This window comes from Streptomyces endocoffeicus (assembly GCF_016741935.1).
Classification (GTDB): Bacteria; Actinomycetota; Actinomycetes; order Streptomycetales; family Streptomycetaceae; genus Streptomyces; species Streptomyces endocoffeicus.
This window is the reverse complement of the sequence record NZ_JAERRG010000009.1, coordinates 285232-396774: the sequence shown is the minus strand read 5'-3', so window position 1 is coordinate 396774 and position 111543 is coordinate 285232. Positions and strand designations below refer to the sequence as shown.

Annotated in this window: 129 protein-coding genes and 2 pseudogenes (1 of these 131 only partly in view); 109 read left to right on the top strand and 22 right to left on the bottom strand. The window is 67.0% G+C overall.

The window, feature by feature from the left end; genetic code table 11:
- Positions 1-45 precede the first annotated feature (45 nt).
- The 4 genes from JK364_RS24275 to JK364_RS24260 all read left to right on the top strand — a co-directional run bounded on the left by JK364_RS24275 (position 46) and on the right by JK364_RS24260 (position 2236).
- Positions 46-354 (top strand): hypothetical protein, encoded by a 309-nt coding sequence (locus JK364_RS24275; RefSeq protein ID WP_201853278.1) that lies wholly within the window; start codon positions 46-48, stop codon positions 352-354.
- A gap of 55 nt (positions 355-409) precedes the next feature.
- Positions 410-895 carry a hypothetical protein gene (locus tag JK364_RS24270; RefSeq protein WP_201853277.1) on the top strand — a complete coding sequence of 162 codons (486 nt, stop codon included), beginning with the start codon at positions 410-412 and terminating at the stop codon, positions 893-895.
- A 118-nt stretch (positions 896-1013) separates the two neighbouring features.
- Positions 1014-1724: a hypothetical protein gene (locus tag JK364_RS24265; RefSeq protein WP_201853276.1), complete on the top strand. Its 711-nt coding sequence runs from the start codon at positions 1014-1016 to the stop codon at positions 1722-1724.
- Between the two features lie 38 nt (positions 1725-1762).
- A complete protein-coding gene (locus JK364_RS24260) occupies positions 1763-2236 on the top strand; it encodes a hypothetical protein (RefSeq protein ID WP_201853275.1) in 474 nt (157 codons plus the stop codon).
- Here JK364_RS24260 and JK364_RS55485 read toward each other — a convergent pair.
- Positions 2197-2514 (bottom strand): hypothetical protein, encoded by a 318-nt coding sequence (locus JK364_RS55485; protein ID WP_230992397.1) that lies wholly within the window; start codon positions 2512-2514, stop codon positions 2197-2199. The two genes, JK364_RS24260 and JK364_RS55485, sit on opposite strands and share 40 nt — an antisense overlap.
- A 262-nt stretch (positions 2515-2776) precedes the next feature.
- Here JK364_RS55485 and JK364_RS24255 point away from each other — a divergent pair, with 262 nt between their 5' ends.
- Together JK364_RS24255 and JK364_RS24250 are read left to right on the top strand one after the other, a co-directional pair.
- On the top strand, positions 2777-3178 hold the full coding sequence (locus JK364_RS24255) for a hypothetical protein (RefSeq protein WP_201853274.1): 402 nt from the start codon (positions 2777-2779) through the stop codon (positions 3176-3178).
- Entirely contained in the window at positions 3178-3369 is a 192-nt protein-coding gene (locus JK364_RS24250) for a hypothetical protein (protein ID WP_201853273.1), read from the top strand. Before JK364_RS24255 ends, JK364_RS24250 begins: the two co-directional genes overlap by 1 nt.
- Before the next feature lie 105 nt (positions 3370-3474).
- Here the strand turns inward: JK364_RS24250 and JK364_RS24245 are convergent, their stop codons facing one another.
- The 3 genes from JK364_RS24245 to JK364_RS24235 all read right to left on the bottom strand — a co-directional run bounded on the left by JK364_RS24245 (position 3475) and on the right by JK364_RS24235 (position 5212).
- On the bottom strand, positions 3475-3678 hold the full coding sequence (locus JK364_RS24245; RefSeq protein WP_201853272.1) for a hypothetical protein: 204 nt from the start codon (positions 3676-3678) through the stop codon (positions 3475-3477).
- Between the two features lie 329 nt (positions 3679-4007).
- A complete protein-coding gene (locus JK364_RS24240; RefSeq protein ID WP_201853271.1) occupies positions 4008-4466 on the bottom strand; it encodes a hypothetical protein in 459 nt (152 codons plus the stop codon).
- A complete protein-coding gene (locus JK364_RS24235; RefSeq protein ID WP_201853270.1) occupies positions 4463-5212 on the bottom strand; it encodes a hypothetical protein in 750 nt (249 codons plus the stop codon). Before JK364_RS24235 ends, JK364_RS24240 begins: the two co-directional genes overlap by 4 nt.
- Positions 5213-5319: 107 nt before the next feature.
- Here JK364_RS24235 and JK364_RS58110 point away from each other — a divergent pair, with 107 nt between their 5' ends.
- The 10 genes from JK364_RS58110 (at position 5320) to JK364_RS24185 (ending at position 12464) form a co-directional block, all read left to right on the top strand.
- The gene (locus JK364_RS58110; protein ID WP_201853320.1) at positions 5320-5646 is read left to right on the top strand and encodes a transposase; all 327 of its coding nucleotides are present in this window, start codon (positions 5320-5322) and stop codon (positions 5644-5646) included.
- Complete coding sequence (locus JK364_RS24225; RefSeq protein WP_201853269.1) at positions 5643-6569, top strand: hypothetical protein; 927 nt, start codon at positions 5643-5645, stop codon at positions 6567-6569. Before JK364_RS58110 ends, JK364_RS24225 begins: the two co-directional genes overlap by 4 nt.
- A gap of 316 nt (positions 6570-6885) precedes the next feature.
- Positions 6886-7425: a GGDEF domain-containing protein gene (locus tag JK364_RS24220; protein WP_201853268.1), complete on the top strand. Its 540-nt coding sequence runs from the start codon at positions 6886-6888 to the stop codon at positions 7423-7425.
- A 410-nt stretch (positions 7426-7835) separates the two neighbouring features.
- Entirely contained in the window at positions 7836-8555 is a 720-nt protein-coding gene (locus JK364_RS24215) for a lambda-exonuclease family protein (RefSeq protein WP_230992396.1), read from the top strand.
- A 148-nt stretch (positions 8556-8703) separates the two neighbouring features.
- On the top strand, positions 8704-8850 hold the full coding sequence (locus tag JK364_RS24210; RefSeq protein WP_201853266.1) for a hypothetical protein: 147 nt from the start codon (positions 8704-8706) through the stop codon (positions 8848-8850).
- 330 nt (positions 8851-9180) lie between these two features.
- Complete coding sequence (locus JK364_RS24205) at positions 9181-9681, top strand: single-stranded DNA-binding protein (protein ID WP_201853265.1); 501 nt, start codon at positions 9181-9183, stop codon at positions 9679-9681.
- A gap of 256 nt (positions 9682-9937) precedes the next feature.
- Positions 9938-10237 carry a hypothetical protein gene (locus tag JK364_RS24200; protein ID WP_201853264.1) on the top strand — a complete coding sequence of 100 codons (300 nt, stop codon included), beginning with the start codon at positions 9938-9940 and terminating at the stop codon, positions 10235-10237.
- Between the two features lie 302 nt (positions 10238-10539).
- Complete coding sequence (locus tag JK364_RS57085) at positions 10540-11310, top strand: hypothetical protein (protein WP_201853263.1); 771 nt, start codon at positions 10540-10542, stop codon at positions 11308-11310.
- A gap of 189 nt (positions 11311-11499) precedes the next feature.
- Positions 11500-11805, top strand: a complete 306-nt coding sequence (locus JK364_RS24190; protein ID WP_201853262.1) for a hypothetical protein — start codon at positions 11500-11502, stop codon at positions 11803-11805.
- A 113-nt stretch (positions 11806-11918) separates the two neighbouring features.
- Positions 11919-12464 carry an SsgA family sporulation/cell division regulator gene (locus JK364_RS24185; RefSeq protein ID WP_201853261.1) on the top strand — a complete coding sequence of 182 codons (546 nt, stop codon included), beginning with the start codon at positions 11919-11921 and terminating at the stop codon, positions 12462-12464.
- Between the two features lie 145 nt (positions 12465-12609).
- On the opposite strand, the gene JK364_RS55470 is transcribed toward JK364_RS24185, so the two are convergent.
- The 3 genes from JK364_RS55470 to JK364_RS24170 all read right to left on the bottom strand — a co-directional run bounded on the left by JK364_RS55470 (position 12610) and on the right by JK364_RS24170 (position 13960).
- Entirely contained in the window at positions 12610-12852 is a 243-nt protein-coding gene (locus tag JK364_RS55470) for a transposase (RefSeq protein WP_230992431.1), read from the bottom strand.
- Between the two features lie 309 nt (positions 12853-13161).
- Positions 13162-13347, bottom strand: a complete 186-nt coding sequence (locus JK364_RS58105) for a hypothetical protein (protein WP_201853319.1) — start codon at positions 13345-13347, stop codon at positions 13162-13164.
- Between the two features lie 136 nt (positions 13348-13483).
- The gene (locus JK364_RS24170; protein WP_201853260.1) at positions 13484-13960 is read right to left on the bottom strand and encodes a GntR family transcriptional regulator; all 477 of its coding nucleotides are present in this window, start codon (positions 13958-13960) and stop codon (positions 13484-13486) included.
- A gap of 1402 nt (positions 13961-15362) precedes the next feature.
- Here JK364_RS24170 and JK364_RS57080 point away from each other — a divergent pair.
- From JK364_RS57080 to JK364_RS24145, 6 genes are all read left to right on the top strand, one after another.
- Complete coding sequence (locus JK364_RS57080; RefSeq protein ID WP_269146292.1) at positions 15363-15491, top strand: hypothetical protein; 129 nt, start codon at positions 15363-15365, stop codon at positions 15489-15491.
- Between the two features lie 1051 nt (positions 15492-16542).
- Positions 16543-17100, top strand: coding sequence for a PH domain-containing protein (locus JK364_RS24165; RefSeq protein WP_201853259.1), 558 nt, complete (start codon positions 16543-16545; stop codon positions 17098-17100).
- Positions 17097-18386: a PH domain-containing protein gene (locus JK364_RS24160; protein ID WP_201853258.1), complete on the top strand. Its 1290-nt coding sequence runs from the start codon at positions 17097-17099 to the stop codon at positions 18384-18386. The genes JK364_RS24165 and JK364_RS24160 overlap by 4 nt, the downstream gene beginning before the upstream one ends.
- A 206-nt stretch (positions 18387-18592) precedes the next feature.
- Complete coding sequence (locus JK364_RS24155; RefSeq protein WP_201853257.1) at positions 18593-18745, top strand: hypothetical protein; 153 nt, start codon at positions 18593-18595, stop codon at positions 18743-18745.
- 5 nt (positions 18746-18750) lie between these two features.
- Positions 18751-19188 (top strand): hypothetical protein, encoded by a 438-nt coding sequence (locus tag JK364_RS24150; RefSeq protein WP_201853256.1) that lies wholly within the window; start codon positions 18751-18753, stop codon positions 19186-19188.
- 12 nt (positions 19189-19200) lie between these two features.
- Positions 19201-19362 (top strand): hypothetical protein, encoded by a 162-nt coding sequence (locus JK364_RS24145; protein WP_201853255.1) that lies wholly within the window; start codon positions 19201-19203, stop codon positions 19360-19362.
- Positions 19363-19718: 356 nt separating this feature from the next.
- Here JK364_RS24145 and JK364_RS55460 read toward each other — a convergent pair.
- Positions 19719-19975: pseudogene (locus JK364_RS55460) on the bottom strand (IS110 family transposase); the annotation flags it as partial.
- Between the two features lie 108 nt (positions 19976-20083).
- Here JK364_RS55460 and JK364_RS24140 point away from each other — a divergent pair.
- The 22 genes and pseudogenes from JK364_RS24140 to JK364_RS24040 all read left to right on the top strand — a co-directional run bounded on the left by JK364_RS24140 (position 20084) and on the right by JK364_RS24040 (position 37468).
- Entirely contained in the window at positions 20084-21055 is a 972-nt protein-coding gene (locus JK364_RS24140; protein WP_201853254.1) for a hypothetical protein, read from the top strand.
- 257 nt (positions 21056-21312) lie between these two features.
- A complete protein-coding gene (locus JK364_RS24135) occupies positions 21313-21798 on the top strand; it encodes a hypothetical protein (RefSeq protein WP_307841372.1) in 486 nt (161 codons plus the stop codon).
- Between the two features lie 79 nt (positions 21799-21877).
- Positions 21878-22009 carry a hypothetical protein gene (locus tag JK364_RS57075; RefSeq protein ID WP_269146291.1) on the top strand — a complete coding sequence of 44 codons (132 nt, stop codon included), beginning with the start codon at positions 21878-21880 and terminating at the stop codon, positions 22007-22009.
- A 190-nt stretch (positions 22010-22199) separates the two neighbouring features.
- Entirely contained in the window at positions 22200-22955 is a 756-nt protein-coding gene (locus JK364_RS24130) for a hypothetical protein (protein ID WP_201853253.1), read from the top strand.
- A gap of 114 nt (positions 22956-23069) precedes the next feature.
- The gene (locus JK364_RS24125) at positions 23070-24203 is read left to right on the top strand and encodes a hypothetical protein (protein ID WP_201853252.1); all 1134 of its coding nucleotides are present in this window, start codon (positions 23070-23072) and stop codon (positions 24201-24203) included.
- Positions 24157-24464, top strand: a pseudogene (locus tag JK364_RS55455) (DUF3039 domain-containing protein). The gene JK364_RS24125 and the pseudogene JK364_RS55455 overlap by 47 nt, the downstream one beginning before the upstream one ends.
- A 4-nt stretch (positions 24465-24468) precedes the next feature.
- Positions 24469-25296, top strand: coding sequence for a hypothetical protein (locus JK364_RS55445; RefSeq protein ID WP_230992393.1), 828 nt, complete (start codon positions 24469-24471; stop codon positions 25294-25296).
- Positions 25297-25541: 245 nt separating this feature from the next.
- Positions 25542-26399, top strand: coding sequence for a DUF4097 family beta strand repeat-containing protein (locus tag JK364_RS24110; protein ID WP_201853251.1), 858 nt, complete (start codon positions 25542-25544; stop codon positions 26397-26399).
- Positions 26400-26520: 121 nt separating this feature from the next.
- Positions 26521-26808 (top strand): hypothetical protein, encoded by a 288-nt coding sequence (locus JK364_RS24105; protein ID WP_201853250.1) that lies wholly within the window; start codon positions 26521-26523, stop codon positions 26806-26808.
- A 121-nt stretch (positions 26809-26929) separates the two neighbouring features.
- A complete protein-coding gene (locus tag JK364_RS24100) occupies positions 26930-27154 on the top strand; it encodes a hypothetical protein (protein WP_201853249.1) in 225 nt (74 codons plus the stop codon).
- Positions 27155-27228: 74 nt separating this feature from the next.
- Positions 27229-27507, top strand: coding sequence for a hypothetical protein (locus tag JK364_RS24095; protein ID WP_201853248.1), 279 nt, complete (start codon positions 27229-27231; stop codon positions 27505-27507).
- Positions 27508-27764: 257 nt separating this feature from the next.
- Positions 27765-28571: a hypothetical protein gene (locus JK364_RS24090; protein ID WP_201853247.1), complete on the top strand. Its 807-nt coding sequence runs from the start codon at positions 27765-27767 to the stop codon at positions 28569-28571.
- A 1052-nt stretch (positions 28572-29623) separates the two neighbouring features.
- Positions 29624-29821 (top strand): hypothetical protein, encoded by a 198-nt coding sequence (locus tag JK364_RS24085; RefSeq protein ID WP_201853246.1) that lies wholly within the window; start codon positions 29624-29626, stop codon positions 29819-29821.
- Between the two features lie 82 nt (positions 29822-29903).
- Complete coding sequence (locus JK364_RS24080) at positions 29904-30200, top strand: hypothetical protein (protein WP_201853245.1); 297 nt, start codon at positions 29904-29906, stop codon at positions 30198-30200.
- Positions 30197-30754, top strand: a complete 558-nt coding sequence (locus JK364_RS24075; RefSeq protein ID WP_201853244.1) for a hypothetical protein — start codon at positions 30197-30199, stop codon at positions 30752-30754. The genes JK364_RS24080 and JK364_RS24075 overlap by 4 nt, the downstream gene beginning before the upstream one ends.
- A 528-nt stretch (positions 30755-31282) precedes the next feature.
- Positions 31283-31873 (top strand): hypothetical protein, encoded by a 591-nt coding sequence (locus JK364_RS24070; RefSeq protein WP_201853243.1) that lies wholly within the window; start codon positions 31283-31285, stop codon positions 31871-31873.
- Between the two features lie 128 nt (positions 31874-32001).
- Complete coding sequence (locus tag JK364_RS24065; RefSeq protein ID WP_201853242.1) at positions 32002-32337, top strand: hypothetical protein; 336 nt, start codon at positions 32002-32004, stop codon at positions 32335-32337.
- Between the two features lie 214 nt (positions 32338-32551).
- Positions 32552-33859 carry a hypothetical protein gene (locus tag JK364_RS24060; RefSeq protein WP_201853241.1) on the top strand — a complete coding sequence of 436 codons (1308 nt, stop codon included), beginning with the start codon at positions 32552-32554 and terminating at the stop codon, positions 33857-33859.
- A gap of 376 nt (positions 33860-34235) precedes the next feature.
- The gene (locus JK364_RS24055; protein WP_201853240.1) at positions 34236-34505 is read left to right on the top strand and encodes a hypothetical protein; all 270 of its coding nucleotides are present in this window, start codon (positions 34236-34238) and stop codon (positions 34503-34505) included.
- Between the two features lie 577 nt (positions 34506-35082).
- A complete protein-coding gene (locus tag JK364_RS24050) occupies positions 35083-36762 on the top strand; it encodes a PcfJ domain-containing protein (protein WP_201853239.1) in 1680 nt (559 codons plus the stop codon).
- Positions 36763-37037: 275 nt separating this feature from the next.
- Complete coding sequence (locus tag JK364_RS24045; RefSeq protein ID WP_201853238.1) at positions 37038-37226, top strand: hypothetical protein; 189 nt, start codon at positions 37038-37040, stop codon at positions 37224-37226.
- Complete coding sequence (locus tag JK364_RS24040; RefSeq protein WP_201853237.1) at positions 37223-37468, top strand: hypothetical protein; 246 nt, start codon at positions 37223-37225, stop codon at positions 37466-37468. The genes JK364_RS24045 and JK364_RS24040 overlap by 4 nt, the downstream gene beginning before the upstream one ends.
- Positions 37469-37664: 196 nt before the next feature.
- Here JK364_RS24040 and JK364_RS24035 read toward each other — a convergent pair whose 3' ends face one another.
- The 10 genes from JK364_RS24035 to JK364_RS23990 form a co-directional block, all read right to left on the bottom strand.
- Positions 37665-38438, bottom strand: a complete 774-nt coding sequence (locus JK364_RS24035) for an alpha/beta fold hydrolase (protein WP_201853236.1) — start codon at positions 38436-38438, stop codon at positions 37665-37667.
- 291 nt (positions 38439-38729) lie between these two features.
- On the bottom strand, positions 38730-39488 hold the full coding sequence (locus JK364_RS24030) for an N-6 DNA methylase (RefSeq protein WP_201853235.1): 759 nt from the start codon (positions 39486-39488) through the stop codon (positions 38730-38732).
- 133 nt (positions 39489-39621) lie between these two features.
- The gene (locus JK364_RS24025) at positions 39622-40014 is read right to left on the bottom strand and encodes a hypothetical protein (protein WP_201853234.1); all 393 of its coding nucleotides are present in this window, start codon (positions 40012-40014) and stop codon (positions 39622-39624) included.
- A complete protein-coding gene (locus JK364_RS24020) occupies positions 40011-41225 on the bottom strand; it encodes a recombinase family protein (protein ID WP_201853233.1) in 1215 nt (404 codons plus the stop codon). Before JK364_RS24020 ends, JK364_RS24025 begins: the two co-directional genes overlap by 4 nt.
- A gap of 66 nt (positions 41226-41291) precedes the next feature.
- A complete protein-coding gene (locus tag JK364_RS24015; protein ID WP_201853232.1) occupies positions 41292-41468 on the bottom strand; it encodes a hypothetical protein in 177 nt (58 codons plus the stop codon).
- A 442-nt stretch (positions 41469-41910) separates the two neighbouring features.
- Entirely contained in the window at positions 41911-42459 is a 549-nt protein-coding gene (locus tag JK364_RS24010) for a hypothetical protein (RefSeq protein WP_201853231.1), read from the bottom strand.
- Positions 42456-43448: a Mom family adenine methylcarbamoylation protein gene (locus JK364_RS24005; protein WP_201853230.1), complete on the bottom strand. Its 993-nt coding sequence runs from the start codon at positions 43446-43448 to the stop codon at positions 42456-42458. The genes JK364_RS24010 and JK364_RS24005 overlap by 4 nt, the downstream gene beginning before the upstream one ends.
- Complete coding sequence (locus JK364_RS24000; protein ID WP_201853229.1) at positions 43448-44746, bottom strand: acetate and sugar kinases/Hsc70/actin family protein; 1299 nt, start codon at positions 44744-44746, stop codon at positions 43448-43450. Before JK364_RS24000 ends, JK364_RS24005 begins: the two co-directional genes overlap by 1 nt.
- Before the next feature lie 58 nt (positions 44747-44804).
- Positions 44805-45275 (bottom strand): hypothetical protein, encoded by a 471-nt coding sequence (locus JK364_RS23995; RefSeq protein WP_201853228.1) that lies wholly within the window; start codon positions 45273-45275, stop codon positions 44805-44807.
- Positions 45276-46076: 801 nt separating this feature from the next.
- Positions 46077-46442: a hypothetical protein gene (locus JK364_RS23990; RefSeq protein ID WP_230992392.1), complete on the bottom strand. Its 366-nt coding sequence runs from the start codon at positions 46440-46442 to the stop codon at positions 46077-46079.
- A 2079-nt stretch (positions 46443-48521) separates the two neighbouring features.
- Here JK364_RS23990 and JK364_RS23985 point away from each other — a divergent pair.
- Together JK364_RS23985 and JK364_RS23980 are read left to right on the top strand one after the other, a co-directional pair.
- Entirely contained in the window at positions 48522-48749 is a 228-nt protein-coding gene (locus JK364_RS23985) for a hypothetical protein (RefSeq protein WP_201853226.1), read from the top strand.
- A 190-nt stretch (positions 48750-48939) separates the two neighbouring features.
- On the top strand, positions 48940-49434 hold the full coding sequence (locus tag JK364_RS23980; RefSeq protein WP_201853225.1) for an SLOG family protein: 495 nt from the start codon (positions 48940-48942) through the stop codon (positions 49432-49434).
- Positions 49435-49522: 88 nt separating this feature from the next.
- Here the strand turns inward: JK364_RS23980 and JK364_RS23975 are convergent, their stop codons facing one another.
- Positions 49523-49861, bottom strand: a complete 339-nt coding sequence (locus JK364_RS23975; RefSeq protein WP_201853224.1) for a histone-like nucleoid-structuring protein Lsr2 — start codon at positions 49859-49861, stop codon at positions 49523-49525.
- Positions 49862-50069: 208 nt separating this feature from the next.
- On the opposite strand from JK364_RS23975, the gene JK364_RS23970 reads away from it, so the two are divergent.
- From JK364_RS23970 to JK364_RS23885, 19 genes are all read left to right on the top strand, one after another.
- Positions 50070-51923, top strand: a complete 1854-nt coding sequence (locus tag JK364_RS23970) for a DHH family phosphoesterase (RefSeq protein ID WP_201853223.1) — start codon at positions 50070-50072, stop codon at positions 51921-51923.
- Between the two features lie 20 nt (positions 51924-51943).
- Positions 51944-52744 (top strand): CPBP family intramembrane glutamic endopeptidase, encoded by an 801-nt coding sequence (locus JK364_RS23965; RefSeq protein WP_201853222.1) that lies wholly within the window; start codon positions 51944-51946, stop codon positions 52742-52744.
- A 348-nt stretch (positions 52745-53092) separates the two neighbouring features.
- On the top strand, positions 53093-53506 hold the full coding sequence (locus JK364_RS23960) for a hypothetical protein (protein ID WP_201853221.1): 414 nt from the start codon (positions 53093-53095) through the stop codon (positions 53504-53506).
- Between the two features lie 1298 nt (positions 53507-54804).
- A complete protein-coding gene (locus JK364_RS23955) occupies positions 54805-56646 on the top strand; it encodes a DNA primase family protein (RefSeq protein ID WP_201853220.1) in 1842 nt (613 codons plus the stop codon).
- A gap of 302 nt (positions 56647-56948) precedes the next feature.
- A complete protein-coding gene (locus JK364_RS23950; protein ID WP_201853219.1) occupies positions 56949-60122 on the top strand; it encodes a hypothetical protein in 3174 nt (1057 codons plus the stop codon).
- 38 nt (positions 60123-60160) lie between these two features.
- Positions 60161-60286, top strand: a complete 126-nt coding sequence (locus tag JK364_RS57070) for a hypothetical protein (protein WP_269146290.1) — start codon at positions 60161-60163, stop codon at positions 60284-60286.
- Positions 60283-60786, top strand: a complete 504-nt coding sequence (locus tag JK364_RS23945; RefSeq protein WP_201853218.1) for a hypothetical protein — start codon at positions 60283-60285, stop codon at positions 60784-60786. The genes JK364_RS57070 and JK364_RS23945 overlap by 4 nt, the downstream gene beginning before the upstream one ends.
- A complete protein-coding gene (locus tag JK364_RS23940) occupies positions 60786-61100 on the top strand; it encodes a VRR-NUC domain-containing protein (protein ID WP_201853217.1) in 315 nt (104 codons plus the stop codon). The genes JK364_RS23945 and JK364_RS23940 overlap by 1 nt, the downstream gene beginning before the upstream one ends.
- A 79-nt stretch (positions 61101-61179) precedes the next feature.
- Entirely contained in the window at positions 61180-61365 is a 186-nt protein-coding gene (locus tag JK364_RS23935) for a hypothetical protein (RefSeq protein ID WP_201853216.1), read from the top strand.
- Between the two features lie 49 nt (positions 61366-61414).
- Positions 61415-61759 (top strand): hypothetical protein, encoded by a 345-nt coding sequence (locus JK364_RS23930; RefSeq protein WP_201853215.1) that lies wholly within the window; start codon positions 61415-61417, stop codon positions 61757-61759.
- A complete protein-coding gene (locus JK364_RS23925; protein ID WP_201853214.1) occupies positions 61756-62232 on the top strand; it encodes a hypothetical protein in 477 nt (158 codons plus the stop codon). Before JK364_RS23930 ends, JK364_RS23925 begins: the two co-directional genes overlap by 4 nt.
- 565 nt (positions 62233-62797) lie before the next feature.
- The gene (locus JK364_RS23920) at positions 62798-64657 is read left to right on the top strand and encodes an SNF2-related protein (protein ID WP_230992391.1); all 1860 of its coding nucleotides are present in this window, start codon (positions 62798-62800) and stop codon (positions 64655-64657) included.
- 79 nt (positions 64658-64736) lie between these two features.
- The gene (locus JK364_RS23915; protein ID WP_201853213.1) at positions 64737-65015 is read left to right on the top strand and encodes a hypothetical protein; all 279 of its coding nucleotides are present in this window, start codon (positions 64737-64739) and stop codon (positions 65013-65015) included.
- A gap of 3 nt (positions 65016-65018) precedes the next feature.
- Complete coding sequence (locus JK364_RS23910) at positions 65019-65279, top strand: hypothetical protein (RefSeq protein ID WP_230992390.1); 261 nt, start codon at positions 65019-65021, stop codon at positions 65277-65279.
- 44 nt (positions 65280-65323) lie between these two features.
- Positions 65324-65794, top strand: a complete 471-nt coding sequence (locus JK364_RS23905; RefSeq protein WP_201853211.1) for a hypothetical protein — start codon at positions 65324-65326, stop codon at positions 65792-65794.
- 158 nt (positions 65795-65952) lie between these two features.
- Positions 65953-66156, top strand: a complete 204-nt coding sequence (locus JK364_RS23900) for a hypothetical protein (protein ID WP_201853210.1) — start codon at positions 65953-65955, stop codon at positions 66154-66156.
- Positions 66123-67238 carry a glycosyltransferase family 2 protein gene (locus JK364_RS23895; protein ID WP_230992429.1) on the top strand — a complete coding sequence of 372 codons (1116 nt, stop codon included), beginning with the start codon at positions 66123-66125 and terminating at the stop codon, positions 67236-67238. The genes JK364_RS23900 and JK364_RS23895 overlap by 34 nt, the downstream gene beginning before the upstream one ends.
- A 189-nt stretch (positions 67239-67427) precedes the next feature.
- Entirely contained in the window at positions 67428-67826 is a 399-nt protein-coding gene (locus JK364_RS23890) for a hypothetical protein (protein WP_201853208.1), read from the top strand.
- A 97-nt stretch (positions 67827-67923) separates the two neighbouring features.
- Positions 67924-68277 (top strand): hypothetical protein, encoded by a 354-nt coding sequence (locus JK364_RS23885; protein ID WP_201853207.1) that lies wholly within the window; start codon positions 67924-67926, stop codon positions 68275-68277.
- Positions 68278-68341: 64 nt separating this feature from the next.
- Here the strand turns inward: JK364_RS23885 and JK364_RS23880 are convergent, their stop codons facing one another.
- Together JK364_RS23880 and JK364_RS23875 are read right to left on the bottom strand one after the other, a co-directional pair.
- Positions 68342-69373: a hypothetical protein gene (locus JK364_RS23880; RefSeq protein WP_307841370.1), complete on the bottom strand. Its 1032-nt coding sequence runs from the start codon at positions 69371-69373 to the stop codon at positions 68342-68344.
- Positions 69374-69381: 8 nt separating this feature from the next.
- Positions 69382-69837 carry an NUDIX domain-containing protein gene (locus JK364_RS23875; RefSeq protein ID WP_201853205.1) on the bottom strand — a complete coding sequence of 152 codons (456 nt, stop codon included), beginning with the start codon at positions 69835-69837 and terminating at the stop codon, positions 69382-69384.
- Between the two features lie 289 nt (positions 69838-70126).
- Here JK364_RS23875 and JK364_RS23870 point away from each other — a divergent pair, with 289 nt between their 5' ends.
- From JK364_RS23870 to JK364_RS23770, 21 genes are all read left to right on the top strand, one after another.
- On the top strand, positions 70127-71494 hold the full coding sequence (locus tag JK364_RS23870) for a helix-turn-helix domain-containing protein (protein WP_201853204.1): 1368 nt from the start codon (positions 70127-70129) through the stop codon (positions 71492-71494).
- Positions 71495-71589: 95 nt separating this feature from the next.
- On the top strand, positions 71590-71757 hold the full coding sequence (locus JK364_RS23865; protein WP_201853203.1) for a hypothetical protein: 168 nt from the start codon (positions 71590-71592) through the stop codon (positions 71755-71757).
- 675 nt (positions 71758-72432) lie between these two features.
- Positions 72433-72765 carry a hypothetical protein gene (locus JK364_RS23860; protein ID WP_201853202.1) on the top strand — a complete coding sequence of 111 codons (333 nt, stop codon included), beginning with the start codon at positions 72433-72435 and terminating at the stop codon, positions 72763-72765.
- A 367-nt stretch (positions 72766-73132) separates the two neighbouring features.
- The gene (locus JK364_RS23855) at positions 73133-73627 is read left to right on the top strand and encodes a hypothetical protein (protein ID WP_201853201.1); all 495 of its coding nucleotides are present in this window, start codon (positions 73133-73135) and stop codon (positions 73625-73627) included.
- A gap of 688 nt (positions 73628-74315) precedes the next feature.
- The gene (locus tag JK364_RS23850) at positions 74316-75041 is read left to right on the top strand and encodes an alpha/beta fold hydrolase (RefSeq protein WP_201853200.1); all 726 of its coding nucleotides are present in this window, start codon (positions 74316-74318) and stop codon (positions 75039-75041) included.
- A 43-nt stretch (positions 75042-75084) separates the two neighbouring features.
- Positions 75085-75834, top strand: a complete 750-nt coding sequence (locus JK364_RS23845; protein WP_201853199.1) for a hypothetical protein — start codon at positions 75085-75087, stop codon at positions 75832-75834.
- Between the two features lie 124 nt (positions 75835-75958).
- On the top strand, positions 75959-76162 hold the full coding sequence (locus JK364_RS23840) for a hypothetical protein (RefSeq protein WP_230992389.1): 204 nt from the start codon (positions 75959-75961) through the stop codon (positions 76160-76162).
- Positions 76163-76382: 220 nt separating this feature from the next.
- Positions 76383-76841, top strand: coding sequence for a hypothetical protein (locus tag JK364_RS23835; RefSeq protein ID WP_201853198.1), 459 nt, complete (start codon positions 76383-76385; stop codon positions 76839-76841).
- Between the two features lie 3 nt (positions 76842-76844).
- Positions 76845-77078 carry a hypothetical protein gene (locus JK364_RS23830; protein ID WP_201853197.1) on the top strand — a complete coding sequence of 78 codons (234 nt, stop codon included), beginning with the start codon at positions 76845-76847 and terminating at the stop codon, positions 77076-77078.
- A 701-nt stretch (positions 77079-77779) separates the two neighbouring features.
- Positions 77780-78376, top strand: coding sequence for a hypothetical protein (locus JK364_RS23825; protein WP_201853196.1), 597 nt, complete (start codon positions 77780-77782; stop codon positions 78374-78376).
- A 252-nt stretch (positions 78377-78628) separates the two neighbouring features.
- The gene (locus tag JK364_RS23820; protein WP_201853195.1) at positions 78629-79510 is read left to right on the top strand and encodes a hypothetical protein; all 882 of its coding nucleotides are present in this window, start codon (positions 78629-78631) and stop codon (positions 79508-79510) included.
- A 27-nt stretch (positions 79511-79537) separates the two neighbouring features.
- Positions 79538-81853 carry an HsdM family class I SAM-dependent methyltransferase gene (locus JK364_RS23815; protein ID WP_201853194.1) on the top strand — a complete coding sequence of 772 codons (2316 nt, stop codon included), beginning with the start codon at positions 79538-79540 and terminating at the stop codon, positions 81851-81853.
- A gap of 201 nt (positions 81854-82054) precedes the next feature.
- Positions 82055-82342: a hypothetical protein gene (locus tag JK364_RS23810; protein ID WP_201853193.1), complete on the top strand. Its 288-nt coding sequence runs from the start codon at positions 82055-82057 to the stop codon at positions 82340-82342.
- Entirely contained in the window at positions 82339-82644 is a 306-nt protein-coding gene (locus JK364_RS23805) for a hypothetical protein (protein ID WP_201853192.1), read from the top strand. The genes JK364_RS23810 and JK364_RS23805 overlap by 4 nt, the downstream gene beginning before the upstream one ends.
- Positions 82645-82946: 302 nt before the next feature.
- Entirely contained in the window at positions 82947-83600 is a 654-nt protein-coding gene (locus tag JK364_RS23800; protein ID WP_201853191.1) for a hypothetical protein, read from the top strand.
- A 27-nt stretch (positions 83601-83627) separates the two neighbouring features.
- The gene (locus tag JK364_RS23795; protein ID WP_201853190.1) at positions 83628-86177 is read left to right on the top strand and encodes a hypothetical protein; all 2550 of its coding nucleotides are present in this window, start codon (positions 83628-83630) and stop codon (positions 86175-86177) included.
- Between the two features lie 170 nt (positions 86178-86347).
- Positions 86348-86581: a hypothetical protein gene (locus tag JK364_RS23790; protein ID WP_201853189.1), complete on the top strand. Its 234-nt coding sequence runs from the start codon at positions 86348-86350 to the stop codon at positions 86579-86581.
- A gap of 86 nt (positions 86582-86667) precedes the next feature.
- On the top strand, positions 86668-86817 hold the full coding sequence (locus JK364_RS23785) for a hypothetical protein (protein ID WP_201853188.1): 150 nt from the start codon (positions 86668-86670) through the stop codon (positions 86815-86817).
- Between the two features lie 591 nt (positions 86818-87408).
- Positions 87409-87666, top strand: coding sequence for a hypothetical protein (locus JK364_RS23780; protein WP_201853187.1), 258 nt, complete (start codon positions 87409-87411; stop codon positions 87664-87666).
- On the top strand, positions 87663-88517 hold the full coding sequence (locus tag JK364_RS23775) for a hypothetical protein (RefSeq protein WP_201853186.1): 855 nt from the start codon (positions 87663-87665) through the stop codon (positions 88515-88517). The genes JK364_RS23780 and JK364_RS23775 overlap by 4 nt, the downstream gene beginning before the upstream one ends.
- A gap of 851 nt (positions 88518-89368) precedes the next feature.
- On the top strand, positions 89369-89887 hold the full coding sequence (locus JK364_RS23770; protein WP_201853185.1) for a hypothetical protein: 519 nt from the start codon (positions 89369-89371) through the stop codon (positions 89885-89887).
- A gap of 773 nt (positions 89888-90660) precedes the next feature.
- Here the strand turns inward: JK364_RS23770 and JK364_RS23765 are convergent.
- Entirely contained in the window at positions 90661-91113 is a 453-nt protein-coding gene (locus JK364_RS23765; protein WP_201853184.1) for a LysM peptidoglycan-binding domain-containing protein, read from the bottom strand.
- 271 nt (positions 91114-91384) lie between these two features.
- Between JK364_RS23765 and JK364_RS57065 the strand changes: the two genes are divergently transcribed.
- From JK364_RS57065 to JK364_RS23660, 23 genes are all read left to right on the top strand, one after another.
- The gene (locus JK364_RS57065) at positions 91385-92305 is read left to right on the top strand and encodes a hypothetical protein (RefSeq protein ID WP_201853183.1); all 921 of its coding nucleotides are present in this window, start codon (positions 91385-91387) and stop codon (positions 92303-92305) included.
- A 107-nt stretch (positions 92306-92412) separates the two neighbouring features.
- On the top strand, positions 92413-93459 hold the full coding sequence (locus tag JK364_RS23755) for a hypothetical protein (protein ID WP_201853182.1): 1047 nt from the start codon (positions 92413-92415) through the stop codon (positions 93457-93459).
- 337 nt (positions 93460-93796) lie between these two features.
- Positions 93797-95038 carry an AAA family ATPase gene (locus tag JK364_RS23750; RefSeq protein WP_201853181.1) on the top strand — a complete coding sequence of 414 codons (1242 nt, stop codon included), beginning with the start codon at positions 93797-93799 and terminating at the stop codon, positions 95036-95038.
- A gap of 108 nt (positions 95039-95146) precedes the next feature.
- Entirely contained in the window at positions 95147-96832 is a 1686-nt protein-coding gene (locus tag JK364_RS23745) for a vWA domain-containing protein (RefSeq protein WP_201853180.1), read from the top strand.
- Positions 96833-97000: 168 nt separating this feature from the next.
- The gene (locus JK364_RS23740; RefSeq protein WP_201853179.1) at positions 97001-98908 is read left to right on the top strand and encodes an AAA family ATPase; all 1908 of its coding nucleotides are present in this window, start codon (positions 97001-97003) and stop codon (positions 98906-98908) included.
- Between the two features lie 619 nt (positions 98909-99527).
- Positions 99528-102326 (top strand): AAA family ATPase, encoded by a 2799-nt coding sequence (locus JK364_RS23735; protein ID WP_201853178.1) that lies wholly within the window; start codon positions 99528-99530, stop codon positions 102324-102326.
- 120 nt (positions 102327-102446) lie between these two features.
- Positions 102447-102569, top strand: a complete 123-nt coding sequence (locus tag JK364_RS57060; protein ID WP_269146289.1) for a hypothetical protein — start codon at positions 102447-102449, stop codon at positions 102567-102569.
- A gap of 149 nt (positions 102570-102718) precedes the next feature.
- Entirely contained in the window at positions 102719-103081 is a 363-nt protein-coding gene (locus tag JK364_RS23730; protein WP_201853177.1) for a hypothetical protein, read from the top strand.
- Positions 103033-103683, top strand: coding sequence for a TerD family protein (locus JK364_RS23725; protein ID WP_201853176.1), 651 nt, complete (start codon positions 103033-103035; stop codon positions 103681-103683). Before JK364_RS23730 ends, JK364_RS23725 begins: the two co-directional genes overlap by 49 nt.
- Complete coding sequence (locus tag JK364_RS58490; protein WP_443732264.1) at positions 103580-103810, top strand: phosphatase domain-containing protein; 231 nt, start codon at positions 103580-103582, stop codon at positions 103808-103810. The genes JK364_RS23725 and JK364_RS58490 overlap by 104 nt, the downstream gene beginning before the upstream one ends.
- A gap of 267 nt (positions 103811-104077) precedes the next feature.
- Entirely contained in the window at positions 104078-104857 is a 780-nt protein-coding gene (locus tag JK364_RS23720) for a patatin-like phospholipase domain-containing protein (protein WP_201853175.1), read from the top strand.
- A gap of 129 nt (positions 104858-104986) precedes the next feature.
- A complete protein-coding gene (locus JK364_RS23715; RefSeq protein ID WP_201853174.1) occupies positions 104987-105250 on the top strand; it encodes a hypothetical protein in 264 nt (87 codons plus the stop codon).
- 42 nt (positions 105251-105292) lie between these two features.
- Positions 105293-106375 carry an AAA family ATPase gene (locus JK364_RS23710; protein ID WP_201853173.1) on the top strand — a complete coding sequence of 361 codons (1083 nt, stop codon included), beginning with the start codon at positions 105293-105295 and terminating at the stop codon, positions 106373-106375.
- A 167-nt stretch (positions 106376-106542) separates the two neighbouring features.
- Positions 106543-107163 (top strand): hypothetical protein, encoded by a 621-nt coding sequence (locus tag JK364_RS23705; protein ID WP_201853172.1) that lies wholly within the window; start codon positions 106543-106545, stop codon positions 107161-107163.
- On the top strand, positions 107153-107473 hold the full coding sequence (locus JK364_RS23700) for a hypothetical protein (RefSeq protein WP_201853171.1): 321 nt from the start codon (positions 107153-107155) through the stop codon (positions 107471-107473). Before JK364_RS23705 ends, JK364_RS23700 begins: the two co-directional genes overlap by 11 nt.
- Positions 107470-107937: a hypothetical protein gene (locus JK364_RS23695; protein ID WP_201853170.1), complete on the top strand. Its 468-nt coding sequence runs from the start codon at positions 107470-107472 to the stop codon at positions 107935-107937. Before JK364_RS23700 ends, JK364_RS23695 begins: the two co-directional genes overlap by 4 nt.
- Before the next feature lie 147 nt (positions 107938-108084).
- Complete coding sequence (locus JK364_RS23690) at positions 108085-108225, top strand: hypothetical protein (RefSeq protein ID WP_201853169.1); 141 nt, start codon at positions 108085-108087, stop codon at positions 108223-108225.
- A 2-nt stretch (positions 108226-108227) separates the two neighbouring features.
- Positions 108228-108521, top strand: a complete 294-nt coding sequence (locus JK364_RS23685; protein ID WP_201853168.1) for a hypothetical protein — start codon at positions 108228-108230, stop codon at positions 108519-108521.
- Positions 108522-108905: 384 nt separating this feature from the next.
- A complete protein-coding gene (locus JK364_RS23680) occupies positions 108906-109373 on the top strand; it encodes a hypothetical protein (RefSeq protein WP_201853167.1) in 468 nt (155 codons plus the stop codon).
- Between the two features lie 2 nt (positions 109374-109375).
- Positions 109376-109870 carry a hypothetical protein gene (locus JK364_RS23675; protein ID WP_201853166.1) on the top strand — a complete coding sequence of 165 codons (495 nt, stop codon included), beginning with the start codon at positions 109376-109378 and terminating at the stop codon, positions 109868-109870.
- 14 nt (positions 109871-109884) lie between these two features.
- Complete coding sequence (locus tag JK364_RS23670) at positions 109885-110439, top strand: hypothetical protein (RefSeq protein WP_201853165.1); 555 nt, start codon at positions 109885-109887, stop codon at positions 110437-110439.
- 4 nt (positions 110440-110443) lie between these two features.
- The gene (locus JK364_RS23665) at positions 110444-110620 is read left to right on the top strand and encodes a hypothetical protein (RefSeq protein WP_201853164.1); all 177 of its coding nucleotides are present in this window, start codon (positions 110444-110446) and stop codon (positions 110618-110620) included.
- A 243-nt stretch (positions 110621-110863) separates the two neighbouring features.
- Positions 110864-111543: the 5' portion of a hypothetical protein gene (locus JK364_RS23660; RefSeq protein WP_201853163.1), read on the top strand. 25 nt of this gene lie beyond the right edge of the window; the window shows 680 of its 705 coding nt (coding positions 1-680); it begins with the start codon at positions 110864-110866; the stop codon falls past the right edge of the window.

Below are 111543 nucleotides of genomic sequence, written 5' to 3'. Positions count from 1 at the left end.
CAGGGGAACGGGCGCGTCTTCATCTTCAAGAGGAGCCCCTGACCAATGAAGATCGCCGTTGTCAGCGCGACCGCGCTGCTCACCACGCCGTGGGGCAGCCTCCACCACATGCTGCTTCCCGCACCGAGCGACTTGGCCCAGGATCTCGTGCGGTCCTACCGCCTGATCGGACGACTACAGCAGGCGCACCAGGCAGAAGGAAGCGCAGAAGAATGGCAGTCCTCAATGAGGATCATCACGGACGCAGCCGCAGCACGGGCCAGGACCAGCTCCAGCTATATCGAGAAGATCCGGCAGCTCACTGCCGACAAGACGTACCTGATCGACAACGGGCTCTGTCACGAAGAACAGTAGACCCAAGGACGCCACAACAACTCAGCGGCTCACCGTTCGGCGGGCCGCTTTTGCTATGCCGGAAGGGAGCGAGCAGCAGCCCAAGCTGGGTGACTGGCGCATCTACGTCATACAGGACAACAGCTACAGGACGTCGGTCTTCGACAAGCCCGACGAGTGCAGCGATGTTCCCGAGATTCAGGAGTACACGCTGGACGGCCTTCGGGACGGCTGCCTCGCAGGAGTCGATGCCCTGCTCCAGGCCGCGATCCCGGGCGGCTGGGAGCACATCGGCGGCATCGTGTCCGTGCTCGACTCCGTGTTCGTCGAGAAGATCTACCGCGGTCTCGACGAGATCGACGACAAGCACGTGAAGGCGCTGTGTGAGAAGGCCGCGCCGATGGCCGCCTTCCGCGCGATCAACTGCAAGCCCGACGCTGTGTCTCTCGCGCTGCTGATCTCGACGCGGTCCGGCGAGGAGGGGCTGCCCGGATCCTGGGACGACCCGGCCGTGGCGATGCAGCTCGCCCAGGCCGTGCTCAAGGAGAAGGGCCTGGTATAGGCCGGCTGGGCGATGCTTATAGGCGCACCTTTTACCTCGCCTTTTTGGCGTAACGATTCACTGGCCGATGGCCCCGATTCCGGGACTGTCGGCCCTTTTCATGTCAGAGGAGAAAACGATGTCCGGCTACGAGAAGATGGATTGCGGGCGGCAGCTCCGCGACGGCCACGGCCAGCTCTACACCTGTGACGGCACGATCGAGGTCCGCATCCCGCTGTACTTCGACGTCCGCACCAAGAAGTACGAGCCCCACAAGTTGGCCCTGACCGGCGTCGGCACCCACGGGGACAGCGTGGAGATCGTCGCGAACTGCTCCAACTGCGGCGGCGCCCCGGCCCGCGTCATGTACCCACCGATCTTCCGTGCCGTCGAGGCGATGGCCGAGAAGCCGGAAACCTACATGCGGCGTCCGCGGATCGACGTCATCACCTACGTCGACTCCGACGGCAACCCCGACACCGCCACCTTCATCGACGGCATCCGGACCGACGCACTGCTGCGGCACAACATCCATCACCACACCATCGACGGCGGCCGGTCCGGTGAAGACCATGCCTGGGCCTGCTCGATGTACGAGCACTCCGCCGACCCGCGCTTCCCCGAGCAGGTTCGCGCCGCGTTCGCCGAGGCCCTCCAGGGCAGCAGCCACCACTGCAAGAACCACTGCGACTCCTGCGAGAACTGCGGCGACGCGTACTGCCACTTGATCGCTTCCGCCAACAAACGACGAGAAAGAGGAGATCTTCAAGTGAACGGCAACCTGATCAGCCTCGCCGAGCTCCGCGCCGCCCAGGGCGAGGGCCGCGCCCGAGACGAGGCCGACCGGTGAACCTCCTGGTGACGCGCCGCGCGCTGGACGGGTGCCGCGTGACGCACCCCTTCACGCGCGAGCGCTGCGACAACGGCCCCTACTCACACGACCTGCACTGGGTGTCGCGGCCGGGCAGCGGCTGGTGGAACACAGCCACCGGGCAGTCCACGTCCCCGGCGGGGATGGTCTACGCGAACTACTTCGCGCAGTTCTTTCCGGAGCTGGGTAAGCCGGGCCAGCCACTGGAGCACTTCACCGAGCCGATGGCCCTGCGCAACGAACTCGCCGGGCGGATCACCTACGGCTACGGCACCAGCTATGCCCCCGGTGCCGACCGGCCCACCGTCCGCTACGGCCGGGTGGACCCCGGCGCCTACATGGACGTGTGGGTGCTGGCGACCGTCGACCCCAACCCGCCGTACAACCCGCCGCCCAACCCCGACACCCACCGGCCGCATGAGCGCTGGTCCGTGGTGGGCGACATGCGCTCTCAGCGCTCGCAGTACCTGCCCTTCGGGGTGAAGCGATGAGGCGCGCCCGCCGGTACCCGGTCGACGGCGACCCCGGCCCCATCCCCGCAGAGAAGCCGGTCCCGACCAAGGAACAGCTCCTGGTCATCCTGGACACCGCCCGCCATCACGCCCTCACCCGCGCCCACCTGCTGGTCGCGGCGGCCCGCCTGTACGCCATGGTGTCGCCCGACCAGCGCAGGCACGAGGCCATCACCTGGGACCGCAAGGTGATCGACTACCCGGCCACCGAACGCCTCCTGGACCGGATGGAGATCGACGGGCTCATCGTCGGTCACCAGGCGTGGGAGTGGGCCGAGGTGGGTCACTGCTTCGGCGGTGCGCAGGCGCGGACCACGTACTTCATGACGGCCCGTCGCCGGCAGGCGCTCAAGGAGCGTAACGAACACCACCGCGACGACGCCCTATGGGCGAAGGCGGACGAAGCCGCCGACGGGCTACTGAGGACACTCCACGCCGACCAGTGGGCCCGCTACAGGGACGAGGCGTACGCGGCCCTCCAGAAGGGCGTGCCCACACCTACCGCGAGGAGAACTGACCATGACCGCGACCAACGAACGCCAGACCTTCCGCTACGGCGCGTGGGTCTTCGACATCGACAAGGCCTGGGACATTATCGAGGCGGCCCCGCGCGGGTTCAAGCTAACCAGCGTCGCCGACTGGGTCAGCGCCTACCACCTGGACCTGCTGCGTCCCGACCACGACGGCCAGCCCTGGTGCCCGATCTTCGGACCCGACCAGTCCCACTTCAACGTCGACCACGCGATGCAGACCGACCTCGGCACGCCCGTCATCATCGGGCTCATGGAGTTCGACGGCAAGCCCGCCCAGCTCCTGATCGACGGCACCCACCGAATGTACCGGGCGATGATGACGGGGGCCGACACGCTTCCGGCGTACTTCCTGACCGTCGCCGAGACCGCGCAGATCCGGGAGCGCTGATGAGCCCTATCGAACTGCGCACACTGATCCATACCGCGCTGAACAAGAAGGCTGGCACACAGTACAGCGACATCCTCACCGTCGAACCGATCCCGCCCGTGCCCGGCGAGCCGGTGTGCCTGAGGGTGCAGGCGCCGGACCCGATAGGCGCGATCCGCACCCACCTGATCGAGATCAGCGAGGAGAGCTGAGGCCGCCTGCTTCCGTCGCCCCCGGCCGGGGGAACACGTCGACGTACTCGTCGGCGATGCCGAGCCGGTCGGCCGCCTGTTCCGGTGTCAGCCGGGACACGCCGGTCAGTCCCCCTTGCGTGACGTGTAGTTCTCGACGAACCCGCGCTCGCCGACCGGTTCGTCTGTCCGCTCGCTGGTGCTCATGACGTACACGCCCGCCTCGTCCCCTGCCCGCTCGACGGCGCGCCGAAGCCGCTCGTACGCCGCGGCGTCGAGGGTGCCCTCGGCACGCAGCGCGTCGAGCACGCCGAGGGCGTCGTCTTCCAAGGTGCGGCCGGCGTCGTCAGACGCTTTGAAAACCTTCGCGATCCCTTCGATGTCGACTGGCCGTCGGCGTACATGGCAGTCAGCTCGCCGAGCACGCGCCCCGCGTCGTTGGGCACGAGGTACGGCCGATAGCCGAAGGGGCGCCGTACGCGCGTCTCGCGGTCGTCCTGATGGCTGGTCTGCTCGATCACGGTGTCTCTCCGGTGTTCATCGGCGCTCCCATTCTGCGAGCGAAAGCCTGCCAGAAACCACGGTTGTTCGGGATGTGCCGCGGCGCCCTGCGGGACCTGCCAGGCGGGGTGCCGAGCGGGTCCCGCAGGGGCGGCCGGTCAGTCTTCCCAGTGCATCTCAGGTACTGCGGGCAACCCGGCGTCTTCCCGGCGCTGCATCTCACGTCGCACGGCGTCAGCCGACTCCTCACTGAGTCCGCCGAAGTGCTGTCCAAGCGGCGTGTCGCGGTGCGTGTCCGGCTCGGCCATGTCGTCGATCGTGGCTGCCTCTGCTGCTGCTTCCGCCCAGAGCTTCCCGTTCACGTCCTCGATCACTCGGACATGCATCGCGGCATCGCCGGAACTGCCCAGGGATCCGTACCACTCTCCGTGTTCACGCGTAGCGGCCTTGACGTCTCCGGAGGCGAACGCCCGCTTCACGTACCTCGCATCGCGCACGAATGTGCTTGTCGCCTGATCGAGGCGACTGTCAATCGCCGCGATGGCTGCCCCGCCGGCCTTGTCGATCGTCGCGTGCCGCGTGAATGCCCCGTTGATCGACAGCAGATAAGCAGTCATGACCGCATTGTCGCGTTCCACGGTTGTCGGCGCGGCCCATTATGCGATTTCCAATCTGCCAGGAACCCGCGGTTGTTCGTGACGTATGTCGTCGGCGCGCCCCCACGTCTGCCGCCTGCGGTCACCCATACGACGGCGACCACTGCGGCGGCGGCGAGTAGCCGCACGAGGTTGTCGACGAGGATCTGCAGCGCGAACGCGATCACGGCGAGCCCCGGGGCGGGCGCGTCGATCTTCCACGCGCTGACGGGGTCGGCCCATGCGGCGATGACGACGGGAATCGCGATCAGCGCGCACACGCGGATCAGGTCGCCGAAGTTGAGAATCGCGACGGCCGCGATGTGGCGGGAGGTGAGGCAGGAGGGGCGTCGGATCATGAGGTGCTGCCTCCGTTCGAGGGGCGCAGGGCGTACCGGCCGTAATCGGGTTGGTGTACGGGGGCGGCGCCGACCTACCTGCCGATCGTTGCGGCGTGCGGCGGCGTGCGGCGGCGTGACGGTGGGGTGCAGGCGGGCGATGACGTCGCGGATCGCCTCGGGCCCGATGCCGTTCTCGCCGGACTTGAGCACGATCTCGAAGACGATCTGCTTGCGCGGGGCGCCGCCTGTCTCGCGCAGGTCTTCGACCTCGACGGGCGGCGTGTGACCGAGCCCGCTCGCCTCGAAGATGCCGCGCACCTCGGCGTCGAGGTCGGGGTCGCTGCCGCGGGTAGTAGCGTCGTCGATCTGCTCGTGGCACCGGCGCATCGCGACGTCGGCGTCGGCGGAGGGCGCTGCGGACCGCCCGCCGACACCAGGCCCTGGACGCCGAGATCGGCCCGCTGGTCAAGCAGGCGGCCCCCACGCTGCTGTAGCTGTTCGGCGTCGGCCCGGAGACATCCGGCCAGCGGCTGGCCTCGGCCGGGGACAACCCCGAACACATGTGGTCCGAGGGGGTGTTCACGCACCTCGCCGGGGTCGCGCCGATCCCGGCTTCCTCCGGCCGCACCCACCGTCACCGCCTCAACCGCGACGGTGCCCGGGCTGTCCAAGAAGGACATCATGCGCTGCCTCAAGCGACTCGTCACCCGCGAAGTCCACCGCGCCCTGACCAGCACACCGGCCACGCACATCACTCAAAACGACCTCGCTCCAGCTGCTTGACAGCTCTAGGAGCATCCCGAGAACGGAAAACCCGATGAGCACCAAGCTGTATGACGGGCTGCGGCTGACCGCGCACGCGCCCGACCTCTTCGAACTCACCCGCGTGATCTCCAAGCGCATGCGTGAGGTCTTCCGCAAGCTGGCTGTGCCCGTCATCGCCAAGAACGTCGCCCGCGTCGTCGATGACACCGAGGTGCGCGAACGCGACATGGGCGGCCCCCTGCACAACTACACCGTCTACCGGGCCCGGAAGCTCTGGCTCGACGAGCAGGCCGGGCTCGATGACCGTATGACGTTCCACGACCCGCTGCGTTTCAGCATCATCTTCGGCGAGGTCGACGACGACTACGGCACGCGCCGGCTGGCGTATCCCTTCGCCGGGAACCGCGCGTACACCGACGCGCTCATGGCTCTCGAAGCCGACGGCCGGCCCTTCTTCGTCGACTACCACTACCAGAACCAGGCTGACCGATCGAAGGAGATCCGGAAGGACGAGTGGAAGCGCCGGCGCGACGATTGGAACCGTCTGCTCGACGCCGACGACCGCGAGACGGACGGCACTTCAGGGCATCTCCCCGGCTGGCAGCTCCCGGACAGCATCGAGGGCGTCTTCGACGCGGTGCTGCTCGGGTACAAGGACACCACCATCGATCTGAACACGCACTGCACCATCGAGCACTGCATGCGCCGGGCACTCAACCGGGCAGTGGCCTTCGACCTTGACCTCGACGAGGTCAACGGCATCAGCAGAGTGCTGACCCGCAACAGGCGTATCGAGCGCGCGATCGAGCTCTACCTGGGCACTGCCGACGGAGCAGCGATGCCGCGGCCCGCGCTGTTGCCGAATGCCCGAGACCTCGGCATCGCGATCAGCAAACTGCCGCCGGTCTACGAACCTCCAGCTGGAGCCGTTGCCCGGATCGGCGAGCTCTATCGCGAGCAGACTCTGGTTAGTGACTGATCTGGATCGACGCAGTCGATCCGGGAGTAGATCTGCAGAGGCATCGGCATCCCCTCGCCCACGGGAGCGATCGCTTCGTGGGTTCGAATCCCACCGCTGTGCCGGAGCCCATGAGGTCGGTTGTCTTCCTGCCGCTACGAGCTCAACGCCGGCGCCGCCGCAGTCGCTCACCCCATCGGACAGATCACCTTCTGAACCAGGAGCACGTCATGTTCCGCATCATCCGCACCCGCACCAACCGGCAGCTCAACACCGCACCGCGCCCCCCTTTTGCGGCCGGGTGAATCCCTATTGTCGTGATCACCGGAGACTGCCGATGGATACCCGTGTTCTCACAGTGCTGCTCGCCGTCGGGTGGGCGGTGCACGCAGCTTTTCTTACGCACCGTCTGGGGTTCGCTCGCCGCGACCCTTTGACGAAGCTGCTGACCCGTGACTGGTGGGAGGTCCGTGCCCGGCGGATCATCCGCCGTCATCCCAACGCGGTGGTGGTGATGCTAGACCTCGATGACCTCAAGGTGCTGAACGACACGTTCGGCCACGAGGCTGGGGACACGGCGCTCGTTGCGGTTGCCGAGCGGCTGACCGCTTGGTGCGGTACGGCCGGAGTCGCCGCGCGTGTCGGTGGGGACGAGTTCGTCGCCGTTATCACCGATCCTAACGCCACCTCGGGTCTGCCCGCCCTGACTGCCGTGTTGCAGCAGCCCCTGTCCTACGACGAGCAGACGGTGCCGCTCGCCGCATCGGTGGGCGCCTGCCACGTGGCCGACCTCCCGGCCCGCGCTCTCACCCACGCTTTGAAAGCCGCTGACCTCGCGATGTACAGCGTCAAGGGACACTCACGCCGCAACCGCTGAACAGCGTTCGAGTGTCTCCGCCCGGGGTCTTGCCGCACCCCCGCCCGTGGGCGCGGCAAGACCCCGGCAAAACTCCACCACCTGCCGCGCCTCGGAGGCCGCGCCCGCCAGACGCCCGGCCTGGCTGAACCCCGGACCCTGATGTCTTGAAAGGGGTTCGCTGGCCCCAGAGGAACGGGGTGAGTGCCTCACCTCTCGAACAACCTGCCGACCGATCACCGGTGTACAACGGACGGCCTCTTCTCGCCCGCTGCGCTTGTGCCCGGATTGCGGATGGCTCGCCAGTCGGAGCGGCGGGTGTACAAGTTGGGCAGATCCTTCGCGAAGACGAGCAGCGACGCAAAGCCCTGGAAGACGCCCTCCAGAGAGCCTGGTGTCTCACTCGTACCTGACCGAAGAGGGAGAAGTGGATGGCTCAGGAACGGTCCATAACGCAGCACAGCCCCACTGGGGTGTTACTCGGGTTCGTCACGCCCGGTAGTCCTGAATGGCGGCAATACCGGAACGAGTCCGTGGCCGCAGGGGAGATCGCCGCCATCCTCGGCCTATCCCCGTTCCAGACCCGCCTCGGCCTGTGGGAGCGCAAGCTCGGACTGGCGACCGCGCCCCCGCCCGTGAAGAATCCCCGCGCGGCAGCACGCGGCGTGCGCCTGGAACCGGTCGTCGCCCAAGAATTCGCGGACCGGCACCCGGAGTACGACGTCGTCGAAACCGGCATGTGGCGGCACATGGACCGCAAGTGGCAGCGAGCCGCCCCGGACCGGGTCCTCTACTGGCACGGCCAGCTGCGGATCCCCATCGCTCTGCTGGAGGTCAAAACAAGCCCGACCGGGGAAGGCTTCGGACCCGACGGCAGCGCTCAGTTCCCCGTCGGTTACCGGGCCCAGGTGCAATGGCAGATGGACACCCTGGGAGTCCACACCTGCCACGTCATCGTACGGATCGGTGTCTGCGACGCCTGCGACGACATCACCGTGGAGGATCCCCAGTGCGACCATGAGCACCGCGAGTACGTCATCGACTACGACCCAGGCGAGTGCGCCGCCATGCGCACCGAGGCGGCCGATTTCCTCGCCGAAGTCAAGGAAGGCCGACGGCCAGCGGCCGACGAGGCTGACCCGGGGCAATGAATTCCCGGACATACCCCACCAGCAGATGAGTGCGGCCTGCCCCCTTGGCTCGCCTGGGGAACAGACCTGCATTCGAACCGCCCTTGCCCGTGGGGTGAACGCGCCGGGCGACCCGACCGCTCGACGCCTACGAAGTGCAGGTGACGCTGTGAGGACTCCCGCCCCTGAGTTCCTCGGGCCGTTCCTCGTAGACGCTCTCATCATCTGCTCAACGGTCCTGGTGTTCTGGTTCACCACCGCAACGCTCCACCGGGCCAAGATCGCGGATCTCGAACACTCCTACCGGCTCGCCTAAAAGAGAGGTGAAACCGCCAGAGCAGGCCAGGTGGAAGCCGAACTCCGAGATATCGGAACATCAAGCGTGAGGTCTGGGTCGGGGGAGTGGCCGGTAAATCAGCGAAGAACGTGAGTCTGATCGGCGAAGCCGATTCGGGACCCGGAATGACAAAACATTCGGTCAGCGCAGCTGATTCGGAAGAAGCATTGAAAGAGAACATCATCTGATCAGCGAAGCTGATCCGGATGGTGGCATGACAGACAACTGAACATCTCAGCTCAACCCACCCAACTGCGCGCGGACGACGACGTCGACCGTGCGCTGTGCTGTATTCAAGGAGAATCCACCATGTCGAACCCGAACAGCACCGCATCCGTCATCGGCCGCGCGGCGAACGACCCGAAGGTCTTCGAGAACAAGGACGGCTCCAAGAAGGTCATGCTCACCGCCTTCGTCGACCGCGGCTACACCGACCGTCAGGGCAACCGCATCTCCGACGCGCTGCCCTTCGAGGCCTTCGTCCGTGCCGAGACGCAGGGCACCGGGCCGTTCGCCCACGTGCACAAGGGTGACCTGGTGGGCCTCAGCTATGAGCCCCGCCTGAACCGCTACACCAAGAACGGTGCCGAGGTCTTCGAGGTCAAGCTCGAGATCCAGAACATCTCCTTCCTGGAATCCCGTGCCACCACCCAGGCTCGCCTGGCCGAGCGCGTCACCAAGGCCGAGGCCCGGAACCAGAAGCTGCAGGACGAGGCTCCCGCCCCGGTCGCCGCTGCTGCGCCCGTCGCCGTCGCGCACGCCAGCGCCGTACAGGACGAGCAGCTGCCCTTCGGTCCCGGGCCGCGCTAATCGCTCCGGCATCACCTGCACCTGCCCGGCCCCGCATCCGTACGGGGCCGGCGCTGGCCTACCTCAAGACCAGACCCGCAGCGTAACGTCAAGAGAAGACCACGCCCCACCGGCCATGCCGTTCGTGCAGCAGCCCGCAGACGTCGATGAAGGCCGAGTTCGTCGACGACGGCCAAGCCGCCCAGTCGGCAGCGTGACGCCCGCGGGGAGCGCGGGCGACCCACCCCTCCAGCATCACACCTGATCAGAGACGCCGATGCCCCGAAGCCTGACCCCGGCCGAACGTCTCGCCGCGGCTGGCAAGGACACCAGTCTCGACGACAGTGAGACCCCGATGGTCCCGCACCAGAGGACCCGCGGTGACACGGTTGAGGAGTGGCTGAAGCAGCAACGGGACCGGCACTTCGACAGGTACGGCCGCAACCGCGAGTGGTACGCGCTCGACGACCTGCTCGATGCCTACCGGCTCCACGCCGACACCTGCACCCCGCTCGGTGAACACGCCTGCGAGGCGCAAGCCGTCGGCGCCTGCGACTGCCTCGAAACCGCTCAGTAGGGCATCCCGGGCCGCCACCGAGCGAACCGGAGCGTCCCACCCTCCGGGATCACCCTCGCTGAACCCGACCCGCCACACCACCCCCACCTGACCGCAGGCGGCCCGCCCCCGCACCACCAAAGGGGGGCGGGCCGCCCACGTTCCCGCGCCCCGGCTCCGCCACCCACGCGAGACCAGGAGTCGCCGAGCGGCCGCCCCCTCCTGCGGGGTTGCTGTGGTAACCGGTCGGGCTCTGACAGTGGCCACGACCAGCCGTCACGTCCTACGCCCACAACGGTACTCCACAAGGAGCGAACTCACCCGTGTTCGATACCCGTCAAACCCTCCGCAAAGCCCTCCACACCACCTCCACCTGGTACGCCCTGTGTACCACCCTCCACCTGACCGACCCGCCCATGGTGACCAGCGCCCACGACACCCACGACACCACCGGCCTCCACTTCCAGGAGCACACCCGCCGCCCATCAGCGACCACCGGCACCATCACCATCGACCGCACCAACGGCGCGTTCACCGTGCGGGCCCACACCCCCAGCCTCCGCTGGCACACAGCCCTCAACACTCTCGGCCGCCTCCACACCACCCTGCAAGACGCCCCGCCCTCCGACCCGGAGGCAGTCCGCTGGGAATGGCAGCCCTATGCATGCGCCCACCCTGGCGCTCTCACCGGCACCCTCTCCCTCGCCCCTCACCTCACCGTCACCACGTTCATCGACCACGCCCCCACCCCAACCAGCGACCGGACCTACGCCACCTCCGCCCTGACCATCACCCCCGCCGCCCGCGAACACTGCCTCGCCGTCTGGACTCTCGGTGCGACCTTCTTCGGAACCTTCCTCACCCAGGACCCCACCTACCGCCCCACCACTCCCGGCGGCCACCCCCTCCACCACAACCCCACCGACGACTTCAACCCCACCGACCCCCTCGACCACGACGACGAACCACCTGTCGGCATACACACATGCGGTTGGCTGCCCAGCCACGGCGAATGCTCACGTTGCGCCCTCCCGCCGCAGGAGAAGAACACGGTTTGGCTCGACCCGAGGGACTACGACGAACCGTCCTTCTAGCCCGCCACCGGCCCCGCGCCCGCGCCAATCGACCTGAGGGGCCTGACGCCCTACACCGTCGGCATCGAGCGGGATTCCATCACCTCGTACCCCTACCGCAACGAGTAGCGCGTCCCCCGCACGTAGCCGCTGGTGAGTCCGACACACCGTCGCAGACTCCGCCATCCAGACCGATCAGAAGAACTGCCCATGTCCACTGCCGCTGTCCGCAAGTTGAATCCAGCCGCAACCATCGAGAAGATCCTCACCTTCGACGGCAGACCCGAAGCCGTCCTCGTCCGCCCGATCCCCGCCGCCTGCCGGACCAACATGGCCACAGACATTGTCGACCGCGATGGCTGCGGCGGCACCGGATGGATCTGCCCCACCTGTCACGAGGGCGACGATTGCCCCACCGTGGAGAGCGACGAGTGCGAGCCTGGTACCTCCGGGGCGCAGCCGTGCGTCTGTGTCGATGGCCAGACCGGCAATTGGGAACCGTCCAGCTGGGCGTGAACCTTCGATATGACATGGTGCCCCGGCTGAGAGAAGCAGCCGGGGCACCGCTCCATCAGCCTACCCGGGCGGGGGCACGAGGGCACGATCCACGAGGACAAGATCCTCGGCCCGTGGGGCTCATCCGACTCGCCCAGAACAAGGGGCTGCGCCCGGCCTGGAGTGGCGCGCTGCTCAAGACCGTGACCCCTCACACCTGCGCGACAACGCACCGGCCCGCCGGGGTCAACATCCCAACGGAGCACCGAATGGAAACGCAGTTCTACGTACATCTCGACTTCCCGGCAGCCGCGCGTGTCCTGGCCCGCCTGTCCTACTCACCGGACACCCCCCACTGCGTCGAGGTCACCTTCGACCTGGGCGGCGACCATGCCCCAGTGACATGGACTCTGGGGCGGGAACTGCTGAGGGACGGATTGAACGGGCCCGCGGGAATGGGCAATGTGCAGATCGGCCCCACCGACCTGCCTTCACACACACTGTGCCTTCGCCTGCATTCCCCGCACGGGACCGCCGAGTTCAGCCTGCCCGGTCAGGCGCTCGGCGACTTTCTCCGACGGACCGCGAAGGCCGTCCCCTACGGCCGCGAGGCGGAAACGCCCGGGTTCCTCACGAACCTGGACCGCGCGCTGGCCAATATGCTCGACGAGCCCTGCTGACCGGGCCACTCTCAGCTCCCGCGCCCGCCACCCCCGAGGCTGCTATGTCGTGTCAAGCCCCTTGAGGGAGTTCGTCCGCGTCCGGCTGGCTCCTTCGTTCGAGGATCTTGAAGATCTGGCGGCAGATGTTGCGCTTCAGGCAGCGCTACGCGTCGCGAGGGCTCTGACCCTCGGCGATGCGTCGGGCAACGTAGGTCTTCGTGGCAGGGTCGAGCCGCATCCTGATCAGGGTGATCGTGTGCATCACTCGGTTCAGTTGGCGGTCGCCTCCCCGGTTCAGCCGGTGCTTGTTGGTCAGGCCCGACGAGGCGGGGATCGGCACGACGCCAGCGAAGGAGGCGAAGACGGCCTCGGAACAGAACCGGCCCGCATGCGACCAGCTGACCAGGACCTGTAGTTCATGGGGCCTGAATGAGAGGTGAGGCCGGCGCCGTAACTGCCGGTTCCTTCGAGTGCCCAGCAGCGGCGTCCGGGCACGAGCTGGCCGACGAACTCCAGCAGGCGCCGGTAGCCGCGGGTGTGAGCAGGTGAGTCGGTGGTCTCCAGGACAGCCCCAATGGGGCTCACGGCGGCTGCGGCGAGCGTGTCGCGGTGAGTATCGACTCCGATGACGCTGTCGATGTGTTCTGCGATCACGGTCACGTGGTTGTTCCCCTTTGGGCGGACGACCGTGATGGCGTCGGCCTGGGTGGAGTCATCACATGGCGGAACTGTGATGAGTCACGCCGGAAGGCGGACAAGCCCTTATGGCACTGAGCGCCTGGTTCACCGAGGCGGCGGCCAGCACCTCGTTCAGGTCGGCCGACCACTGCGCGGAGTGCTCATGGCGAGCCGTCAGCGAGGAAACCCCGTTGTCGAGCGTCCAGTCGAACCAGTTCTCGATGCACCGCTTGTAGGCGCTGCGGGTGTGCGAGTTCCTGTGTCATAGCAGCCACTGCCGCTCGATCTCCCCGCACACCCGGCGGATGTACGCCTCATGCTCGTCCAGGTAGATGGCGCCCGCCGGGGCGACGACGAGGTCAGCGGTCACGGTCGACCTTGATGTCGAGCGGAGCAATGTAAAGCGGGCCTCCGCGCCCCCCCGGCCGGTGGATCACGCCATCGCGGATCAGCCGGTCGATGACCTGCTTGTGCGTGGCCTTGTCACACCGGTACGTCTCGGTGAAGGCAGTCCGCGGAGGGAATTGGTCGCCTGGCTTGAGGCGGCCCAGCCCGATGTGGAGCAGCACGTCGGCCAGCACCTCGTCGGCCTCGCGGAGGTCCGCGCGGTGGAGAGAGCCGTCGCGGACCCGCAACACCCCCTCGGGCAGGTAGCGGGAGAATTCTGCTTCGGAGAGTCCGAAGCGGATGCCGACCTCTACCCGGTGCTCGGGCATGAGGTCGGCATTCATCTCCTGCAGGATGGCGGCGTTGATGTCGATGAGCGCTTCCCTGTAGGCCCGCGAGATCGCGGCCAGGCGGGCCACCTCCGTCGAGGTGTATGTCTTCGCGGTCATCAGGGGGGACCGTACCGCTCGTCGATGTCGGCTTTGCAAGGGACGCAGGTGGTGGTCATGCCACAGATTTTTACATACCCCCGAGGGTTCGCGTCGATGATGCCAGTTATCGACTGCTCGTCGCCATCTGGTCCGGCGTCTGGTGCAGGCATCGCCTCCCCGCCCGGATCGTGTTGATGCTTGGCCGTCGTTCCTGCTGGCATGTGATGCACCGAGACATCCACGGCTTGCGCGCAGTACCCGGGTAGGGCACCAGGGGCTCGTATCCGGCAGCCCTCAGCTCGGCTTCCGCAGCCCTGGCCTTCTGAACGCAGGTGCACTGCCGCAGGTCTCTGATGCGGAGCGAGTAATTTTTGCCACAGACGGCGCATTGCAGCTTCCAGGGTCGCGACTTGAAGCCTGGGTAGGGCTCCAGCGGCAGGAGGCCGTTCTCATCCGCGAGTACAACGGCTCGCTCAGCGGACAGCGACGCGTGCGAGCAGCGCTGTCCGCTACGCAGGTTGCGCTGTCCGCTACGCAGGTTGTTGAGCATGAGCCGCTTCTCCACCCCGCACGTCACGCAACGTACACGCCACGGGTCGCGGACGCGGCCGGGGTAGGGCTCCAACGGCTCGTATCCACCTTCGCGCAGCTCGGTGAGGGCGTCTTCGGGTGAAGTCTGCGGCAGGATAGGCACGAATGTTGTCTCTTTCTAGCTATTTCAAGTAAGAGACATGGTACGCCAGCCCTCCGTGTTCCGGGGCGCCGAGGCGCTACGCACGGTAGCACCATGGTGCCCGACAGTGACGCCAACACCCTCGCGACCCGCGTCATGACCACCATCCGCGCCCACAAAGGGACCCGCCCAGTGACCTCGGTACGCCGTCGCCGCCTGGCAGAACCACCTCCTTTGACCGTCATCTTCTGCAAGGAGGGCGCGGACACCGTGAGATTCTGCTGCGGCACCTACGAAGGCAGCACCGCCGGCATCCCCATTGGTGCCTGCGAGTGCCGTGATGCGCGAGAAGTGAACCGCCCCCGGCCGTCCGAGATCAGAGCAGCTGTTCCGGACGATCTACGACAGTCCACCACAACTTCTGCACGGAGCGGTTCGAATCCGCAGTGCGCCGACTGATCCTCGACGTGCGCCAGTGGGCACACCGTGCAGACCGACCGCGGAACAGGTTCGATTCCTGAGCGCTGCAACTGATCCCTGCGGCGCGTCCCTGGAGATCTCCGCGGCTCCGGCTTCCCCAGCACCCCGGTGCGCGCTCTGCCTTCGGGCAGCAGCTGCGCCGGGGTGCTGTTTTTCTTCTTCGTGGCTCGCCTTGCTCGTCCCGTGAAGGCAGTGAGCACAAGGGATCAGCGGAGCTGATCCGGATCTGGCGTTGAAGAACATCCTTGTCACGTCAGGAGCCGAGCCATGAACTGCCCGAACTGCGCCATCGACATGGAGTCGAGCGCCCACGGCGTCCGCGCCGGCAAGAAGGCCAAGAAGGTCACGCACACGTGCTACACGTGCTCCGAGTGCGGCTACAGCGAGACACGCTGACCAGCGACTTCTTCCCCTCTTCCCCTCTCTTCCACTTCCACTGCGATCTCGAAGGAGACCACGCTCGTCGCTGAGATGGGCAAGGACGCATCTGCCGGAATCTCCTCATGCTCTTTGCCGCTCCACCAGACGCCACCCGCTTTTCGGCAGCAAGAGCGTGCGCCTGCTGCAGCACCGGCGACCGGGCCGCCGTGCGCGACCTGCATCCCAATCGCGCCGGAGTAGATCGGCCCCTTTCGTGGCTGGCGTCGTCGTCGGCTCACCCATCGTCCGGTGCTTGCTGCGGCACCCGACAAGACCGGTGTTGCGACAGCCGCCGATACCGCCGCCTTGGTCACGAACCCCATCCGTCTTCCGCGGACCTGATCTCAGCCTCGGCACGACCGCCCCCCAGAGGGAACCTGACCACAGTTGGAGCACCAGTGCCTTCCACCATCGTTACGCCGAAGACCGCCCCAGACCCCGATGCCAAGGCCCGCCGCTGGCCGCCCACCATCTGGGCGGCACTCATCGGAACCCGGACTGGCTGACTCCACGAGCGGCTGCTGCCTTGCTGCTGCCGCTGCTGGACCCGGCGAGATCATCCTCTTCGTCGCGGCAGGGATCTTGTCAGCCGTCTTGCCCCGCCTGGAGCACACGGACGGTACGCCGGCCTGTGGGGCAGCAACCTCGCGTTGGCCGTCATCGCTGCACCGCTCCTCGCCGCGTGGTCGCTCAGCCATGGCGGCGCATCACAGCGACTTGGGTCATCTGTGGTACCGGGGCGCTCGGGGCTGTCCTGTGCTGGCCCTTGCACTCCAGCATCCGTACACCAGAGGCATCCTCTCCGCGGTCACCGAGTCGTGCTGACAACACAGCCAGGTAAGGAAGAGACCTTAGCCACCAAGACAAAGCAGTTCGGCGAGGCAGCCTTTCTCCGCCAGCTCCCCGATGACCAGCACGTTCGAAGATGGCAAAGGCTCTCTGAACCTGCACCCGCGCAGGCCCGGCCCGCACTCACTGCACCTGTTCTCTCTCGCCACACACCGCCAACCAGACGAAGGACGACCGCATGGTCCATGATATCCAACCAGAACCGCCGTTCACTCTCAGCGGTGCCGAGCTGACCCGACACCCTGAGCGCACCGTCCGCGTCAGCCGCATCGCGACCGCACTCGGCGTCCTTGGCGTAACCGCCCTGCTCGGGGCGCTGGGATTCATGGTCACCAGTACCGTCTATCTGACGGTGACCAAGTCTCGAGACTGGCACGACATGTTGGACTGGTGGGACGCGGGGATGGCGCTCATAGCAGTGCTCCCCGCCGCCTTCTACGCCTGGCGCTGGAACCGCATCAAGGCCGCGTGGACCTTCCGTGGGTATCACCTGGGCGCCGAGGAGCTGTACCTCCGCACCGGTCTGCTGCACCGAAGCTTCACCGTCCTGGCCTACGCCCGGATACAGGAGGTGAATGTCTCCTCCGGTCCCATCCAGCGCCGCTACCGCCTTGTCACCGTCACCATCAGCAGCGCGGCCGGCAGCGACGCCGTCGAGAACGTTGATCCGCAGACGGCGCGCGACCTGCGCGACCGGCTCACCGAGCTCGCCCGTGAGCGGAGGCTGCCGGTATGACCGAGCCGCTCCAAGGCCGACTCCACCCAGTCACGCCACTGCGGCGGAGCTGGGCCGTTCTTGTCGGGATCGGGATTCTGACCTACAACCAGCGCGACCTCTTCAGCGTCGGAACCTCCGGCACCAAGGAACAGATCGACGTGCCCGTGTGGGCAGCCTGCGCCATCGTGACAGTGCTCGTCGGAGGGGTCGTCAGCCTGTTCGTCGCTGCCTGGTGGCACAGCCACTACAGCCTCGACGGCGACACGCTTGGATACCGCAGCGGCCTGCTGTTCAAGGTCCGACGTCACTGCGACCTTGACCACGTACAGAGCGTCGACATCGTCCGGCCCTTTCTCGGCCGACTCATCGGCGTCTGCACTCTCCGGGTCGTGATGTCCGGCACGACGATGACCTTGTCCTACCTCACCCTCAATCAGGCACGCACGCTCAAGGCGCGTATCCTCGCCGAGGACACCAGTGATGAGAAGCTCTATCAGGTGAAGACGAAGGACCTCGTGCTCGCCCTTCTTCTCGACATCGGCACCAACGTCTGGTCTCTCGTCCTCGTCGCGTTCGGGATCCTCCCGTATGTCCTCTCCGGTGAACTGCTCACCCTCTCCACCCTGATCGCTTTCGTGCCCAAGGTCTGGCGGCTGACCGGGAAACGGCTCTTCGTCTACACCGGATGGTCTGTCACCCGCACCGCCGAGGGCAGCTACCGCACCGACTACGGCATGTTCGACACCCAGCAGTACACCTACCGGGATTCCCGCATCGCCTCCATCGAGACCCACCAGCCGCTCCTGTGGCGGAGGCTCGACTGGGTCGAGGTCAAGGTCGCCGTCGCTGGTGCCGCCGCCCCCGGCCTCCTGGTACCCGTCTGCCCGCGCTCTGTCGCCGAGAAGATGGTCCTCCACCTCCTCGGCGCTGAGGCCGTGTCCCACCTGCATGAACCGGTTCCTGCTCCCGCGGAGGCCCGGAAGGCCACTCCCTTCTACAAAGCGCTCGGGTACCGCCTCGACAACGGGTTCTTCACGTCCTGGCGCGGGTTCTTCCTCCGCAACGTCACGACGGTGGCCCCCGTCGGCCGGATCCAGTCAGTCTCCATCGACCAAGGCCCGTGGCAGCGCAAGCTCGGCCTCGCGAGCGTCTACGCGCACATGGCCGGTGGCAACAGCGTGCCGGCCGCCCACCGCACCAATGTCGAATCGGCCGACCTTGCAACCTGCCTCTACGAGCACTCGATGGACTACGCCGAGGCCAAGCCGGGTCATCAGGCAGGGCTGGTGAACACCGGCCGATAGGCGGCGTCACTGAGCCCCTGCTACCGAGCGACGCATCTGCTAAAGGCGGACGGCAGGTCAACCTCACGCGGAGACCGCCCACACGGCGGTCCCCTGCCGTTGCATTTCGCCAGCTGACGCCTGGACCTTCTGCGTTTGCACCTGCTCCGAGCCCAGTACGTGCTCGGCAGCAATCACGCCACCGAGGACCAGGAGGGACACCACAGTTGACGAAGCGGGACGACCTCGTACACCAGGACCTCACCACCCTGGAGGCCGCACGCATCTACGGCGTGCGCTGCGAGCTCGACGAGCTCGCCTTCTTCGAACCCATGCCAGCGGCCCACTCCCAGTACAAGCCACTGACCAAGGAGCACTGACCACCATGAGTTTCTTCAGCCGCATCGGCCTTATTGAGACCGAAGAGCAGGAGCGGGCCCGGCTGGCCCAGGCCCCCGAGGGCTCGTTGAACCACTACCTGTCCACCCTGCCCGTGACCATCGAAGAGTGGCCCAAGGACCTGCTCGTCGAGCTGACCTGGGAGCCGCCGCGCACTGACCGGCCCTACCGCGTCGTCGTGGTGCCGATCGAGTTCCGGGAGGACGCTCTGCCCGATGGCGTCGAGGAGGAGCCGCTGCCGCACAAGCTCCACTCCGGCTCCTGGACGTGTGCCGTGGTGTTCTCCGACCACCCGGGCTGCCCGGTTGGCGGCTTCCGTATCGTCGTCCCGGACGTCGAGATTGCCCGAGGTCGGAAGGTCGACCTCGCTGGGGCCCTGGCCCCGTTGTCATCCAAATCGTCCATCACCATGCCCAAGGAGTAGGACGAGGTTGTGATGCGGGCCGCCGACGGCAATCCCGCCATGCTCGCCGTCAAGCCCTGGACGCAAGAGGGCGTGCTCTCGTGCGAGCAGCGTGGCGACGAGAACGGTGAAGTCCTGCACAGGATGGTCGCCGACGCCAAGGCGATCGACCACGAGATCGAGAATGAGATCTGATTGTAGCCGCCGGTCCTGGCCGTGCAGTCCCCGTCGAGCTGATCGACTCGCCGAGGCGGAGGCCACCCAGGCGCGGGAAACGGCCTCCACGGCGCGCACGCAGGCGACGCAGGACGCCGCCGCGTCCCGACCCGCGTCCGCCGAAGGGCTCCAAGACTCCCGCACGGCGTCAGGCACGGCGCCGACCGGCGGGGGACGACGGACCGGCCGTACTGCGTGACCTGCTACGGCTCGACGGCATCTGATCACCCCGCGCCGCACTGAATCCCCAGGCAGCCCCCGTTCGAGTCGGGCCGGTCGCACTCAGCACGAACCCCACCCTCCACACGCGAGAGACATCTCGCGTGCGTAACAAGTCAAGCCACCGTGGCCAGAGCCACTGAAGGACCGGAGGGGAACGCATGTTGCTCGTCGAAAAGCTGTCGGCTCTGCAGGCAGTGGTAGAGCCGGGCATCATCCGGTTGAACAGGTGCCGCTGATCCCCGGCATGCCAGCCCCCACCCTCGCGTCGGCGCTTGTAGTGGGCGTTGGCTCCGGGCGAGACCCGCATAGCGGAGAACGCCCAGAGGAAGCCGGCGGCGATGAGGCAGTTGTCCTTGATGTAGCGGCCGCCACAAGGGATTCACCCGGTACGCGCGGGCAACCACGAACCCATCCATCAGCCAGACCAGCCACCCGAACCCGGGCTCGCTGGATCCCTACACACGGATTAGGACACCCGATGTACGACACCCCGGATACGCTCCGCGCGTTCCTGACCCTGTGCCTGGACCCCGGCCCCGGCCGCACGAAGCGCACCCCTGAGGAGCTGACCCGGATCTTGCCGGAGCCGATCCTCGCCCAGCTGACTACCTTCGCCCCGAACCTCGGCGTGCTGCGCAGCGACACCGAGCAGCGCCAGCGGCAGGCCGACACCGCGCGCCTGGTCTGGGCGGCCAGCCTCGCCGAGTGGATCGAGGGCCAGGTCCCAGCCGAGGACCGCGCGCAGCACTGCAACGGTGCGGCCCTCACCCACGACGAGACCGGGGTCTGCACCCACCCCGTTGCCCCGGCCGAGGAGGCGCCGTGCGCTCACGAGTCGTGGGACGTCACCAGCGAGTACCCGGCTCCGGGCCGTACCGGGTGGGTGAAGTTCCGCACCTGTAATGACTGCGGCGCGCTCCTGGACTCTGTGACCGAGCCGGAACCGCACTTTGAGACCAACCGCGCGGCAGCCGCGGCGGCGGTCGGGCACGTCACCGTCGAGGAAACCGCCGCGGTGTACGTCGGCGAGGATGTCCAGGCGCCGGCCGAGCCGGCGGTCCTGCCCTGGACGGAACTCCTGTGGGGCCACGAGTCGCACGAGCTGATCGGTGAGATCGCCTTTGCGCTGTGCAACACCGACGGCCGCCCGCGTGACGAGGATGAGACGAAAGAGCAGCGCGGCCGCCGGATCCTCGCCGACATCGAGCACGTCCTCGCCGGGTGGCGGGACGCGGTCGAGCACCGGTGCCCGCCGGTCTACCTGACCCCCGACGGCCGGGTGTGGACGTACCGGGGCGAGCACGTCGCGGGCGACGGCCCGGCGTGCTACGAGTCGCCGTCGTCGCCGAAGGCGTACACAGTCGCCCAGCTCAAGGCCATGTACGGATGGGTCGCCACGGTCGACGGGAGGACGCCGACCGAGGGCGAGGGCGTCCCGACCGCGTTGTAAGACTACGCGCGCGTCTGCCGCGCCTCCGGCCTCCTGCCGTACACCACGGTCCTCGTCCAGAGCGCCGTGAGCCCCGAGGTCCATGCGGCCGTTCACGTCTCCCTGGACCCGCGCCTCGAACTCAGCACCGGCGCCGTCGACGAGGTCCGTACCGCGATCTGCGACGACCTCACCGTCCGCGAGTGACCACCCCGCCCCTGGCCCGTCCCGCCGGTACCGGGACGGGCCCCGCCCACCGAGACCCTGGAGAACCACACGTGACCGCCACCCTGACCGCCCCCGAGCGGATCCCCCTGACCCCGAGCGCGGACAACACCCCAGTCGTCCGCACCATCGTCCAGAGCATCGCGGCCGACCACGACCCGGAAACGTACCTACGGATCGTGCTCCACCGGCCCGACGGCGGCGCGAACCTCAGGCACGCCTGGACCGAGGGCGGTGAACCTCTCGGCGACGAGGTGGACCGCGCGGCCCTCGCCGCCGGCATGGACGCCGCCGACTGGCTCCACATCGGGGATCTGAATTGCACGCGTTCCACCCGGGGCCGGATCACGGTCGAGGCGTACGCGCTGCGCCCGGTCCTCGCCGATGTCTCCAGCGGCATCCGCAGCCCGGCCGACCGCCGTGACGGCCTGGTCCGGGTCATCCAGGAGGCCGCCCGCCAGACCGGACAGACGCCCTGCCCCGGCCTTCCCCGGTGGCTCGGCATGGGCCCCGCACTGGTGAACCGACCCACCCCCTGACCGACAGGACGCGGGAGCGCCCGGCCGGTACCAGGGTGCTCCCGCGCCCCACCAACCTACCCGTCACCAGGAGGCCACCATGCCCCCGCTCGCAGCCAGTGACCCGGTCACCCTCGGCCTGGTCGGCGTCCTCGTCTCCCCGCTCGCATCCGTGGCCGTGTACTTCTGCACCGGCCGCGCCATCCGCTCGTGGCGGAGATGGACCTCGTGACCCCGGCCGGTCGCGACCGTGGCGAACTCTTCTGGTGGTACCGGCTCGGCTCCACCTGGGACCTGATCCCCGCCTACCGCACCGCGCGCGGCCTGACCGGCCAGGGCGCCTGACACCCCGACCCCCGTACGGCGCCCTGCACCTGGGCGGAGCGTCCACGGAACCCGAACCAACCCGAGGAGAACCCCGCATGTCCACGCTCACCGCACGCCGCAGCCTCACCAAGACGCGCCCCGCGTACGACGGCCACACCGGCGCCATGCTCCGTGACGCGCTCGAAGCACTCGGGATCGTGCACCACGTGGACCAGCCGCGGCGCGGGCTGCCTACGGAGTACCTGGTGTGCAGTGTGCCGGGGCGTGCGCGGGTGTGGATCCACTGTGTGGCCGACCCGTCCGCCCGCACCCCGGAGGGCCGCCGGTTCGCCGATCACTACGACCTGCCCACGGTCGCACTGTGGGCTGTGGCCGCCATGGTCACCGACGACGAGTCAACCCGGTTCGTGTTCAACGGGGTTGGCGACGAGCACAAGCCCACGGCGAGCGCGGGCATGCAGGCCGGGCAGTGTGCTGCCGCCGTGGCCGACCACTTCGGGCTGACGGTGCCGGAGCCTGAGTACACCTGTCTGCACTGCGCGCACGTTATCGAGTGGATCGAGGCCGACGGGCAGGGCGCTTGGTACGACTCGTCCAACTGGATCGGGTGCGTGGACGGCGAGAGCCTGCACGCCCCGGAGCCGCTGTGCGGCTGGTGTGAGGGCTACGGGCTGATCGAGGTCTTCGACGACTCCACCGACGCCCGGAAGGGGCACACCACGTGCGACAACGCGCCGTGTGTCGCCCGGCGCATCATGCGCAGCGATCAGGCCGAGCGCGAGCGCCAGGCCGCGCAGGCGCAGGCCGCCGCGCACGAGTGCACCGGCCCCCTGTGCTGCCCCCCGTTCTAGCCCTCATGGCACCCCCGACCCTGCGACGCGTGCGGGCGGGTCGGCCGGTTCGAGACCGGCCGGGGGCACTCAGCACACACCCGGCCACGGCAGCAGCCCGAGAGGAAACCCAGCATGACCACGCAGGCCCGCAGCATCGTCCGGGAGACCGTCAAGCCCGAATACACCCGGTACACGCCGACCAACGGCAAGAAGCCTGACGGCGCCGACTTCGGCGTTGACGGCTGGCTGTTCGCGCTACCCGGCGAGACGCTCGCCGGGGTCCGGTTCCCGCAGGCCATGTACGCCGCCTTTCAGGTGAGCGAGCGCGGCGCGCTGTTCTGGAGGGTGCGGGAGGTGGGGGGCGAGCGCAGGCAGGTCGGATCCGACAGCACGACGCGTAAGGGCGCGCTCGCGCTCGCGGTGAACGCGGTTGCCCAGCAACGGGAGAAGGCCGCCGCGCCGGCAACTCGTCACCCGGGCGCCGGTGCGCGCGGCGCTGCGTGGCTCCTGGCCGCCGAGGGCGGCGAGTGTTCCCAGGTGTCGGCCACCATGACCGAGCGGCTGGAGCGGATGCGTGCGGGCCAACTCGCCGCTCTGCCGACCGTCGCGGAAATCCGGATGGCGTACCCGCTCGCCGGTGGGGGCGCCACGCTGCGGCTTATGACCGCTGAGGGCAGCACGACCGAACGCCACATGATCCCGCTCACGGAGCGGGGCGCGGCCGGTCGGGAGAACGACCCCGCCGGTATCTACCTGGACGCCATCACCGACGGCGCGAACACGGAAGGGCTGAAGACCGCCGCCGGGTGGCACCTGATGCGGCTTGGATTCAACTACGCGCGCGGCGCGGCCTGGGCGCCGTACACCGGCAGCGCGAGCAGCGAGGCGCAGTGGAAGGAGTGGGCTCCGATGCTGCCCGAGGGGCACCGGTGGCCGCACACGGTGCGCGTCGCCATCACGGCGACGGCCGAACACCTCGCCTACATCGACCGCGCGTACGGTCCCGCGCCGGAACTGCCGGACCTTCCGGCCGGTGTGAGCGCGCACCCGTCCGGCCCGCGTTCCTGGCAGATCTGCTACGCCAACCGCCGGTTCTGGCAGCTCTCCTACTGGCCCCGGATGGGCGGCGACGTGTGGACCCTGTACGCCGACCCTGCCCGTACCAAGTTCCTTGCCAGGGCCGCGAGCCCCGGCGAACTCCTCGCCACCATCCCCGCCCGTGACGCCGAAGCGCAGGCCCGCGCGGCGGCCCGCAAGGGCTACTGACACGCAGCGCGGCAGCAACACGGACACCAACGCCCTCATCGACTCGATCGTCGAGAACGAGGAGCGGGTGAAGGACGACGGCGCTGGTGACCACGACCGCCTGAGCCACTACGTCAGCAAGGAGGACATCGTCCGCTCCTCCATGACGGGCGAGCCGTCTTCGCCCTCTGCGGCAAGAAGTTGACCCCGTCGAAGAACCCGGAAAAGTACCCGGTCTGCCCGGAGTGCAAGGAGATCTGGGAGCGCCTCAAGGAGGAGTAGCACCATGACCATCAGCGAAGAGCAGAAGGTTGCCGCCGTCCACCGGCTGAGCGTGATGTCCAAGCGGCACCCCGAGCTGAAGCGCCGCGTGGCGGACGCCCGGCTCGAGCTCGCTGTCGCCATTCTCGCCATGGACGCCGTGGAGGAACGCATCCAGGCCGGGGAGATGATCCACTCCCTCCAGGAGCAGGCAGTCGTCGAGTTGGCGAAGAACGCCCATGCCCAGGTTCTGGCGGACCTCCTGCGGGGCGAGCCCGTCTTCGCCCTCTGCGGCAAGACCACCGAACCACCCATAGGAGGCTCCGTCATGCACGATGCACTCGAATACACGCCCCGCAGCATCTACACGCTGGAACCGCACGCTGATTTTGTGACCGCCGAGAACGGATACATTCCGATCGAGGCCATCGCCGAGCGCGTCTACGGCAAGCCGTACAGCTCGCTGCGCGGATGCCAGCGGGACGACGAGCACATCGGCAATGACAGCGTGAAGCTCTACGAGCTCACCTTTGATGAGGACTACCTGCAGGCACTCGGCGACCTCGACGGCGCCGAGATCTATCTCGGCTGGGACTCCCGCACCGGCGAGAGCGCCTTCAAGACCGGCATGACGGAGCTGGACTACTGGTTGAGTATCCGTGTCGCCGACGAGAACACACCAGCCACCGTCGAGGCGAACCCGCCGGCGACGCAAGACCTTGAGAACGCCGTGTTCGAGGACCGGTTCTTCGCCGATCGCGCCTTCTCACCGTCGCTGAGGCTGGTCCTCGCCGACCTCATCCGTCGCAGCGAACTGCCGCGCGGCGACTACCTGTTCCGACACTGGTGGTGATCGAAGCGCAATGAAGACCGAAGCCATGGCTCAGTCTCAGACATCCGTCTTCGACATCACCAAGCACATCCTGCAGAAACACGCCGCGGCCGAGCCGACCGGCCGACGTTGACCGCGATGAAGCTCCAGAAGGTCGTCTACCACTGCCAATCCTGCCACCTCGCCTGGGAGGGCAGAGCCCTCCTCCCGGAAGCGATCCAGGCATGGGCCACCCGCTCCCGCACTCTCTGATCAAGGAGTTCATCTTGAGCACCTCCCAGACCTTCACCGCCACCGCCGCTGGCGCCATCTGGACCGACATCATCAGCCACGTCGGCACCGTCAACGTCACCGTCGACCGCTCCCTCAAGCACGCGGTCATCACGGTGAGCACGGGCGACGACGACGGACCGCTCGCCGATGCGGTGCGCAACACGACCAAGAAGGAGAGCCGCTACCAGGGCCTGGACTGCCTCACCATCCGCGTCCCCGAGGTCCAGGGCAACGTGATGACGATGGGCAACTCCACCTTCCGCTTCTCCGGCGGCAACACGGTGATCGGTCAGAACTTCGGTGTCGTCTCCGGCTCCGTGACCGGCATGACCATCAGCGACGACGACGTCATCATCGGCGGCCGCAAGATCGTCGAGAACGGCCGCGTCATGACCGAGCAGGGCACCGTCGTCAGCGGCGGCGGGATGGGCACCATCACCGTCGATATGAAGCTGCCCAGCGACCAGTCCTCGCTCCGGCTGAACACCACCAGCGCCGACCTGACCGTCCGCGGCGGCCTCCAGGTCCTGGACATCCACTCGGTCTCCGGCGACGTCCAGGCCGACGGCGTGAACACCCTGCGCGGCGACACCACCAGCGGCGACTTCGGGGTGGACCGGGTCGAGGCCCGCGTGGACGTCACCTCCGTCTCCGGCGACATCGAGATCGGCACCTACAACGGCTCCGAGTTCCGCGCCAACACCGTCAGCGGCGACGTCCACGTCACCGCGACCTCGGCCGCCACCGGCTCGATCGACGCCCACACGGTCTCCGGCAACGTCAGCACTCGCGGCACGAGCAACCTGCACGAGCGCGTCAGCACCGTCTCCGGTCGCCACCGCAGCCGGTGACTTCGCCCTGGGGTGGCCGCCTCCGGCGACCAACCTCACCGGCCACCCCGGGCCTCCCAACCCGCTCCAGGTGGAGCAGGGGGCAGCCCCATCGTCCCTCAAATCCCAGTTGGAGCCACGCATGACACCGCGCCCCGACGAGCAGGCCCGCACCCAGCTGCGCGACCTGGTCGCCCCGGCCAGCAAGCGCCGCGACGACGAGCACGAGCGCATCGAGACCGAGTTCTGGCGCGAGATCGACCGCCTGCAAAGGCGGTACCACGGTGCTCAGCAGGACATCGCCGACGCCCTGGCCATGAAGCGCAATCAGATCCTGCGCAGCTGTGCCAGGACCGGATCACGATCCTCGTGCCGGACTGCGGCATCCAGCTGTAGCCGACTGGGCTCGTCTCTGGGCGGCGGCAGGTGAATTCCGCGGAGCCCCCGTCGGCTGAGCATGATGCTCGCCGGGCGGGGGTCTCTCTTTTTCTGCCTGATCAGCGGAGCTGATCCGGTCTGGTCTTCAGGGCATGAGGACCCGTGCACGGCGCGTGGCAAGGCGGCCTGCATCGCCCCGCTCGCCGAGCCGTCCCACCGACAAGCACGACGCGATCCTTCTCGACAGCTACGGCCAGATCTGGGGCGAGTACCAGACCAGCCCGTCGTCGCACGGAGACGCGATCCTCCGCCTCGTCTGGGCGTCCGAAGTGTGCTCCTCCAAGCGCGAGATGGTGGACGAGGGCGTCGAGTTCCGCCTCATCGGCTGGAGCGAGTGACCGCCCTGCCCGCCGTCTGACCCTCGGTTACAGCCACGGACACACCGGCCTGGCCCGCATCCACTGGAGGAACCATGACCAGCCCGCTCACCGACCAGCAGCTCGACGAGCTGGAGACCTTTGTGAAAAACATCCCCGCCGGACCGTGGACCGTCGACGACTCCCATGCGGAGCTTCGCGGCTCACACGGCAACCTGCTCGCCGATCTGTGGGACGACCGGCTCGGCGCGTACTTCGCCGCCATGCACGCCGCGACGCAGCCACTCGTCGCCGAGGTCCGCCGCCTTCGCGCCGAGCTGGAGCGCCGTACAGAAAACCCTGCAGCCGCCGATAACCCCACACCGCTCCGCTGAGGTCTGAACGACGTCCTGTGGGGCGACGACGACACGACCACGGTCCTGCTCTCCGGCCCGAACGGTGAGCCGTACTGGCTGGAGTTGGGCCCGGAGCGCGCAGCCAGGCTTCGCGAAGACCTGGTCGGCCCCGAAGGCGAGGAGGCGCGGCGCGAGTACGAGCCGAACAACCGACCGTGCGGTCACTGACGACTACCACGACTCGCACGAGTGGGCGGACCAGCAAGCCACCGAACCAAGGAATTGAGGAAAGCATCATGACGATCGTCTCCGAAAAGATCGAGGCCCTGCGCGGTGCGCTCATCGAGCTGGGGCAGGACGTCACCCGCCTGAGCGACGACGAATTGGTGACCCGGGTCCTCGGCAGGGGTAACGGCCCCGTGCCCGGGTGGGCACGCAAGGACACAGCCGACCGCGTGGCCTCGCTGCGTGAGGACTACGAACGCGCCGGCGAGGACGTGTCCGGCCTGTCCGACGCGGAGCTGCTGAACCGCGAGGTGGAGCAGGCGCACGCTGAGGCGCAACGTCACCACAACGCCTACAGCATGCTGCTTCAGGACCAGGTGAAGCATGACCGCTCGGTCTACGCGGCGGCCGGCCGTCAGGTCAAGGAGTCGGTGGAGGCCCGGGGCGGTATGTACCTGGAGGCTATCGTCCGACGGTCCGCCGTGCCCCTCACCGGCTTGATCTATCGCATCTCGCAGCTATCCGAGCGCTCCGGGCCGAAAGTCGTGGAGGAACTCAAGAACGCTGCGCAGCGGGTCCAGTGGCAACTGGACGGTGTGGTCACCCACAAGGTGCTGGACGAGGTCGCCCGGACCGACAAGGGCGTGAAGCTGGTCGACGGTCAGTCTGCCGAGATTCAGCGGCTGCGGGACGTGGTCACCGCGCAGGCACGCCGACTGCACGCCGAGCAGGGGTACAAGGGTCCCCGAGGCAACGGCCGTTGCGAGTGCCCCGGCTGCGAGATGCTCCGGGACATGGACGACGACCGCCAGCCCGGCCTGCACACTCTGACCGACAGCGCGGCCGTCCCGGCCCGGCACCTCGTCCCCGAGGGCTGAGCTGTGGGCAGGGCGAGCGGCGGCGGCACCTGCCCCCTGTGCCGCAATTACGCCTCATTCACGGTTACGGGAAAGCTGTACCGGCACAAGGGCAACGACCGGGCTCTGGCAAGCGCGCGACGGCTGGAGTGCCGTGCGTCCGGTGCCACGTTCGAAGTCGCCCAGCACCTACGCGTGAACAAGGACGCCGGTCGCCACGCGTACCGCAACGAGGACGGGTCGTGGCTGTACATCTGCGACCGGTGCGGCCGGGAGGCGAAGCCCCAGGGCACCGACCCGGGCAGGCGGTGCGCGCCGAAGGACTGGGCTCACTGCGTCCGGCCGCCGCTGCAACTGCCAGTCAAGTAAGCGAGGAACGAGGAATGAGCAACCCCGCCCCGTTCCGCGGACCCGTCCGAAGGGGCCACCGCTGCATCTGTGGTTCCTACTGGCGGCCAGGGTTCTCATCTGACCCCGCGTGGCTCTTCACCGCAGACTCCCGGTTCAGAATGCTCGCCGGTGTACTGGACTGCCAGGCATGCGGGCGGCGGAAGCTCGACGTCCTCCGGGAGCAGGCCGAGCAGAAGCGGGCAGCCGCCCCACCGGCCATCCCGGCTCGTGAACGGCCGCCGGCCCGGATCATTCCGTTCCGGCGGCCGGAGATCAAGGAAGAGAGGAACGAGGAATGACGACGCGGCTGGCTTATACGCGGATAGCCGAACCGCCCACAGACTGCGCCGGGTGTGCGGCCTTGAACCAGGTTCGAACGTTCTGCGGCCCGTGCCGTACGGCGCGCGGGCTGCCGAATTGCTGGCGGTGCGGGGACAAGACGTGGACCGTGCTGGACGGAGGCAAATGCCCCAGCCGATGGGGCCGGTGCACCTGCACCACGATCAAGGAAGGGAGGAACGAGGGATGAGCACAGAACACCCTGCTGTACACCTGGGGCAACCGGCCCGCCATCTCCCATCGAGACAGAGAGACGAGGGCAACCCTATGACCACCCTGCCCAACGAGCATCACGGCCGCCCGGAACCTGGCTGACGCGCTGCGGTGACGGCCGATGGGACGACGTGTCCCGGCTCAACACGGTGTGGCAGCAGGTCGACCCGATCGGCCACACCCTGTGGCACGCCGGCGCATCGACAGCTGTCGAGACCGGCGGCGAAATGCCGAACCCCTGCGAATTCTGCGCCTCTTGCCGCGAGCGGGCGGCGGACGCCGAACGGTTCGTGTGCGCGAACCTGGCCACGACGACGGCCACCGCGTAAACCAGGGCGCCCACTCCTAACCGTGCCCAGACTCTCGAGCCCCGTCGGCAAGACCCCGCTCGCCGGCATCTAGGAGACCCACATGAACGCCTTCCTCGACCGCTCGCTGATCACCGATCACTGGTTCCGCGAGGGCCCGGTCCAACCGGACGGCTCGGACGGCTACTGGATCTGCGTTCGCTGCGGCCAGCACCGAGGCGACCACCTACAAGCCGAAGGACAGTGGCTGCTGCCGCTGCATACGTTCGTTCCGCAGCGGATACGCCCCTCCCACTGCAAGCCCTGCGGCAGAGAGCGGCGCCACACGACGCACACTCCATGGACGTGGGAGTCCCTGTCGGCCAAGACCCGCTCCCCGCACCTAGGAGATCAGCCATGACCGCGTCAGACGCCCAGCTCGCCGCAGAACGGGACCAGGCCGGCCGCTGGACCGACATGCTGGGAGACCACCAGATGGTCGCGGTCCGCCAGGACGCCGTCGTTCGGATCTGGCGGTGCGCTGCATGCGATGTGAGAGTCGAGTTTTGGTTCAACGCACAGTCGCGGTACGAACGGCGGCAGTGGGTCGACTGGAAGGCTCCTGACGGGCGCACCTGGTACACCGAGCCTGGCGGGTACAGCGAGGCGCCGTCGTGTCCGCTGCCCAGCGTGGAGGTCGTCTGCCTGTGGCGGCGTGACGCGCAGCTCTACGACGGCGCGAAGGGCGAAGTGCAGTTGGCGGCCGCGATGGCGACGTGGTGCGACACTCATCAGATGGCCGTCGCCGACTGCCCCGAGCCGGGCCCGTACTGCCCCGGCATCCTGGCCCACGACCTTGAGGGGGACGGGACGCGGGTCGACGGGAAGTGCACCGGGCGAGAGAACTCGTGCCGGTGTATGTGCCCGTCCTGCTGCGGCGACACCCCCGACGTGTGGGGAGCCCGGGTCTACTGACACGCCGGCGGCTCCCCGGCACCTGATCTACCCCCGTCCCCGGCTCCTTGACCTCGGACCTTGACCTCGGACGAGCCCGAACCTCCGGCACCTGCTCGTACAGGACCGTCAGCGACGTCCCAATCTCCGCCGCCACCGAGTCCACCATCACATCCGGACCCGCCAACAACTCCTGCGCGCGCCACCCGCTCCGCCGACAACGGCACCCGAGGACGCCCTGGCGGAGTACCGCAACGGCGCGGGCGGCACCCTCGGGCAGACGTAGGCCGCGCCGGTCGAGGCGGAGACCACCCAGGCGCAGGAGACGGCCGAGACCGCGCGCACGGAGGCCACGGCGGAGGGCTGCGGCCGGTCGGGCCGCCCCCACCCCAGAGGCACGGCCCCCGCGTGCCCGGTGTGCCCCCCTCCGCACGGACCAGGACGCACCGCTCTTCTGATCCACCCGCGTCCGGTAGGCCGGTTGCCCGGCCGGGCCGGGCTGCACGCACTCAGCCCCAACCCACACCCCATCGATGTGAGAGGGACACCATGACTTCCTGGCCCCACGACCTGAGCAAGACCGCCCCCACCGCCGCCGAGCGCACCGGCAGGATCCTCAAAGCCGCGCTGACTGCGCACGGCGTCACCTTCCGTGTGGTCAAGCCCTGGCGCTCCCTGCCCGGCGCCTCCCTGGTGACCACCGCCCAGGGCCAGCCGGACGTGTGGATCGACGCGCACTCCCACACCAACGGCCCCGCCGTGTCCGGCTACGACGTGCCACTGGCCGGACTGTTCGGCATCAGTGCTGTGATCACCGACGATTTCAACACCCGCCATGTGCACTGCGACTTCACCGAGACGCCCGCCGACATCACCGACCCGGCCGCCGCCGCCGACGCCATGGCATCGGCCGTCGCCGCCCACCTGACGGCCTATCCGTCCCTGACCGGCGCGCAGTGGGTCACCATCGCATCCCACCCGGCCAGCCGCACCGAATACCGGGAAGTCGTCACCGCACACGGCACGTGGGCGCACGCGTCCTCTCCCACCGACTACACCACCGGCCCCAGCCTGGACACCGCAGGCGTCTGGGGGGCCTACCAGCGGCGCGTGGCCGACCTCACCGCCGAGACCCGCTGAACCCGCCCGGCGTTCAGCACCTGAAGACACGCCGCCACATCGCCTTCAACGCAACTGTCAACGAAGGAAAGCACTGCCTGGGGATCACCGAGAACGAGTTCCCCGATAGCCGCGACGCCCGACACGCCATGACCGAGTTCACTGGCGCATGCCAACTGGACGGCAAGTCCCTGCGCGGCGAAGAGGTGATCGAGGATCTCTTCGCCGCGCACAGCTTGGCCCAGACCGTCGCCGCCAACCCGGGCATAGGAGTCCTCCGCGACATCGACATCCACGGCTCCAACGGCGTCCTTGTTCGCCTGGCCATCCCGCCACTGTGGCTCGGCCTGTGCGCTGACGCTGCTTCACCGTTCCTGGTCCAGATCGCCAGCGAGTTGGACGATCAGTACCCCGGCACCGCCACCTGGCAGTTCTGGAACGGCGAGCAGTGGCGGGCGCTCGACCTCCCGGGCATACCGAGTTGAACACCCCGACGAACGTGGCTCACGCATTCCGTTCGGCTCAACAGCGCCCTGATGTACGACCAGGTCGCAGTGAACCTCACGCACGAGCCAGTCGTCGGCATCGGCTCCGCCGCCAGCAGACCGACGAGGCCGCCGGTGTGCCACACCCGGCATTCCTGGGTCTCCCGATCCTACGAGTGGCCGGAATCAACCCACCTACAAAGTAAGGACACCGATGGGCACCGTCGAATTCACCCCGAAGGACATCCCCGCCTTGCGCCGGGCCGCGAAGTTCCTGCGCCGCACGGAACTGAACCTGCCGGCCACGGCCGACTCCAAGACCCACGGCGCCATCCTCATCTCCGCCCTGCGGCTGGACGACCAGGCCGACGAGCTGGGCGGGCAGGCCCCGGATCCGACCGTGAACGGGACCCGGCGGCCGATCTTCAACCAACTCGTCGCCCCCGAGGCCGGCGGGCCCATGTTCCACGAGGAGGCGAATGCGCTCCTCGACGCCCACGAGGACGCGGTCCGGGCCGCCGCCGCGGTGGGCGCGCTCCGCCTCCAGGGCGCGATGCTCGCCCTGCACCCGAAGACCGCGAACCCCCGGCACGGCTGCTGCGCCGCGCCGAAGCTGTGCGGCGGACACCGGCCGGAGTGCTGGAGCAGCGAGCACACGATCGGCGGCCGCGACCCGTGGCCGTGCCAGTCGCTGCGCGCCGTTGGGATCCGCAGCGACGAGGACGCCCAGGCAGTGCGCCAGGCCCTGGCCGAGCTCGAGCGCCAGGCCGACCCCGACGGTTACCCGAGCCGGAAGAAGACGAACCGCGGCCGCACCGTGCACGCCACCAGGCAGCTCGACGACGGCATCGGCGACGCCGGCGCCTGCGGCATGTACTTCCCGCTGGACACGGTGAGCAGCCTCGAAGACCCCGGCACCGACGTGTCGTGCCAGGCATGCGTGAAGGCGCTCCTCCGCAAGGGCGAGGAGGCCGAGGCCGCGGCCGCCGCAGAGGCCACGCACCGCTGCACCCTGCCGCCGAACCGGTTCCTGCCCTGCGGCTGCTGCCCGCACCAGGTCTGCGAGGACTGTGAGCGCCGCGCCCACAGGTGCGAATGCGGCACTGGCGGAACCCCCGCCCAGCCCGCCGGGGCCGCCGCGCACCTGCTCGCCGCGTTCGAGGGCCCACAGGCGGCCAACGCGTACATGCGGCAGCCGGGGTGGCCCGAAGACGTGGCGACCAGCGACGGCCTGCCCACAGATGAGGACTTCTTGGTCGCGGTCGAGTCTGCCCTCGAGAGCTGTCTCCTCCCGGCACCGGGCATCGGCGTGCTCGAGGACACCCGCGGCGCTGTGATGCGGGCGCTGGGGCCGCTCGTCGACCAGTTGCGGGCCGACAGGGATCGGCTCGCCGTCGAGGTTGAGGAACTGCGCGGCGTCACTGCCAGGCCCGAGACGCCTGCCATGCGCTTGCAGCGTCGGCAAATCGAACGGCTGCTGGAACGGCTACGACGCAACCAGCAGCAAGATGCGGCCGGCTGACCCGAATGTGCGTGAGCCGCACCCGGGGTGGGTGCGTTTGCCCTGGTCCTTCAGAGCGTTCACGCGCTTCTGCCTGATCTCGCGAAGGCCGCGGCTGCCGACCTCAACGCTGTCCGGCGGCTCCTCGCCCACCTCCAGGAGCACGACCAGGGGGAGGGCTGGGAGGTGGCTGAGTTGCGCTCCCGTCTGGAGGCCCAAGGGGTGCCCATCCGGATGGCATACGGGGTGCACCGTGACGCCCTCCCAGCCCCTTCCCCGGATGAGGCCGCTGACCGGGCTGCGTGACCGTCTACCTCCCGGTCTACAGCGCAGCCGAGGAGCAGGGCGACGCCTACGTCGCCGAGAAGATCTACATCATCGAGGAAGGACCCAGCGCATGAACGCCACCACCAGCACCGCGGGTCCGACGTGGCGCGACCGCGCCGCCAAGACGATCAGCCGGGTGCTCCTCACCCTCGTGATCGCGACGAACGTGATCGTCCTCGCACCGGCGGCGGTCTTCTGCGTCACTACCGGTCAGTACACGCCGGTCATCATCAGCATCGCCTTCAGCGGCGTGTGCTGGTGGATCCTCCTGCGTACCCTTCGGGCTCTTGCCGAGAAGCGCCGCGCGAGGAAGGCACTCATGAGCGTGACTCAGACCTGAAACCGCAGTCCAGATTCGATCCAAAAGAAGCACAGCGCCATGAGCACCAGCACCATCAGCCACGAATGATCTTGCGAACCTTCAGGCCGGCGACAAGGTCGTCGTCAAGAGCCTCGACGAGAACACCGGAGAGTCCATCTGCACGGCCACCGTCCTCGACCGACGCGATGTCCCCGGCATCCCCGGTTGTGGAGGTCGGGAGGGAAAGACCTTGGTCCGACTGGGTAGTGGCTTCTGGTACGACCAGGCCACCGGACTTCAGGACGGCTCGGGGGCCACATGCATCGACCGGTGCCTGGCGAACAGCGCAGCCAAGACCCCCGCAGGGACCGTCGGCGGGGTCTTCCTTTTTCGCACGCTCAGCCCCGGCTTCTCACTCCGAGTCAGTCGGGCTGTGCATTCCTTGTCGAGAAGTCTTTCGAATGACATGGCCTCGAATCGAGACAGGCGATCCCGAATGGCCTGACAGGGGGCGAGTTGAGGGAGAGGGAACCGGATGAGACGCGGGCAGTGCGCTGCAAGGCAGCGCCGGGGGTCTCACTGCCGAATCCATCACATCTTCCCGGGGGAGACCGCCATGCCCGAGCGCACCGAACACGCCCTGCTCTACATCAAGTATGTCGACGACGCCCTTGCCGAGCAGGGTGTTGCCGCAGTCGAAGGCGCGATCTCCGGCATCAGCCTGAGGATCCTGGCGCGGGCTCTACCTGACGGCCGGACGTCCGTCGCCGTCTCGCTCTACAGGCGCGTGCACCGCATGCGCGCCTCGGGCAAGGCATTCCACTACTGGATCTCCGAGAAGCTCACGTCGATGGCCCGCACGAAGAAGGACCTCGTCGTCCTGCGCGAGATCGACCGCCGCACCGGCAAATCCACCACCCGCCATGTCTTCTCCGAGACCGTGGTCGAGTCCTGGATCCGCGGGCTGTCCGGGACACTGCAGCGGTGGATGCACAGCATGCCGCAGGCCCGCCGGCTCGAAGGACCGGAGCCCGAGGGAGTCGACAACGCCGTGGACCAGGCGATCGCCGCGATCCGCGAACACATCGGCGAGCTGCCGAACTGGAACGACCGCTTCCCGCTACTCAAGGACGACCAGCAGGATCGTCCGGCCTCCGCCTACCTGCCCTATCTCGATGCCCACGACCATGCGCAGGTCGCGAAAAACCTCTTCGGCGTGCGCGCCTACCGTCGGCCGCTGGCCCGCGAGGTGCAGCGTCTGGACATCAGCACCCTGAGCTGGTTCGCCATGTTCCGAGGGCTGGTGCCCGTGGACTGGCTCATCGACGCAATGCGCACCACGAAAACAGCCAGCGGCCGCAGCCTGATGTACGAGCGGTCGCTCACATCCCTGCAGCGGCGAGGCATCCGCTCGATCCTGCGCCGGACTCCGCAGCCGGTGCTGCGACGGATCCTCAAGGAGCCCGTCCACCAGGCGCGGCGCACGCTGGCCGATGCAGCCAACTGCACGGCTCACCGTTTGGCCGTCACCCGTGACCTCGACCTCCTTCCGGAGATCATCGCTGCCCGCGGGCAGCGCCGGGTCCGCGGCTCCCGTGACCTCGAGCACCTCGTCCGGGACCTGCCCGCAATCGAGCGCTGGCACGACCCCCGGGGCCGCACGGCCCAGCGTGTCATGCAGGAGGAGAGCTATGCCCTTCGCGAGATGGAGCACTACAACCGCGAGATCCGGCTGCTTCCCGAGGGCACGGCCCAGATTGCTGACTGGGGCCTCTGGAAGGACGAGGCGTTCCGCGTGCAGGCGTTGGGTCTGATCGAGGACCGTCGGCGCGAGCTGATGGCGGCCCGCGATCGTGAGCGCTACGAACGCGAGGAGGCCCGCCGCCTCGAGCGGATCGCGAAACAGGCCCAGCGCCACCAATGGGCACTGCAGACGGCCGCACTCCTGGATGGTCGGGAAGCAGCCCCCGGTCTGAGCCTCGTCGTCGCCCGTGATGCCAAGACGCTCTCCCGCTGGGGTGCGATGCTCAACAACTGCATCGGCGGGTACGCCGACGAGCTGGAGCTGGATGTGTTCGCCGCGGTCTGCGAAGCGGACGGCCGCGTGCGTCTAAACCTGCAGATCACGCAGTCCCATGGCGTAGAGCAGATCCTCGGGAAGAACAACCGCGACGCCGTGCGCGAGCTCGGCGAAGCGGCCCAGCAGGTCGTCGACGGGCTGGGCGCCATGGAAGTCAGCTTCCACTTGGATGCTCTGGGCATGGACGGGCTGCGACTGCCCCAAAAGACTCACTGACGCCAAATCTCTACAATGACCCCGACCTGGTGCTCCGGTATCAGGCCGGGGTTCTTCTCTTGCTACCCGGAATGCCAGAGAGCCTGCCGAACGTTCGCCGCATCGGCCAGATCACCAGCTTGTCCCGCACCACCTTGTACTCCGCGCTCCGTGAGGCGGGTATCGAGCCCACCGACCGCCGGGCTACCAGCAGCGGATCGAAGGAGAAGTGAGCCGCCCCACCCGCGCCCGTGACCGCGGGTGGGTCCGCCGCATCACCAACCAGAGGAGAAACCGTGAACCAGCCGTACTCCGACTACATGCCGCCCGTGGGCGGAGAGAAGCACGACTACTTCCCGCTGGAAGACGAGTGCGTCGACGCCGGCGGCCAGCCGTACCTCGAGCACGACTATCCGCCGGTCGGCGAGGGCAACGAGTGCCGTCGCTGCGGAGCCGAAGCCTGCGATGAGGAGCCGCGGCCGTGAACTTCCTGACTCACCAGACCATCGCGAACGGCAACCGCCTCCCGGGCGGCCCGCACTTCAAGCACTGCTACATCTACGAGGGGCAGCACTGCTCCTGCGGCGGCAACTACCAGGGGCCGAACCCCGGCCCGGAGCTGAATGTGGCCGATGTCGTTGCCGCCCACGCCGCCCAGACCGTCGACGACGGGCTTGCCCGGCCATTCCTCCGCCTCGGGCCCCCGCCCACCGAACAGGAGAAGTGACCGTGAGAAGCCGTGCAATCCGTTGCGGAACCTGCGGTGGCCGCGCCCAGACAGACGTTCGCGACGGCTGCACCCCGCACACCTGCACCACCCCCTGCGGCACCTGCGGACACCCCGGCGATGTGCACAAGGCGTGGTACGGGCCGCCCGGCTTCTGCCGCCGCTGCCCCCTCGACCAGGACAGCCGCAACCACGCCTACCAGCCCACTGACCACACCAACGCAGAAGAGAGAACGTGACGGTCGAACCCGACCTGTCCGACGGCAACCGGTTCGTCGTCACGCACTGGGAACCGCATCCTCTTCATCTGATGCGGGATCGTGACCATCGCCATATGGCCAGCATTGAGGGTGACGCAGTTGGCTCTGGTGCGTTGTGCCGACTCGGCCTGCAGTCGCGGCGCGTAGGACCAGTCATGTGCCAGCTGTATGTAGGCACGGGGAATACGAAGCTGGTACCCCGACAAGTCGACGCTTTCAGTCAGCAGCCCCTTTGCATCTTCCACGAGATGATCCAGGACGTACTGGACCTCGTCATCATCGCCATCGGTACACAGCCGGGTCCCTGCCGCCTCGATGCCGAACGTGTAGACGCCGTTGATGGCTCGTCTCTCCAGTGACTCTTTCAGCCTGGCGTCCATGTGTTCTGCCACCGGTGTCCTATCTGGTGGCACCACTGCGGCGAGCAGGACCACTTGTTGGATGCGTTCCGGTAGCAGGGCCATTACCCGTGGCGCGACGACACCGCTGAAGGAATGGGCGACCAGCGTGACGTCGGTGAGGTCACGCTGGACGATGTCCTCGGCGACCGCCTTGGCGCAGCCTTCCAGTGTCAAGCCACGCAGGTCGGTGTCGGCTCGTGTTCCGCGGCCGGGCAGGTCAACGGCCAGTACGTCGCCGTAGAGCAGTGGGATCAGACGGCCCCAGATACCGGCGGTGCAAGTAGCGCCGTGGATCAGTACGAACGACATGACGACTCTTCCTTCGCTTGGGGTGAGGGCACAGCAGGCTGCGCAAGCTGGGCGGAGACCAGAGGCCTGAGGCATGCAGACGGGCGTTGCACTGGCACGCCGGGCACGACTCGGCTGCCGTCTCCTGATCCGCGAGGGCGAGAGCCTCGTGCGCATAGTGCCGAATGAGCTTCCGGCCGTCGGCCGTGCTGTGGGCGTGCCCGATGATCGGCGCGGAGACCGCCGCCCCGCGCCAGGCCGGATCGTCGTCGCTCTCGACGTCAGAGGAATCGGTTCGTTCTTGCGTGATCATCATCGTTGCACCTCCAGAGCATCAGCGGGTTTTTCGGTGGTCTCCTGAGGCGTGGTGATGATCAGCCGCCGTGATCCATTGACCGCCTGGGCCAGCCTGAGCTTCCGGCCCCAACCGCCCAGGACATGAGCAGGAGTGGGCCACGCGTCGAACGTCTCCAGCGTGAGGGTGTCGCGACGGCGCACCACTGCGGGGATGTGCAGTAGCGTCAGATGGACGTAGATCATGTGCATGGCCTGCGGTGCTATGTCCTCTGCCGTCACATGCAGCTGCGTCTGTGGGTTCAGGCCGTGCTCGAGCATCGCCTGTGACAGGGCGACCATGAATGCGCCCGCGCCGCAGGTGGGCTCATAGACATCGGCGAAGCCACCCCGCTGCACCTGCTCGACCACCGTGTCGATCTGTATCTGGGCCATCAGCCGGGCGACGTCGTAGGGCGTGTAGAACTGGCCCAACCGCTCGTTGCCGAGCTCCAACTCCATGTAGAGGTGGCCGAGTACGTCGCAGGGTTCGCGCTGCATCTCCAGGGTCACCAGCTCCAGGGCCTCAGCGAAGTGGTACAGCTCGGCGCGGTCGTAACGGCCGGCAATCTGGAGGTACTGGGCCTCGCGCGCTGCCCAGGCCTCGCTCCCGCGGACGTCCACGGCGTTGCGCAGAGCCAGCGCCGCCATCTCGACGAAGTTGTCGAAGACTTCGCTCATCCGCTTCGCGCCGGTGTTCGCCGCCAGCAACTTCACGATCTCCCGGTAGCCGCTCATGCGCTCGGCACCACAATGGCCGGAGCCTCGGAGGTCCGGACGACACGGTGGGCCTCCGGATCGAAAGGAAAGACGTGCAGGTTCCAGGAACCCTGAGCGGCGGGCCGCAGGAACCCGTACGGGCGTACGTGAGTCATACGGTGTCCTCGGCTGTCGTGGCTGATTCCGCAGGAGGCGGCGAGCCGTCCTTCTTCGTCTGCTCGGCGAGGATCTGTTTCACCAGCCGGGCCGGTACCCGTGTTGCCAGGGCGATGTCGCCCCGCGTGGTACGCCGCAGAGCCAGGGAGTGCACCGCAGCGCGCAGGGCCTGTTCGCGGGCGTCGTCGGCGGCCCGGAGCGTCTCCAGCTCCGGTGTCACCGCGGTGAGCGTGACCTCTGCCCTCACGCCGACGAGTTCGAGCCCCTCCACGGCGTTCGCCTCCGTCGCCCTCAGCGTCCGCCCGTGTGCGTACACACCGTGCTCGGCAAGGTACGTCACCCAGGTCCGGCCGCGCCGGTGGGCCTGGCCCATGATGATCTCGCTCACGCCACGCTCCCCAAGTCCTCGATGACCTGCTGGACGAGCGTGTCCGGCACCGGGGTGGGCAGAGCGATCTGCCGGTTCCCGATCCGGTACAGCGTGTGCGTGGCGTTGCTGCTGACCGCGGTGACGGTGAGCCCGAGCCTGGAGGCCGCGGCCCGGACCCGCAGCAGCGGGCCGCCTTCGACACCCGCGCGCAGTCCCGCGGTGACCTCCTGGGCCTGCATCCACTCCTCCAGGCTCACCACCGGCTTGTGCACGACCTTCGGCGACCACACCCACTGGGAAATGGGGTTGCGCCGCGAGAACCCGGCGCGGCCGGTCCTGCTCGACTTGCGGTTGTATACCTGATAGCCGCTGAGCTTCGGGTTCGCGACCAGACCCTCGACCCTGTTGTAGGTCCACTCGCCCTCGATCGGGTACCGGTCGGGCTCCGCCTTGAGGATCGCGATGATGTCCGGGCCCTTCAGGTGCTCCTCGCGCCGGAGGCGGCACAGCTCCCGGGCGGCGTCGAACCGGCGCTCGTCGGGGTGCGGGACGAGCTTCTTCTTCGGTCGCATCTCCCCGAACCGGCCCTGCCCCCGAATCGGGGCGTCCTCGTCGACCACCGCAACATAGGGGTAGGGCGGGTAGCCGTGGTTCCAGCCGCCGATTGCATGCTGGAACTGGCCCCCCATCGACATCTCGATCATCGTCGCGCGGTAGATCTCCGCCTCGGCCTGCCCGTACCTGCGGGTGCGTAGCCGGCCGGACTCGGTGCCGCCTGTCGGCTCATTGGCGTAGACCACCTCTGCCCCGAGGCGCTCCAGCTCGTGCTCCACCATGAGACTGGTGAGCATGGCGCGGGCCACGCGGTCGTTGCGCTCGGCCAGGATGTGGGTGACGCCCATCAGCTCGGCACGGTCGAGAAGGTCCTGGAGGCCGCCGTCCCGGGGCGTTGGCACGCCGAGCCCGTCGTACATCTCCCGTGGTCCCAGGCCCCTCAAGTGCGCGGGCAACATCCCGGACTCGACATCCCAGAAGTGCGCTATGAACTCTTCGCCCGGGTCGAGGCGTCCGGCGGCGAGGACGACCTGCCGCGGGATGGACGAAGCGGGAAGCTGCCGGTCCTTGGTGGAGACACGGCCGAGGAACACCGCGCGACGGGGACGCGCGTCGGTCTGCCGGTAGTTCGGCAGGTGGCTGAGGTCGATGGGCGGGGCGAACGGGTTGATCATGACGTTCCTACGGACTCGGAGCGGACAGTGATGCTCTGGGGGCCTGGCGGCCCCCGGGTGGGGCGTTCACCGCGCTGCGTGCTCGTTGTGGAGGGCGGCGGCCCTCTTCCACCAGGCCTCGCGCACGTCGGCCACATCGCGGGCTCGCGCGCACTGGCCGCGCTGGATGCCCATGGTGGAGTCGGTGGAGTCGTCCGCGTCGCCGACCCGAGGTGAGCACCGGTGGCGGTCGGCCATGAGCACGGGGCGATGGAGGACCATCGCCGCTGAGATCAACCGGGCATGTAGGGCAGGGTGCGCGGTTCAAGATCGGTGCGAGGCACCACGGCCTCGGGCCACGCAGGCGGCGAGAGGATGGCTGAGCCGGGTTCGTGAGGCGGCATCGGGCCATCGTCCGGGTTGGGTGCGTCCGGGCACTCCCGACCGCCGAACGCGTCGACCCACGCTGTGTCGGGAGCGTCCTGACTCAATGGGTGGTCGCCGTGCTTGCAGCGCGCGGCCCGCTTCGGGTATCCGGGAATGGTCACTGCGGCTTCTCCTTGATGGCGTGCAGTCCGTTGGATTGGGGTGAGTTGGTTAGTCGGTCACGCGGTAGGGGTGGCCCACCTGCGGCCAGTCCCCGTCGGCGGTGACGTTGTGCGGCCACCGGCACAGGACGGTCTCGATGTGCACGCCGGAATGCTCCTCACAGCGGACCCGGTTGTTCGGGGTGACGTCGGGGAGCGGGACTGGGATGACCACGGTCGGCACGGACCCGAGTTTGGAGCCGCCCGGCCTCCGTGAGGTAAAGAGGGCGGCCCGTCTCCTCCCACGTCGCCTGGCCCTTGTCGTACGGCTCGGACCGGATGGCGGCGTAGCCGATCGCGGCGATCTTCCGCAGGGTGGAGCCGCGGAACCATGTCTCGCCGGCGCGGCAGGCTGGGTTGTCCCGGCCGGGGATGTTCTGGTCCGGGCGTCGCGCGGCGGTGAGCACCGCCTCGTGCTGCCGACCAGGCAATTTTTGCAGGATGCCCGGGGCGTCCGCCAGCGCACTGCGGCCCGGGTTCTCTTTCCGCCAGGCGTCGAGGGCCGCCCAGCCGTCCTCGGTCATCCAGTGGGTACCGCCGTCGGCGGTGTGTGGGACGACCAGGCCGTCGGACATCAGCTTGGCGAGCGCTGCGGGGTGCCCGGCAACGAGGCCGTCGTCGTTGGTTTCGAGGATCTTCGCGCCGGCAGGGCTGAGGCCGTGACTCATCTGGTAGTTCCTTCGTTTCTCTGGGGTAAACGGTGCGGGTGAAGGGATCCGTGCCGCGGAGCTGGAAGAGTGGGCCCAGCGAGCCGGAGCCGTGTGCGATGCGGGCCGATGGTTCGCGCGTACTTGTGGCAGCCGCCGTGGTGCAGCGCCGCTGTCCCGACCTCATCGAGCGCCCGAGCAAGCCAGCGCGTGCCGTCTTCCTCGGCTCGGCGGGCGGTGGCTCCGAGTGCGATGAGGCGCCGTTCGACTGCCGCGTGACCGGTCTCGTCTCGGCGGACCTTGGCTGCGGCGCGGTCGTTCAGCACGGTGGCGTCAGGCAGTACGACCAGACGCCGGGCGCGGGTACGGCCGAGATAGGCGAAGCCCTGGCCGTGGCCGTAGACGTGGCCGATGTGTCCCGGCATCACGTACGACGGGCCGTCAGCCGTGATCCTGACCCGCGGGACGGGATCGGCGTGCGCGACGATCCCTCGGATTCCCTTGGTGGCGGCGTCCTGGAATGCCCTCGCGCAGGCCCAGGATTCGCCGTTCGAAGCCACGGAGTCCAAAAGACACATACGCGAGAGCTCAAGCGATTCCTTCAGCGGCGTCAGGTCTGGGAACACATTGAGGACGGCGGTGTTCATCGGGACCCCGAGGGCGAGCACCCCGACCAGACGGCCGCCTTCCGGCTCGTCGGGCCCAGGGGGCTGGTCGACGCGCTGGAGACCGTAGGCGAGCCGCACGACCGGCCAGCTCGCGCTGTAGTGATGGGCGACAGTGAAGCGCTTCGCCGGAGCCTCCGGGATCCGGACGACACGGTGGGCCTCCGGGTCGAAGCCACCGTCCCGGGTCCGTCTCCACGTCGGCAGCCGGTGGTTCCAGCGCTGGCACCAGGCATTGGACCCTGGCTGCTGCAGTTCGAGTTGCTCTGCGAGGAGGAAGTCGCCCCACTCCCCATACGGGCCTCCCGGCCGCGTTCTTCCAGGAGTCTCCAGCGGCTCACACATCAGGCCACCTCTTTACTGCGCTTGCCCGCGGGCTTCGCAGCGAGGGCCTGCTGCTCGACGTAGCGAGCCGCGAGGTACAGGCCTTCGCGGTTCAGGTGCCGCGAGTAGCTCGAATCGAGGTAGAGCACGGGCACATCGCCCGCGGCCTTCAGCAGCGCCGGGTGCAGCAGGTGCTTGATCGGGCCCGAGCCACCGCCGTAGACGTAGACGACCTCGGTCGTCGCGCCGGCCTGGGAGAGGACGTCACCGAAGGAGGAGACGATCTCGTCGACCAGGTAGCCGGCCTCGTCCTCGGCGAAGCCGGCGGCGCGCTGGCGACGGTTCTTCACCAGCACCGAAGGCTCTGCGTGGAGGAAGTCCGCCAGCTGCTTGCGCGAGGAAAACTGCAGCGTGGCGTCCGACTCGCTCATGCGCTCCATGGCGTTCATCAGCGCGGTGCCGTAGCCCTCGTCGAGCGTGGCAGCCGCCTCAGGGTTGAACCGCCCATCGGTGAACACCGGGAAGTTCACAGTGCCTTCGCCGACGTCGACGCCGATGGTGTTCTGCACCGCCACCAGGTCAGACGCCGAGACGCCCTCCACGAGGGACGCGTCACGGGTACGCAGATCGTCCAGCAGCGCCTTCGCGAGCGGCTCGCCCTTGTCGGTGATGGCGAACTGCGCGGAGGCACCCTCGGCCATCACCTGGACGTCGACGAACTCCAGGCGCACCGAGACCGGGGTGCTGAAGTTCTTGATCGTCACCAGATGCACCGCGGGATCGGAGCTGCTCAACAGACCGATGAACTCGGCGGCGTAGGCGTGACGACGCGCGACGAACTCGGAGATCGGCAGCGCCAGGCCGGCGCGCACCCGCACGCGCAGCTCGTGATCGGGCAGCCTGCCGTGCTCGCGGACGTAGTCGCGCAGGGTCTTCGCGGCGAAGACGCCCAGGACCAGGACCTTGCTCAACTCCTGATCGGCTTTGGAGTGCTTGCCCAGCACCTCGAACTCGGTGAACTTCGAGCCGCGCACGCTCAGCGCCGCGCGGCCGAAGATCCGGCGGTCCGACGCCGCCACCAGGTGAGTGGTGAGCGAGCAGTCGATCTGGTTGTAGAAATCGCCGGCCAGCACGGAGGCCGCATCCGCGTCGGGGAGTGGCACCTTCGGCGAGGTGCGGGAAGTCGAGACGACCGCGCTGGGCAGATCGATCTCGTCGAATATGCCCTGCTTCGTGTTCTGGATGACGCCCTTGACGTAGCCGTTGCCGACGTCGATGCCGCCGGTGAGAGTAATGATGTCGTTGTTGTTGGCGCTCATGAATTCGGTCCCTCGGTGTCTGTGTTGTCTGCCTGGAAAATGAAATTCACCGCGTCATTCAGCGCCGAGTACTCGCCATGATTTCGTCGATGGATGCCTGCTTCGGCGGCTCCGGCGGTGCGCTGGGGGCGCTTGCCACGGGATCTTCGGCCGTCTCAACCGGTGCGGGAACCGGCTCGAGCTGGGCTTTTGACGCTGGTGCTGTGGTCTCGACGACGGCGTCGGCCTGGTCGGTGACCACGGGCTGTGGCTGCGCCTGAACCGGCCGGGCGGCCGGACGGCGCTCGACTGTTGCTTCGTCGTCCTCGCGCTGCTCGGTGCTCTCCAGTGGCGGCCGTCCGCGACGCGGCAGCTGCTCGACGGGCTTGTAGTAGACGTCGATGTATCCGTCGCGCTGAATGGACTCCCGAATGAGCAGTCGCAGCGACTGCGAGATGTCCGCTTGCTTATTGAGCCACTCGATCACCGAGGTGTCGGCAGCGGGCACGGTCCAGCGGACCTTCCGAGGTTCACCCGACTGATTCGCCATTGCACTCACCTCGCCCTGCCACTCGCTCCTGCACTTCAGCCGGCCGTTCGCCGGATGCCTCTCGCTCTGCCATATGAACTCACCGCCCTTCGCGTTTCCTCTCGAATGCGAATCAACGCAAGCCCACTCTAGGGTCCCTATCGAGTCCCATGCAAGTCCCATTCGATACGCGAGTGAGGTGCCATTCATGTCTCTATCGAGTACCGGCAGGGACGCCTACGAGACACCGCAGTGCCCCCGCCTGGGGCGGCCGCGCGCATGATGCCAGCAGCTTGCGCCTATAAGGCCCACCTGCGATGCGGCAAGTACTCACCCGAGACACCTACGCGACACCTGGGGTCACGGCGCCGTCCCGAAGGAGCCGCATCCGAGTCCAGACGGCGTCCCATTGATGTCCCGGTCGTGTCTCCTGGGAGGCGCCACCCGGTATCCCTGCACAGACGAGCCCTCCGAGGGCGCTGTGTGCGACGCCAGCGCGGCACTGTTGGAGCGCACATGGGACACCGTGAGGACGTGCGCAGAACTCCAAGAGGTACGCCGGCATCAGTCGGCGTCTTATCAGTGTCCCTATCGAGTCTAGTTCGTGTACTGATGAGTCACCTCGGAGACGCGAGGGAGACGCTGTTTCATGGGGCCGAAAAGCCTGCCTGTGCCCCTCGCCGAGGCCCGCCGACGGGCACGTTGAGACAGCCACGAAACGCCGGCGGAGCGAGACCAGAACAGCCGTCGGTGAGCCGTCGGCACGGTGCTGGCTCAGTACTGGTGCGGCGGCCGGAGCCGACTGTTCCGGCCGCCGCCACGTCACTCCTCCTCGTCGTCAGCGACCACGGCCTGCCGGTGGTCGTCGCGCCAACGCCGTCCGCTCCACCGGCCCTCGTGCAGCAGGTCGCCACACTGGATGTGTCCTGGCGTCTTGCCGCACTGCACCCAGCCGCCGTCCTCCGGATCGGCGTCGAAGAACATCGCCGCACACAGATCGTCCACCCGTTCAGGGGTAGGGCCGTAGAGCCCCAGCCGGAACAGCAGGCTGTCCGCCAGCCCTTCCGCCGCCTGATCGTCGAGCCCTGAAACAGCAGTGATCAGCTCCACGAGCTGCCCGTATGTCCCCTCCGGCGTAATCGCCGGCAGAAGCATCTTCGACGGGATCATCAAGTCCTCCAGCACCAAGTTGAGCGACACCTTCACTCTTCAGGCTCGGCACGGACCCAAACCGGCAATGAATCTTGAAATAGTGACGCACGTCACACTGCCCGCCGGGCTGTGGAACCGCGCCCGCCAGGGCATTCCTCAGGCTCCGCTAACGGATTGCGCCGGGGCGGTGAGGGGGGATGGGTCGGTGGCCCCAAAGGCCCGCGGGGTAGAGGAAGAGCAGAGGCGCAGAGGCCTTTGCTGCGGAAGCTGCTCCTGGAGGAAGACGGCAACGGCCCGATGGCGCTGGAGTTGGTCGCAGCAGTCGGGCCTCTCTTCATCTGATGCGTCCATGAAGGACCACCCCGGGCTCGCCGCGTAAGCGCGAGACGGAGCACAGCCCGGGGCCGGAACGTGCGTCGTCGACACAGCGCAGAACGACCGCCTTGGACGCGTGCATAAAGTGCTGGCACGCTGCCGCGGCAGCACCGGAGCGAGGTGAATCCACGTCGGTGCAGCCAGCACAACGCGACGGGGCGAGGCCGGCTGCGCCGACGCAGCGAACGGTGGAGCAGAGCGTTATCCACAGCCGGAGCGACGGTGTCGCGAGAGGACGGATCCGCTGCGCGGCAAGGGCTGCACCGCCTGCGGCAGCAGTGCAATGGACCGACGCCGAGACAGGCCCTGATGAAGCTGACAACTGGGCCTCGTTCTGGGTGTTGTTGCTACGGCGATCAAGGGATTGAGGGCGTGGAAGAATGAGATCACGCTGCCGAGCGACAAAGACAACGTTCCGCCCGGACCTAGGAGACTCAGGAATCGAGTTCCGGCAATTCGACCGGGAGGCAAGCTCCCTTTCGACAGAGGGGATGACGGTGACAGGTGGTCTCAGGCGGCGCTGTCCGACCGGGAAGTTGAAGCACTTCAATGAAGCCTGGGCTCAGATAGCGGCGGACCGGCAGAGCGATGTCTTCGGATCCTCGTTCAAGGTCTACCGGTGCTCGTGCGGCTGGTGGCACACCTTCGACAAGACCAAACAGAGGGGCAAGGAAAACCAGCGTGAATCCCGCAAGGATCGTCGGCGGAGGTCTCGGCGGGGCGAGCCGTCACCGGGTGAGGTGCAGCGCAGGCGACAGCACAGCTTGAAGAGGCGGCAACGCAAGGTCAGAGAGGAACTGCCTCTTCGTCTATGGGAGGACGATGGAGGGGCGTGAGATTAGCCGTCAGAGGACTCGATCCCAGAGCCTGATGCTGACCGTTCCGACCCCACGCTACAGGCAGGGTGCAGCCGTTCCAAATGAGCCAGGTGTCCGTCTCGTCCCACGCCTTCAATAGCTTGCGACCTGTCGAATCGAGGTCTTCAGCAATGTCTGGACTTCGCCCTGCCAGGAGTAGACCCGTACCCCCGCCTCGCTCGTGCCTCACGAGGACGGATCAGCATGGGGTACGGCCGTATCACGGACGGCAAAAGAGCAGTACAGCCAGAAGGTGCGATGACCAGGGGAAACGGCCAGACCCGTACCCCCGCTGCGCGGAAAATGGGGAGGGGTACGGGTCATGAGGGTACGGACCGTTTCCCCTGGTCAGGCTTCCGCTAACGCTCCGTTCAGCCGTGGAACAGCGAGGACGACGGCAAGGAGGCAAAGGGCATAAGGGAACCTGATAACACGTGTCCTGCGGACCCTCGCTCCGCTCGGCCTCTCCGCTGCGCTCCGAGGACGTGTTAGTCGGCATAGCCGACGGGTTCCACCGCTCGCTTCGCTCGCCGGTCCGTCGGTCGCTGACGCTCCCTCCGGCTATGCCCAGCGCTGCGCTCGAGAGGCGAAATCCCACCACTGCCCCGCTGTAGTTGTCCACAGACACAGATGTGGACAGCGGCAAAGGGTGCAGCAGTGGCGGATCGCCTGGCACTGCGCGCCTGGCGCAGGCGAGAAGTGACCCGTGTAGCGGCTCGCTGCGCGATCCAACCGGGAACAGATCACGCCAGCGAGACCTTCCGGGTCGTCAGCCAGCAAAGCTGGCACGGGCGCTGGGTCGAACATCGAGATCACACGGACCCCACCGGGGTCCGCACTCGACGGTCGCCGCCCGCACCCGAGTCCATGAAGAGGCGCCACCATGACGCAGTCCCAGCCTGAACTCTCGCCCTACGACACCGGAGCCCGCTGCGAGCCGAAGTTGTGGCAACCGAACAGCGAAGCCGTCGCCGAGGTGATGCGATCCGGCGAAGCCGGGGACATCGGCAACGTCGACTTCACCAACGACGAGGACAGCACGGTCGTCACTGTGCACGTCTCCCGCAGTGACGACCGTGCTGTACACCGTCCGCCTCATGCCGATGTGTGACGACGATCAGATCCGCGTCGAGCTCCACCGGGAGAAGAGCCTGGCCATCATCGAGCCCGGTACCAGCCGGCCGGTATGAGCCAGCGACATGCAGGCCGCCGCGCCTGTCCAGACATCATGGCCACAGCTCTCGACTCCAGATGTGGAGACCGCCGAGTCACAAGGAGAGGAGACTCGAATGATTGCTGAAATGATTCCAGAATCGTTCTCGCACGTCGTCCTCGTCACCGGTTACCGCAGCTGGAACGACGAGCAGAGCATGCGCTCGGCGTTCAACGACGCCTGGCGCGACTGGGGAGCGGAGAACGTCACCCGGCCGGTACTCATCTCGGGGCATTGCCCCGACGGTGCCGACGCCATGGCCGAGCGCCTGTGGCGGGCCGCCGGCTTCGAGATCCGCACCTTCGCCGCCGCCTGGTCGGCTCATGGGAAGAGGGCCGGCTTCCAGCGCAACCAGGAGATGGTCGACGCCGCCCAGGTCTTCCGTGAGGCCGGGGCTCAGGTGCTGTGCACGGCCTTCCTCGGCTTCTGCCGGAAGCCCGGATGCCCGCAGCGAGACCAGGAGCAGCTCATGCCGCATACGCCGGGGCACTTCTCGCACGGCACCATCCACTGCAGGTCTTGCGCGCGAGCCGCGGGGATCGTGACGGCCACCGTGATCCATCCGTCGCTGCCGCCCTTCTGAGGACGCACGAAGGGCCCTGCAGCACACTGCAGGGCCCTTCAAGGACGGATGGGAGGAGTCGGATGGGAGGCGAACACCAGGGTCAGCGCTACTTGCTCCGATCGATGCCGTGCGCCTCGTCGAAGGCCTTCATGACCTTCTTCGTGATACGCCCCCGCTCCGCGAGGTCGTAGCCCTCCTTCTTGGCCCACTCACGGATCCTGTCGCGCTCCTCGGCAGTCGTCTCGGGCACGACTTGCTTCTTGGCCGGCGTTGTCTTCCCGGCTTTCCGGCCGGCCTCCCGGTATGGCTTCAGCACTTCCTCAAGCTTCTTCTGCTCCTCAGCGGTGAGATCGATTTCGTACCAGGTGCCACCCAAACCGAACGTCGCTGTAGCCGCATCCGGCTTTCCACTGAGATCTGAATCGATAACGTTTCGACTGACCATACCGGCGAGAGTAGCCGATACACAAGGACCTTGGAAAGTCTGTCGCGGTCATTCGAGATAAGTGTGCCATTGAGGACCCGAATAAGGCTCAGGAGTAAGTGCTAAAAGAGCAGGAGAGGTGAATGTTGCTGCTAAAATCACAGCAATATGGGGGTGCCGCATACCCCGTTCTCCACCGGCCAACGACCCCGATCGAGAGGCCTCCACCATGTCCACGCTCCATACCGTCGACGACCATTCGCTCACCGACGAGGACACTGACCTCTTCGAGCTGCTGTGCCAGCGCCGGGGGTGGTCGGATCAGTACCTGAAGGAGATCGAGTCCACCGAACATGACGAGCTACTGGACCTGGGCGAGATGGTCGAGGCCCTTGCGGACGCCCGGGCAACGGGCAAGAAGATCACCATCGCCCCCGACTTCGACATGGACGGCATCTCCTCCGGGGTCCTCGGCTACGCCGGTCTGTCCGAGCTCGGCTTCGACGTCGAGCTGCACCTGCCCGACTACCGCCGCGGTCACGAGCTTGCGCCCGAGGACATCGCCGAGATCCACGCGAAGTGGCCCGACACCCGGGTCCTGCTCACCTGTGACGGGGGAGTGAACTCCCACCGCGGTATCGCCGCCGCGCGTGCCCTGGGCTGGACGACGCTGGTGACCGATCACCACGAGGAGCTCGCGCCGGGTTCGACCGCGGATCTCACCGTCGACCCGTGCCGGATCGACGAGACCTACGCCCACACCGGGATCTGTGGTGCGCACGTGCTCTACCAGGTGATCGAGGCATACACCCGCGTGCACCGGCCCGAGAAGCTCTGGGAGATCCATCTGCTGCGCCTGTTCGCCGGCCTGGGCACCGTCTCCGACGTCATGCCCGTGCTGTACGAAAACCGTCAGCTGGTGCGCGACGCCATCTCGATCGCCCGCCTGCTGCGCGTCGCCGCACCGAAGACGATCCCCAATCCCTGGGGTGGGTTCGACGCTGATCCTGATGCCATCGACATCGAGCAGTCGATCCTGATGCAGCTGCTGCGCACCGAGCCGCACCACCCGGTCTTCCTCCGGGCCTTCGAGGGCTTCGCGATCGTGCTCAAGGCATTCGCGCAGATCGGCAAGATCCGCGACGTCGACGACCTCGACGAGGGCTTCTTCGGCTTCTACCTCGCCCCGGCAATGAACAGCCCGCGCCGCACGGGAGCCTCGCTTGAGCCGTGCTTCGCGGTGTTCACGGCCGCCGGTGCTGACGTCAAGCTCAAGGTCGCCCACCAGGTGATCGAGAGCAACGAGCTGCGCAAGCGGCTGGTCATCGAGCACATGAAAGAACTCACCACCGGGGACCAGCCGTTGGCCCCGTGGGTGTACTTCTCGGACGCCTACCCGGGCATGTACGGGCTGCTGGCCAACCGGATGATGGAGCTCAACGGCCACCCGGTCGTCGTCGTCAACCGGCCCGTCGGCCCCGACGCTTTCGTCAGCGGCTCCGGTCGCGCGCCGGGCTGGTTCGACATCATCACCAGCCTGGAGCCGCACGACGGTCTCAGCGCCATCGGGCACCAGCAGGCCTGCGGCGTCCGCGTCGCGAAGGCCGAGAAGCTGGGCGACCTCGTCGCCGTGCTGCAGGAGGCCACCCAGGTCGCCCTGCTCGCCGTCAGCACCGACGGACCGAGCGGTGATCTCGTGCTCGGTCCGGACGCCGACTGCGACGCCGGCTTCGAGGACCTGCAGCCGCTGTTCGAGCTGGTGCGCCGGACCGAGGGGCTCAAGCCTTTCGGGCACGGTTTCACCGCGCCGGTCGTCGAGATCGCGATCGAGCCCCTGGGACTGCACGTGGACCGGATCGGATCCGAATCGCAGCACCTGCGCCTGGTCACCCGGTCCGGCCTGTCCTGCCTGTGGTGGAACGTCGCCGAGGAGAAGTTCGACATGCTCCGGGGCTTCGTGCAGCGCGCCAGCCGCACCGAACTCGGCACGCTGCGCTTCACGGCGACGCTGCAGCTGAACACCTTCCGCGGTGACACCCGCGTCCAGGCTGTCATCAACGAGCAGATCACCACGGCTGCTTGAGACCCGTAGAGGAGGAGACCTTGACGACGTCACCGATCACCTCGCGACTGCTCAGCACCGGGTGGTGCGTCTTCGTGCCGTTCGCCGCCGTCGCGGTCTATCTCAGCCTCGGCACCTTCGCAGTCCTCCTCATCGGAGCGCCGATCGTTGCGACCGTCGTCCTGGACATGCTCGTTGTCGTCCTGGTCGGTTCGATGAGGATCCAGCGGCCCCGGTGGCTCGCGCATGCGCCGGCCCCGGGGCCGAGGCCGGAGAGCCCACGCTTCGGGTGGGCCGTCCTCGGCTGCGCGGTCCTGGCCTTCCTCGCCGGCCAGTCACTGGCCTTGTGGATCTATGTCACGGCCGGGTCCGCCGGCTTCGACGCCTCGAACCAGACCAGGCACGCGGCTGGAGCCTTGGCGACCCTGCTGCACACCCTGGTCGCGGCTCCCGCGGGGGAGGAGGCCCTGTTCCGAGGGCTGATCTACCCGTTGCTGCGCAAGCGGGTGAGCATCCTCGCCTCCACGCTGGTCACCGCCGTGGTGTTCGGCCTGCTGCACGGCAACGCCGTGCAGTTCGCCTCGACTCTGCCACTAGCGGTGCTCCTGGCTCTGGTCTACGAACGCACGCGCGTGCTGTGGCCCTGCGTGCTCCTGCACCTGGGCTTCAACCTCGCTGCCGCCCTTGTCCCAGCACAGACGCTCGGCGCTCTGGCAAACCCCGTCTCCGCGGTGTTCCTGTGCTTGGCCTTCGCTGGTTGTGCTTTGGGGCTCTACCGGCGGGTCGCAGGCGGGACTGCGCCAGGCGCGGTCCAGGGCGTGAGAGGCTCTGGAGCGCCGTAGGGAGACTGTTTGCGGAAGCCTGGCCGGAAGAAAAAGTGTGCCAAGCGAGCGAGAATGATGTCCCCGCTGTGTGTGCGCTTGGCGTGGTGGTCGACAAGCACTGCTTGCCTACGTGTCGCTTGAGTGCGGTGCTCTTGTCGTTGAGGCGAGTCCGCGATGCAGTGATCGAGGTAACTCAGCCTCTTCTGAAAAACGATGGTGTCCTCCCTGCAGGACCTGGCGGCTGAAAGGCCGCCAGGTCACTGGTGCGGAGGGCATGCTCGTGGTGACCGGGGTGATCCGGTCACCGGTGGTGTGACTGAAAGCAACCATTCGGTCATACTCATCAGGAGAGGAGAGGATCTCATCATGGCCATCGTCAGCACCTGCACGTACGACTCACGAGGAAAGCTTGTCCGTCCAGACGCGCTCGACATCAGCCGTGCGAAGATCCGTCTGGACCTCGACACTGGTGAGAAGCCCACCTTCGATCGCGGTCACACGCACGTCTTCGTCGTCTCCGACATGGGCATCACGGCCGAACAGGCCTGTGAGCGCGTGAGCGCGAGGCTGCGCCGGTTCCTCGATCGCGCTGAGGACGTTCGCGGCTTCCGCAAGATCACGATGAAGAAGAGCCAGAGCAGGAACCGGCTCAACCTCAACACCACGATTTCCTACGAGATCCTTTACGTCGTCGAAGCAGACGAGCGATCCCGTAGCCGCAGTCCCGAGTCCCCCGATGCGGGATGCCAGCGAGGCTGGACCACGGTCACCCCTGGGTGATTCGCGCCATCCACGCCTCGCACTCATCAGCACATGCAGAGAGGCCGGAGAGCTCCCTTCCCACGGGGATGCTCTCCGGCCTCTCTGTTCTCACGTTCCAGTGCAACATCGATCACCTGGCCTCAACGGTAGCAGCTATCGTGGATCACTCGCAATGACCAGCGAAAGCCAGTCCGATTCCCTCACGCATCGAGTGGATCCTCATGAATGAACGACTCGGACAAAGTCCTAACTCGCGTCCGGAGGCCGCGTCAGGGGCCTTCTGTGAGCCTCGGGACGCCGAGGGATGTTCCGTGCGGCTTCCAGTCCCGTTGGGGCTCGGCCGGCATGGCGGCTCGGCGCGGAAGTCCGCCTCGGCTTGGTCGCCAGGGGAGCGCATCGAGCTGCCAGCTGTACCACGAGACATGGTACAGCCCTGAAAACCGCGTCTGACCTGGGCAGACACCTGTACCGTGAGGCTCTTTCCCGCATCGGGTGTACCACGTGGGAGCGCCGACGTGGTACGACGTTTTGCCTGTTCAACGAGCGTTTCCCGTCGATGTACCACGAGCACCACGTTTTTTTGACCGTTTACATAAGAGGACGCAGTCGGGAGCGATCCAGGCGGCTTCAGCCCCGGCTCGCCAGTCTGCTCTCTCATCCCCCCTGCGCGTGTATCTAGTCTCTATTTCCTGGTATAGGTGGTACAGGGGGTATATAAACCCTGCCTGACCTGGGAAAACACCTGTACCACGTGGAAAATTCTACGTGGTACAGCCTGCTCTTGAACTCCCGGAATTCTCGCTCTGACCTGGGGAAACAGGTGTACCACGTCAAGTGGTACACGCCTCTCATACCCCTAGGGGGTATGTGACTCTCAGGTCCTCCTGGAGAGCGTCCAGTCGATGCTCTGGTGGCGGCTGGCTCGACCGGTCAGAAGAACTCCTCCGAACCTCGACCGCAGGCCGGGCGGCTCACGCCGCCCGCGGGTGTGTGGTCGGGCACGGGAAGCCGGCGACTCCGTGGGGCATGCGCTCGACGGAGTCGCCGGTTCTCACATCTCATCCAGGATCGCGACGCGTGTGGCATGGCCGTGGCAGTCGCGTGCGCCCTCTCCAGTTTCTGTTGGCGGCCCTCTCGGTCCCCCATTGAGTGCCATCCAGTCCCTCAGTTGACTCTCTTGTCGACTGGTGACTCGATCGTTGCAAAAGGGTATTCGGATGACGTAGGGTCAAGATCGCGTTTCATTCGATTACGAGTCCAATCGGCTTCCCACTCATCGCCGGCAGGAACTCGATCACGATCGAGAAAGCAGCAACATGACGCCTCCTGATGCCCTCGCATCCGTACCTGCCGCCGGTTCCAGCGCCGGACCGCGCACCAACCCCGTCGCCGACGTCCTGGCCAGCGTCATGGGGTACTTCTCGAACCGCGACGACATGGCTCCGCAGAACGAGATCGTCACCTACGTCACCGCCGCCTACCTCGACCAGATCGACCCGACCGATCCTCCGACGCCTCGCGTGCTGGAGAAGGAGCTGCTGGCGATCATGGGCGGCGTCATCAAGGCCGAGAACTCGAAAGCGGCCGTGGCCGCCGAGAAGTACCCCCTGCCGAGATATCTGACGTACTGGCAGATCGCGCAGATCCTCGTGCGTCTGCACCATGTCATCCGCATCGCGCCAAGCGCCAAGAACACCGACCGTGAGTACGACCTGCTGGCGATGTACCAGCCCACGGGGCGCGCGCGTGGGACGTACACCACCAGTGAGGACGACATCCGCACCACGGCACGCATGTACAACACCCAACTGCGCCTCAAGGAGTTCGACGAGGTCCTGGCCGTCCTGCGCGAAGACAGCCCGCGTCGGCACCAGAGCACGAACCGCGACTTCATCGCCGCGCGCAACGGCATCGTCTTCTACGGTACTGAGCCGCTGGATGTCACGATCTTCGGCAAGAACTTCCACTTCGAGCCCAAGCAGGTCCACCCCTTCGACCCCGCCATCGTGCTGCTGACCAAGAACAACGTCGACTACGTGAAGGACGCTCCACAGCAGGTCATCACGCACCCCGAGGACGGAGATTGGGAAGTCGTCGCCTGGATCGAGGAACTCTTCGACCAGCCCGGTGACGAAGGCTTCGCCGACCTGATCTGGGAGATTATCGGCGCGATCATCCGGCCGTATGTGCGCTGGCGCAAGACCGCCTGGTTCTACTCGGTGGAGGGCAACAACGGTAAGGGCACGCTCTGCGCGCTCATGCGCAACCTCGTCGGCAGCGGCGCGCACACCTCGATTCCGCTCTCGGACTTTGGCAAGGACTTCGCGCTCGAACCGCTGGTGCGCGCCAACGCGATCATCGTCGACGAGAACGACGTCGGCACCTTCGTTGACAAGGCGGCCAACCTGAAGTCGATCGTGATGAACGACGTCTTCATGATCAACCGCAAGCACCGGATACCGATCGCCTACCAGTTCTTCGGCTTCATGGTCCAGTGTCTGAACGAGTTCCCACGCGTGAAGGACAAGTCCAACTCGTTCTACCGCCGGCAGCTTTTCGTGCCCTTCACCAAGACCTTCGAGGGAGTCGAGAAGATGTACATCAGGGACGACTACCTCCAGCGCCGTGAGGTTTTGGAGTACGTCTTCTGGTACGCGATCAACCGTGCCGGCGCGTCCTCCCCGGGGGACTACTACGTGCTCTCCGAGCCTGTGGGGACCAAGGTGGTCCTGGCCGAGTACAAGGAGTTCAACGACCCCGTGCGCGACTTCTGGCAAGAGTTCCGCGGTCGGCTGGTCTGGGACCTGGTGCCGTTCACGTTCCTCTATGACCTGTACAAATCCTGGTTCGCTGACATCTCGCCGTCGGGTTACCCGGTGAGCAACAGGCAGTTCATCACCGACCTCGTGGCGATCGTCCGGCCGGATGCCCTGTGGCACTGCCCGGACAAGAACCGCAAGATCCGCCCCGGCCAGATGATGAGCGAACCCGAGCCGCTCATCGCCGAGTACGAGCTGAAGAAGTGGATGCACGCGAGCTACACCGGCAGCGACCCGAAGAAGAAATCCCAGCCGACGCTGCAGGCCAGCTACCGCGGACTGCTCCGGCAGGCGGGCGCGCCCGCCCCGGTCGACGATTCCGCCGACGAACAGGACTGATGCACCCATGACCAAAACTGCTGGCGCACTCGGCGAACTCACCCAGGCCGTACTCGAACTCGCCTGCGGCTGGGCCGCCTGATCACGGCGATGCCCGACGTCGCGCGCGAACAGCGGATCACCAACCTCATCGACCGCTCGCAGATCACGGCAGACCCCGTGGAGAAGGCTGGCTCATGAGTGAGTCCCGGCGCATGGATGCCCCGCGCCGGCGCTCTCCTCACGACTCCCTCTGAGGCTACGCGCGTCTCTTCCCCAGACACCGGCCGTGATGGTCGGACCGGCGAAAGGAGATCCCCATCATGACCACACAGCGAACACCTGTCACGGCCTCGAAGGCGCGCTTCACCTTCTACGACATCGAGTCGTTGCCGGACGTCTTCACCCTGTGCGCTTACACCCCGCGGCCCGGCAGAGCCGTCGACGACCTGGAGATCTTCTTCCTCGCCGACGACCAGCAGCTCTCCGACGCCGTGGACCCGCAGGCGCTCTATGAAGCCGTGGTGCGCTCCAACCCGGGCCTGCCCGCGGTGAGCGTCCAGCTGTGGAACCTGCGCGGCGAGCGGGGCAACCTCCGCCTCGCCGAGCTGATGGGCCTCTCGAACGCGGACCAGGTCAACGACCGCGGCGAGGTCTCGTCCTATCCGGCGAGCCTGCGCCCGGTCTGCGACACGGATCCCGAGTACGACCCGCTGAGGCACCCGTTCCTGGCCGGGTACAACTCGCTGAACTACGACATGACCATGCTCGCGCTGTACCTGATGGAGACCTTCCCGGCTCCGCACTCCGGCCGTCTTGTCCAGCCGACTACGGCACGCGAGATGCGCGAGCACAACGACAAGCTGTTCAACGAGCACATCCAGTACATGCCCGGCTATCTCGGCTGGGACGGCCCGGCCGCCAAGATCCGCCGCGCCATGATGCACTCGGGTCGGCATCTGGATGTCGCCCGTCTCAACGAGCTGCAGACCAAGGTGAGCCTCAAGCGCCTGCTCGGGACGCTCGGCCGCCAGATCAAGGAGTCCGAAAAGCTCAGCCACGACACCTCGATCGCCGCGATCGAGGATCTCTACGAGCTGCTGGCCTACAACGTCTCCGACTGCCTGGGCCTGGCCCAGCTCTTCCAGCACCCGGCCTACGCCAGCAACTTCGACCTCAAGGCCGGTCTCCTGGCGCAGTACTCCGAGACCGTCTACGCCAAGAACGGCTCGGTGCGCCGGGACCGCCTGACCATCGACTCGTCCTCGGCGAAGTTCGTCGGCCGCATCCTCGCGCCGTACACCTCGCTGAGCGACATAGAGGCCGTGTCGTTCCTCTATCCGGCCAAGGAGGTGGCCGAGGATCAGGGCATCTCCCAGGTCAACGTGCTCGACGAGTGCGTGCGCTTCTTCGAGGACAACGTGGCCCCCGACCCTGCCAAGGACCCAGCCGCGACGCCGGCACAGGCGAAGGCGCACCGCCAGTTCATGCAGGTCGTCAACTACTACCGCTCGATCGAGGGGCAGAACTTCAACGACTCCGAGGAGTACCGCGACCTGTTCAGCCTCCCGGCCAAGTCCTTGCGCGAGCTGCCGAAGACACCGAACAACGTGTCCTACTTCCACCGTGACGCCTCTCCGTCGTCGTGCTTCGCCACGTTCAGCACAGGCGGCATCCACGGAGCCGAGGCAGACATGACAGTCTTCGACGCCGACTTCTTCGAGCACCGAGAGCAGGCAGCCATGATCGGCCTCGCCAAGCTCTTCTACCCGGACGCGAAGGACTTTGTCGCCGAGGCCAAGCGCCAGCACAACCTGCTCGCACTGCCCGACGGCACGGCCATCGACAAGCGGCTCGTGCTGCTGGGCTCGGACCCGAAAAAGGTGAAGTACCGCAAGCCGAAGAAGGACGACCCGGGCCAGGCCGAGCAGCTCGCGCGTGCGCAGGCCCAAGTGCCGGATCCGGCCCAGCTGCTGGACACTCAGCGCCCGGACACCGAGGCGATGCACGTGCGCCTGGCGGACGGAACCGTGCTCGACGGCAAGGTAGTCCTGGCCGTCACCTCGGCGGTCAAGGCCGTCTATCGCGATGCGCCGGCGAGGAAGGCCCCCGCGCTGTTCACTGCGAAGGACGACAAATCCACCAAGCTGCACCCGAAGTTCGCACGGACCTCGGCAGGCCTCGTCATCCACGAGGACTTCACGAGCTACTACCCGAACCTGCTGCGCAACATGAGGGCGTTCTACAATCCCGAGCTGGGCGAGGACCGCTACACGACGATCTTCTTCGAGAAGGAGCGCCTGGGCTTCGAGATGAAGAAGCCGGGGATCTCCGCCGAGGAGAAGGCCCGGCTCACGACCTTGCGCAACGGCACGAAGCTGATCCTCAACTCGGCCTCTGGAGCTGCTGACGCCGCGCACCGGACCCCGATCAGGATGAACAACCGCACCATCTCGATGCGGATCATCGGCCAGCTGTTCAGCTGGCGGATCGGGCAGGCCCAGACGCTGGCCGGCGCGCGGATCATCTCGACGAACACCGACGGCCTCTACTCCGTCGTCGGCGGCGAGAACGGCTTCGATGAGACGACCAACAACCAGGTGCTCGCCGAGCAGCAGGCCGCCATCGGCATCGACATCGAACCGGAGCTGATGTTCCTCATCAGCAAGGACTCGAACAACCGGCTCGAGCTGGAGTCGCCCAGTGAGGACCGGAGCGTCGCCGACAGCCCGATCATCACCGCCTCCGGCGGGACGCTGGCCTGCCACGCTGGTCCTACCCCGACGAAGTCGCTGGCCCACCCGGCCGTGGTCGACTTCGCCCTGGCCCGCTACCTGCAGGCCGTCGCCAGCAGGGGAGAGGAGGCTCTCGCCGAGCCGTTCGATCCCGTACTGGGCCGGAAGATGATCGAGGAGGCGATCGACCCGGCCGATCCCGTGCGGACGCTGCTGCTGTTCCAGAACGTCCTCGCCGCCTCGCGTGGATCAATCACCTACCCGTTCGCCGCCGACCCGGTCAGCGCCGGGCCCGACCGTGACGACAACGAGGACGCCGATGTGCAGCTGGTGAACCCGCGGGCCCTGCAGATGGTCAACCGGGTCTTCATCGTCCACGACGGTACTGATGGTGCCGTGAGCCTGCACAACGCCGGCGCATGGAAAGTGAACCCGGCCAGCCAGAGCAAGCGGCGCGAGTCCGGCAGCGCCGGGGTGCGACGTGACCCGGTCGCGCTGGAGATCCTGCGCCACCACGGGTGGGCGAAGAACCGCAGCGAGGCCAGCACCTCCGACGGCCTCACGCTGCTGCCCGATGACCAGGACGTCGTGATCCGCCGGATCAACGGCATCGACCCGTGCTGGTCGGTGGTCGTCGTCAACGACGACCTTCGGACGCTGCCGACCGCCCGAGTTGAGCAGGTCATCGGGGTGCTCGACCTCGACATCTACACCCGGATGCTCGACGAGACGTTCACCAAGAACTGGAAGAACGCCGCCTGACAGTCCCGCCCACGCACCACCCCGAGAACGGACCAGCCATGACCCGTACCGCCCGCATCACCCAGCTCCGCGAGTCCATCGCCTGCACCGGCCTCACCGCCACCGCCGACGAGATCCGCGCCGCACAAACCACCGACACTCCGTACGAGGAGACACCCGCATGATCAGCAAGTCGGGCCGGTACTGGTCCACCGGAATCACCGTCACCTACAGCCCCCTCGCCGGACGCATCAACGACGAGCCCTACAGCGGTTGGCACGCCAAGCTCGGCTACCAGGACGAGGGAATCGCCAACAACGACCCAGACACGGGGCAGATTGCCATCGAGGGCACGCTGTACACCCGGAGCCCGGTACGCGACGCGAAGATTCGCAGCGGGCTGTCCATTGCCCTGGACACGCTAATCGCTGATGCGGAGCGCCTCAGGATCGAGTTCCGCGTCGTCGGGCCCCGCACGGAACCGTGGCTCTTCTACCGGGCCGACGGCGAGGATGCCGACTACCCGCCGCCGGCCGGCTGGCGCGAGACGCTGGCCGCCGAAGCCGATCGCATCGGGTTCCGGTCCTACGCGACCAAGCATTCCACCGGCTTCCGCCTCGTCGAGCCCGGTGAGCTGAGGTACGGCGCGCCGGCGGCTCCCTCGGGCGAAGAGGCGCACCGCTGATGGCTCGCACGCCCGAAGGCGTCGTCGAGGACTACCTCCTGACCCAGTGCCGGGCGAACGGCTTCTTGTGCCTGAAGTTCGTCTCGCCGGCACGCGGGGGAGTGCCCGACCGGATCGTCGTGGCCCCCCGCGGCGCCGTATTCGTCGAGGTCAAACGCCCCGGCGGCCGGCTGCGGAAGCTGCAGCAGCGCACGCACGCCAAGCTGCGCCGCCACGGGGCCGAGGTTCACGTCGTCGACGACAAGCCGAGCGTCGACGCCTTCATCGCGAACCTCCTCAAGACCTCATCCGACCCACAGAGAGCAGCACCATGACCCACAAATACATAGCCGCGGCCCAGCAACCGCAGTATGAGACCAAAGACTCCGGCCAACGCACGAGTTCTCCTCCAGGATGCTGCGCGAGCCCGGCGCCGGGCGGCCGCGATTCAGCGTGCTCGTCCCGGAGACCGCCCCCTTCGACGAGCAGCTGCTCACCCGCTGCGCTGCCCCCATGGAGGGAGGGGCGCAGAAAGGCAGCCCCCGTAACAGGGAGAAGGCCGACTCCGCCGCTGAGCTGGAGCACCCACGAACGCTGTGACGCCTTCAGATCATGCCCCCAGACGAAGGACCACCCCGGCTACACGCTGGTGTACGGCCGGTCGGCCGGGCACTCCGTGCTGAAGTGCTGGGACCCCAGCTGGGAGGAAGACGGGTACTTCATCGCGCCGGAGCGCAAGGGCTTCCCGAAGATCCAGCCGCTGGGGGTCCGGAAGCTGACCCCGATCGCGGCGGAGCTGAGGGACGCCCTGGAACAGCTGAGGGAGTTCCTGGATCCGGACGACGTGAACTGTGAGGTCTCCCCTCAGCTCCGCAAGGACGCCACGGTCCAGATGTACCTGTCCACCTGGGTAGAAGGGCCCGTGGCCCGCGCGCGGGCCGCGATCGACCCGTACTGGCGCGCGAGTGAGCAGGACAGGGAGGCGGCCCAGTGACGGACGCACTCTTCGTACAGATCAAGTTGTCCGACACTCAAGCAGATCTTCTAAAGACGGCCGCCTGGCCGGGCAACACCACCCACAACGTCTGGTCCGGCACGCGCACCCGCCGGGACTCCTTCCGCGTCCTCCACGCCCTGGGGCTGACCACGAACCCCCAGTTCGGAGCGAGGCTGACGCACGACGGCCTGGACGTGGCGAAGCAGATCCAGGACGACCCGGACCTGAGGGCCTTCGACATCCCGGCGCGCGGCATGGTGAAGACCACGGCCCAGCGCATGGCGGGACAGCTGGACGGTGTGGCCGTGAGGGCTCACCGCAACGCGGCCAACGGCCGGTGGATCACTGACTCCCTGACCGGCCACCGGTGGGTGGTGGTCAGCAAGGACCGGACGACCATCCTGGACTCCGGCCCGGCCACCCCGGTGGTCAACTACGCCGGACCCGAGAACGAAGGGGTGGACTGGTGACCAGGCCCCTGGGAGACAACCAGCGCCACGTCCTGTGGAGCCTGGCTCAGCACAACGGCGGGGAGTGGTACGCCGGCGCTGGCTAGAACTGGGTCAACGTGTCCACCACGATCAGGATCCTGGACAGCCTGGTCCGCCGTGGCCTTGCCACCAAGGAGATCAGGAAGTGGAGCGGGAGAACACGGTCCAGACGGACCCGTACTACAAGATCACCGACGAAGGGCGGAGGCTGGCCGCCCCCCCCACGCGCTTCCCGCCAGAACCCGCCGGCTTATAGCCGAACACCATGCTGAATTTCCATCGTCGGACTCGGCTCAGGAATCCAGACCGGCCCAAGAGATCACGGTGGCCCAGGCGTTCATCCAGCACAGCACAGCACAGCACAGCCTTCACCGCCTGGTTCGACGCCCAAGAAGGCAGCCTTCCCGCGGATACGCAGCTGAAGGTGACCTTCGACGAGTCCGGTCAGCCGCTATTCGAGGTCATACGCGCGGCTGAAGCCGAAACCTAGGCCTAATCCACGCCCCAGGCATTCCATGCCTGACCACCCACTCGAAGAGAAGGGATGACCGGCGACATGACTACGGCTACTGCTCCGTCCCCGATCACGTTGATGCCGCATCAGCAGCAGATCCACGACTTCCTCGTTGACCACCCTTTCGCAGGTGCATGGGTCCCCGTAGGTGGCATGAAGACGCTCAGTACCCTCGCGGTACTGCAGACAGTGCGCCCGATGGGTCACATCCTCGTCATCGCGCCTGTGGCGATCGCCCGCTCCACCTGGATCGACGAGATCGGGAAGTGGGGCTTCCCCATCCGGACGAAGTCGCTCATCGTCGACGAGAACGACAGGAAGCTGTCCCAGGTCAAGCGCCTGAAGCGCTTCCAGGAGGTCTCCACCGATCCGCCGACGATGTACTTCATCAACCAGGAGCTGCTGACCCAGCCTTCCCAGAGGGAGAGGTTGATCACGCCAGTAGCGGCTGGCCCAGCCGGTTCACCCGAGGCGGCTCAGGTCCTGGACTTGGTGCGAGCACGGGGGCCGCTGAGCCAGGACGAGCTGATCGCCGAGTATCGGGGTCTGGTCACCGTCAGCGCCAACAACCGCGCCCCCGTCAAGACCAAGATCAAGGCATGGGTTCAGGGGCTGCTCAAGTCGGGCCTGGTGACGCGGGAAACCTATGACTGCCGAACCTGTTCCGGCGCAGGCTGCGCTCGGTGCCGCTTCGGTCTCATCGATCAGCTGCCGGTCCAGAACATCAACGGCCGGAACACCATCATCTGGCCCTTCCAGACGGTCATCATCGATGAGTCCCAGGGTTTCAAGTCGCACGATTCACAGCGCTTCCTGGCCCTGGCGAAGGTACGGCCGGCCATGAACCGGCTCATCGAGCTGACGGGAACGCCCAGTCCTAGCGGTCTCCACGACCTGTGGAGCCAGATGTACCTGCTCGACCAGGGCCAAGCGCTCGGCCGGGACATCACCCAGTTCCGCAACCGGTGGTTCGTCCCGAAGATGGTGCCCGGCACTACGACGCCGGCGAAGTGGATCCCCACGGCGAACGCCGAGACCGAGATCCATCAGGCCATTTCGCACCTGGTGATGAGCGCGCAGAACACCACACTGACCTTGCCGTCGCTCACCATCCAGGACGTCAACGTCACGCTCCCGCCGGACCTGCTCCAGGCCTACAAGGACTTCAAGCGCGACCTGGTCCTGGACATCGTGCAGACCTACACCGACGACGACGGGAAGCTGACGCAGAGTATCGAATCGATCATCGCCGCGAACCAGGCGGTGCTGACGAGCAAGCTGATGCAGTTCGCCTCGGGCACGCTCTATACCGCGGATCCTGACGACCCGGCCACGAAGGGCCGGTACGAGGTAATCCACGACAAGAAGATCGAGATGACCGAGTACCTGGTGCGGAACAACGGCAGCGAGCCCATGCTCATCGCCTACCACTTCAAGTCCGACAAAGAGCAGCTGCTTACGCGGCTCCGGAAGGCCGGCATCGACGCGCAGGCTTTCGACGGCTCGCGCGACATGGTCCGCCGGTGGAATGCCAAGCAGATTCCGGTGATGCTCCTCCACCCTGCCGCCGCGGGGCACGGCCTGAACCTGCAGCACGGCGGCTCGACGATGATCTGGTACACCCTGCCGTTCTCGCTCGAGCACTACATGCAGACGAACGGTCGGCTGCACCGCCCCGGCCAGCAGCGGCCGGTGATCATCCACCGGCTCATTGCCAAGGGCACCCAGGACGAGCGGATGCCCTCGGTGCTCGCCGGCAAGCAGCAGGTCCAGGACGACCTCATCGAGGCCGTATCCGGGGACTTCAACGCCGAGCAGGCGCTTCTCGCCGCCCTGGAGGAAGAGATTCGCGAGGACCTCAACAACCTGTGGGCTTCCGAGCGGGTTTGACCTGCACTCACTCAACGACGGCCCCGCTGCGATCCCACGGCCGGGCCGTCGCCATCGCGCACAACCGGAGCCGATCACCATGATCGTCTTCGTGCCCGGCCTCTTCGCCTACGACGGTGATGAGATCACCGGGACCGAGAAACAGATGCTCGACGAGCTCCACCTGCGCAAGATCGATCTCGCTGATGAAGCGCTGGTCGTCGACCCAAGCGGATACGCCGGGGAGTCGACAAGCGTCTTCGAGGCCATGGCCGAGGGCGACCTCGCAGATCTGCGCCAGGACCCCGGCGAGGGCATCGTCCTGGCGCAGATCTGCAAGGCTGCACACATCCAGGCGACGCCGGACGGCCCCGAATAGCCCGTGCGAACCGCCGACATGGCCGGCCTTATCGACGCCCTCACCAACCGCACCGAGTGGACCACCCCGGGCGGCTGGGGCGAAGCGCTCACCGTCAGGCCCGAGGGCGACGGGATGCGGCTCGCGTACACCGTCTGGGCCGGCGACACCACCGGCCAGCCCGCTGACGTGGACCACACGGTCCTGGTGCCCGAGGGGCAGCGGCTGCCGCTCGCGTCCGCGCTGCGCCGCGCCCTCGACGTCGCCCGCGGCTGGGAGCACTGACCCAGCCGCGCCCACTGGCCACCCGCTACCTGAAAGGAACAGCCGTGCACGAACCGGCAACATGGCTTCGCCCCGAATACCAGAGCCGCGAAGACGAACTCATCCACCTCTCGGCCGCGGCCGACATGGTCGGCGTCACCCGCTCCGCCGTCTCCAACTGGGCCGCACGGCACGGCAACTTCCCCAAGATCGTGCTTCTCACTGGCGCCCCGCGCCGGCGGACCAAGTGGGTCGTCCGCGCCGAATTCGTCGCCTTCGCCCGCCAGCAGTTGAACAAGAAGCCCGGTAGCCCCGCCGGCAACTCGAAGCCCCGCCGCTCGCGCACGGTCATCGAAACCGAACGCGCCGCCCACTGGGAAGCGCAGATCAAGCGCCTCACCGGGCTGGAGGCCAAGCAGGCCGCGGCGCTGAAGCGCACCCGCGAAGCGTTGCGCAGGGCCGAGCGGAACCTGGAGGCCGCCCGGGCCGGGCTCGCCGCCGAGATCCAGGCCGTACAGCAGATCACCAACCCGTAACCCCAGCCGGGGCTCACACGCGCCTGCCGATCTGACCGGCTGCGCTGATGGGCCCGCTCCGGAGGGTGGACGGAGCGGGCCCCACTACCCGCCTACCCGATCACCGCCCCACCACAGCCACAGCCCCAACCGGCCAACGCCCAACGGGAGAACCGCACATGCACCACATCAGCTGGTACGGCACCGCCGTCGCCGTCCTCCTCGGCATCAAGCTCTTACTTTCCATCAAGCCTCGGCGCAGACCCCGCCGCCGCACCGCTGTCCACACCCCGCACACCATCCACGCGGTCATCACCGGCTACAACGAAGACCCCACCGCCCTCCGCCGCTGCCTCCAATCCGTCCTCGACCAGACCCGCTAACCGGACAGCCCACCGTCATCGACGACTGCTCCAGCGACCACACCGCCCACGCCGTCATCAACCAGCTCCGGGCCGACTTCGAAGCCGCCGGCATACGGCTCGACTTCATCCGCTTCCCCGTCAATCGCGGCAAACGTGAAGGACTCGCCGCAGGCTTCCACGCCCGCTGGGACGCCGACATGTACCTGTGCATCGACTCCGACACAGTCCTCGACCAGCACGCCGTCGCCGAAGCCGCCGCACCCTTCGCCCGCTGTCGCGTCCACGCCGTCACCGGTCTCGTCCTCGCCGCCAATCGGCGCCGGAACCTCCTCACCCGGCTCATCGACATGCGCTACCAGAACGCCTTCCTCGGCGAACGCGTCGCCTACTCCCGCCTCGGCTCCGTCCTGTGCGCGTGCGGTTCCCTCGCCCTCTATCGCGGCGCGACCGTCCGCCAGCACCTCGACGACTTCCTCCAGCAGCGCTTCCTCGGCCCCCCCTGCACCTTCGGCGACGACCGGCGCCTCACCTACTACTGCCTCCTGGAGGGCCAGTCGCTGATCGTGCCGACCGCGGTCGCCTGGACCGACGTGCCTGAGACGATGCGGCACTTCCTGAAGCAGCAGACCCGCTGGACGAAGTCGTTCATCCGCGAGGGCGTCCTCCTCGCGCTGAAGCTGCGGGTGATCCGGGTGTATTGGTGGCTAAACTTGGTCGAGCTCGCGACGTGGGCGGCGTTCACCTCCGCGCTCCTGGTCGCCCTCACCGTCATGGCCGCCAACCCGCACGCCTGGACCGTCCTCGCCTGGTACGCCGCATACGTGGTCGGCGCGGCGTGGCTCCGGTCCGTGCACTATTTCCGCCACGCGGGCACCGTGTCCCGCTGGGACCGCGCCACGACGTTCCTCGCCGCGCCCGTGTATGCGCTGATGAACCTCACGCTCCTCATCCCGCTGCGCCTGTGGGCGCTGGTGACGCTGCGGGATACCCGGTGGGGCACCCGGCAGAACGGTGCCGAGATCCAGCACGACGGGCCGCTGGCGGTCACGATCCCCCAGCCGCGACTGGACGACGACACCCTGGAGATCCGCTGGCCGTGACCCCGGCCAGCGCCGAAGCCCTGACCGCGTGCTGCGGCCGGGGCTTCGCGGCTGCCTGGAACCCTCAACGCCGCACCACGGCGCCCGCTCCGGAGCGCCCGACAGAACCAGCCCTGCCGTCTACCCCCTTCACCCAGCCCAGCTCGGCGAGTGCCTTCTCCCACCCGGACTCGACGAACGGCAGCAGTCATGAACGATCCCGAGAGCCAAGACGAGAACGGCGCCAGCCCCGAGTACGTCGCCCGTGAAGTCTCCGGCTACGACACCGACTCCCGGATCATCGTGGCCCTCTCCAAGGAGAAGGCGGAGGCAATGACCGAGGAGGAGCTCGCCGCCTGGGACGCCGAACGGCGCCGCAAATTCGAAGCGCGGGACCAGGAGCAGCAGCCCGATGCCGTGCCGGGCATGGAGGGTTACGTCACCGGGGTCCATGTCGAGGGTGACCGGCGGATGATCGCCGTGTTGAAGAAGGAAGCGTCCGACCAGGTCACCGACGAGGAGCTGTTCGGTGACCTGAAGGCGTGGGCCGATGAGCAGGACAGGAGCGGCCGGCACTTGCGGGTAGTCGAGGATCCTGGCGACGAGTAGCGCTGGGCCCTCGGCGTGTCACCGTTCCATCACGCTACTCGCGCGCCACCCCCACCAGGCCGCATGATGCACCCCTAGACCATCCTTGGGGGGATTCATGCACGTCCGTACCATCGCCGGTGCTGCCTTGGCCGTCGGCTTGCTGCTTACCGGCTGCTCCAACAACGGTGACGGCAACGACAAGCCCAGCACGCCGAAGCACAGCACCGTCGCGCCCACTAGGGCCGCGCTTAGCAAGACCGAGGTCGCCCGCCGCTGCATCACCGCTCTCGTTCAGCAGGCCACGGAAGACGCGTCCGCCGACGTCGGCGCGACCCGGCCCCGGGCGTGCGCCCAGCTGGGCGACGGCGAGTACGCCGACGCCATCCTGAAAGCCACCCAGCAGGCCAACGCGGCCGGGCGCGGCGAGCTGCAGGACAAGCTGGACGAGGTGACCGGCCACACGGGCTGATCACCAGACGTCGGGGCCGCCGCCACGGCGGCCGACGGGCGCGCGCATCCCAGAGCCTTCGGCGTCAGGCAGGATGGACCGGGCCGAAGTACGTCGGCGTGAGGAACAAGGCCTCGAACGCCTTCGGGCCGCGCCGCTGTCGCAGCCACACGCACAGGGGCGTCAACACTCCTGTGATCATGGACGTGAGTACGGTGGTGTGTAGGTCTTCCGCCTCGTCGCGGCCGACCTCGGCGAGGAACCTCTCGTACCTCGCGTCAATGGCCCGCTCGAAGCCGCCCATGGACTTCAGGAATGCCTCGGCGGCCGTGCTCGGCGCTGCTGCGGCGCGGATCTCGTCCCGGGCCAGGGCGTCGGTGTCCGCCATGGTCAGGCGTCCGGTGATGTCTCGGAAGGCGTACCGGTGGACGGCGTCGACCGGCTCGGTGACGCCGTGCTGTCGGGCTGCGGCCCGTGCGATGGTCCGGGCCTCGCGGTCACACGCCCCCTCCATGACGATCCCGAGGTTCCGGGTGGTGAGGGAATCTTCCAGGTCGGGAGCCGAGTAGGTCCGCCCGTCGTGGCGGCGGAAGTTCAGCCCGTACTGGCTGCGGATCACTTCGTCGTCGCGCAGCTGGTAGCTGCGGTATGAGCCGTAGTGCAGGCAGTCGTGCGCGTAAGCCCGCAGCAGGTCCAGCGCGGCCAGGTCGGGGTGCTCGGGCTGGCCGACGGCCATGGGCCCGAGGGCGGTGATCACGGCGTACATCTGGAGATGGCGGTAGCCCTGGTTCGGATGGTGGAAGCCGCCGAACGCCCCGGCCGCGCTCGACTGCACGCCGACCAGGACGCGCTCCAACGGGAGGAGCCGGGACAGGCCCAGGGCGGCGCAGCGGGGCCGTAGGATCGCCAGCCCGTACCGGAGCGGTCCCATGTCCAGCCCGGCCGACTCCCACCGCTGCAGGGCCTGCGGGAGCAGCCGGAACGTCACCGTGGGGTGCTGCTCGGTCAGGCTGGCCGGTGTCGCGCGCAGCTCGGCCAGCCGTGCCAGGAGCTGGCCGACGTCGGCGGTGCCGGCCAAGTGCTCGTTCGGGGTCAGCAGCCGCGGGCTGACGCCCACCGGCCGGGTCAGCTGGTGGTGTCCCCCTGAATCAGGTGCCGGTGCGATTCCTGCATGCCGTCCGGCAGGTCGTCCGGTGAGAACCATCGGGCCTCCAAGATCTCGAATGTGCCGAGCTTCAGTTCGCCACCGACGAGCTGGGCCTCGTACGCGACCTCGATGCGGAGCTTGTAGCCGCTGGCGAGACGCACCAGCCGGCCGGGCTTGACCTCCAGGCCGGTCTCCTCGCGCACCTCGCGGACCACGGTTTGTCCGAAGTCCTCGCCTGCTCGGGCGTAGCCGGTGGGCAGGCCCCACTGGCGGCCCTCGGGCCACATGCGGTGGCGCAGCAGCAGCACCCGACCACCGTCGTCCCGAACCACGCCCGTGATGCCAGCCATGAACTTGCTGTGGGCCAGCCACAGGACCCGCCACTGCATTGGGCCCCGGATGATCCGCCACAAGCGGGCGACGAGTCGCTTCATCTCGACCTCCTCTGTGTTCGGCCGCATTCGGCGCGGCCGCGGACCCGTCACGATGGCGCATGGAGCGTGTTGGAACAAACACGCTGCGTATCGGGGGTGGGGTGGTGTAGGCCGACAGCCCCGGTGGGGCGGTGGCTGCTGCGAGACAAGCGCACCGCACCTCCGGGTCGCGCGGCCAGTCCGCTTTCGCCGGATGTAAAGCGGTTTGCATCTGATGCAAATCCGCCTGATCACGCCCGAGATGTCCCTACTCTGAGGTGTCGGCGAGCCTCACCCCCGGGACGGCGCGATGGAACCGAACAGCGTACGGGCAACCCCCGCAGACACCCCCGGCGAACTGGTGCGCCGCACGCGTCAGGCGAAACGGATGACGCTGTGCCAGCTCGGGAAGCTCACCGGTTACTCCACCGCCCAGGTCTCCCGCTACGAACGAGGCATCTCACCCCTGACCGACATGGTGGTGCTGCGCCGGTTCGCGGCCGCACTCAGCATCCCGCCCGAGGTGTTGGGCCTCATGCCGGAGCCGGGCGCCCGACACAGCCACCCAGCCGCGCCGATCACCCCCTACCCACGCCTCCCGGGCTCTAGGGTGACGGAGAGGATCGGGGCCGACGGCGGGGAGGACACAGTGCGGCGACGGCAGATGCTGGCCCTGACGCTCACGGCAGCCGCGGCGGCCAGCGCCCCAACCCTGACCGGCGCCGAGCCGGTGCGCGAAGCCGCGCTCGGCGACGTGCTCGTCGGCCGGCTGAGAGACGCCATGCTCGGCCTCCCCCCGGCGACTGCCAGTCCGGCCACGCTCGATTTGCACGTGGAACTGGCCCGGGCAGTCGCCGACTTCCACCTCTGCCGCTACAGCAGCCTTGCCGTACGACTGCCCTGTCTACTGAAGGCGGCCCACGCTGCGCCCGAGGGTCCGGCCGTCGGCGGCGTTCTGGCGCAGAGCTATCTGCTGGTCACCCGAGTCCTAGTAAAGCTGGACGAACAGCAGCTCGGCTGGATGGCCGCAGACCGCGCCCGGCAACTCGCCGAAGCCGCTGGCGACCCGCTGGCGATCGCCGAGGCCGCCCGGCAACTCGCCGTGCTAGCCCGCAGGGCCGGGTGGAACGACCAAGCCATGACGATCGCCCTCTCCGCCGCCGACGCACCTGCCCTGCGGGACGCAGGCCCCGACGGCGCGGCCGCCCGCGGCCTGCTGATCCAGTCGGCCGCCTACACAGCCGCCCGGGACCACGACCAGACCGGTATGCGGAAGCTGACCGCCGAGGCCGCCGCCATCGCCAAAGAACTCGGCGGCACTCGGCTGCGCACCCACGGTGGATTCAGCGCCGCCACCGTCCAGCTCCACCTGGTGTCGGCCGAGGACCGCGCTGGCGATCCCTCTGCCGCCATCGCCGCCGCAGACCGGCTCACGGCGCAGGCACTGCCCACCATCGAGCGCCGCGCCCGGTTCCATGTCGACGTCGCTACCGCCTACGCCCGGTGGGGGCGCCGCGACCAGTGCCTCAACGCCCTGCTGGCCGCCGAGGTTCAGGCTCCTGAGGAAACCCACGCGCGGCCGGCGGTGAAGACGCTGATCTCCGGGCTGTTGGCCTCCGGCCGCACGTCGCCGGAGCTTCGCGGCCTCGCTGCCCGCGCCGGCGTCCTCACCTCGTAGGAGGGGCTCGCGGTTACTGGTCAGCGGGGAGTCGGCGCGCGAGCCGGGTGGACAGCTCGTCGGCGGCGGGTGAGCCCTCGTGGCGCAGCAGGGGGATGGCGGCCCGGCGCCTCGCCCGGGGTGATGAGCGGCTGCCGCTCGGCCTGGTCCTCAAGCTGTTCCCAGATCTGCGCCTCGTCCATGCGGTGGTGGAGGTGGACTTCGGCATGTGGATCTCCGTAGTGATCGGAGACCCAGGTGTCAACGATGACCGTCAGTTTTAGATCGGCATCAGCCGCGAGGAGGCTCTGCGCCGAGCAGCCGTGGTCGTCAACCGGATCAAGTTCGAGACCCGGACGTTCGCCCGGTGGGACAAGCCCTATGCGTCGCGCTCAGCGTGCCCCTCTCGGCTTCGCCCCCTATGGGCACTGGCCTCGAGGGTCTGGGTCGGCATAGCCGACCCGGGCGCGGGATCGATACCGGAACAGGTCGGGTGCACAAACACTTGGCCTGTTCCCCGTTGACACGTCGGCGTCGCATCATGGGCATCCACGGGCTCCGGTGGTGTCCCTGAGGAGACGTTTTGCTGCCACCGGCCGGACGCGACAACGACGCTGATCGCCGAAGCCCCGAGCAAGACACCAACGAGACCCGTCGATGCGCCAGTCGGGACACGCATCGGACTCCAATCGAACCCCTGACGGCCTTTCACGAGCGCGTCCTGACGACTCCAGCGAGGGGATGAGGCCGCCCATCCGGCCGGGCGGTTCACTTCTTGGGGCAGGAGGGGCACCAGCCTCCGGCCGCCCGGATGGTCCGCTCCGCAGTGTCGGCCACCGAGAAGCTGCCCGCGAAGTTGGTGATCCCGGCTTGGTCCTCGGCGCCGCGAACACATCAAGCCCGAGGAGAAGTTGTCCGCGCGGATGAGAACTTGCGCCTGACTTGAAAGAGGTTGAAAAGTGACCGAGCTGACGGACCCGAAGTGGCAGGAGCAGCTGGCGTCTGTACCGCGGGCATGGGAAGCGGTCGGCCTAGTGGAGCCGGGCTGGTCGGTGGAGTACGACGGCGGCGACGGCGCGTACCGGGCGCGCTTCACGCTGGCGGTGGAGGACAGTGCCGAGCTGCGCCGGTACAACCTGAGCGAGATCGAGTTCTGCTCTTACGTGATGGCCCTGGCCGACCTGGCGCCGGGCGTGGCTGGCCGGGCCGGCATCGCGCTGGCCAACGCCTCCCGTGAAGAGGACCAGCCTGAGACGGACTACCGGGCGGGCGATGATCCTATCCCCGTGTGATACGCGGGTGTGGTACCTCGGAAGCCACGGGGTGCGGCCGGGTTGGTACTTCGTGCAGGCTCACGACGACCCCGCCCGCCACCCGTGGGTCAGCTCGGAGGACATCGCCAGGGCGGACGCCTACCCGGACGGCGTGGCGTACGTGCTGTGGTCGGTGGGCGTGATGGTGTCCCTCGGGCACCACGATCGCGCGGTGTACTACGCGGAGCGGCGGTCGTTACGGGTCTGGCCATGGATACGAAGTAACAGAGCGCCTCCATCCTCTGTATCAAGGCCAGCGCCTTCCTCTACGTGGGGAGGCCAATCGGGGCGGGCCAGCCCTGTCCCGGTTCCTCGAGCAGGACCCGATCTTCAAGGACCAGAAGTGATGAAGCACAAGACCACAGAGATCGTCGACGCCACGATCCAACTGTTCGCCGAACTCGACGAGATGGTGGGCCTGATTTCACGCGTGCTCGCGAAGTTCCCCGCCGAGACCGCACCGCAGCGGCTCAAGCCGTTCCTCGGCTCACCACGCGTCGTGTTCGCGCGGCCGCCCATGAAAGGCGACGGCGAGGTCGTGCTCCAGCTTGACCGCAGGACGCAGCCCTACGTGATGGTCCGGATCCCCGGTGAGTGGCTGATGATGCACCAATCCGAACTGACGGCTGCCGTGCGCGAGATCTACTGGGACGACAGAGAGCACAGCCTCCGCCGTGAACTCACCCGACTTGAGAAGTCAATCGGGGACCACAACCGACAGGCTGAGTATCACCGTGTCAGGGCGAGCGAGGCACGTCGAGAGTACGACCGTCTCGCCGCCGGCATCCGCCGGCGCTCGGCCCGCAAGAGCCGCGCCGCCGGGGGAGAATCCGATGGCTGACTACGCAGAAAAGAGAACTCTCCCGAGTTCCGGCGTGCCTTCGGGGTCTGGGAGAAGAGCCAGTGACCGGCGGCCACTTGGCAGGTAACGGCCCGCGCACCCTGGTCGGTCAATGCGGATTGGAAGGTCACCGACCCGGTTCTTCCCCTGGGCCTGCGTTCGTTCGACCACGTACCTGTGCCGGTTCTGGAGCCTGCCGATCTGCCGCTGGCCACCTGGTCTCGCCTGATCACGCCTCCCAGAGCACGGTCGCGGCGCGACTCCCGTCAGCTTGCCCCAGCATGCGCGGGCGGCGTCCGGCGATGATGTACAGCGTCTTCGCCGGTTCCGGGCTGCCGCCTCTCCCCAGGCGTATCGGCAACCCCGCTTCGGCCCGAAGGTCTCTTCTGCACCTTCCCCGGCGCCACCCGCTCAGCCCTGCTGGACGCCGTGCCTGCTGCCGAACTGTACGCAACGATCCGTCCCATGGGGCACCCGACAGACTGCCTTCTTCGCTGACCTGACCGAACAGCATCCAATCTGAAGCAGTAGAAGAACACGCCGAACAGGAACGCGCCATGGTGCGATCGGCTTCTGTGTGCCGCCGCGGCGCTGACCGGCGGTCACCGCCTGGGTGCTCGCCCAGCGCCGATCTGCCGGCACCTGTGTACCTGCTGTCTCCTCATCCCATACGAAGGAGTTGTCCGATATGCCGTTCGTCTTGGTGCACGGTGCTACCTGCGTCGGCGGTATCTGGGGCCGCCTGGGCCCGCTGCTTTACGGTGACGTACTGGCCGTCGATCTGCCCGGCCGCGGAGCGAGGGCGCACATCCCCCTAAGCGGCGTGACACTGGACGACTGCGCGGAGGCAGTCGCCGAGGACATCGTGCAACGCAACTTCACCGACCAGGTCACCCTGGTCGCTCACTCATTCGGCGGCGTCGTGGTGCCACGGGTGATGGCCCTGCTACCGGACCGCATCCGACAAGTGATACTGCTCTCTGCGGTGGTGCCACCCGACGGGACACCGGTGGCGGACCACATCGACGCCAGGCTGCGAAAAGCGCTGAAGGAGAACGCTGTCGATGGCGTCTACACCTTCGGTGTCGACGCCATCAGGCGCCGCCTGTGCACCGACGGCGATGACGACCAGATCCAGTACGTCCGGAAGCACCTCGTCGATGACGCGGCCGGATTGCTGACTGAACCCGTCGACCTGTCCGGGTACCGGCTCCCGATCCCCCGTTGCTACATCAAGCTGGCGCTGGATTGGTCTTACTCGCCGGAGTTGCAGGCCGAGGCGGCCGAGCGGACCAGGTCCAGCCTCGTCACTCTGAACGCCGGCCACATGGCGATGGTTTCCGCTCCGCATCAGACGGCCGAGGTCCTCAACAGACTCGCCTTCAATGCCTTGGCGCCTGACGCGGCCACGTAGCTACAACACGGGTGTTAGAAGAAACTCCCGTGTCATCGACGACGTGCTCGCGCTGGACCAGGTCGTGCCGCACGACATCCACGACAGCCCCCGAACTGATCGAGACCAGGGAAGTGAGGAAAACATCGTGACGACCATGCGCGAACAGCTCGCTACCGGAGAGAAGCACGATCCGACGATCCTCCTGCCGAACGTGTGGTATGACCTGCTGCGTACCGTGGAGACGGTGTGCCCGTGCGGCAATACGACGAGCGTCCGCAACGGCGTCCTGACCACGCACGGGCCGATGTCGACGTGGGACATGAACGGCACGCGGCGTGCGGTGATCCGTGACGCGTACGGCGTCGGATTCACCTGCCGCTACAGCGGACGGACCGTTACCCTGGCCGCCGCCCTGGAGCGCGACAGCGTTCTGACCCCGGCCGAGCGGCACGTCCGTGATGTCACGCAGGTCCGGCTGGAGGCAGGCATCACGCATACTGCTCCCGAGGACTACGCCCTGCCGAAGCCGGTTGCTGTCCTGTTCGCGTTCGCTGAGGCTCACGGCTGGAAGACACAGCAGGCGTGGGCGCCCCGTGACGGGGGTTTCCTCCTGAACCTCCGTGTAGGCCGACCGGCCGACGCGGGCCGGAAGTGGCAGTACGACCTGCCCTATTTCGTCGCTTCAGGCGTCGCGCGCCGGACCCGGTCCGGGCTGTGCGTCACGCCGGACCGCAGGGGGCAGCACGACACCCCGTCTATCAAGGCCATCACGGCCGTGATCCGGGCCAACCCGGCTCCGACGGAGAACTGAGGGAGGCGCCCGCTTCCTGTACCGCTACCGCAAACCCGACCCGTCCGGACGCCCTCGGCGCACCGCCCTCACCTACACGCCCCACTCGCCCTACGAGGGAGATGTTCTGATCATACGTTGGCTGATGAGCCTCGGTGAGCGCACCCGCCCCGATGCGCCGACCTACGCCGAGGACCCCGCCCCCGACCAGGCGCGCGCCCTGGCCCTGGTCGACGACTTCGCCCACCTCTTCACCGTCCTGAAGAAGTGGCGGCAGGAGTACGGCGAGGAGCTGACCGCCTGGGCCGCACAGGTGGAGGCCGACGACGTCGAGAACCTCCCCGCGTGAGCGGCCAGCCGCGCCCGGTGGAGCCCGGAGGACTTCGACGACCGGTCCGAGACCTGCGGCGCCCCCGCAGGCCAGTTGTGCCGCCCGTGGTGCGACACCGGCTACACCGACGAGGACACCCGCAGGGACGCCGAGCTACGCGACCAGGGCGCGAGGAGCCCCGCACCGAGCACACCCGCCGGCCATCCAAAGGAGTGAACAGACCGCCATCAAACGGGAGTTGAGCACGCAGGAGCAGTTCGACGCGTTCGCCGACGAAGTGGCGCGAGAGCTGGGTACGTACTGCCGGACGGCCGAACTGACCGACCACGACGGCGGTTTGAGACGGCTCATCATCGACAGCGACGGCCGCGCCCTGCGTCTGTGCCAGCCCGACGACCGCCGCCCCGACCGTCTGAGAGTCCACGCCGCGCTGCCGGACGAGACCAAGATGATCGCGCCATCGATCGGTGTCACGGCCAGCACCGCGCGCCACGTGGCCCGCGAGATCACCCGGCGCCTGTATCCGCGGCACGCCGAGGCCGCGCAGCAAGCCACCGAACTCGCCGCTCAGCAGGAGGCAGAGGAGAGGGGCCGCCGTGCTGTCACCGAAGCCGTGGCCGACGCGCTCCCCGGGGCCCGGATCGAGCAGCAGTACCGGCGTATCCAACCCACATCACGCCCTTCGAGGAGGGACTAACGCATGGCCCGCAGGCAAAAGATCACGCAATACCAGGTCAACCACTGGAGGACTGCGCTGGAACAGCTTCTGGAACAGGGCAACTTCAGGCAGGACGGTCGGCCCCTGAGCCCCGCGGGTATCGCGGAGCGCAAGTGTGAAATCGCGATGCTGCGCGGACTGAACACCCTTCGAGTTGGCCAGATCGTCGATCTGGACACTTTTCTGTCGGTTGACGAACATCCCAAGGAGGGTTGACTGCATCCCCGGGAGCCGATGAGGCACGGCGCGCCGTTGGCTCGCCATCTTCCACCCCGAGAAGAAGTGCGCGGTCGCCATCCAGACGAGCTCGTCTGCTCGCAGAGTGACTGACTCGACATATTCATCGCAGTCCTCGACGGCCACGGGACGCCCGAGTCCCGCATTGACCAGGTACGCATGCGGGCCTTCGGCGACGTCTGGACCGTCATCCCCGACCACGCGGAGCCTCCGCCATCTGCGCCGACGACGCTGGCGCAGCGCTCGCGCACTTCCGCGAGAACTTCGAGGAGGATGATGAGTCTGTACCCGAAGGGCTCGATCCGACAGCAGCGTGCGACACCACGTGGTGCGTGAGCTGGGAGATCGACGCTGAAGGAAGCACAGTTCTCGGGGCCGCTCGCCAGGTCTGGGCGACCAGTTCGCCCGCGACGGTGCCACTGACAGGGATGCCCGCTTCTTCACCGTCACCGACAGCGCGACGGGCCAATCAGTGGTGATCGACCTCAGTGGCCACGATGGGTAGTTCGGCGACCCGCTCCGAAGCGCAAGCGTTGGGCCGGCACAGCCGGCTCGGGAGCCAAAGAAACACCCGCCTGCCGGTGGGGCGGTGTTGGAACGACCAGCCCAGCTCCACCGGCAGTTTCGTTGCTGGCCCCAGCCAGCTGCCGTACCCAACAAACTCCAGGAGCAGCGCTCTCATGACCGATCACGACTGGGACAACCCCATCACCTGCGAGTTCGCCGGCGCGCAGCCACCCGAACGCCTGAACGGGGAAAACGCCGTGTCCAGTACCGCGCTTCCCGAGAAGCTCATACGCGCCGTCACCGACGCTTACCTGATAGCCCTCAGGCGGGAGGATCTTCACGCAGCGCTGGGACTCATGACGCAACTGGCCAACACCTACGGTCTGGTAGCCGTCCGCGGCCTCGCCGCCGAGCTCGCCATGGACCTTCACGCCCACTGCCCGTCACGCTTCCGTACCGCCTTCGGCGGCGCGAACCTCTCCGCTCTCGCCCCCGCGTTGGACGACGACGCGCTCACCACCCTTGATGCCGCCTCCAAGACCAGCCGCCTCATGGGGCGCGGGCAGGTCACAGCTGCCGACTTGGAGGACACCGAAGTCCAGATGCGCATCACGGAAACCGTCCGCCATGCCGTGCAGGCGGCACTCAATGCCGCTGCTGCGCAGAGCAGTTCGGCTGCGGCCGCTCAGCTGGGCTCGCTGAGCACACCCCGCGAGTTGTCTGCGGCCGTGGCCCTGCTCACCAACGGGCTTCGGGTCGTGCTGCCGTAGGCGCATGCCATGAGCCCCCGTGTCTGCCGCGAGGGCCGTAGCCGACCGATACCGGTTCGACTGCAAGTCCGGCGCCGGACACCCAGGAACGTGCAGCCCCTTCACCGACCGGCCTCACCCACCCGAGAACGCTGACGGTCACGCTGCGCTCCTCGCTATGAGCAGGGAACGCCCGGACGCCAGCGCGAGTGCACGGGCACGCTCGGCCCCTGATTCCACTTCACCTTTATGACGGACCTGGAGGTACCTTGCATGCCCGCGTTCCTGGAGCAGCCCGCCTACGGACCGGGAGGCCCAGACGGCAACGGCTGGACCCGCCTCACCCTCGGCGCCCACTTCGACCACCGGCATCAGTGTGGGTGGCGGCCGACACATCACACCTCGCTGTTCGAGGCGTTGACCGGCCGTCAGCGCTGGGGCGGTTACGAGCGTTGTCCTGGAGACGGACCCGGGGCGTGCGCGGCGTGCCCGGTTCAGCACCGCCGTCTCACGCACGACGGCGGGCTCGACTGGCCGGCAGACACGCCCCTTCTCCTGGCCCGCGTCAGGCCATGGCCGTCCACTCCTGATGCGTTGTTCGCCGACCAGGCTTCCGGACGCAGCACTTTGGAGTTGTCCGCCTGGAGGGGCGGTCCACCCGTAGCGACAACCGGCTGGAAGGAGGTTCTCAACACACCAGGGGTTCAGATCAGCTGGAGGTGGCAGGACGAGGAGAGCGAGGCGTTCTGGATCGTCCGCAACCACTCCGAGTCTGACGCCACGGCGGTCCTCAGCGAGCATGACGGCGAACGTACGCGCCACGAGCTGTACAGCGGGCGAGACGGGACCCGTACGGCCATTCTGACCTGCGACGGCGCCTGCGCTCACGAGACATATCACTTGCAGCAGCTGGCCGCCGACCTCGACGGCCTCGCTGACGGCGCTGCGCCTTCGGACAAGGTGACCGTGATCCCCGAGAGCCTTCCAGGCGTGCCGTTGATCAGCATCATCCAGGACGGCGCTCACAGCGTGCTGCACCTGGGCCGTTCCCGCGACTACCCGGCATCCACTGTCCATATCAACTGGGAGTCCCACGAAGGTGAGCTCACAGCGACTGCCCTCGTGGCGCACGCCGTCCGTCTCACCGCTGTTTGAACCCGGGCCGCCGGCCTCCTCCGGCTGATGGCCGCCACCTGCCGCACAGAGCACACACAGGGGTACCTCGAGATCGCTGAGATGAAACAGATGACCAAGGCATGCACAGCCCCCAGCACCCCCACACTTCCCATAGCCTCAGACCGCGACGCAGAAATGCCGATCGCGCAGCTGGAGGCGGCGGCCCTCACGGAGCCCGCGCGACCACACGATCTGGCAGACAACGAAAACTTCGACTACATCACTGGCGCAACGGTGATCCGGCTCTCCGAGACCGAGAAGCTACGCCAGAGCGTCGTACGGGCTCTCGTCGATCAGTACGGCATCGACCCGCGCGACGTGGCGGCTGACGTCCCCCTCCACGTGACGGACCCGGAAGGCGGCCGTCCGCGTCGGCGACGTGTCAGCCTCGCCGTCTTCGAGCACGGCAGGCCGCATGAGCAGGAGTACATCCGCTGTGTCGTCGTGACGAGCGTCCGCCCCAGGCACAACCGGGCCTCAGCCAAAATCCGCTCCTATACGCACGCCCACCACCAGGACGATACGGCCGGCGAGGTCTCCGCGCTCATGCAGGCGGCTGGGCCCGCCTGCAGGTACGGCCTGTGGACCGACGGCAACGACCTGCTCTTCATCGGCCGCGACACCACGTCCGCGCGGAACAAAACGTTCCTGCCTCTGACGAACTGGCCAACTGCAGTCGCCCACCAGCGTGACACCGCACCCGCGCCTCCTTCGCGCACCACCGGGAGCACACCGGCCAACGAGATGATGCTGAGGCTCGCTTTCCGGCGCTGCCGCAACGCCATCCACGTCAGCGAGGGACAGCCTCAAAGCGCGGCCTTCTGGCAGTTCCTGTACGTCCTGCTCGCCAAGTTCCATGACGAATACCTGGTCCGCGCAGGAAAGAGGAAGACCCGTTTCTACCTCCACCGCAGCACGTTGGACCGTGTTCCAGGTGAAGGAGACAGTTCCACCGCGGCGGAACGCGTGAGAGAACTCTTCGGGGAGGTCGAGGAGCGCTACGCCCACTACAACCTGTTCGACCAGACTGACGAGCTCTCTCTCAGCGATCAAGCTCTCGGCTTCCTCGTCGGCGAGCTGGCCGCCTACAGCCTTTGCACCACGCCCCTGGACACCCTCACCACCGCCTACCACGAGTTGTTCGGCGACGCCTTGAGCGGCGACCATGGTCAGTACTTCACCCCCGCCAGCATGGTCCGCCTGCTGGTGGAGATCACCGCCCCCGAGCCAGGCGAGACCGTACTCGATCCGTGCTGCGGAACCGGCGGCTTCCTCCGCGAAAGCCTCGCAGCCCTGAGCCGCCAACAGGCCGTCGCGGCCGCACTCCTGACCACGCAGGAGCACACCCGACTGGCGGCAGCTCACCACGAGGAACTGAGCAGGAATGCACAAGAGCGGGTCTTCGGCGCGGACCTCGACCCCATGATGGCCCGTGCCGCCGCGTTCGCCGTGATGATGCTGACCGGCAGCGTCGGCAACACCTTCCACATGGACTCGTTGGCCTTCCCCACGAGCGGCGCCCTACCCGGCCTCCCCGATGCCAGACGCCATCTCGACCGCATCGGTCCCGGTGCAGTCGACGTCTTGCTCACCAACCCTCCCTTCGGCTCGGACATCCCTGTGACCGGTCCTGTCCTGGAGCTGTTCCGCACAGGCCCGTCACAGGTCGAGAAGCCGAGCGTCGCCTTCAGCTGGACCCGCGAGAAGGACGGCACTCTCCGACGCGGGAAGCCGGCTTCCTCCGTGGCGCCTGAGAAGCTCTTTGTCCAGAAGGCGATCGAATGGGTGCGGCCCGGCGGCCGCATCGGCATGGTCCTGCCCAACGGGATCTTGTCCAACCCCGGCGCCGACGATGAGGCGCTCCGCCAGTACATCCTCGACGAGTGCTGGATCATGGCCAGCGTTGACCTGCCCGTGGAGAGTTTCCTCGTCGGCGCGGGCGTCAACGTCCTGACCAGCGCCCTTGCACTGCGGAAGAAGACCGAGCAGGAGAAGCGTCAGGAGCGGATGCACGGCCCTGCCGATTATCCGGTGTTCATGGCCGTCGCCAAGAAGGTCGGCCACGACCGGCGGGGCAAACCGCTGTACGTGCGAGACGGTCACGGCAATCTCGCGGCCAGCGGGCATGAGGAGACGGACCTGATAACCGTCCGCGGTGTTGCGAACCTGCGCACCGTGAGGCGGTGCGCCTTCATTCTCGACGACGACCTCAGGTCCGCTCGGCAGTTCCCTCAGGGAAACGACCGACCGTGCATCATCGCCGCGTACGACACGTTTGTGGCCCGGCACGGCCACGAATTCCCCTGGAACATCGGTGACTGAAGCGCTCTCCTTCCTGAGCTTGCTCAGGAAGGAGACTCCTGCCCACCTCGGGTCTCTCAGGAAAGGCCCTGACCTACGTCGAGGCTGACGTGCAGCGCGGGAACACCGTGTTCCCGTAAAGGAAATTCCATTGAATCTCCGGCAACATGCGGAAGCGCTCTGCAAGGTAATCGAGCAAGCGGAAGCTGAAGGAGGAGCCATGTGAAGGACGCAGGAGAGATTGTCCGGAGCGCAATCGAGCTCCGGGACGTTGTCATACGGATTCAGAGGGAGGGGCGCACCGCATTCGTCCGGCGGAGCGAGCAGGAAAGCCCGTCTTTCCGGATTATCGGCCACCCCACGAAGCAGATGAGCCTGGATCATCTCTTCAAGGAGGAAACCCCTCCGGTCTACATGGAGAACATCGCTCAAGCCATGGCGCAAGCAGATCGAGCAGGCGAGGAAGTGCCTGTCATGATTGTGTACACAGAAGAGGAGAAGAAGGCATGAAGCAGGTCCCTATGGGTTTCGAGCCGTTCGGGCGCAGGGACCTGCAGATCCTGAGCCGTCCGAATGCTGTGCCGATACTGGAGGAAGAGGAGGTTCTGGCCTGTAATTTCATTCGGGCTGACGGACTTCCCGATTTCAATCTGTTCTATGTTTGCGAAACGCTCGAAGACATGCAGCATGTTTATGACTCGTACTACAAGGGTCTGGCTGTGCGTCTTGAATGGTTTGCTGCCATCGAGTTCAACAAGATTCTCTCGGAAACTGAAACACAGCAGTGGCTCAAGGGTGAGCGTGAGATCTGACGAGAAAGGTTGATTGGGATATGGCTAAGGGAGACGCTGCGCAGGAAGTCTCCGCAAGTAAACGAGTCGACATGTGCAACGCTGGCACGAGTCATGGTATTTCCGTCAGTGACGGAAGACTCTGCGTCAACGGATGCACCGTCAGGATCCGGTGATGCTCCGGAAAGCTGCCGAACGTATCGCGCCGCGCGTAGCCCCCGCGACAGCAGGCTCCTGGACCGAACACGACAGAAAGATGCTCCGCTTCGCGGAGGATCTGCGGCGCGAAGCTTCCGAGCTGGAAGGAAAGGAAGAGCCCTGAGATGGAGAATGGAATAACACCCAAGGCTCAACTTCTCGCAGACCTCATGCAGGAAGTGGTTCCAGTGCGTCAGGATGTGTCACTCGATCACCTGGCGGAGGACTGGGAACGCGTACTGGAGGCGGCACATGACCGCGCGCGGGGCCTCTTCCATGTGACTGCCGTTGACGAGGGCGGTGCTGCGTATGCGGCTCTCCGATCAGCGCCTGGTCTGGACGAGGCCACGGATTTCAGCGCTTTGTGGACGGCTCCGGTCACCGACCCGTCTCGCAAGATGACCCTTCCTGAGGTCTTGGCGTTGCGACCGATCAGTGACCGGATCGCTGATGCGTACCCCGGCGTGGCGCTGACGAGCGAGCCGATGCCGGACGGATCTCAGAGCATCCATGGTTCGTACACCCTGTACGCCCGGGGCGACACGGCCGTCATGTCCTTGACGGCGATGCTGCGGACCGCGTCGGAGCGGATCCCTCTGCCGGACTGGAAAGCACAGAATGACAAAGTGGACTTCCTTCGCACTGTGTTTGATCTGTTCCGCGATGGGCGATTGCGGGATATGGAAGACCTGATCGAGAGCTATGGGTATGCCCACGGCATCGATATTGAAGAGCTGAAGGAGGAAGCGAGGGGGAAGCGAAACGACCGCTATCCGTAGCCTCACCGCGACCCAGGAGAACAGACCATGACCTACACCACTGTTGACCCGCCCCTCGTCACCGAGGACGACCTCACCGTCCAGTACGACGAGACCCGGTCGTCCCTGCCCTGGCGCCCCCGGCTGGCGCTGGTCGCTGGCCCCCAGATCGCGACCGGCTCACAGGGCCCGGATAGCGACGCCGCGCGGACCATGGCCGCTCTCGGCTGGTGCGCCGCGTTCGTGGACACGGTGCGGCTGGCTGTCGCCGGTGGCCTGAAAGCCGACGCTTCCGGGTTCCGCGCGGTAGACGCGGACGGCCGTACAGGGCGGCGGGTCAAGGGTGAGCGGGTGCGGCTACTCGCCCGCTGCGGATACCTCGCGCGTCACGCCTCGGGCCTGGTCGTGGCGACGGAGGACGGACACGAGACGCTCAGGCTCGCCGAGGCTGCCGGGCCGGGCGTGCTGCGCGATGAGGCCGACGTCATGGCGTCGGTTCGCAAAGCCCGCCGCGCCCGCCAGTGGGACAGCCACGCCGGCCAGGACGCGCACGCCTTGCCGGTGCTCCCCGGGGGCGGTGAGGAACGCCGCCGCCTGGCCGCCGCCCGCAAGGGCGCGGAGCGTGCGGCCGTCGAGGCGGAGAAGACCCGCCAGCGCATCGAAGCCCTGATGCGGAGGGCGTGGATCCGGGACCGCCGGGAGGCCCGCCGCGAGGCAGCACGGGAGGCCGAGCGCACCGCCCCGCGCCGGTGCTGCCGGGGGGTGTGGCCGCTGGAGTGGCGGTGCGGGGAGTGCCGGGAATTGGCAGCGCGGGGCATCGAGGACTTCCCCGCCCTCCCTCCGGGCGACAGCGACAGCAGGACACAGCAGGACCACGACAACGACACGGATGGACACACGGACATGGCGGGTAAGCGGTGTATCACGGTGAAGCGGATCACGGGGTTTCTGTGGCACGCGACCACGCGCGGGCAGGTGTACACGATCGTGAAGGAGGACGGCCGTAAGTGGCCGTGGATCGTGGTGTCCCCCGACGGTGAGCGCATCGGCCACCCGTCCGTGATCAACGACGAGCCGTTTACCGACGACATCCGCGACATGGTCAGGGCGCACGCCGACGGCAAGCCCGTTCCCGGTCTCCCCGCTGACTCCGAGCGGGCCGCCGATGCCGTCGCTACCCCCGAGGAGGCAGTCGGCGAGAGCGCCGAGGGCAGCGACGCGGACGAGGCCGCCGACGTCCCCGCCTCCGGCGACGCTTACAACACGCCGACCCCAGCGCGGGCGGTCGCGCTGGACGTCCGCGAGACCAAGTGGGTAGCCGAGTGCGACCGGCACGCCCCCGTGTCCATGGCCCTCAACAAGTACGGCGACCCGGTGGCCGACGTCTCCGCCGCGTACGTGTACACCTCCCGCGATGAGGCCGACGACGCCGCTCGCCTCCACCTGGACCGGCACGCGGCACAGGACGCCGACACCATGACCCCCGACGACATCGACGCCGCCGAGTCGCTGAACTTCAGCCGGGCCCAGTGGCGCGCCCTCGGATGGATGCGTGAAGGCAAGGTGCGCGAGACCGCCGACGGGTTCGCCGCCTTTGACGTCTCCCCCGACAAGGCCGACGTTTCCGCGAAAATCAACAAGCAGCGGGTACCGGGCCTGTGGCTGGCCGGGTTCGTGAAGGTGTACGCCGTCGCCCCCGGCGTGCGCGCGTTCGGTCTCACCAATGAGGGTGAGGCCGCGTTCCGCCTGTGGTCTCAGGCCGTGCGCATCGGCGCCGTGACCGAGCCGGAGAAGGACACCAAGCACACGGCCGCGAAGGACGGCCCCTATCGTTGGCTTTCCGCCGGGGACACCTGGCCCGGTGAGGTCAAGGCCGCGCAGGCCGCCGCCGATGCGGAGGCCAAGGCGGAAGCGGAGGCGGCAGCGCTGCGCAAGGCCGAGGAAGAGCGCGCGGCACTGAAGGCCGCGACTCCGACTGATGACGAACTCGCCGTGATCGACGCGTTGGGGCGTGAGGGCCTGGACGAGAACGCGGTGGCGGTGCTGTCGGCCGCGTACATCGGGCACGTCATTACCCGGTACCGGACCGGCGCTACCTCGGTCCGCCTCGATGAGGGCTCGAACGACGATGAGCGGCACGTGTCGCGTACGTACAACGTGAACGGCGTTGAGAAGCCGATCACGACCGAGGCGGACGACACGCTGTCGGCGATCCCCGCCAACCTCACCGACGCCACGGCCGACGCCTGGCACACGCTGTGCACGTCGGTGGATGAGCGGTACGGGGTGTACCAGCTCGACCTTCAGGCCGCCATGGACGCAGGCAGGGCCGCGCTCGCCGTCCTCGGCGCCGATGAGGAGCCGGAGGCGCAGGAGTCGTCGGAGCCGCGGGCGTCGAGTGAGTTCGTACAGACCGCCGAGCCGGGCACGGATGCCGAGGTTATCGAGTGGGCCGGGGCGGGTCTGCTGTGGCAGCGCGGTGACGGGTTCGGGCACGCGGGCCGTAGGGTGCCCGCTGCCCGTGTGGCGCCGCTGGTCGAGGCGGGGACGCTGTACCGGTCCGCCGACGGACGGGTCTACCCCGTCAAGGACGCGTAGGCCGAGACGGCCGCCCCGGTCATGGCGGGCGGGTGCTGCTCGTGCGGTGCGGCCGTCGAGTTTTCCCGGGGCGAAAGCCGTCCCGCCTGCACCCACAACGGGGAGCAGCGGGGTAAGGGGGCGTGGTCGCCGGGTACGCCGTGACGAAGCTGGACGGGTTCGGAACCTGCATGACGGACGTTCACACCCTGGAAGGCGTCGCCCTGTGGGAGACCCGTAACACCGTGGGCCGGTGTGTGTTCTGCGTGGCCGCTGAGCTGGGGTGCAGGACCGGTGATCTTCCGGGCTACTTCGACGGGCCGCGCACCATGGAGGCCGCTCAGGCCGAGAACGACGAGGCAGCCGAGGAGCAGGCCAGCCGGCCGGCGAATCCGACGCGGGCAGCGACGCCGACGAGGTCATAGCGGAGGTGGGCGACGAGGCGGCGGCGGACATCGTCATTCGCCACAGCCGCGCCTAGGGAACCAGCGTTGAAGGTGACACCCGCCCGGTGGCCGTGCGGGAGATCTCGGAGCGGAAGCAGTACGGACGCCGGAGCGGTATGGGCTTCGACTCGACCCCGCTGCTGAACGGCCACCAGATGTCGACGGTCGACCTGAACGACGGCCTGCAGATGCTCCGCAATCGGGTCACGTTCTAGGAGCGGCATGGAACTCACCAACCACCACCAGATACTTGACTGCGGACACGAGCCGGACGAGCTGTTCTCCTTCCAGGGGCCGGATGTCTTCACCGACCCGGAGAACGGGGAGAGCTGCTGCCGACGGTGCAGCGAAACGGGCATTATACGGCGGCCGCAGTCCTGGCCCTGTTCGCCGCTGGATACGCCCTCGGCCGCATTCAGCCCGGCGCGCGCGCCTGCTCTCCTGGGCCGAGGACGCCGCCCCCCCCCGGATGGCACACCTGGAAGTTCTGGCCCGCCGCGCCGATCAGCCTCGTCGCCCTGGCGTGGGTGCTCACGGTTCACCCGCGCCGCACGCTGGCCAACGTGCGCTCCTGGCGTCAGCCTCCGCCGCCGCGCGGCCCGGCCATGCAGTTCCGCAAGATCAGCGGATCGGAGGACGCGTGACCGCCGAGTTGGACCGGTCCTGCCGGTACCTCAAGTCTGCGTCTCACCGGCGAGCCGGACGTCGTACACCTCGCCCTCTACGGCTGGGAAGACCGCCTCGACGCGTGGGTCACCAGTAGTCCGGCCATCTGCGGCCGCTCCGCCGAGCAGGGCGACCTTCCCATGGATGCTGAGGTCACCTGCCCCGGCTGCCTCCAGCGGCGCCCGCAGTACGAGCTGGTCCTCGCCCGGGAGTACGACGTCCCGCCCGTCGCCGATCGGGTCGCCGCGCGCCGCGACCCCCGCTACCCAGCGGTCCTCGACACGATCCGCTGCTACGGGTGGTCCGACGGCAGCCCCATGGTGCCCGGCAGCAACGCCAGACTCCTCGCGACGCGCGTCATGGCCGCCATCCGAACCCACGAAGGGACCGCCCAGTGACCGCTTCCACGCCCGCCGCCCGTATCCGCGCCTACCTTAATGCCGTCCCCGACACGGTCAACCTCGGCGCCGAGTTCGCCTACGGGTCCCAGTTCCGCTCAGCCAGTTGGCCCCACGACTCGTACCCGCTCACCCGCGAGGACCTCGAGCAGGTTCTCGCTGACGCCAACGCCCACACCGAAGCCCCCGTTTTCCGGCACTGCCTGTTCCCGGCCTGCCTGCGCGAGTACGACATCGCAGCCTGGATGGACGGCAAAACTCCGGCCCGCCCGTCGTGGTCAGGGAAGGGCTGGCAGCAGATCCGGCCGACCATCGACACCGGCTACGTGTGCCCCGAGCACGCCCCGGTCATCGAGGAGCACCCCCCCGCAGTGGGCCGAGCGCACCGGCGAGGGCGCCGTGCTCACCTGCGCCTGCGGCTGGAACTCCCCGGTGGCGCACTGGCCCCGCTACGCCGTCGCCGCATGGCAGAACCACCTCAGCCTCGAGACCAGCGAGACCGAGTGACCGCCGAGCAGGAACTGCCCGGGGTCGACGAGTACGCAGGCCGCCTCGAGACCGCGCACCGCACCAGCACCTGGCCCGGCATCCCCCAGCACGGCGACACCGCGGCGTCCGGCCAGCGGCTCCAGCTAGAGAACAACCATGATCACGAAGGCCCGCGGGCTCATTGCGACCGGGACACCCGCTCCCCATCCACCTCACGCAGCGTGACCGGCCAGCCCGCCCATCACCACCGCACCCCCATCAAGTTTGAAGACCCGGTAAACTCACCCTGTCAAGATCACAAAGGTCCACCGGTGAAATGGCGCTTTGCCGACCAACTGGCCGGTCGAGGCGTGGTGTTGTGAATGTGGTGCAAAGTTTGCCAAGTACCGGATGAGTCATACCGGGAACCGGGATGTGTGCACCCCCGACACGACCGTCATGAGGAAGCTGCACTTCCGCGCTGGCACGCGGCCGACTGGTGCAATGCCAACAGGTGTCAATGGTCAGTTTGTGCACCGGCGAAATGGCATCGCCCGCCGCATATGCCTAGCGTTGCCGATGCAAGCCCGGCCCCACCGCCGGACGAGTGAGGCACAAGCCGAACTCGCCCGCGGCGGAGCCGAACAGGCCAGCGGCGAGCTGGCCCGGTGAGCGGCAACGAACGCGCCGCATGCACCAGGAGGCGGGCACCAGAGGGTGGCTCCAACCACCGTCCTGGCACCCGCTCTCGCCAGCGCAGAACCGGGCCCCTGCCGGGGCCTGTGCATAACGACTCTCAGCAGAGTCATCACCAGCAGATCTGAGGAACCGCTGGGGCCTTCCACCGGTCTGTTCGAGCACGTCGGCGGTGCCCGGAATAGACCCGTGCGCGGCGTGAGAACAGCGCGGCCGCTGGACTTTCATGAGAGAAGGCCCCCCGAGCCAGACGGGGCGAACTGCATGACCTCCAAGCACGCGACGGACCAGCCGGCACCGCGCACCACAGTGACGGCCCACCGCCGATGCTCCTGGGCCCAGCCGGCCCTTCGCCCGGGGAAGATCTGCTTCCCCGGGCGAGCGGCGCGCAGCAGGAGCGAGGCGAGCTCCCAGCAGTTGCTCCTGCCGCGCCGCAGTGAAGAACGATTGAGGCTCGCTGCTTCGAGGCGTGTGTCGTAGCCAATGCGCGCCCTGGCATCGCAAATCTCCCGGATCTCGCATATGAAGGAGCGCACCGATGATCCACCCCCACCCTGAAGCGTCCAACTCTGACGAGTTCAAAGGTTTCAACGAAGCCCGGCGCATCATGTGGTGCCATGACGCTCGTGCCCGCGTGTACGAGCGGTTCGAGCAGACGAGCTTCATCGGTGACACGAACGTTGCAGCGGTCCACGTCGACAACACCACCAGAGCGGACCGTGTGTTCCTCGTGGCATTCGACAAGGCCGGCCAGCAGGCCGGTGTCGACACGCTCTACATCGACGGGCCGAATCAACATCTCGACATCGCACCCGAGTTCGACCACGACTTCACCGGCATGGACGTCGTGCCGGACTCTCAGCTTGACCAGGCCATCTCTCGCGAGAACGGCTGGGTCGTCAACCTGAAGGTACTGCGCGAGTACGACTCCTTGGCCGATCGCCGGGCCACACGGCGCGCGGTGTTCCTGGCGCATCTGCAGGACATGATGAAGAACGGTGACGTCCGCGGATTCCTGTTTGGCCGGGGTGAGTCCGACGACACTGAGGCGGCGTGAGAGACCACGACCTCGTACCTCAGACGCCCCGCCGGCAGCCTGGCCGGCGGGGTTTACTGTTCTCTGGCGCTGTTACGATGCTGCATTTTCGCAGGGGAGGGGATCAGCACAACTGATCCGGGCGTCGGCCCCGGGCCGAGTCTTTGCGGGGAGACATGCCATGGACCGGCTCACGCCGGTCCCGGGTGACGCCTCGCGGTGAGCCCTACGAGGCCACGCAGTTCGTCTTCGGCACCTTCGACGTCCAAGAGCAGCAACCATGAGCAAACCGCTGAGCATGGAGGACCTCACGGTCAAGTTCCACAGCAACCACGCCGGCGTCTACCGCGGCGAGACCACGCTCTGGCGGGCCCCTGAGGGGAGTCTCTACCGCGTAATGAACCGCTGGCCGGACATCCAGAACCTCCCCCCCCGACCGCGAGCAGCGACTGAGTGGCAGAGCCCAGGACCGAAGCATGACCGCCTCCGCCGATTCCCGGGCTCACGCCGGACGACGTCCTCGATCTGAGTACAGCGCTCGATCTCGTCGATGCGAAGATCGAGTTGCTCAGCGCGTACAAGCTCGAATACCCGCAGGACTACGCGCCGGATGGCATCCGGTCGATGAACGACGAGGTCGAGCAGCTGCACCAGCTGCGCACGTGACTGATGGACCTGCAGGCCCTCCGGGAAGCAGAATCCTCCGCCTGAGAAGACGACGATGCCCGACCGCCTCGTGGCGATCAGGGCATCGAATCGGGCTCGGTACGCGGCAGTGCCGTCCTGCCGGGTCGTCACACCGGCGGGATGAGCAGCGAAGCCCCCGCGTAGATGAGATCCGGATTCTGGATCTTGTTCGTCTCGACCAGGATGCCGATCGGCACCCCCGTCGTCCCCGAGATCGCGGTGAGCGTATCGCCTGGCTTGATGGTGTATGGCTTCGCCTCGGCCGGTGCACCCGATCCGTTGTGCTTGTCCTCGTCGCCGCGGCCCGGCGTCGGATCCTGGCTTGCCCCGTTCTCGTCCTGCTTCCCCGTGTCGCCCTCGCTCGGCTGCTGGGCGGTGCCGCCTCCGGCGTTCTTCTCGCCGGGATTCACCGGTGCCTCGACCGGGGCGTGATTGCCCTGCAGTGCCTGGATGAAGCCGCCGTCGGACGTCGCGAGCTGCGTCAGGCCCCATCCGGCGAAGAGCGCCGCTCCGCCCACCATGACGCTGGCGGCGATGACGGGTCCGTTGCCGAAGCCCATCGGGCCGGCGTGACTCCCGGCAGATGCTCTCGTCTGCGCCGACGGCTTCAACGCCGTCCCCACTGGCCTCTGAATCGCAGCCGTCATCCCTGTTCCAACTCCTCTGCGAATAGCGTGCACAACCTTCCATGTCCAACATTGACATTCTACTCATAGCCGAATCGAAGTTGATATAATAAGGGATTGGATGGCAGTCAGGATCCTGTCCGATAGCTCCCCAATGGACCCCTGAGTCACCGACCGCCAGACCGAACGAAGGAACCGCATCACCATGGCTAACTACTCCATCTCCGCCAGCCAGATCACCGAGGGCAAGAACGTCTTCATCCGCGGGAAGCTCGGCTTCGCCGTGCTCGCCCGCCTCATCGAGGGCGCGGAGCTCGTTGCCAGCGATCAGCGCAAGACGCAGAACGGCATGAGCCCCGTCGGCAAGCCGCACACCACCGCGACGATCATTCACGCCGAGGTCCAGTTCGCCGATCCGAACAACCCCACCCTCGAAGAGCAGTTCGTCTCCGAGCGCCGCTACGACTCCCCGAAGCGGCCCGAAACCGGACCCAACTACTCCATCGACTCCAAGGGCAGTAGCCTGCCGGTCATCGTGATCCCTTCTCCGAAGGGCGACGGCACCTACGACCAGGATGAGTCCGGCCGGGAGCTCGCGCAGGGCCTCGACGTCACGCTCGTGCTGCGTACCTACAAGCCGAAGAACTTCAACAACCGCGGCCTGGCCCTCGAACAGGCGATCGTCCACGAGGCGCCGCGTTACTACAATGCCGGCGGCATCGACCAGGCTGAGCTGGCTGCGCGTGGCATCGTGCTCAACGGCACGCCGCGCCCCGTTCAGGCCACTCCTGCCACTCCTGCCAGTGCTGCCGCTGCCGCCGCCGTCCCGGTGACGACCGAGGTGGAGGACGGCCTGTCCTTCCCGGCCCCGCAGCCGGCGTCCGAACCTGTGGCCGTGGCCGCGCAGTCTCCGGTTCAGGCCGCCCCGGCGACCGACGCTGTTCCGGCCGCAGCTCCCGCTCCGGCTCCTGCCCAGCAGGAGACCCTGGAGGAGAAGCTCGCGCGCCTGGAGGCCGAGAACGCTTCCCTCAAGGACAACGGTTCGCCCGTGGGCGCGCCGGTGGCCACCGGCCCCTGGAACGGCTCCGGCCCGGCCCAGCAGGCGGGGATCACCTACCAGGGCTGATCCACGCTGACCGTCGATGAGACCCCCGTACTCGCATCCGTGCAGTACGGGGGTCCTGTCATTCTCTTCCCCTCCTGCCCCCTCCGGTCGAAAGCGTGCGTCCCACGATGACTCCAGCCGACCCCCATGCCTGGTTCCCGCAGTTCTACGGCAACCCCGCGATCCGTACTCTCGCCAGTGCCTGTCGGTGGACCATCTCCGGACAGATCGGGGAAGAGACCCCCGACGATTCCACCAAGCCGCCGAAGCGCAAGGCCCCGATCGACGTACGGCACCTGCTCGCCGGCTGCACGTCCAGCTGCAAGCACGCCGGCTCGCTGCGCGGAGCCTTTGCCCTGAACGAGACCTGCCTGCTCACCCTCGACGAGCTCACCGCGGCGATACCGAATGCCGCGAACACCGCCTTCTACCTCCAAGCCCAGACTGATGGGCTGCTCGTCCTCGACATCGAGGCCGACTGCCGGCCAGGAGTGGCCACAGACCTGCTGCGGCTGCCGGGCATCCTCTACTCGGAACTGTCGATGTCCGGCCGGGGCTTCCACCTCGTCATGCCACTGCCGAAGAACTTCCACGACTTCCCCGTGGCCGCCGGCAAGCGCGTCCTGCGCGAGGAACACGGCTGGTACGAGCTGCTCCTGGACCACTGGTCGACCTTCACCCGCCAGCCGGTGCCCGATCGCATCGTCGCTCACGTCAACGCAGCAACTAGCGCGCCGGCCTTCGCCTCCATAGAGGACCTCTACGCGCAGCTGGCCGTGAACGCCAGCGAGAGCTCCGGTGCTTCAGCATCAGCTGTCGACACCGCCGAGGAGATGCCCGACATCCCGTACTGGCAGGCCATCGTCGAGCAGACCCTGGCCGGTTCACGCCACCAGCTCCGGGATCCCGGTGACTTCAACCACGACATGTCCCGCTGGGAGTTCTCGGTTCTGGCCTCGCTCTACGGCTGGATGCGGACGCAACTGCGCGCCTACAGCGCCCTCGGGGTCGAGTATTCGACGGGCGACACCGCGTGGTTGCTCTACAAGGCGGCGCTTGACGTCATACCTGAGCGCCCCAAGCACAGCGAGCGGCGCAACGGCCGGCCCTTCCTCCTCGACCGGGCCGCCGCGCTCGTGGCCGACCGCAAGGCCCGTTCCTCGTCGACCAACTGACGCTCTGTGCCTGCTGCTGCTTCTGCTCCTGGTTCATCCGCTGCCTCCGGCAGCGGATGGAGTGGGCGGCGGGTGCTGCGGCAGGGCCGAGCACAGGTGGGGGACAGTGCTGGATCGCGCGGAGCGCGATCGGGTGGCGATGTGCAGCGGGGCTCCATCGCCACCAATGGCGGGAGTGCAGGTCTCCGCCAGGCTCCGACGGCGCGGCGCACGGCCTGCACCACAGGACCGTTCACGGGCCCCTTCGACCTCGGCGATGCCGAGAGCAGCAGCGCCGTCCTCCGACATCTCTTGTCTTTCTCTCTCTTCCTCGCCCGCGCACAGAAAAGACATCGACATGAAGTTCAACGACACCCTGACGACCCTCATCAAGCAGTCACTTGAGGTCGGCGCGACGCCCGCTCTCATGGGCGACCCCGGCATCGGCAAGTCCAGCTTCGTCGAGGACCTGGCCTACTCCATGGGCACGCAGGCGTTCACGCTGCCGTGCAACCAGCTCGCCGACAAGGCCGACCTCACCGGTGCGCGCCTGGCGCCATACACCAAGGACGACGGCACGCAGAGCTACAAGCAGGTTTTCTACCCGCACCAGGTGATCCAGGAGTGCATCGACTACGCCGAGAAGAACCCGCGTGAGTGGCCGATCCTCTTCCTCGACGAGATCAACCGCACCACCTCCGACGTCACCTCCGGCGCGCTGACCCTGGTCACGCTGCGCCGCATGGGCTACGTCGAGCTGCCCAAGAACGTCCGCATCATCGTGGCCGGCAACGACAGGGGCAACGTCACCTCGCTCGACGAGGCGAGCCTGTCCCGCTTCGCGATCTTCCACGTCGAGCCCGACGCCGCCACCCTCATGTCCATCCTCGGCGACAACATGAACCCCTGGGTGAAGACGGTGCTCACGCAGCACCCCGGGCTCATCTTCCAGAAGTCGACGCCCGAGGCCATCGTCGCCGACGGCCAGGACGACGACGACAACGGCAACGTCACGATGGCCGATCTGTTCGACGGCGGCGAGGAGATGAACCAGCTCACCACGCCGCGCACCATCGACAACCTGTCGAAGTGGCTCAACGCGGCCGACCCGCAGCAGCTGGCGCAGTACCTGGCCACCCCGATCCAGCTCGGCGACCGCGAGACCTCGCTGCTGAACGAGGCCATCGAGGCCTACGTCGGAGACACCATGTTCACCACGCAGCTCGTGGCCACCATCGCTCAGGACCTGGCGAACAACGCCGGCGGCATGCAGCAGAACCGGGTGAACGTCCCGAAGCCGAACTGCTACCAGAACCTGAAGAACGCGGCGACCATGACCGACATGGCCGCGGTCATCGCGACGCTGACCGGCAACGAGAAGTCCGGGTCGCTGCTGTACGCGCTCAAGGAGAGCGAGGACAACGCGCGCCTCATCGAGCAGCTGGCCCAGGCCATCACCCAGATCGAGCCGGAGCACACCCGCACGCTCATCGAGATGGTGACCAACCAGCAGATCGACCGCCAGAACCTGGAGGCCTTCATGGAGATCGACACTCCGATCGTCAACAATGCCAAGCCGGTCCTCTCGGCCTTCCTCTGATCGCTCGCTCACTGGTGGTGGGGACTGCTGCGGTGTCGTCCTTGCTGCAACTCCCCACCACCGGCGGCGCTCTGCCGCTGCCTTGTCCTCAGAAGGAGACCACGACCCATGACGATCACCGTCACGAACCAGAAGCCGGCCGTACTCGACGCACTGCACACCATCTCGTGCACCGGTGATTACGACCCGATGCCGGCGATCCGGCAGACCCTCATCGACCCGCTGCTGGAGCCGTTGAACCCCAACGCCCCGGCGAGCATCACCGACGCCCAGGGCGCTGATCTGACGGGGGACATCCCGGAACTGGTCCTGAGCTGCCTCGGCGACACACTGAACGTGGCCAGCGAGCAGACGGTCAAGGAGTTGCTCGGGCAGACCCTGATCAACTTCGACCAGGGCACACCGCTGCCGGTCGCCGAGCTCTTCGCCGTCCAGGCCGGGCAGCAGAACAAGATGCCCGCGCCCTCCCCGCGGGTGCTCTACACCGCGCAGGCTGATGTCCTCCCGGCCGCGAAGGCTCTGCTGGCGGGGACCGGCGACGAGAGCGCCTTCTTCGCCTCGATCGCCTACACCTTCCACCCCGACACCCTCGGGTTCTGGTTCCAGTCCTCCGCGGCCTTTGACGACTTCAAGGTCTGGCTGTCCCGGCAGACTCAGACGATGGCCAGTGCGTTGCCGCCGGCCACTACCAAGTTGCTCAACGACTTCACGGCCCTGTCCCTGAAGGGGCTCACCGAGTCGCTGCTGGTGCGCAAGGACGACTCTGACGCCAACGATGAGCACTCTTTCGCCCGCGTGCTCGTGCACATGCTCATGAACTATGTCGAGCAGCAGCGGGCCCAGGCCAGCCAGCAGAACACCGCCCTGGACACCGGCGTCCTGCCGTTCACGGTCGGTGAACTGTTCTGCCCGCGTTCCCTCGTTCTGGTCAACGTCGAGGCCCATGCCCGGGCCACCGCGGCGAAGATCACGGGGGAGTGGGATCTCATCAAACAGTCGCTGACTTCGCCAGTGAAGGTCGTCTCGAACACGTCGCTGTCCAAGCTGACATCGCTGCCACGGGCTGCCGCCCGGGCCGCCGCCCTGGGAGCCAAGCAGCAACCGGGCCAGCCCGGCAGCCGTAGCGCCCAGGTGGCGTTTCGCAAGCAGCCGCCGAGCAAGCTCGACCTGCTCAAAGACATCACCCGGGTGCTGCGCCGGATGGGCAGGGTCAACAGGTCGCAGAACATCTTCCGCACGACGAAGGCGACCTTCCTCAAGGCCAACCGCCGGAACCCGGACGACTTCAACAAGCCCGGCCGGATCCCCTCGGTGCAGTACATGCCCGACCTGCACATCTACATCGACACCTCCGGTTCGATCTCCGAGGAGAACTACCAGGAGGCGGTCATGATGCTCATCCGGATCGCCAAGAAGCTCAACATTAACCTGTACTTCAACTCGTTCAGCCACTTCCTGTCCCAGGAGGTGATGCTGCGCACGGAGAACAAGTCGACGGCTCAGATCTGGAAGGAGTTCCGCAGGATCCCGAAGGTGTCGGGCGGAACCGAGTACACACAGATCTGGCAGTACATTAACGCCAGCCGCGTGCGTCAGCGCAGGCTCTCGCTCATGGTCACCGACTTCGACTGGCTGCCGCCGTCCACGCGTCAGGACCACCCGAAGAACCTGTACTACGCGCCGTGCTCAGCTATGGACTGGTCGTACATGGTTGACCTGGCAAAACGCTACGCCGACTCGATGCAGCACATCGATCCGAGCATCCGGCAGAGGCTCCTCGGCATGGTCGTCTGACCCTGCGCCCCAAGAACCGCCAAGAGCGGTGCCGTGCAACTCCTGGCCGGCACCGCTCTTGGCGACCCCTGACTTTCTCTCTCGTCCATCCAATCCCTGCTCGGGACACCGTGGCACATCCACCCAGCGCGCCACCACGCCGAGCGACCCGCACCGAAGGAGGACCCGGTGGGTCTCAGCGACTTCACACCCGGCGGCTCCGACGACGACAAGGGCAACGGCGGTGGCGGCAGCTTCCCTCCGCAGTCCCCGTCCGTGGGACTGCCGTCCAGCGGTGGCAGCGCCCATGACGTCAAGGAGCTCCTCGTCGACTACAACGAGAAGTTCAAGAACGCCGATCCGACCATGTTCCGTGACACGCTCATCGGGCAGGTCCTCTCGGTCATCATCAGCAAGACCAAGCCCAACGCTCTGCTGGTCGGTTCCGCCGGCGTCGGCAAAACGAAGATCGTCGAGGACATCGCACGGCGCATTGCGCTCGGTGACACCCTCATCCCCGACCAGCTCAAGGACCACACGATCTACGAGCTGCCCATCACCAACATCATCGCCGGGACCGGCATCGTCGGTTCACTGGAGGAGAAGGTCAAGGCGATCGTCGAGTTCGCCTCGGACCCCAAGAACAAGGCCATCCTGTTCATGGACGAGATCCACCAGATCACCGGCGGATCCGGCAGCCATGGCGACGCCGTCGGCCGCAAGATCTCGCAGATCCTCAAGCCGGCCCTGGCCCGCGGTGACATGTCCGTCATCGGCTCGACCACCAGCACCGAGTCTCGGGCCTTCGACGAGGACCCGGCCTTCGCCCGCCGCTTCACCCGGCTCATCGTCGACGAGCTGAGCGTGGAACAGACGCTGGCCGTGATGACCACAGTCCGTCCCGGCCTGATGGCCCACTACCGTCACCAGATCGGAGTCTCCGACGACGTCCTGGCCTCGGTGGTGCAGATCGCCGAAGCGAACTCCCGGGCTGGCCAGCACAGGCCGGACAACGCCATCACGCTGCTCGACCGCGCACTGGCTGATCGGGTCCTGGAGCAGAAGAAGCTCATCATCCAGGCCGAGAACGCCGGCGACACGGCACTCGCGCAGACCTTGCGGTCCTTCTCGCAAGTGCCGCTGACGAGCACCCGTGTGCTCGATGTGGCCAAGCGACTGATGACCGGAAACGCCCAGCGCAAGGACCTCGACGTCGCCGCGTTGAGCGCCACGCTCACCAGCCGCCTGCAGGGCCAGGACGATGTGCTCGCCAATCTCACGGACCGTCTCCTCCGCGAAGAGCTCGACCTGTTCCCGACGAAGACGCCCACGACGTGGCTGTTCGCCGGGGCCTCGGGTGTCGGTAAGACCGAGGCGGTCAAGATCATCGCGGAGGAGACGACCGGCACCGAGCCGATCATCCTCAACATGACCGAATTCCACAGCGAATGGTCGACGTCGAAGATCATCGGCTCACCTCCCGGCTATGTCGGATCGGACTCCAACCAGGAACTCCCGTTCGACACACTGGAGTCCAACCCCCACCGGGTGATCCTGCTCGACGAGTTCGAGAAAGCCGACAAGGCCGTGCAGCGCCTGTTCCTCTCGGCGTTCGACGAAGGCTGCATCCGCAATGCCCATGGCAAGATGCTGGACTTCTCCAAGGCCCTGGTCATCTGCACGACCAACGCCGCCCGTGATTCGCTCGACGGAAAGGTGATCGGCTTCGGCAACAACCCGAAGACCATCTCGAACCAGAGCCTCAACAAGGCACTGGAGCAGTTCTTCGATGCCGAACTGCTGGGCCGGTTCTCACTGATCGTGGGGTTCAACCCCATCGACCGGCAGACCTACCGGCAGATCATGGCCGCCGACTACGAGCGGCAGCGTGAACGGATCGTCGAGGCCAAACCGCGGCTGGCCCAGGCGCTGCCCGCGTCGATGCCCGACGACGAACTGCGCGCCATCGAAGAGACCACCTACGTGGACTCCCAGGGTGCGCGGCCGGCACGCAAGGCTGTTCGCACCTGGATCGAGGACTACCTGCTCGCTGCCCAGACCGGCGGCACATCCTCGGCATCCCCGTCGGACGACTGAGCAGCCGTCCACATCGCACCGGGCGCTCCTGTTCCGGATGTTCCGGAACAGGAGCGCCCGGCGTATCTCATCCCCACGCCCTCATTGCTCAGAAAGGGGGACAGCCATGTCCGCCATACTCCCCGAACCTCTGCTCCAAGAGCACCGAAAGCGAGCCATGGAGCTCTCCGCCGCGGCCCGAGCGAACCTCGCCACCCATGTCCGGGGCACCGATGAACTCCGCGAATTGGGCCTCATGCTTGGCCTGATCGAGGTCGATCCCGCAGGATCCCTCGTCGCGGCCTGTCCCTGGGATCTCGATGCTGGCGATGCTGCCGCTGATGAACGACCGCGCGCCTGGGTAGCGCGCGGCGTCCGGGGTGTGGCTTGGCCACATACCCCGGATTCAGGGGCCTAACGGCCCCTGACGGGTGGGTTGAGAGGAACACGGGCGGGGCTCGTCGGCTGACGAGAGCCCCGCCCGTGTTCGTACCTGCGCCTATGACCCGGCCCTGTCGCTGCGCTCTTCGCTCGCCTTCGAGTATTCGACTGACTATTAACCTCTTGTCAGAGTTGCTGTGCGATGTGATTCATTCTTTCTCTCAATTCACCTCTCGGCCCACTGAAGAAAGGCAGCGACATGCCTGTCCTGCTTGATGACCTCGACCTCTCGGCCAATGCCGTTGCTCAGAAGGCCGTCGACCCGAAGTTCTTCTCCTCGAAGCTCACCGGCAACGGCAAGAAGACCGGCCTGCTCAACGAGTCCCTGCTGCCGATCAACACTGCCACCAACACCGCCTACGCCATGGCCGCCAACATCGAGGTCAAGCAGAACTCGACGCAGCACGACATCACCACGACGTCGATCCCGCTCGCGCCGATCACGCGCCGCGCCCTGAACGCCGGCGGGTCCTTCACCCTGCCAAGCCCGCATGCCGACGACCGCTTCGCTGTGGACACTTCGTCCAGCTCGTTCGACGACTGGGACGTCGCCTTCGACATGACCCCGCAGGCGCTGGTGTTCTACGAGGACAAGTCCGGCGGCAAGTCCACGCGCGATCTCGTCATCCAGTACCGGATGGAGCTGTACTTCTTCAAGGAGGGGCTGCCCGAGCCGGAGTACGCGACCGCCGTCTCGCGCTCGGTCGGCTACGGCAACCACGACGCCGCCGCCTTCCTGCAGTGGGACACCAGCCCGCTGGAGCACGCCCGTGACTACGTCCAGGACGTGCTCACATCCGCCGGCCTGACGGCCTCCAACCTCGGCGATGAGTTCGACGAGTGGATGCGCCAGTACTCGATCTACGAGCGCATCACGCGCCTGGCCCAGATCTGGGACTCCGAGGCGATCGCCGACGAGGTCTGCCGCTACATCCAGGACATGCCCGCGGGCCCGACGGAGCAGCAGCTGAACATGCTCGCCGTCCAGCTGCGCTACCTGGAGAACTACAACGTCCCGCTGGAGGCCTACCGCCAGATCCACAAGCAGGTGGATGCGACCTTCTCCGACCAGATCGCCACGAAGCTGTCGAAGCAGAACCTCAGCCTGCTGATGAACCACACGCTCGACCATCTGGAGCAGATGAAGCCTCAGCTGATCGTGCCTGCGCAGCCGGCCACGCCTCCGAATCTGCCGCCCCACCTGTCCACGCAGCAGCTCGACGCGCTCACCACGCACGAGCCGCTGGTGATGACGCAGGCGGGAGCCGGCACCGGCAAGTCGACCGTGATCCTCGAACGGATCAAGTACCTCGAAGCCTGCGGCGTCCCTGCTTCGGACATCACGGTGCTCTCGTTCACCAACGCCGCTGCCGACAACATCACGGAGAAGAACCCGGACGCCGGCTCGATGACGATCGCCAAGATGATCATCGACATCTACTCGATGAACCACCCGAGGCACAAGGTCTCGGCGATCGACACCATCATCAACTCGATCGACATCTTCTACCCGAACAGCCAGTTCGCGGCGACGTTCCGCCACCGCCTGCTGGAGGTCGACCAGAACAGGACCGGCGCGTTCGCGGCCCTGAACACCTTCGTCGAGAGCCACTTCGACGAGGTGATCGCCCTGCTCGACCGCATCGAACAGACGTCGCTGGAGCTGCAGATCATCATCTGCTACCAGAAGATCGACGACATGGCCGAGCCGGCCCACGTGCAGTCGAAGTACCTCATCATCGACGAGGTGCAGGACAACAGCGTGTTTGAGTTCATCTACGTGCTGAAGTACATCACCAAGCACGCTCAGTCCCTGTTCATCGTCGGCGATGCCTCGCAGACGCTGTACGAGTTCCGCTCGGCGAACCCGCGCGCGCTCAACACGCTGGAGGGCTCGGGGGTCTTCGCGACCTTCAAGCTCACGACGAACTACCGGAGCAACCAGGAGATCCTGGATTTCGCGAACGTCGTGCTCGGCGGACTGGAGACCAACCAGTTCGCCAATATCCAGCTGCAGGCGAACTCGCTCGCCATGCCCACGGCCGACTCGTTCCGGGAGAAGGTCACCCTGGAGTACCGCGAGGTGGCCAGACTCACAGGGTTCGTCACCCAGGACCTGCAGGCGATCGTGCGCAACACGGTCATCCCCGACTACGTGGACAAGTGCCTGGACCGGGGCGAGCAGGTGGCCTTCCTGGCCTACTCGCGCCGCGAGGTGTCCTTGATCCAGGATGTGCTCGAAAAGCGCTACCCGGACCGCCGGGTCGCCTCTCTGGTCAGCGATCGGGTCTACGCCACGGACATCTTCTCGAAGTACATCAAGTTTTTCTGGAACGACGTCCTGCAGGCACCGCCGACCAACGCCGCGTTCGTGGTCTCCCAGGGGATCAAGGACAACATGGACAAGCTGACGAAAAACGCTGCCAACGCCAACGTTGAGAAGGCGATCCTGCGCACGATCTCCGAGTGGTGGATCGAGAACAGCGCGACCATCAACGGCTGGGTCACGCTCTGCCACCAGGGCACGCTCACGCACAAGGCGTTCTTCGATCGGCTGCGCGACAACCTGCTCTCCTTCGAGATTCAGCGGAACCAGCAGAAGCTGAACATCAACAAGCAGAAGAACCAGGAGCGCAAGCGGAAGAACCTCGAGTCCAAGGCCGACCTGGTCGTTTCGACGATCCACGGTGTCAAGGGTCTCGAATTCGACAACGCTGTCGTCCTCTACAGGGAGGACACGAAGATGACCCAAGACGCCAAGCGGATGTTCTACGTCGCCTTCACCCGTGCCATGAAGAGCCAGTACGTACTCGGCTACGGCACCGTGAAGAACCCGCCGATCCAGAGCAGTTACGAGCAGATCGTGACCGCTCTGACCGAGCGCGACAAGAAGAACGCCGCTCGCGCCCTCGGCACCGATCCGGATCTCCTGGACGACAACGACAGCACTGCTCCCGGCAGCACCGACGATCGCTCCGCGGTCACCGCGGCCGTCTGACCAACCGCCGCCACCACCCCATGCCGCAGGGGCGAGCGTCTCGCTCGTCGAGAACACCCGGTCCTGCGGTCTTCCACACTTCACACCCCTGAATGACGCAGCCCGACGGGGCATGCCGTGATGACGTCTGGCACACAGGGCGACTCCGACGAGTTCTTCCCCGGCCCGCCGGCCACCTACGACCGGATCATCTGCCAACAGGACCGGATCGTCTCCCGCGACCACGACGAGTCGCCCGGGTAGCGGCTGCGCTGCCTGCGAAAGCTGCCAGCACAACGGCAGAAGAGCTCATGTCCGACAGATGGCGGTGCTCCAGCCCCAAGAAATCCGCAGGCGCCAATCGCCGACCCACGTGCATGATCGGTAAATTCCGACCCACCTCAAGAAAGGCAATGCATTCCCACATAGATGACCTGCTCGTCCCCGCTCTTCTCGCGCGATATCTCGACGACGGCTACATCCGCGAGCAGACCCGCCTCACCCTGCCGCTGCGTATCTTCAACTACGCGGAGAAGGCCGTGTTCGAGCGGGAGTGGAACGAGGTCGCCTGGCAGTGCCGGGGGCTGGTCATCGACCACCAGGGACGGATCCTCGCCCGGCGACGAAGAGCAGTTAGGCGCGGTGGGGCCCATGTTCTGGATCGTCGTGATCAGAACATGGGCCTCTGCGTTCCACTAAAAGCGATTTTCAAGAAGGAGTTCGGACAATGGCTATCAACTTCCGCAAGGGTATCGACTCGTCGCTCGACGGCGTGACTAAGCTGGTGTTCGGCGCGGCCTGGGACCGAAAGGCCGCCAAGCAGTCCGGCTTCGCCCGCAAGCTTGCGCTCAAAAGCGGCGGCAAGATCAACCTGGGCGGTGGGCAGAAGGACATCGACCTCGACTTGGCGCTGATCCTCTACCGCGACGGCGAGCCCAAGCGCATCGTGATCGGCCACAACATGGACCCGGTGCACGGCGCGGCGGTCCACTCCGGAGACAACCAGACCGGCGAGGGCGACGGTGATGACGAGACGATCACGCTCAACTTGACGAGCCTTCCCGCGTGGGTGACCGAGTGGGCAGTGGCGGTGTTCGCCTACAAGCTCGGAACCAACTTCGACCAGGCTCAGAACGTCTCCCTCAACGTCTACGACGCCAGCAACCAGGGCTCTGCCGTACTGCTCGACGAGCTGATGCCGACCCTCGGAGCCGGAGCAACCGCCAGCATCATCGCCAGCGGAAAGATCAACCGGGACGCGACGGGCAACCCCATTGACGGCTGGACCACCACGCTGGTCGACAAGGCCGGTCGCCTCGGCAGCCAGGGCGACGACACCGCCGTACTGGCGTTCGCCAAGCAGAACGCGGGGATCTAAGGTCTTCGACGCCCACGTACCCAACACCTACAACGTCACCTGTGTACTCGACGACCGCACTCAGGTCATCCAGGCGTGGAGGGCCATCGGGCTGACCGCCCTTCAGGTCGCCGACGGCGACTTCTGACGCCGCCACGCCGTTTCACGGTGTCCAGAGACAACGGCCCGGAGAAGGGAGCGATCGCCCCTGGTTCTACCGGGGCGGGACGGGTCCCGAACGGATTCCCCATGCCGCGCACCGGCTCGCCTCCCATCGGCCGGCCGTCCGCCAGGCTGCCGGCCACACGACCTGCCCGGTATCGCGACCGCGCACCGACTCGCTTCCGCCGCCCGTCCAACCCGCGGACCGCCCCGTCACCGGCGGTAGACGGCACTGCCCGAAAGGAGCTCCCATATGGGCGCCTACGACTTCAGCACCTCCGGTACCGGCAGGGACGTCGAGCGGGCGCTCGCCGCCGCCAGGGAGTTCGGGCACCGTGGCTACACCGGGACGATCGAAGGACGGCTACGTCCTGGTGGCGTACAGCCCTCTGCCCTCTCGGACGCCACCGAGGAGTACGCGGTGCACCTTCTGAACACCGACGACGAGCGGATCCGTGACCATCGGGGGCCGCCGGTGCGGTCCACGTCAGCGACGGCACCTGGCTGTTCGTGGGCTACGCCGCCTCCTGACCTCCGGCCCGCCGCCGCGGCGAACCGCCCCGGCTGCACCCCGCCCGGATCGCCCCTTCTGATGGAGAGGAAGCAGGACATGAAGCAGACGGCCGACAGCCCCTGCGTGCCCGCGTCGTTCACGCCCTCACTGCGTGCGGAGCGGTACGACGAGCTGGTCAACTACGACGACACGGGGACGGCCAAGCTGCCGCAGCGGACGTACGAGAAGGTGTGGCAGGGGCAGTGCGGCCCGGACTTCACCATCGAGGACGGCGAGGGCAACCACCGAGTCCGACCCGCCCGGGTGCGTATCCGCTGGTTCCAGAACGGCGCCGCCGCGCCCCGCTGGGACAGCATCGAGGTGACCGGCCACGTGGTGCTGCCCGACGAGAGCCTGGACCGCCGTCCCGTCCGGAAGATCTGGACCCACTACCACGCCGAGCTGGGCCAGGTGCCCGGCTGGTTCCTCCAGTTCGTCAGCGCCAACCCTCCGGCGCCGCGGAATGTCCCGGAGAGCTGACGCACAACCCGCCCTCCCGCCGCTTGCTCGCTGCGGGTGCAGCCGTCCCGGCTCCTGTCGTGCGAGCGGGGCGCCCAGCTCTAGGGGAGCAGCACTAAGAAGAGCGCGGCGCCCAAGACGCCGTACTCGGTGATCACCGAGTACGGCGCCGACCGGACGGTCGCCTGGCACTTCTCCGACCCTGCCTCCCGCACGGCCAGCCCGATCGAGCGCGCCGAGCACTTCTTCACTGCGCGAGGCCGCATCCCCGAGATCGTGCTCGCCGACGGGCGGCGCCTGGCCGCGCTCGTCGCGACGCTCCTGATGCCGGCCACCGTCACCCTCACCGAGTCCGTGCTCGATGAGGACGAGGGCGTCTACCGCCCGGACAGCAGCGTGCTGCCCATCCGTTGAGCCACCACCACACATCTACTCCTGCGAAAGCGAGAAGTCTTCATGCCCGCATCCACGATCGTCGCCTCCGACGGGGAGTTCCGCCTCGACGGGGACTCCGTGCAGACCTTCGCTCATCTGCCCGTGGCCACCTACACGATCGCCTTCTCTCCGATGACCGGCTACAGCCTGCGCCAGACGGAGCCGCTGGCATCTGCCGAAGAGACCGTCTATGGCCGCCACGCCTCCCGTGTACAGCGGATCGTCACCGGCTACTCCGCCATGGACCGCTCGCTCGGCGTCATCCTCTCCGGCAACAAGGGCATGGGTAAGAGCCTCATGCTCCGCCTGCTCGCCGAGCGGATGCGCGAGGAACACCACCTGCCCACCGTGCTCGTGCAGCACGACACGCCGGGGCTGGCCGCCTTCCTCGACAAGCTGGGTGAAGTCGTCGTCGTCTTCGATGAGTTCGAGAAAATCTTCTCCGACGAGGACGACGAGTCGCAGACCCAGTTCCTGAGTCTGTTCGACGGGCTGAGCACGACGAAGCGCCTCTACGTCCTGTCGGTCAACGAGTTGCACCGCGTCAACGACTACATGCTCAACCGCCCCGGCCGATTCCACTACCACATGCGCTTCGCCTACCCCGAGCCCGAGACGGTGGCCACCTACCTGCGCGACCAGGTGCCCGGAGTGGCCGAGAAGCAGGTGGCCGAGATCGTCGACTTCTCCCGGAAGTACGACATCAACTTCGACCACCTGCGGGCGATCGCCTTCGAGCTGCGCCTGGGCGAGTCGTTCGCCGAGGTGATCGGTGACCTGAACATCAAGCGCAGCGAGCACGCAGACTCGCGGATCGAGGCCCACATCACCTGGAAGAACGGCGACACTGACGTCTTCGATGGCCGTGTCGATCTGTTCAACAGCGACAGCCTGCAGACCATCAACGACTGGGACACCGGCACCGGGCTGCGGTTCCGCATGCGCGACGCAGTCCCGTCCGAGGACGGCTACCTGCTCCCGGATGGTGCCTTCACGCTCACCGACCTCCGCGACGAGGACGACAAGTCGCCCGACGACAAGAAGGACTTGAGCGCCGCCGCGGTGATCCTGCGCCGCCCCCCGAAGTACTCCATCGACTTCTGAGGACGCCCCCCACAACGAGCCGCCGAGGAGACCGTTCTGGTCGACGACTGAAAGACCTGCCCGGCCGGTGAGGTTACCGGGTGCGTATCCCCCTGCGCATTCGCGGGTTCAATTCCCGCGCCGGGCACTCGCACATTCACTTTCAAAATGACCCGAGAAGGAGCGACATGGCCAATCCCCGCCGAGATGGCATCTACAGTCGCGAAGCGAGGCGCGGGAGTGTGGCGCGTGGCCAGTCGACAGCCCAGCATTCAGGCAGTCGCTCGCACCTCAATCCGACTGATCCGGTCGTCCCCTACATTCATGACGCGAGTGACCCGGCGTCGCGCCCCGGTATTCCCTCGGGCGAGCGACCCGATCAGCCTGAGCCTGAAATGGCCCACATCGCCAGGCTGAACATGCGGCGGCGTCACCTTCAGCGAGCAGCCCGGCCGCTTACCTGTGCCGAACTGATGCCTGGCCTGTGGGTGGAGATCTTCTATACGAACAAGAACGGGGTGGTTGTGCATACCCGTAAGGGACTGCTGGCCATCAACCAGCGCGAGCCGGAACGCCTGGTGCTTTGGAACACAGAGTCAGGCCGACCTGACTCTAAGTTGGTGCTCGGTCCAAGCGACATTCGCGACGACTCAATGCGCTATTCAAGTGGCGTCCTTTTCATGCCCGAATACGAGGCCGAGCTGCGTCACAAGCTCCGCCAGGACTCGCGAGCAGCAGCCGAGCACGAGAAGCCCCACAATACGCCGACCGATACTGAGATGAACGGAGATGTTCAGAATGCTGCGTAGCGCCAAACTGTCCGACGGTGCGTTTCTGATCCTGGCGAGCGTGCAACAGGGGTGGGTGTACCGGTCCAGCACGGCCCACAGCGACGTCTGGCACATTTCGCCGGGCCGGGGCAACGGGCACAAAGCGATAGGTCGGGCTCCTGCGGGTCAGAAACTGGTCAAGGACGGACTGCTTACCGGGGGGTCGGAACCGACCCTGACCGACGAGGGGCGCGTGGCCCTGGAGAAGGCGAAGAAGGAGGGACGCCGCCTGGACTACGGCGTCGGTCGAAAGCCACGTGTGGTCACGGACCAGGAGCAGATGGCGTGACGTTCACTGTCGTGGTCATGGAACCGTGCTGCGTGAAATCCGAACCGGGGTACGACCCCGGCCCGCGCCCGGTGTGGCACCGGTTCCCCGACTCGTGGCCCCCGTCCTGCAACCACTGGCCGAAGCGCGTTCTGACCATCACCGAGCACGAGACTCGGGAGACCGCCGAACCGGAGTACGCCAAGACGCTCGGCTGGGATGCGTATCCCGGCTATCTGCACGAGGGAGCGATGCCGCCCGAGGGCGAGCGGTTCCGGATCATGGTGGTGTCGGGAGATCTCACCCGGGGGTATTTCCACGCGGCGCCGGAACCTCTGGTCTTCCCGACGGCCGAGCTGGCAGCGGGGTGGGTCGAGAAGAAGCGCGCCCTGTACAACATCGTCGGCGACCAGGACCAGCGGGTACGTCTGTCGTCGTACGGCGTGCCGGTTGGAACGGAGCTGCTCACCGGTGAGCCTGCCTGACCAGGCGCCGGTCTACTTCTTCATGCTCCAGCAGTACGTATCCCCGCCGGTGACCAACCAGCCGCATGAGTCGGTACTGCGACCCGGTACCTAGAACTCAAGCCGCTCCGGAATTCAGGCGAAGACGACCCGGTCGCGGAATATTGCGTGCGCCAGATGAAGGCACGTATGCGTAAAGGCCAGCCGAAATATCGCGTGATGGTCCATGAACATCTGGGCCGCGCATTCCAGCAGGCATTCGTGGTGCACATCGATGGCACCCGCACGCCCATCAATAGGGAGGGGTGAAATTGTCGGAGGAGAAGACCGAGCTGGAGACCTGCGTCAAGCGTGGGGCATTCGGCAGGGAGGTCCGACCGATCGGAAAGCCGATCACACATGCCGAGGACGCAGCAGCAACGCTGATGGAGAACCAGACGCTGGTACGGGTCCGGCCGTTTCACAAGGTGCCGAGCAGCCGCAGTTTCCTCACCACCGTGCGATTCCCGTTCACCTACGAAGGGCACGTGGTCGGCATCACGGCAGGGACCATGGTCACCGTCCGCATGGTTCGCCTTCCAGGACTGCGCGCCGTGGTCGGTTGAAGGCGCATTCGACATCAGCGAGCTGTACAAGGCGCACCACTGCGAGTGCGCTGCGTGCGAGGGCAAGAACGGCATCGCGGAACACGACGGAGCGTAATTCATGACGAAAATTCCCGAGCTGGGCTTGGACGACGATCTGCACGGGGCGCGATTCGCCCGCGAAATGCAGAAGCAGCTGAACATGGCGGGCGCCGAGCAAGGTCGGCACGAGTTCGCCCGGTTGCCCTCGTACGAGGGCAACCGGGCATGTGCGTGTGCGGCTTCGAGATCCAGAGCCGTCGTACGAGCACATGGGCGACCTGACCAAGCCCATCTGGGAGCACCTGGAGCGGGACGTCTTCCCGCCCGCCGGTCGACGAAGCCCATCTGATCAAGGAGGCCGAGGTGATCAAGCTCGGTGACCTGATCGGTTACCACCGCCTCATCGAGAACACCGAAGAGCACGGCGTCCGGCACGTGGGCTGGCTCGTCGCCGGAACGGGCGGGTCGATGCGACTCAAGGACGGCCAGGAGTACGGCGCCTTTCAGAGCTCGTGGATCAATTTCAACACCGACAAGCAGGAAGGCCTGACCAATATGGACGAGTTGGTATTCGAGGAACCCCCGCCCCCGCGCGCAAGTCGCCCTGAGCTTCGCGAGGTAGCCCAAGCATTGCGTGCGCGGCCCGGGGAATGGGCCCGTGTCGGTCAATTCGTGCAGGCTGACATGTTGGCCGCCAATATCAAGCGTGGAAAGCCAGTGGTGTTCGCGCCCAAAGGATCGTTCGAAGCGGTGTCACGCAGAATCAACGGCGAGTTTTTCCTTTACGCACGGTACGTCGGTGAAGCGGGAAACCGGGAAGCGGGGAATTGAGCATGAGCGGCGAGACCACCGAACCGCGGGTGCACTCCTTCGCCAGCACCATGGAGGCGTACAACGCCACACAGTGCTACGAGGAGATCCGCGACGGCGACGTGCTGTTGATCGAGTCCGAGAAGGTCATTGGCATCGCCTCCACGTGGCCTTTCGCGCTGACCGAGAGCTTCGGTGAACTGCACGTCACGACCGCCAACCCGCGCACGAATCAGGACGGCATCTTCGCGGCTGGTGTCGACTTGGGCGAGCAACTCGCCCGCGAGCGCGGCTGGCGGATCGTTCCGCCCCTGGACGTGAACATGGCCCGCGCGTTCATGGCCGAATACCCGCGCTGCGGAGAGCCGATCGGGTTCAAGCCCCTGTCCTGGGAGAGCGAGTCCGGCCGAGAGCGCGCCGGCTGGCTGGTCGCCGGCACCACCGGGTTCATCGAGCTGGACACGTACGGACACATCCGCGTCGCCAGTACGTGGTCCCCCCTCATCAACGAGAAATAGGAGAGCTAACCCCTATGGAGTGGTTCGACTCGACGCTCAACGTCCAGTACATGCACCCTGCGGAGATCAAGGAGGGGATGCGATGGGCTCGTGAAGTGCAGAGACCACTCGGTCCCGGCGGCTCCATGCAGTCGTGCACCGAGCTAACTCCGGTGTGGGACATCGGCCTCGGGAACTCGGGGGGCTACTACGGCATGCGCTACCTGTTCTCGCTCAAGACGGGAGAGCTGCGCAGCGCGCAGGACAATGACCGCGTCCCAGTGGATCCGGAGATCCTTCCGGAGAACCTGCCACCGTACGAGGGTACGTGGATCACGAATGAGCCGTTCGGCTTCCACGACCACAAGCCCGGTGTGATTCCGGATCGCCACTGGTACGAGAACAGCCGCGCCCTGGAGGTCTGGACGGCCGAGGACGGCAGGGTTTACCGGCTTCTGGCTTACCGGAGCCACCGTCTGTTCTGGGTGTGTCGCTGGGACAAGGGCGCGAAGTGGTTCGGTCCTTCGCGTGAGACCCCCGATCTGGCTGGCAAGCAGTTCGACGCCATCGTGGAGGGCCGGGGATGGTGAGCGCGTGCCACCCCAAGCGCCGCCATCGGTGATCAGCGACATCATCACGGACCTGTTGCGCTGGGCGGATCACAATGGCTGGATCGGTGAGCAAGAGCATCAGACCGACAAGGTTGAGGCTCTGACCAACCATGCGCTGATGAATTTCGCCATCGAGCGTAATGCGGCCAACTGCTCATGATTCGGGATGTATTCCAGTACCGCCACCAAACCCTTGCAAATCGACAGAGGGGACACCACTATGCGATGCAGCACGCCTCGCAGCACGGAAGTGGAAAACCAGTGCCTCGGCACTGCGACCCATATGCTCCTGTACTCGCCGCCTGTGGTGGGCGCGCAGCCGGATGACTGGACCCAACACCGCGACCCGGCGTGCGAGCCATGCGGAAGCGTCTACGAGCGCCGCCGTCACTACAGGGCGCGGATGGTGCCGCTCCACGTGCACATGCCGGAGAACGTGTTCATCGAGATCGTCGAAGGACACCGGCTGGTCAAGGACCCGGAGCACGAGGCCCGGTGCTTCGACTGCGGCACGACCGGCAGTCCGACGTGGTTCCGGTTCCAGACGAACGGCTGCTCGGGCCGTCCGGAGTCCATCGACCACCTGGCGCTCTCGCGTGAGACGAACAGGATGGACCAGTGGGGGCGCGCGAAGGAGTCCGCCAGCCTCTGGCACGACTACGCGACGTACGACATCGGCCTGCCGTTCGGGGACTGGCGGCCGGTGCAGAACGACATCAACACCTGCGCGACCTTCACCTTCCGCGACCGCGAGTACCGGCTGAGGTACGACCTGCCCGGCTACCGGATCGTGGCAGAGAAGCTGCCCAACCGTGGCCGCCCCGAGCCGGAGATCATTAATCCCGAACTCGACGCCTCCTACAAGCAGGTCGTCTTCAACTTCCACGGCCGGATGACGGACTCCGGGTTCGAACAGTTCGCCACCTGGACGCCCAGCCACGCGAACGTCACCGACCGCGAGCTGGTCATCCTCTACACCCCTGAGGGCCGGGTCAGCGAAGTCCTCCGAGTCCCGGGCCTGAGGCCGTGGGCCGAGACCACCGGAGCGATCTGCGACGCGTTCGGCCCCATCAGCCGCGTCAA

Excerpts from the sequence above, each read along its gene's own strand:
- JK364_RS23875 (WP_201853205.1), bottom strand. The coding sequence starts at position 69,837 with ATGAAGCGACTCGTCGCCCGCTTGTGGCGGATCATCCGGGGCCCAATG.
- JK364_RS23975 (WP_201853224.1), bottom strand. The coding sequence starts at position 49,861 with ATGGTCAGTCGAAACGTTATCGATTCAGATCTCAGTGGAAAGCCGGAT.
- JK364_RS24105 (WP_201853250.1), top strand. The coding sequence starts at position 26,521 with ATGACACCGCGCCCCGACGAGCAGGCCCGCACCCAGCTGCGCGACCTG.
- JK364_RS23985 (WP_201853226.1), top strand. The coding sequence starts at position 48,522 with ATGACGCAGTCCCAGCCTGAACTCTCGCCCTACGACACCGGAGCCCGC.
- JK364_RS24240 (WP_201853271.1), bottom strand. The coding sequence starts at position 4,466 with ATGACTGCTTATCTGCTGTCGATCAACGGGGCATTCACGCGGCACGCG.
- JK364_RS24010 (WP_201853231.1), bottom strand. The coding sequence starts at position 42,459 with ATGAGTCACGGCCTCAGCCCTGCCGGCGCGAAGATCCTCGAAACCAAC.
- JK364_RS24050 (WP_201853239.1), top strand. The coding sequence starts at position 35,083 with ATGCCCGAGCGCACCGAACACGCCCTGCTCTACATCAAGTATGTCGAC.
- JK364_RS55445 (WP_230992393.1), top strand. The coding sequence starts at position 24,469 with ATGACCATCAGCGAAGAGCAGAAGGTTGCCGCCGTCCACCGGCTGAGC.
- JK364_RS23865 (WP_201853203.1), top strand. The coding sequence starts at position 71,590 with ATGGCGGCCCGGCGCCTCGCCCGGGGTGATGAGCGGCTGCCGCTCGGC.
- JK364_RS23870 (WP_201853204.1), top strand. The coding sequence starts at position 70,127 with ATGGAACCGAACAGCGTACGGGCAACCCCCGCAGACACCCCCGGCGAA.
- JK364_RS23770 (WP_201853185.1), top strand. The coding sequence starts at position 89,369 with ATGATCCACCCCCACCCTGAAGCGTCCAACTCTGACGAGTTCAAAGGT.
- JK364_RS57075 (WP_269146291.1), top strand. The coding sequence starts at position 21,878 with ATGCCCCCGCTCGCAGCCAGTGACCCGGTCACCCTCGGCCTGGTCGGC.
- JK364_RS23915 (WP_201853213.1), top strand. The coding sequence starts at position 64,737 with ATGATCGTCTTCGTGCCCGGCCTCTTCGCCTACGACGGTGATGAGATC.
- JK364_RS23855 (WP_201853201.1), top strand. The coding sequence starts at position 73,133 with ATGAAGCACAAGACCACAGAGATCGTCGACGCCACGATCCAACTGTTC.
- JK364_RS24200 (WP_201853264.1), top strand. The coding sequence starts at position 9,938 with ATGCCCCGAAGCCTGACCCCGGCCGAACGTCTCGCCGCGGCTGGCAAG.
- JK364_RS23950 (WP_201853219.1), top strand. The coding sequence starts at position 56,949 with ATGACCACACAGCGAACACCTGTCACGGCCTCGAAGGCGCGCTTCACC.
- JK364_RS23920 (WP_230992391.1), top strand. The coding sequence starts at position 62,798 with ATGACCGGCGACATGACTACGGCTACTGCTCCGTCCCCGATCACGTTG.
- JK364_RS23935 (WP_201853216.1), top strand. The coding sequence starts at position 61,180 with ATGCTGCGCGAGCCCGGCGCCGGGCGGCCGCGATTCAGCGTGCTCGTC.
- JK364_RS24265 (WP_201853276.1), top strand. The coding sequence starts at position 1,014 with ATGTCCGGCTACGAGAAGATGGATTGCGGGCGGCAGCTCCGCGACGGC.
- JK364_RS23795 (WP_201853190.1), top strand. The coding sequence starts at position 83,628 with ATGACCTACACCACTGTTGACCCGCCCCTCGTCACCGAGGACGACCTC.
- JK364_RS23755 (WP_201853182.1), top strand. The coding sequence starts at position 92,413 with ATGACTCCAGCCGACCCCCATGCCTGGTTCCCGCAGTTCTACGGCAAC.
- JK364_RS24080 (WP_201853245.1), top strand. The coding sequence starts at position 29,904 with ATGAACGCCTTCCTCGACCGCTCGCTGATCACCGATCACTGGTTCCGC.
- JK364_RS23815 (WP_201853194.1), top strand. The coding sequence starts at position 79,538 with ATGGCCGCCACCTGCCGCACAGAGCACACACAGGGGTACCTCGAGATC.
- JK364_RS24255 (WP_201853274.1), top strand. The coding sequence starts at position 2,777 with ATGACCGCGACCAACGAACGCCAGACCTTCCGCTACGGCGCGTGGGTC.
- JK364_RS23670 (WP_201853165.1), top strand. The coding sequence starts at position 109,885 with ATGGAGTGGTTCGACTCGACGCTCAACGTCCAGTACATGCACCCTGCG.
- JK364_RS24065 (WP_201853242.1), top strand. The coding sequence starts at position 32,002 with ATGACCGAGTTCACTGGCGCATGCCAACTGGACGGCAAGTCCCTGCGC.
- JK364_RS24095 (WP_201853248.1), top strand. The coding sequence starts at position 27,229 with ATGACCAGCCCGCTCACCGACCAGCAGCTCGACGAGCTGGAGACCTTT.
- JK364_RS24000 (WP_201853229.1), bottom strand. The coding sequence starts at position 44,746 with ATGAGCGCCAACAACAACGACATCATTACTCTCACCGGCGGCATCGAC.
- JK364_RS24250 (WP_201853273.1), top strand. The coding sequence starts at position 3,178 with ATGAGCCCTATCGAACTGCGCACACTGATCCATACCGCGCTGAACAAG.
- JK364_RS23825 (WP_201853196.1), top strand. The coding sequence starts at position 77,780 with ATGACCGATCACGACTGGGACAACCCCATCACCTGCGAGTTCGCCGGC.
- JK364_RS24030 (WP_201853235.1), bottom strand. The coding sequence starts at position 39,488 with ATGAGCGGCTACCGGGAGATCGTGAAGTTGCTGGCGGCGAACACCGGC.
- JK364_RS24060 (WP_201853241.1), top strand. The coding sequence starts at position 32,552 with ATGGGCACCGTCGAATTCACCCCGAAGGACATCCCCGCCTTGCGCCGG.
- JK364_RS24090 (WP_201853247.1), top strand. The coding sequence starts at position 27,765 with ATGACGATCGTCTCCGAAAAGATCGAGGCCCTGCGCGGTGCGCTCATC.
- JK364_RS24170 (WP_201853260.1), bottom strand. The coding sequence starts at position 13,960 with ATGACCGCGAAGACATACACCTCGACGGAGGTGGCCCGCCTGGCCGCG.
- JK364_RS23885 (WP_201853207.1), top strand. The coding sequence starts at position 67,924 with ATGCACGTCCGTACCATCGCCGGTGCTGCCTTGGCCGTCGGCTTGCTG.
- JK364_RS24140 (WP_201853254.1), top strand. The coding sequence starts at position 20,084 with ATGTACGACACCCCGGATACGCTCCGCGCGTTCCTGACCCTGTGCCTG.
- JK364_RS24220 (WP_201853268.1), top strand. The coding sequence starts at position 6,886 with ATGGATACCCGTGTTCTCACAGTGCTGCTCGCCGTCGGGTGGGCGGTG.
- JK364_RS23725 (WP_201853176.1), top strand. The coding sequence starts at position 103,033 with ATGGCTATCAACTTCCGCAAGGGTATCGACTCGTCGCTCGACGGCGTG.
- JK364_RS24125 (WP_201853252.1), top strand. The coding sequence starts at position 23,070 with ATGACCACGCAGGCCCGCAGCATCGTCCGGGAGACCGTCAAGCCCGAA.
- JK364_RS57080 (WP_269146292.1), top strand. The coding sequence starts at position 15,363 with ATGAACTGCCCGAACTGCGCCATCGACATGGAGTCGAGCGCCCACGGC.
- JK364_RS23720 (WP_201853175.1), top strand. The coding sequence starts at position 104,078 with ATGGGCGCCTACGACTTCAGCACCTCCGGTACCGGCAGGGACGTCGAG.
- JK364_RS24225 (WP_201853269.1), top strand. The coding sequence starts at position 5,643 with ATGAGCACCAAGCTGTATGACGGGCTGCGGCTGACCGCGCACGCGCCC.
- JK364_RS57065 (WP_201853183.1), top strand. The coding sequence starts at position 91,385 with ATGGCTAACTACTCCATCTCCGCCAGCCAGATCACCGAGGGCAAGAAC.
- JK364_RS23730 (WP_201853177.1), top strand. The coding sequence starts at position 102,719 with ATGCATTCCCACATAGATGACCTGCTCGTCCCCGCTCTTCTCGCGCGA.
- JK364_RS24150 (WP_201853256.1), top strand. The coding sequence starts at position 18,751 with ATGAGTTTCTTCAGCCGCATCGGCCTTATTGAGACCGAAGAGCAGGAG.
- JK364_RS23705 (WP_201853172.1), top strand. The coding sequence starts at position 106,543 with ATGGCCAATCCCCGCCGAGATGGCATCTACAGTCGCGAAGCGAGGCGC.
- JK364_RS23765 (WP_201853184.1), bottom strand. The coding sequence starts at position 91,113 with ATGGGCTTCGGCAACGGACCCGTCATCGCCGCCAGCGTCATGGTGGGC.
- JK364_RS23780 (WP_201853187.1), top strand. The coding sequence starts at position 87,409 with ATGGATGCTGAGGTCACCTGCCCCGGCTGCCTCCAGCGGCGCCCGCAG.
- JK364_RS23955 (WP_201853220.1), top strand. The coding sequence starts at position 54,805 with ATGACGCCTCCTGATGCCCTCGCATCCGTACCTGCCGCCGGTTCCAGC.
- JK364_RS23790 (WP_201853189.1), top strand. The coding sequence starts at position 86,348 with ATGACGGACGTTCACACCCTGGAAGGCGTCGCCCTGTGGGAGACCCGT.
- JK364_RS23970 (WP_201853223.1), top strand. The coding sequence starts at position 50,070 with ATGTCCACGCTCCATACCGTCGACGACCATTCGCTCACCGACGAGGAC.
- JK364_RS23900 (WP_201853210.1), top strand. The coding sequence starts at position 65,953 with ATGCACCACATCAGCTGGTACGGCACCGCCGTCGCCGTCCTCCTCGGC.
- JK364_RS23700 (WP_201853171.1), top strand. The coding sequence starts at position 107,153 with ATGCTGCGTAGCGCCAAACTGTCCGACGGTGCGTTTCTGATCCTGGCG.
- JK364_RS23890 (WP_201853208.1), top strand. The coding sequence starts at position 67,428 with ATGAACGATCCCGAGAGCCAAGACGAGAACGGCGCCAGCCCCGAGTAC.
- JK364_RS57070 (WP_269146290.1), top strand. The coding sequence starts at position 60,161 with ATGACCCGTACCGCCCGCATCACCCAGCTCCGCGAGTCCATCGCCTGC.
- JK364_RS24075 (WP_201853244.1), top strand. The coding sequence starts at position 30,197 with ATGACCGCGTCAGACGCCCAGCTCGCCGCAGAACGGGACCAGGCCGGC.
- JK364_RS24160 (WP_201853258.1), top strand. The coding sequence starts at position 17,097 with ATGACCGAGCCGCTCCAAGGCCGACTCCACCCAGTCACGCCACTGCGG.
- JK364_RS23745 (WP_201853180.1), top strand. The coding sequence starts at position 95,147 with ATGACGATCACCGTCACGAACCAGAAGCCGGCCGTACTCGACGCACTG.
- JK364_RS23940 (WP_201853217.1), top strand. The coding sequence starts at position 60,786 with ATGGCTCGCACGCCCGAAGGCGTCGTCGAGGACTACCTCCTGACCCAG.
- JK364_RS23945 (WP_201853218.1), top strand. The coding sequence starts at position 60,283 with ATGATCAGCAAGTCGGGCCGGTACTGGTCCACCGGAATCACCGTCACC.
- JK364_RS23710 (WP_201853173.1), top strand. The coding sequence starts at position 105,293 with ATGCCCGCATCCACGATCGTCGCCTCCGACGGGGAGTTCCGCCTCGAC.
- JK364_RS23850 (WP_201853200.1), top strand. The coding sequence starts at position 74,316 with ATGCCGTTCGTCTTGGTGCACGGTGCTACCTGCGTCGGCGGTATCTGG.
- JK364_RS24235 (WP_201853270.1), bottom strand. The coding sequence starts at position 5,212 with ATGCGCCGGTGCCACGAGCAGATCGACGACGCTACTACCCGCGGCAGC.
- JK364_RS24005 (WP_201853230.1), bottom strand. The coding sequence starts at position 43,448 with ATGTGTGAGCCGCTGGAGACTCCTGGAAGAACGCGGCCGGGAGGCCCG.
- JK364_RS24270 (WP_201853277.1), top strand. The coding sequence starts at position 410 with ATGCCGGAAGGGAGCGAGCAGCAGCCCAAGCTGGGTGACTGGCGCATC.
- JK364_RS24130 (WP_201853253.1), top strand. The coding sequence starts at position 22,200 with ATGTCCACGCTCACCGCACGCCGCAGCCTCACCAAGACGCGCCCCGCG.
- JK364_RS23960 (WP_201853221.1), top strand. The coding sequence starts at position 53,093 with ATGGCCATCGTCAGCACCTGCACGTACGACTCACGAGGAAAGCTTGTC.
- JK364_RS23840 (WP_230992389.1), top strand. The coding sequence starts at position 75,959 with ATGAGCCTCGGTGAGCGCACCCGCCCCGATGCGCCGACCTACGCCGAG.
- JK364_RS23675 (WP_201853166.1), top strand. The coding sequence starts at position 109,376 with ATGAGCGGCGAGACCACCGAACCGCGGGTGCACTCCTTCGCCAGCACC.
- JK364_RS24190 (WP_201853262.1), top strand. The coding sequence starts at position 11,500 with ATGTCCACTGCCGCTGTCCGCAAGTTGAATCCAGCCGCAACCATCGAG.
- JK364_RS24275 (WP_201853278.1), top strand. The coding sequence starts at position 46 with ATGAAGATCGCCGTTGTCAGCGCGACCGCGCTGCTCACCACGCCGTGG.
- JK364_RS23820 (WP_201853195.1), top strand. The coding sequence starts at position 78,629 with ATGCCCGCGTTCCTGGAGCAGCCCGCCTACGGACCGGGAGGCCCAGAC.
- JK364_RS24035 (WP_201853236.1), bottom strand. The coding sequence starts at position 38,438 with ATGTCGTTCGTACTGATCCACGGCGCTACTTGCACCGCCGGTATCTGG.
- JK364_RS23750 (WP_201853181.1), top strand. The coding sequence starts at position 93,797 with ATGAAGTTCAACGACACCCTGACGACCCTCATCAAGCAGTCACTTGAG.
- JK364_RS24165 (WP_201853259.1), top strand. The coding sequence starts at position 16,543 with ATGGTCCATGATATCCAACCAGAACCGCCGTTCACTCTCAGCGGTGCC.
- JK364_RS24205 (WP_201853265.1), top strand. The coding sequence starts at position 9,181 with ATGTCGAACCCGAACAGCACCGCATCCGTCATCGGCCGCGCGGCGAAC.
- JK364_RS23995 (WP_201853228.1), bottom strand. The coding sequence starts at position 45,275 with ATGGCGAATCAGTCGGGTGAACCTCGGAAGGTCCGCTGGACCGTGCCC.
- JK364_RS24055 (WP_201853240.1), top strand. The coding sequence starts at position 34,236 with ATGAACGCCACCACCAGCACCGCGGGTCCGACGTGGCGCGACCGCGCC.
- JK364_RS24215 (WP_230992396.1), top strand. The coding sequence starts at position 7,836 with ATGGCTCAGGAACGGTCCATAACGCAGCACAGCCCCACTGGGGTGTTA.
- JK364_RS57060 (WP_269146289.1), top strand. The coding sequence starts at position 102,447 with ATGACGTCTGGCACACAGGGCGACTCCGACGAGTTCTTCCCCGGCCCG.
- JK364_RS24020 (WP_201853233.1), bottom strand. The coding sequence starts at position 41,225 with ATGATCAACCCGTTCGCCCCGCCCATCGACCTCAGCCACCTGCCGAAC.
- JK364_RS23980 (WP_201853225.1), top strand. The coding sequence starts at position 48,940 with ATGATTCCAGAATCGTTCTCGCACGTCGTCCTCGTCACCGGTTACCGC.
- JK364_RS24070 (WP_201853243.1), top strand. The coding sequence starts at position 31,283 with ATGACTTCCTGGCCCCACGACCTGAGCAAGACCGCCCCCACCGCCGCC.
- JK364_RS23735 (WP_201853178.1), top strand. The coding sequence starts at position 99,528 with ATGCCTGTCCTGCTTGATGACCTCGACCTCTCGGCCAATGCCGTTGCT.
- JK364_RS23830 (WP_201853197.1), top strand. The coding sequence starts at position 76,845 with ATGGCCCGCAGGCAAAAGATCACGCAATACCAGGTCAACCACTGGAGG.
- JK364_RS23805 (WP_201853192.1), top strand. The coding sequence starts at position 82,339 with ATGAAGCAGGTCCCTATGGGTTTCGAGCCGTTCGGGCGCAGGGACCTG.
- JK364_RS24145 (WP_201853255.1), top strand. The coding sequence starts at position 19,201 with ATGCGGGCCGCCGACGGCAATCCCGCCATGCTCGCCGTCAAGCCCTGG.
- JK364_RS23800 (WP_201853191.1), top strand. The coding sequence starts at position 82,947 with ATGGAGAATGGAATAACACCCAAGGCTCAACTTCTCGCAGACCTCATG.